Origin of the sequence: Exiguobacterium sp. s26 (assembly GCF_018618235.1) — a bacterium.
Classification (GTDB): Bacteria; Bacillota; Bacilli; order Exiguobacteriales; family Exiguobacteriaceae; genus Exiguobacterium; species Exiguobacterium chiriqhucha.
This window is the reverse complement of sequence record NZ_JACSLS010000004.1, coordinates 56672-171213: the sequence shown is the minus strand read 5'-3', so window position 1 is coordinate 171213 and position 114542 is coordinate 56672. Positions and strand designations below refer to the sequence as shown.

The 114542-nt window shown below is 53.3% G+C and carries 120 protein-coding genes (2 of these 120 running past the window's edge); 92 read left to right on the top strand and 28 right to left on the bottom strand.

Annotation, left to right across the window (positions count from 1 at the left end):
- From KNP82_RS07935 to KNP82_RS07915, 5 genes are all read left to right on the top strand, one after another.
- A protein-coding gene (locus KNP82_RS07935; protein WP_029594632.1) for a PTS transporter subunit EIIC crosses the window boundary here: on the top strand, positions 1-1271 show its 3' portion. It extends 103 nt beyond the left edge of the window; only the last 1271 of its 1374 coding nucleotides appear in the window; its start codon lies beyond the left edge, outside the window; it ends in the stop codon at positions 1269-1271.
- A gap of 54 nt (positions 1272-1325) precedes the next feature.
- A complete protein-coding gene (locus KNP82_RS07930) occupies positions 1326-2378 on the top strand; it encodes a DUF871 domain-containing protein (RefSeq protein ID WP_214827568.1) in 1053 nt (350 codons plus the stop codon).
- Between the two features lie 57 nt (positions 2379-2435).
- Entirely contained in the window at positions 2436-2939 is a 504-nt protein-coding gene (locus tag KNP82_RS07925; protein WP_021066061.1) for a YwhD family protein, read from the top strand.
- A 158-nt stretch (positions 2940-3097) separates the two neighbouring features.
- Positions 3098-4360 carry a dicarboxylate/amino acid:cation symporter gene (locus KNP82_RS07920; RefSeq protein ID WP_029594634.1) on the top strand — a complete coding sequence of 421 codons (1263 nt, stop codon included), beginning with the start codon at positions 3098-3100 and terminating at the stop codon, positions 4358-4360.
- 61 nt (positions 4361-4421) lie between these two features.
- Positions 4422-4955: a TVP38/TMEM64 family protein gene (locus tag KNP82_RS07915; protein ID WP_021066063.1), complete on the top strand. Its 534-nt coding sequence runs from the start codon at positions 4422-4424 to the stop codon at positions 4953-4955.
- Here KNP82_RS07915 and cls read toward each other — a convergent pair.
- The gene (gene cls / locus KNP82_RS07910) at positions 4931-6454 is read right to left on the bottom strand and encodes a cardiolipin synthase (protein ID WP_241764564.1); all 1524 of its coding nucleotides are present in this window, start codon (positions 6452-6454) and stop codon (positions 4931-4933) included. The genes KNP82_RS07915 and cls overlap by 25 nt on opposite strands.
- Before the next feature lie 138 nt (positions 6455-6592).
- Between cls and KNP82_RS07905 the strand changes: the two genes are divergently transcribed.
- Complete coding sequence (locus tag KNP82_RS07905; protein ID WP_021066065.1) at positions 6593-6733, top strand: hypothetical protein; 141 nt, start codon at positions 6593-6595, stop codon at positions 6731-6733.
- 39 nt (positions 6734-6772) lie between these two features.
- Here KNP82_RS07905 and KNP82_RS07900 read toward each other — a convergent pair whose 3' ends face one another.
- A complete protein-coding gene (locus tag KNP82_RS07900) occupies positions 6773-7693 on the bottom strand; it encodes an EAL domain-containing protein (RefSeq protein WP_029594636.1) in 921 nt (306 codons plus the stop codon).
- Positions 7694-7899: 206 nt separating this feature from the next.
- Between KNP82_RS07900 and speE the strand changes: the two genes are divergently transcribed.
- From speE to KNP82_RS07880, 4 genes are all read left to right on the top strand, one after another.
- Positions 7900-8739 (top strand): polyamine aminopropyltransferase, encoded by an 840-nt coding sequence (gene speE / locus KNP82_RS07895; protein ID WP_029594637.1) that lies wholly within the window; start codon positions 7900-7902, stop codon positions 8737-8739.
- Positions 8736-9617 (top strand): agmatinase, encoded by an 882-nt coding sequence (gene speB, locus KNP82_RS07890; protein WP_021066068.1) that lies wholly within the window; start codon positions 8736-8738, stop codon positions 9615-9617. Before speE ends, speB begins: the two co-directional genes overlap by 4 nt.
- Before the next feature lie 2 nt (positions 9618-9619).
- Positions 9620-9988: a Na-translocating system protein MpsC family protein gene (locus KNP82_RS07885; protein ID WP_021066069.1), complete on the top strand. Its 369-nt coding sequence runs from the start codon at positions 9620-9622 to the stop codon at positions 9986-9988.
- Positions 9989-10181: 193 nt separating this feature from the next.
- Positions 10182-11132, top strand: a complete 951-nt coding sequence (locus tag KNP82_RS07880; RefSeq protein WP_029594638.1) for a sodium-dependent bicarbonate transport family permease — start codon at positions 10182-10184, stop codon at positions 11130-11132.
- Between the two features lie 37 nt (positions 11133-11169).
- Here the strand turns inward: KNP82_RS07880 and KNP82_RS07875 are convergent, their stop codons facing one another.
- On the bottom strand, positions 11170-11922 hold the full coding sequence (locus tag KNP82_RS07875) for a homing endonuclease associated repeat-containing protein (RefSeq protein ID WP_021066071.1): 753 nt from the start codon (positions 11920-11922) through the stop codon (positions 11170-11172).
- Between the two features lie 420 nt (positions 11923-12342).
- Here KNP82_RS07875 and KNP82_RS07870 point away from each other — a divergent pair, with 420 nt between their 5' ends.
- The 6 genes from KNP82_RS07870 to KNP82_RS07845 are packed head-to-tail and all read left to right on the top strand — an operon-like array spanning position 12343 to position 18580.
- Entirely contained in the window at positions 12343-14262 is a 1920-nt protein-coding gene (locus tag KNP82_RS07870; protein WP_029594639.1) for a polysaccharide biosynthesis protein, read from the top strand.
- 29 nt (positions 14263-14291) lie between these two features.
- On the top strand, positions 14292-15134 hold the full coding sequence (locus KNP82_RS07865) for an NAD-dependent epimerase/dehydratase family protein (RefSeq protein WP_214827567.1): 843 nt from the start codon (positions 14292-14294) through the stop codon (positions 15132-15134).
- Positions 15131-16273 (top strand): DegT/DnrJ/EryC1/StrS family aminotransferase, encoded by a 1143-nt coding sequence (locus tag KNP82_RS07860; protein ID WP_029594641.1) that lies wholly within the window; start codon positions 15131-15133, stop codon positions 16271-16273. The genes KNP82_RS07865 and KNP82_RS07860 overlap by 4 nt, the downstream gene beginning before the upstream one ends.
- Positions 16274-16285: 12 nt before the next feature.
- Positions 16286-16870: a hypothetical protein gene (locus KNP82_RS07855; protein ID WP_021066075.1), complete on the top strand. Its 585-nt coding sequence runs from the start codon at positions 16286-16288 to the stop codon at positions 16868-16870.
- Positions 16871-16889: 19 nt separating this feature from the next.
- Positions 16890-17891 carry a polysaccharide deacetylase family protein gene (locus tag KNP82_RS07850; RefSeq protein ID WP_035385634.1) on the top strand — a complete coding sequence of 334 codons (1002 nt, stop codon included), beginning with the start codon at positions 16890-16892 and terminating at the stop codon, positions 17889-17891.
- A gap of 35 nt (positions 17892-17926) precedes the next feature.
- Positions 17927-18580, top strand: a complete 654-nt coding sequence (locus KNP82_RS07845; protein WP_029594643.1) for a hypothetical protein — start codon at positions 17927-17929, stop codon at positions 18578-18580.
- Positions 18581-18606: 26 nt separating this feature from the next.
- Here KNP82_RS07845 and KNP82_RS07840 read toward each other — a convergent pair whose 3' ends face one another.
- The gene (locus KNP82_RS07840) at positions 18607-19371 is read right to left on the bottom strand and encodes a MerR family transcriptional regulator (RefSeq protein ID WP_029594644.1); all 765 of its coding nucleotides are present in this window, start codon (positions 19369-19371) and stop codon (positions 18607-18609) included.
- Between the two features lie 47 nt (positions 19372-19418).
- Complete coding sequence (locus KNP82_RS07835; protein ID WP_029594645.1) at positions 19419-19883, bottom strand: GNAT family N-acetyltransferase; 465 nt, start codon at positions 19881-19883, stop codon at positions 19419-19421.
- Positions 19884-20096: 213 nt separating this feature from the next.
- On the opposite strand from KNP82_RS07835, the gene KNP82_RS07830 reads away from it, so the two are divergent.
- The 7 genes from KNP82_RS07830 to KNP82_RS07800 all read left to right on the top strand — a co-directional run bounded on the left by KNP82_RS07830 (position 20097) and on the right by KNP82_RS07800 (position 27184).
- Entirely contained in the window at positions 20097-21806 is a 1710-nt protein-coding gene (locus KNP82_RS07830; protein WP_021066079.1) for a glycoside hydrolase family 13 protein, read from the top strand.
- 94 nt (positions 21807-21900) lie between these two features.
- Positions 21901-22560: a Type 1 glutamine amidotransferase-like domain-containing protein gene (locus KNP82_RS07825; protein WP_029594647.1), complete on the top strand. Its 660-nt coding sequence runs from the start codon at positions 21901-21903 to the stop codon at positions 22558-22560.
- 187 nt (positions 22561-22747) lie between these two features.
- Positions 22748-23167 carry a YwiB family protein gene (locus tag KNP82_RS07820; protein ID WP_021066081.1) on the top strand — a complete coding sequence of 140 codons (420 nt, stop codon included), beginning with the start codon at positions 22748-22750 and terminating at the stop codon, positions 23165-23167.
- A complete protein-coding gene (locus KNP82_RS07815) occupies positions 23164-23592 on the top strand; it encodes a hypothetical protein (protein ID WP_021066082.1) in 429 nt (142 codons plus the stop codon). The genes KNP82_RS07820 and KNP82_RS07815 overlap by 4 nt, the downstream gene beginning before the upstream one ends.
- A gap of 133 nt (positions 23593-23725) precedes the next feature.
- The gene (locus tag KNP82_RS07810; protein WP_029594648.1) at positions 23726-24241 is read left to right on the top strand and encodes a GNAT family N-acetyltransferase; all 516 of its coding nucleotides are present in this window, start codon (positions 23726-23728) and stop codon (positions 24239-24241) included.
- 6 nt (positions 24242-24247) lie between these two features.
- Entirely contained in the window at positions 24248-24964 is a 717-nt protein-coding gene (locus tag KNP82_RS07805; RefSeq protein ID WP_029594649.1) for a hypothetical protein, read from the top strand.
- A 90-nt stretch (positions 24965-25054) separates the two neighbouring features.
- On the top strand, positions 25055-27184 hold the full coding sequence (locus KNP82_RS07800; protein ID WP_021066085.1) for a (Fe-S)-binding protein: 2130 nt from the start codon (positions 25055-25057) through the stop codon (positions 27182-27184).
- A 38-nt stretch (positions 27185-27222) separates the two neighbouring features.
- Here KNP82_RS07800 and KNP82_RS07795 read toward each other — a convergent pair whose 3' ends face one another.
- Positions 27223-28521, bottom strand: a complete 1299-nt coding sequence (locus KNP82_RS07795; RefSeq protein WP_029594650.1) for a methyl-accepting chemotaxis protein — start codon at positions 28519-28521, stop codon at positions 27223-27225.
- 171 nt (positions 28522-28692) lie between these two features.
- Between KNP82_RS07795 and KNP82_RS07790 the strand changes: the two genes are divergently transcribed.
- The 5 genes from KNP82_RS07790 (at position 28693) to KNP82_RS07770 (ending at position 33959) form a co-directional block, all read left to right on the top strand.
- On the top strand, positions 28693-30012 hold the full coding sequence (locus KNP82_RS07790; protein ID WP_214827565.1) for a hypothetical protein: 1320 nt from the start codon (positions 28693-28695) through the stop codon (positions 30010-30012).
- An 80-nt stretch (positions 30013-30092) separates the two neighbouring features.
- The gene (gene rpoE, locus KNP82_RS07785) at positions 30093-30572 is read left to right on the top strand and encodes a DNA-directed RNA polymerase subunit delta (protein WP_029594652.1); all 480 of its coding nucleotides are present in this window, start codon (positions 30093-30095) and stop codon (positions 30570-30572) included.
- Between the two features lie 235 nt (positions 30573-30807).
- Positions 30808-32403 (top strand): CTP synthase, encoded by a 1596-nt coding sequence (locus KNP82_RS07780; protein WP_021066089.1) that lies wholly within the window; start codon positions 30808-30810, stop codon positions 32401-32403.
- Between the two features lie 133 nt (positions 32404-32536).
- Positions 32537-33367: a TVP38/TMEM64 family protein gene (locus KNP82_RS07775; protein ID WP_029594653.1), complete on the top strand. Its 831-nt coding sequence runs from the start codon at positions 32537-32539 to the stop codon at positions 33365-33367.
- A 43-nt stretch (positions 33368-33410) separates the two neighbouring features.
- The gene (locus tag KNP82_RS07770; protein ID WP_029594654.1) at positions 33411-33959 is read left to right on the top strand and encodes a GNAT family N-acetyltransferase; all 549 of its coding nucleotides are present in this window, start codon (positions 33411-33413) and stop codon (positions 33957-33959) included.
- 14 nt (positions 33960-33973) lie between these two features.
- Here KNP82_RS07770 and KNP82_RS15680 read toward each other — a convergent pair whose 3' ends face one another.
- The 3 genes from KNP82_RS15680 to KNP82_RS07755 form a co-directional block, all read right to left on the bottom strand.
- Entirely contained in the window at positions 33974-34642 is a 669-nt protein-coding gene (locus KNP82_RS15680) for a helix-turn-helix transcriptional regulator (protein WP_125317989.1), read from the bottom strand.
- Positions 34643-34756: 114 nt separating this feature from the next.
- Positions 34757-34969 carry a hypothetical protein gene (locus KNP82_RS07760; protein WP_029594656.1) on the bottom strand — a complete coding sequence of 71 codons (213 nt, stop codon included), beginning with the start codon at positions 34967-34969 and terminating at the stop codon, positions 34757-34759.
- 266 nt (positions 34970-35235) lie between these two features.
- Positions 35236-36351 carry an NADH-dependent flavin oxidoreductase gene (locus KNP82_RS07755; protein ID WP_029594657.1) on the bottom strand — a complete coding sequence of 372 codons (1116 nt, stop codon included), beginning with the start codon at positions 36349-36351 and terminating at the stop codon, positions 35236-35238.
- A gap of 262 nt (positions 36352-36613) precedes the next feature.
- Between KNP82_RS07755 and KNP82_RS07750 the strand changes: the two genes are divergently transcribed.
- Complete coding sequence (locus KNP82_RS07750; RefSeq protein ID WP_029594658.1) at positions 36614-38269, top strand: glycerol-3-phosphate dehydrogenase/oxidase; 1656 nt, start codon at positions 36614-36616, stop codon at positions 38267-38269.
- A gap of 37 nt (positions 38270-38306) precedes the next feature.
- Here KNP82_RS07750 and KNP82_RS07745 read toward each other — a convergent pair whose 3' ends face one another.
- Positions 38307-38729, bottom strand: coding sequence for a hypothetical protein (locus KNP82_RS07745; protein WP_029594659.1), 423 nt, complete (start codon positions 38727-38729; stop codon positions 38307-38309).
- Between the two features lie 112 nt (positions 38730-38841).
- Between KNP82_RS07745 and KNP82_RS07740 the strand changes: the two genes are divergently transcribed.
- The 9 genes from KNP82_RS07740 (at position 38842) to KNP82_RS07700 (ending at position 46359) form a co-directional block, all read left to right on the top strand.
- Complete coding sequence (locus KNP82_RS07740; RefSeq protein ID WP_029594660.1) at positions 38842-39192, top strand: YxeA family protein; 351 nt, start codon at positions 38842-38844, stop codon at positions 39190-39192.
- Between the two features lie 80 nt (positions 39193-39272).
- Complete coding sequence (locus tag KNP82_RS07735; RefSeq protein ID WP_029594661.1) at positions 39273-39635, top strand: response regulator; 363 nt, start codon at positions 39273-39275, stop codon at positions 39633-39635.
- A gap of 157 nt (positions 39636-39792) precedes the next feature.
- A complete protein-coding gene (gene fba, locus KNP82_RS07730) occupies positions 39793-40647 on the top strand; it encodes a class II fructose-1,6-bisphosphate aldolase (RefSeq protein WP_021066099.1) in 855 nt (284 codons plus the stop codon).
- A gap of 98 nt (positions 40648-40745) precedes the next feature.
- Entirely contained in the window at positions 40746-41576 is an 831-nt protein-coding gene (locus KNP82_RS07725; protein ID WP_029594662.1) for a hypothetical protein, read from the top strand.
- A gap of 79 nt (positions 41577-41655) precedes the next feature.
- On the top strand, positions 41656-42306 hold the full coding sequence (fsa, locus tag KNP82_RS07720) for a fructose-6-phosphate aldolase (protein ID WP_021066101.1): 651 nt from the start codon (positions 41656-41658) through the stop codon (positions 42304-42306).
- A 26-nt stretch (positions 42307-42332) separates the two neighbouring features.
- On the top strand, positions 42333-43586 hold the full coding sequence (gene murA, locus KNP82_RS07715; protein ID WP_029594664.1) for a UDP-N-acetylglucosamine 1-carboxyvinyltransferase: 1254 nt from the start codon (positions 42333-42335) through the stop codon (positions 43584-43586).
- 16 nt (positions 43587-43602) lie between these two features.
- Positions 43603-44571: a class II fructose-bisphosphatase gene (gene glpX / locus KNP82_RS07710; RefSeq protein WP_029594665.1), complete on the top strand. Its 969-nt coding sequence runs from the start codon at positions 43603-43605 to the stop codon at positions 44569-44571.
- A gap of 101 nt (positions 44572-44672) precedes the next feature.
- Positions 44673-45599 carry a daunorubicin resistance protein DrrA family ABC transporter ATP-binding protein gene (locus KNP82_RS07705; protein WP_029594666.1) on the top strand — a complete coding sequence of 309 codons (927 nt, stop codon included), beginning with the start codon at positions 44673-44675 and terminating at the stop codon, positions 45597-45599.
- A complete protein-coding gene (locus KNP82_RS07700; RefSeq protein ID WP_214827563.1) occupies positions 45589-46359 on the top strand; it encodes an ABC transporter permease in 771 nt (256 codons plus the stop codon). Before KNP82_RS07705 ends, KNP82_RS07700 begins: the two co-directional genes overlap by 11 nt.
- A 9-nt stretch (positions 46360-46368) precedes the next feature.
- Here the strand turns inward: KNP82_RS07700 and KNP82_RS07695 are convergent, their stop codons facing one another.
- Complete coding sequence (locus tag KNP82_RS07695) at positions 46369-46767, bottom strand: hypothetical protein (RefSeq protein WP_029594667.1); 399 nt, start codon at positions 46765-46767, stop codon at positions 46369-46371.
- A gap of 118 nt (positions 46768-46885) precedes the next feature.
- Between KNP82_RS07695 and KNP82_RS07690 the strand changes: the two genes are divergently transcribed.
- On the top strand, positions 46886-47392 hold the full coding sequence (locus KNP82_RS07690) for a DUF421 domain-containing protein (RefSeq protein WP_035385635.1): 507 nt from the start codon (positions 46886-46888) through the stop codon (positions 47390-47392).
- A gap of 23 nt (positions 47393-47415) precedes the next feature.
- On the opposite strand, the gene KNP82_RS07685 is transcribed toward KNP82_RS07690, so the two are convergent.
- Positions 47416-48117 carry a C40 family peptidase gene (locus KNP82_RS07685; RefSeq protein ID WP_021066107.1) on the bottom strand — a complete coding sequence of 234 codons (702 nt, stop codon included), beginning with the start codon at positions 48115-48117 and terminating at the stop codon, positions 47416-47418.
- 378 nt (positions 48118-48495) lie between these two features.
- On the opposite strand from KNP82_RS07685, the gene rho reads away from it, so the two are divergent.
- The 9 genes from rho to KNP82_RS07640 all read left to right on the top strand — a co-directional run bounded on the left by rho (position 48496) and on the right by KNP82_RS07640 (position 55415).
- Positions 48496-49836, top strand: a complete 1341-nt coding sequence (gene rho / locus KNP82_RS07680; RefSeq protein WP_021066108.1) for a transcription termination factor Rho — start codon at positions 48496-48498, stop codon at positions 49834-49836.
- An 82-nt stretch (positions 49837-49918) separates the two neighbouring features.
- Positions 49919-50161, top strand: a complete 243-nt coding sequence (locus KNP82_RS07675) for a type B 50S ribosomal protein L31 (protein WP_021066109.1) — start codon at positions 49919-49921, stop codon at positions 50159-50161.
- Positions 50162-50298: 137 nt separating this feature from the next.
- Positions 50299-50910 (top strand): thymidine kinase, encoded by a 612-nt coding sequence (locus tag KNP82_RS07670; RefSeq protein ID WP_021066110.1) that lies wholly within the window; start codon positions 50299-50301, stop codon positions 50908-50910.
- Positions 50911-50989: 79 nt separating this feature from the next.
- Positions 50990-52060, top strand: coding sequence for a peptide chain release factor 1 (prfA, locus tag KNP82_RS07665; RefSeq protein ID WP_029594669.1), 1071 nt, complete (start codon positions 50990-50992; stop codon positions 52058-52060).
- On the top strand, positions 52060-52932 hold the full coding sequence (gene prmC / locus KNP82_RS07660) for a peptide chain release factor N(5)-glutamine methyltransferase (protein ID WP_029594670.1): 873 nt from the start codon (positions 52060-52062) through the stop codon (positions 52930-52932). Before prfA ends, prmC begins: the two co-directional genes overlap by 1 nt.
- The gene (locus tag KNP82_RS07655; RefSeq protein WP_021066113.1) at positions 52898-53896 is read left to right on the top strand and encodes an L-threonylcarbamoyladenylate synthase; all 999 of its coding nucleotides are present in this window, start codon (positions 52898-52900) and stop codon (positions 53894-53896) included. Before prmC ends, KNP82_RS07655 begins: the two co-directional genes overlap by 35 nt.
- A 40-nt stretch (positions 53897-53936) precedes the next feature.
- Positions 53937-54431 (top strand): low molecular weight protein arginine phosphatase, encoded by a 495-nt coding sequence (locus KNP82_RS07650; protein ID WP_241764566.1) that lies wholly within the window; start codon positions 53937-53939, stop codon positions 54429-54431.
- Between the two features lie 4 nt (positions 54432-54435).
- Positions 54436-54876: a ribose 5-phosphate isomerase B gene (rpiB, locus tag KNP82_RS07645; RefSeq protein ID WP_021066115.1), complete on the top strand. Its 441-nt coding sequence runs from the start codon at positions 54436-54438 to the stop codon at positions 54874-54876.
- Positions 54873-55415: a TIGR01440 family protein gene (locus tag KNP82_RS07640; protein WP_125318036.1), complete on the top strand. Its 543-nt coding sequence runs from the start codon at positions 54873-54875 to the stop codon at positions 55413-55415. Before rpiB ends, KNP82_RS07640 begins: the two co-directional genes overlap by 4 nt.
- Positions 55416-55450: 35 nt before the next feature.
- On the opposite strand, the gene KNP82_RS07635 is transcribed toward KNP82_RS07640, so the two are convergent.
- Positions 55451-56236, bottom strand: coding sequence for an alpha/beta hydrolase (locus KNP82_RS07635; protein ID WP_029594673.1), 786 nt, complete (start codon positions 56234-56236; stop codon positions 55451-55453).
- A 129-nt stretch (positions 56237-56365) separates the two neighbouring features.
- On the opposite strand from KNP82_RS07635, the gene glyA reads away from it, so the two are divergent.
- The 10 genes from glyA to KNP82_RS07585 all read left to right on the top strand — a co-directional run bounded on the left by glyA (position 56366) and on the right by KNP82_RS07585 (position 66920).
- Complete coding sequence (gene glyA / locus KNP82_RS07630; RefSeq protein WP_021066118.1) at positions 56366-57619, top strand: serine hydroxymethyltransferase; 1254 nt, start codon at positions 56366-56368, stop codon at positions 57617-57619.
- 3 nt (positions 57620-57622) lie between these two features.
- A complete protein-coding gene (locus KNP82_RS07625; RefSeq protein WP_029594674.1) occupies positions 57623-58549 on the top strand; it encodes a hypothetical protein in 927 nt (308 codons plus the stop codon).
- Positions 58550-58657: 108 nt separating this feature from the next.
- Complete coding sequence (locus tag KNP82_RS07620) at positions 58658-58927, top strand: hypothetical protein (RefSeq protein WP_125317990.1); 270 nt, start codon at positions 58658-58660, stop codon at positions 58925-58927.
- Between the two features lie 71 nt (positions 58928-58998).
- A complete protein-coding gene (locus KNP82_RS07615) occupies positions 58999-59676 on the top strand; it encodes a response regulator transcription factor (RefSeq protein ID WP_029594676.1) in 678 nt (225 codons plus the stop codon).
- Position 59677: 1 nt separating this feature from the next.
- Positions 59678-60916, top strand: a complete 1239-nt coding sequence (locus KNP82_RS07610; protein ID WP_029594677.1) for a sensor histidine kinase — start codon at positions 59678-59680, stop codon at positions 60914-60916.
- A gap of 116 nt (positions 60917-61032) precedes the next feature.
- Positions 61033-61761, top strand: coding sequence for a hypothetical protein (locus KNP82_RS07605; RefSeq protein WP_241764567.1), 729 nt, complete (start codon positions 61033-61035; stop codon positions 61759-61761).
- A gap of 128 nt (positions 61762-61889) precedes the next feature.
- The gene (locus KNP82_RS07600) at positions 61890-63119 is read left to right on the top strand and encodes a hypothetical protein (RefSeq protein ID WP_029594679.1); all 1230 of its coding nucleotides are present in this window, start codon (positions 61890-61892) and stop codon (positions 63117-63119) included.
- Positions 63120-63480: 361 nt separating this feature from the next.
- Positions 63481-64830, top strand: a complete 1350-nt coding sequence (locus tag KNP82_RS07595) for a glycoside hydrolase family 191 protein (RefSeq protein ID WP_051627669.1) — start codon at positions 63481-63483, stop codon at positions 64828-64830.
- A gap of 143 nt (positions 64831-64973) precedes the next feature.
- Positions 64974-65603: a uracil phosphoribosyltransferase gene (gene upp / locus KNP82_RS07590; RefSeq protein WP_021066126.1), complete on the top strand. Its 630-nt coding sequence runs from the start codon at positions 64974-64976 to the stop codon at positions 65601-65603.
- 156 nt (positions 65604-65759) lie between these two features.
- Complete coding sequence (locus KNP82_RS07585) at positions 65760-66920, top strand: GGDEF domain-containing protein (RefSeq protein WP_029594681.1); 1161 nt, start codon at positions 65760-65762, stop codon at positions 66918-66920.
- Positions 66921-66982: 62 nt separating this feature from the next.
- Here the strand turns inward: KNP82_RS07585 and KNP82_RS07580 are convergent, their stop codons facing one another.
- The 4 genes from KNP82_RS07580 to KNP82_RS07565 all read right to left on the bottom strand — a co-directional run bounded on the left by KNP82_RS07580 (position 66983) and on the right by KNP82_RS07565 (position 72598).
- On the bottom strand, positions 66983-68569 hold the full coding sequence (locus KNP82_RS07580; RefSeq protein ID WP_029594682.1) for an ABC transporter permease/substrate-binding protein: 1587 nt from the start codon (positions 68567-68569) through the stop codon (positions 66983-66985).
- Positions 68566-69690, bottom strand: a complete 1125-nt coding sequence (locus KNP82_RS07575) for an ABC transporter ATP-binding protein (RefSeq protein WP_029594683.1) — start codon at positions 69688-69690, stop codon at positions 68566-68568. Before KNP82_RS07575 ends, KNP82_RS07580 begins: the two co-directional genes overlap by 4 nt.
- A 188-nt stretch (positions 69691-69878) precedes the next feature.
- Positions 69879-71201: a (Fe-S)-binding protein gene (locus KNP82_RS07570; protein ID WP_051627670.1), complete on the bottom strand. Its 1323-nt coding sequence runs from the start codon at positions 71199-71201 to the stop codon at positions 69879-69881.
- Positions 71198-72598 carry an FAD-binding oxidoreductase gene (locus KNP82_RS07565; protein WP_051627773.1) on the bottom strand — a complete coding sequence of 467 codons (1401 nt, stop codon included), beginning with the start codon at positions 72596-72598 and terminating at the stop codon, positions 71198-71200. Before KNP82_RS07565 ends, KNP82_RS07570 begins: the two co-directional genes overlap by 4 nt.
- 616 nt (positions 72599-73214) lie before the next feature.
- On the opposite strand from KNP82_RS07565, the gene KNP82_RS07560 reads away from it, so the two are divergent.
- The 16 genes from KNP82_RS07560 (at position 73215) to KNP82_RS07485 (ending at position 86051) form a co-directional block, all read left to right on the top strand.
- Entirely contained in the window at positions 73215-73472 is a 258-nt protein-coding gene (locus KNP82_RS07560) for a hypothetical protein (protein WP_251128686.1), read from the top strand.
- A complete protein-coding gene (locus KNP82_RS07555; protein ID WP_029594687.1) occupies positions 73469-73882 on the top strand; it encodes an ATP synthase subunit I in 414 nt (137 codons plus the stop codon). The genes KNP82_RS07560 and KNP82_RS07555 overlap by 4 nt, the downstream gene beginning before the upstream one ends.
- Positions 73882-74619, top strand: a complete 738-nt coding sequence (atpB, locus tag KNP82_RS07550) for a F0F1 ATP synthase subunit A (protein ID WP_021066134.1) — start codon at positions 73882-73884, stop codon at positions 74617-74619. Before KNP82_RS07555 ends, atpB begins: the two co-directional genes overlap by 1 nt.
- 78 nt (positions 74620-74697) lie before the next feature.
- Positions 74698-74910 (top strand): F0F1 ATP synthase subunit C, encoded by a 213-nt coding sequence (gene atpE, locus KNP82_RS07545; protein WP_024370837.1) that lies wholly within the window; start codon positions 74698-74700, stop codon positions 74908-74910.
- Positions 74911-74981: 71 nt separating this feature from the next.
- On the top strand, positions 74982-75509 hold the full coding sequence (atpF, locus tag KNP82_RS07540; RefSeq protein ID WP_029594688.1) for a F0F1 ATP synthase subunit B: 528 nt from the start codon (positions 74982-74984) through the stop codon (positions 75507-75509).
- Entirely contained in the window at positions 75509-76042 is a 534-nt protein-coding gene (locus KNP82_RS07535) for a F0F1 ATP synthase subunit delta (RefSeq protein ID WP_021066137.1), read from the top strand. The genes atpF and KNP82_RS07535 overlap by 1 nt, the downstream gene beginning before the upstream one ends.
- Positions 76043-76060: 18 nt before the next feature.
- Positions 76061-77569 (top strand): F0F1 ATP synthase subunit alpha, encoded by a 1509-nt coding sequence (gene atpA / locus KNP82_RS07530; RefSeq protein ID WP_029594689.1) that lies wholly within the window; start codon positions 76061-76063, stop codon positions 77567-77569.
- Positions 77570-77605: 36 nt separating this feature from the next.
- Complete coding sequence (gene atpG / locus KNP82_RS07525) at positions 77606-78463, top strand: ATP synthase F1 subunit gamma (protein ID WP_021066139.1); 858 nt, start codon at positions 77606-77608, stop codon at positions 78461-78463.
- A gap of 34 nt (positions 78464-78497) precedes the next feature.
- A complete protein-coding gene (gene atpD, locus KNP82_RS07520; protein WP_021066140.1) occupies positions 78498-79916 on the top strand; it encodes a F0F1 ATP synthase subunit beta in 1419 nt (472 codons plus the stop codon).
- A gap of 28 nt (positions 79917-79944) precedes the next feature.
- On the top strand, positions 79945-80355 hold the full coding sequence (locus tag KNP82_RS07515; RefSeq protein WP_021066141.1) for a F0F1 ATP synthase subunit epsilon: 411 nt from the start codon (positions 79945-79947) through the stop codon (positions 80353-80355).
- Between the two features lie 173 nt (positions 80356-80528).
- A complete protein-coding gene (locus KNP82_RS07510; protein ID WP_029594690.1) occupies positions 80529-81725 on the top strand; it encodes an EAL and HDOD domain-containing protein in 1197 nt (398 codons plus the stop codon).
- Positions 81726-81923: 198 nt separating this feature from the next.
- Positions 81924-82142 carry a DUF1146 family protein gene (locus tag KNP82_RS07505; protein ID WP_021066143.1) on the top strand — a complete coding sequence of 73 codons (219 nt, stop codon included), beginning with the start codon at positions 81924-81926 and terminating at the stop codon, positions 82140-82142.
- Between the two features lie 244 nt (positions 82143-82386).
- Positions 82387-83688, top strand: a complete 1302-nt coding sequence (gene murA / locus KNP82_RS07500; RefSeq protein WP_029594691.1) for a UDP-N-acetylglucosamine 1-carboxyvinyltransferase — start codon at positions 82387-82389, stop codon at positions 83686-83688.
- Positions 83689-83765: 77 nt separating this feature from the next.
- On the top strand, positions 83766-84752 hold the full coding sequence (mreB, locus tag KNP82_RS07495) for a rod shape-determining protein (RefSeq protein ID WP_021066145.1): 987 nt from the start codon (positions 83766-83768) through the stop codon (positions 84750-84752).
- Between the two features lie 102 nt (positions 84753-84854).
- A complete protein-coding gene (locus KNP82_RS07490; RefSeq protein ID WP_051627671.1) occupies positions 84855-85289 on the top strand; it encodes a DUF4275 family protein in 435 nt (144 codons plus the stop codon).
- Entirely contained in the window at positions 85290-86051 is a 762-nt protein-coding gene (locus KNP82_RS07485; protein ID WP_214827560.1) for an SDR family oxidoreductase, read from the top strand.
- Between the two features lie 35 nt (positions 86052-86086).
- Here the strand turns inward: KNP82_RS07485 and KNP82_RS07480 are convergent, their stop codons facing one another.
- Positions 86087-86866: a response regulator gene (locus KNP82_RS07480; RefSeq protein ID WP_029594694.1), complete on the bottom strand. Its 780-nt coding sequence runs from the start codon at positions 86864-86866 to the stop codon at positions 86087-86089.
- Positions 86847-88658: a sensor histidine kinase gene (locus tag KNP82_RS07475; RefSeq protein ID WP_029594695.1), complete on the bottom strand. Its 1812-nt coding sequence runs from the start codon at positions 88656-88658 to the stop codon at positions 86847-86849. The genes KNP82_RS07480 and KNP82_RS07475 overlap by 20 nt, the downstream gene beginning before the upstream one ends.
- 181 nt (positions 88659-88839) lie before the next feature.
- Here KNP82_RS07475 and KNP82_RS07470 point away from each other — a divergent pair, with 181 nt between their 5' ends.
- The 4 genes from KNP82_RS07470 (at position 88840) to KNP82_RS07455 (ending at position 93619) form a co-directional block, all read left to right on the top strand.
- Positions 88840-90771, top strand: a complete 1932-nt coding sequence (locus tag KNP82_RS07470) for a sensor histidine kinase (RefSeq protein ID WP_029594696.1) — start codon at positions 88840-88842, stop codon at positions 90769-90771.
- 121 nt (positions 90772-90892) lie between these two features.
- Complete coding sequence (locus tag KNP82_RS07465) at positions 90893-91666, top strand: flagellar hook-basal body protein (protein WP_029594697.1); 774 nt, start codon at positions 90893-90895, stop codon at positions 91664-91666.
- A gap of 11 nt (positions 91667-91677) precedes the next feature.
- Positions 91678-92457, top strand: coding sequence for a flagellar hook-basal body protein (locus tag KNP82_RS07460; RefSeq protein WP_214827558.1), 780 nt, complete (start codon positions 91678-91680; stop codon positions 92455-92457).
- Positions 92458-92521: 64 nt separating this feature from the next.
- On the top strand, positions 92522-93619 hold the full coding sequence (locus KNP82_RS07455; RefSeq protein ID WP_035385636.1) for a glycerate kinase family protein: 1098 nt from the start codon (positions 92522-92524) through the stop codon (positions 93617-93619).
- Positions 93620-93646: 27 nt separating this feature from the next.
- Here the strand turns inward: KNP82_RS07455 and mscL are convergent, their stop codons facing one another.
- Complete coding sequence (gene mscL, locus KNP82_RS07450) at positions 93647-94024, bottom strand: large-conductance mechanosensitive channel protein MscL (protein ID WP_029594700.1); 378 nt, start codon at positions 94022-94024, stop codon at positions 93647-93649.
- Positions 94025-94230: 206 nt separating this feature from the next.
- On the opposite strand from mscL, the gene KNP82_RS07445 reads away from it, so the two are divergent.
- The 7 genes from KNP82_RS07445 to KNP82_RS07415 all read left to right on the top strand — a co-directional run bounded on the left by KNP82_RS07445 (position 94231) and on the right by KNP82_RS07415 (position 102174).
- Positions 94231-94482 (top strand): DNA-directed RNA polymerase subunit beta, encoded by a 252-nt coding sequence (locus tag KNP82_RS07445; protein WP_029594701.1) that lies wholly within the window; start codon positions 94231-94233, stop codon positions 94480-94482.
- Between the two features lie 13 nt (positions 94483-94495).
- Positions 94496-94918 (top strand): 3-hydroxyacyl-ACP dehydratase FabZ, encoded by a 423-nt coding sequence (gene fabZ, locus KNP82_RS07440; RefSeq protein ID WP_029594702.1) that lies wholly within the window; start codon positions 94496-94498, stop codon positions 94916-94918.
- A 12-nt stretch (positions 94919-94930) separates the two neighbouring features.
- Positions 94931-95380 carry a hypothetical protein gene (locus KNP82_RS07435; protein WP_029594703.1) on the top strand — a complete coding sequence of 150 codons (450 nt, stop codon included), beginning with the start codon at positions 94931-94933 and terminating at the stop codon, positions 95378-95380.
- A gap of 100 nt (positions 95381-95480) precedes the next feature.
- A complete protein-coding gene (locus KNP82_RS07430) occupies positions 95481-97220 on the top strand; it encodes a methyl-accepting chemotaxis protein (RefSeq protein WP_029594704.1) in 1740 nt (579 codons plus the stop codon).
- Between the two features lie 63 nt (positions 97221-97283).
- Complete coding sequence (locus tag KNP82_RS07425) at positions 97284-98333, top strand: C45 family autoproteolytic acyltransferase/hydrolase (protein WP_034779192.1); 1050 nt, start codon at positions 97284-97286, stop codon at positions 98331-98333.
- 113 nt (positions 98334-98446) lie between these two features.
- Positions 98447-98725 (top strand): hypothetical protein, encoded by a 279-nt coding sequence (locus KNP82_RS07420; RefSeq protein ID WP_214714438.1) that lies wholly within the window; start codon positions 98447-98449, stop codon positions 98723-98725.
- A 122-nt stretch (positions 98726-98847) separates the two neighbouring features.
- Entirely contained in the window at positions 98848-102174 is a 3327-nt protein-coding gene (locus tag KNP82_RS07415) for an Ig-like domain-containing protein (RefSeq protein WP_214714436.1), read from the top strand.
- A gap of 86 nt (positions 102175-102260) precedes the next feature.
- Here the strand turns inward: KNP82_RS07415 and KNP82_RS07410 are convergent, their stop codons facing one another.
- Positions 102261-102896: a class I SAM-dependent methyltransferase gene (locus KNP82_RS07410; RefSeq protein WP_214714434.1), complete on the bottom strand. Its 636-nt coding sequence runs from the start codon at positions 102894-102896 to the stop codon at positions 102261-102263.
- A gap of 74 nt (positions 102897-102970) precedes the next feature.
- On the opposite strand from KNP82_RS07410, the gene KNP82_RS07405 reads away from it, so the two are divergent.
- The 7 genes from KNP82_RS07405 to KNP82_RS07375 all read left to right on the top strand — a co-directional run bounded on the left by KNP82_RS07405 (position 102971) and on the right by KNP82_RS07375 (position 110058).
- Positions 102971-104458 (top strand): cryptochrome/photolyase family protein, encoded by a 1488-nt coding sequence (locus KNP82_RS07405; RefSeq protein ID WP_214714432.1) that lies wholly within the window; start codon positions 102971-102973, stop codon positions 104456-104458.
- 190 nt (positions 104459-104648) lie between these two features.
- Positions 104649-105245: a glycerol-3-phosphate responsive antiterminator gene (locus KNP82_RS07400; RefSeq protein WP_029594711.1), complete on the top strand. Its 597-nt coding sequence runs from the start codon at positions 104649-104651 to the stop codon at positions 105243-105245.
- Complete coding sequence (locus tag KNP82_RS07395) at positions 105242-106333, top strand: ABC transporter ATP-binding protein (protein WP_214714430.1); 1092 nt, start codon at positions 105242-105244, stop codon at positions 106331-106333. Before KNP82_RS07400 ends, KNP82_RS07395 begins: the two co-directional genes overlap by 4 nt.
- Positions 106330-107235, top strand: coding sequence for a carbohydrate ABC transporter permease (locus KNP82_RS07390; protein ID WP_214714428.1), 906 nt, complete (start codon positions 106330-106332; stop codon positions 107233-107235). Before KNP82_RS07395 ends, KNP82_RS07390 begins: the two co-directional genes overlap by 4 nt.
- Positions 107232-108041, top strand: coding sequence for a carbohydrate ABC transporter permease (locus KNP82_RS07385; RefSeq protein ID WP_034779184.1), 810 nt, complete (start codon positions 107232-107234; stop codon positions 108039-108041). The genes KNP82_RS07390 and KNP82_RS07385 overlap by 4 nt, the downstream gene beginning before the upstream one ends.
- Positions 108042-108056: 15 nt before the next feature.
- On the top strand, positions 108057-109367 hold the full coding sequence (locus tag KNP82_RS07380; RefSeq protein WP_214714426.1) for an ABC transporter substrate-binding protein: 1311 nt from the start codon (positions 108057-108059) through the stop codon (positions 109365-109367).
- Between the two features lies 1 nt (position 109368).
- Positions 109369-110058, top strand: a complete 690-nt coding sequence (locus tag KNP82_RS07375) for a glycerophosphodiester phosphodiesterase (RefSeq protein ID WP_214714424.1) — start codon at positions 109369-109371, stop codon at positions 110056-110058.
- A 98-nt stretch (positions 110059-110156) separates the two neighbouring features.
- Here KNP82_RS07375 and KNP82_RS07370 read toward each other — a convergent pair whose 3' ends face one another.
- The 7 genes from KNP82_RS07370 to KNP82_RS07340 form a co-directional block, all read right to left on the bottom strand.
- A complete protein-coding gene (locus tag KNP82_RS07370; protein WP_214714422.1) occupies positions 110157-110504 on the bottom strand; it encodes a hypothetical protein in 348 nt (115 codons plus the stop codon).
- A gap of 92 nt (positions 110505-110596) precedes the next feature.
- A complete protein-coding gene (locus tag KNP82_RS07365) occupies positions 110597-110749 on the bottom strand; it encodes a hypothetical protein (protein ID WP_160327095.1) in 153 nt (50 codons plus the stop codon).
- Positions 110750-110798: 49 nt separating this feature from the next.
- Complete coding sequence (locus tag KNP82_RS07360; RefSeq protein ID WP_021066172.1) at positions 110799-110945, bottom strand: hypothetical protein; 147 nt, start codon at positions 110943-110945, stop codon at positions 110799-110801.
- 76 nt (positions 110946-111021) lie between these two features.
- Positions 111022-112188, bottom strand: coding sequence for a sensor histidine kinase (locus KNP82_RS07355; protein ID WP_251128685.1), 1167 nt, complete (start codon positions 112186-112188; stop codon positions 111022-111024).
- 205 nt (positions 112189-112393) lie between these two features.
- A complete protein-coding gene (locus tag KNP82_RS07350) occupies positions 112394-113110 on the bottom strand; it encodes a peptidoglycan DD-metalloendopeptidase family protein (RefSeq protein WP_058764770.1) in 717 nt (238 codons plus the stop codon).
- A 438-nt stretch (positions 113111-113548) separates the two neighbouring features.
- On the bottom strand, positions 113549-114130 hold the full coding sequence (locus KNP82_RS07345; protein WP_131471402.1) for a YdhK family protein: 582 nt from the start codon (positions 114128-114130) through the stop codon (positions 113549-113551).
- A gap of 26 nt (positions 114131-114156) precedes the next feature.
- Positions 114157-114542, bottom strand: the final stretch of a protein-coding gene (locus KNP82_RS07340; RefSeq protein WP_251128684.1) for a multicopper oxidase family protein. The gene runs 1114 nt beyond the window's last position; only the last 386 of its 1500 coding nucleotides appear in the window; its start codon lies off the right edge, out of view; it ends in the stop codon at positions 114157-114159.

Genomic DNA, 114542 nt, shown 5'->3' with positions numbered 1-114542 from the left:
TCAAAGATCCGACGAAAGCGGATCTCACTGCATTGAAACAAATCGATGGTGTCATGGGTGTCATCGATGACGAGACATTGCAAATCGTCGTTGGCCCGGGGACGGTCAACCGCGTGGCGGACCATCTCAGTCGTGAGACGGGGCTCGCCATCGGGGAAGAGTCGGTCGATGCGAATTTGACGCCGGACGAACGGGCGGCCATCGAACGTCAAAAAGTGAAAGACAAACAGAAGTCGCCGTTCAAGCGCTTCTTGCGTCGCTTAGGGAACATCTTTATTCCGCTCATTCCAGGGCTTGTCGCTTCAGGTATCATTAACGGGGGAGCCAACTTCGCGAAGAACGCCGGCGTTGACCCGACCGAAACGTGGATGCAAATCCTCTTATTGCTCGGTAGCACAGTGTTCGCGTATCTCGCCATCCTCGTCGGTTGGAACACGGCCAAAGAGTTCGGCGGGACGCCGGTACTCGGTGCCATCGCCGGGGGGATTCTCTTCAACCCGGTGCTCGCGGACATCACCATTTATGGGGAACCGCTCGTTGTCGGGCGGGGTGGACTGTTCGGGGTCATCTTTGCCGCTTGGCTCATGACGTACATCGAGAAACACGTTCGTCGCTTCATGCCGACGGCGGTCGATATCATCTTTACACCGCTTCTCACGGTCCTCGTCGTCGGTTTCACGGCGCTCTATGCGATCATGCCGGTCGCAGGCATCTTGTCAGACGGGATCATGCAAGGATTGAACGCCGTGCTTGAAGTCGGTGGACCGGTAGCAGGGGCTGTCCTTGCTGGATTCTTCCTTCCGCTCGTCATGGTCGGGTTGCACCACGGACTCACACCGATTCACTTGGAACTCTTGAACACGGTCGGTAACACGGCACTCTTGCCAATCCTGGCGATGGCAGGGGCTGGACAAGTCGGGGCGGCGCTCGCGATTTTCGTGAAGACGCGCAACCAACGCCTCCGTAACATCATCAAAGGGGCCATCCCGGTCGGATTCCTTGGAATCGGCGAGCCGCTCCTTTACGGGGTCACACTCCCGCTTGGCCGTCCGTTCCTGACGGCTTGTATGGGGGCCGCGGTCGGCGGTGCCTTCCAAGCGACGATGAAGACGGCAGCACTCGGGATTGGGGTCTCGGGTCTCTCGCTTACGCCGCTCATCGATAACGGCATGTACTTGACGTACATCGCAGGTCTTGTCATTTCGTATACGGCTGGCTTCATCTTCACATATTTCTTCGGCTTCAAAGAAGAAATGGCAGACGGGATTTAACAACTGAGGCGGCTCTTTGGAGTCGCCTTTTCATTTGATGAGGAGGAATTTCTGATGAAGGGATTATCGGTTTATTTGAGCGAACCGCTCACACCGCAGTTCAAGATATGGGTCGGACGCATGCGCGAGATTGGCTTCACCTCGATGTTCACGTCACTGCATATCCCCGAGGACGACACGTCGGTGTATACGGAACGGCTTCGTGACCTCGGGACGCTCGCACGAGAACTCGACATGGAACTGTTTGCGGATATCGCACCGACGTCGCTCGCCGCGCTCGGCAAGACGTGGGACGATGCCCATACACTTCTCGATTGGGGCGTGACGGGGCTGCGCGTCGATTACGGCGTGACGCCGAAACAAGTCGCCGACTTGTCGACCCGAATGACGGTCGCCTTGAACGCGAGTACGCTGTCTGAAGCGGAACTCATAGAGATGAAGCAACACGGCCTCGTGACGGACAACGTCGAGGCGTGGCACAACTTCTATCCGCGCCCGGAGACGGGGCTCGATCGTAACTGGTTCGATGCCAAGAACGATTGGCTGAAGCGGCAAGGGTTGAGCGTCCAGGCGTTCATCCCTGGTGACGGGACACTCCGAGGACCGCTGTTCGAACGGCTGCCGACGCTCGAGGACCATCGCCTGTTGTCGACGTTCGCCTGCTACATGGACCTCATGGATTCGGTCGATCGCATCTTAATCGGCGACTCGGGACTCACTGATGAGACGATTGAACAGTTCGCCTCACACGCCGACAAAATGCTCGTCCTTCGGGCAGAAGCGGAGACGACGATTGAGGCCGCCTTCTATCGTGTCCAGACGAACCGGATGGACCCGGCACGTGACGTCGTCCGCTCGGTCGACTCGAGGGGCTATGGACGTCCGGGGGACCGCTTGCTCGAGCCGATGGCAGCAAGACCGCGTCCGCTCGGAACGATCACGGTCGATAATGCGAAATACGGGCGCTATGCCGGTGAGCTGCAAATCACAAAACGCGATTTAGTGGCAGACGATCGGATCAACGTCCTTGGGCGCGTCATCGAGGCAGACCGGCCGCTCGTCCAATCGATCGGACCGGGCACGAAGTTTCGAATCGAGTGGTGTTGACGTTCCGGATTGCCACATTCCCTCGTCTTTGTGTACAGTAGAGAGGGAGGGAATGCCATGAAAGAGATTAATTTTAACATCGTCGCTGACGATTCGACCGATGGCCACGGCGGTTTTGGGGTCGGTTCGCTCAGTTTGAACAATATGTCTCCCGTCATCATCGATGTCGAGGCGGGGACCGCGGTCATCGATATGGGGGCCATGCATGCCAAATCGGCGATCGAGAAACGCATCAAATTTTTGACGGATCCAGAAGCGGTGCCGAACGGCAAACCGTATTGGATTGTCTGGGTCACGGTCGGACGAAAGCCAGAAGGGTTCTATTACGGCGGTGTCGCAGCTTGTGACATGTCGATCGACCTCGAGGCACGGCGCGGCTATAAACTGTTGCCGTATCACGTCAACCAGATGGACAAGTCGCTCAAAGGCCGCATCTTGATTGACATGATGGATGCACCGTCACGCGACGTGCTCGCTGCCTTTTTGAAAGAACATCGTCCTGAAATCTGGGAACAATCGACCGAACTTCAAACCGAGCTTGAGCGTTTGAGCGCCGAGTGAAAAGATTGGACCGTTTTGGTCTCCAATCTTTTTTGTTTTCATGTGCCCCGATTTGGGAACATGAATTTGTTATCATGTTGTGATTTCACCGTAATTGTATGAATATTCAGTATTATGCTATACTAAACGCACTTGTGTAAAAGAGAAAGGGTGACACGATGAGTGAAACTAAGAAAATTATGATTGGGCTACTGTTGGGGGTAGCCGTCGGTTTAGCATTAGCAGGATTACCGGGCAATATTTATGATATGGCCAATACGTATGTCCTCTCGCCAGTCGGAACCGTATTTTTGAACTTAATTAAAATGTTAGTCGTCCCGATCGTCTTCTTCTCGATCATTCTTGGTGTTATGGGTCTCGGTGACCCGAAAGAACTCGGTCGCGTTGGAACGAAATCATTGCTCTTCTTCTTGACGACGACGGCGATCGCCATCGTCTTGGCGATGGGTGTCGCTTATGTCATCCAACCAGGAGAACGTGGAGATTTCCCGACGACGGGATTAGAGTTTGATGCCTCTGGCTCGGAAGAATCGTCGAATATCGTACAGACGTTCGTCAACATGATTCCAACGAACCCGGTCCAAGCGCTCGCTGAAGGCAACATGCTTCAAATCATCGTGTTTGCGGCACTCATCGGATTCGCGATGATCGCACTCGGTGAAAAAGCGAGAACATGGCGTCGATTCGTCAAACAAGGTGACCGCATCATGATGTACTTGATTCATTTGGTCATGAAGCTCGCGCCGTACGGTGCGTTCGCTTTGATCGCCTCAGCCATCGGTGGCATTGGATTAGAGGCTGTCCAAGCGATGGCATGGTACATGTTTGCGGTCGTATTTACACTGGCACTACATTCAATTTTAATCTATGGGGGGGCAGTTGCCATCCTCGGGAAAATGAATCCCGTCTTCTTCTTTAAAAACTTCTATGAGGCGATGACGTTCGCATTCTCGACATCGTCGTCGAACGCGACGCTCCCCGTGTCGATGGAAGTGGCTCAAACGAAACTCGGTGTCCCGCGCTCGATTTCGTCGTTCGTCCAACCGCTCGGTGCGACGGTCAACATGGACGGAACAGCCATCATGCAAGGGGTCGCAACGATTTTCATCGCGCAAGTGTTTAATGCTGATTTGACAATCACGGAGCTCGCAACGGTCGTCATCACAGCGGTACTCGCCTCAATCGGGACGGCGGGCGTACCAGGTGTCGGACTTGTCATGCTCGCGCTCGTCTTACAATCAGTCAACTTACCGGTCGAAGGGATTGCCCTGATCATCGGTGTCGACCGGATCCTCGATATGCTCCGGACGTCGGTCAACATTACAGGTGACGCCGCGTGTGCGGTCGTCGTCTCGAAACTCGAAGAGAAACATCTTCCTGCAGTCGACGAAGACTCGTGGGATGAAGTGGACGCAAAATAACCTAAAGGCTGACCCGGTTCATACCGGGCCAGCCTTTTCAAATGAAGTGAGGTTTTCATACATGGAATGGGAAGTTCTGCCGATTCCGCTGTTTGTCGTGGTCAGCATCATCTTAAACAGCATCATCGCCATCGCGGGCGTGTTGCCGAGCGCCTTTTTGACGGCACTGAACGTTCAACTGCTAGGATTTGGACCAGGGGTCGCCGTCTCCATCGTCGGTGAGGCCGTCGGCGCCGTGCTCAGCTTTATCCTGTATCGGCAGGCACTCCATCGCTACACATCACCGGACGGAAAGCGGCTGCGGCGTCTCCGTGAAGCCGAAGGGGTCGAGGCTTGGTTCCTCGTCCTCGGGCTCCGGCTGTTACCGTTCGTGCCGTCTGGTCTCGTCACGCTGTCGGCCGCCTTCAGCAGGATGTCGCTCCCCTCGTTCGCTGTAGCGAGCACGATTGGAAAAGTCCCGGCGCTATTGATTGAGGCGCTTGCCGTCACGGCCGTCCTGACCGTGGCGAGCGGGTGGCAACTCGTTCTCGTCGCCGTTCTCGCCGTGCTGTACGCCGTGTGGCGTTTGTCTCAGAGAAGCGGCGAGAAGATATGACAGAACGCTTCGACGAAGCGTTTGCCGTTCGATTTCTTACGCATCATCGACCAGTCGACGAGAATCGATTCATCGAAGTCGTTCAAGAACGCTTCGTGCAACTCTTGAATGGATGACGTCTCGAACTGGGCGATCGTCATCTCATGGTTCAAATACATGCTCCGAAAATCAAAGTTAGCCGTCCCGACGAGCGCAATCTTGCCATCGATGAGGACGGTTTTTGCGTGGATAAAATGACGATTGTATTTATAAATCCGGATGTTCCGTTTGAGCAATTGCTCAAAATAATACTCGGTCGCATGGAAACTGAACCATTCGTCTCCTTTTCCGGGGACGACGATTCGGACGTCGATGCCTCGCTTGCCGGCGACTTCTAACAGCGCGAGCATTTCGGGAGGCGGAATCAAGTAAGGGGTCGTCATCCAAATCGATTCTTTCGCCTGCATCAACAGAGCCATGAGCCCGTCTCGAATCGTCACATCTTTCCCTGGTGATGTGACGAGCAGTTGCGTCGCCCCGTTTTCTTGTTGCGGCTCATCGATAAAGTATTCCGGTAAGTGTTTGCTGTCGGCAAACAAGTCCCACGTCTCTTTGTCTTCCTCATGACCGGCATACAGCCAATTCTCGACGAACAGGCGCTGCAATTCCCGGACGAGCGGCCCTTCGAGACGCAGATGGGTATCGCGCCAAAATCCGAGCTTTTTATGTTTGCCCAAATATTCATCTCCGACGTTCAGGCCACCCGTGTAAGCGATTCGTCCATCGATGACGATCAACTTCTGATGATTGCGGAAGTTGGCATTAAAGACGAGGAGCGGGTGGACGACCGGGTCGAACGCCTCGACGTGGACACGGGACTCGCGGAGTGGTTCGAGAAACACTTCGCTAATCTCTTGACTGCCGAGGCCGTCATACAAGAAGCGGACGGTGACGTTCTCGTTGGATCGCTTGATGAGAGCGTCACGAATCTTGAGCGAGATTTCATCGGTCCGGAACAGATAATACTGGACGTGGATATGATGGGTCGCTTGCTCGATATCTTTAATCACTGCATCGAATTTTTCCTCGCCATTGACGAGTAGTTTCGTCGACGTGTGGCCGTCCGCGCCGGTCGCCCCGAGTTTTTCGAGCGTGCGCGTGAGCGGATAACAATCGGATACGTCATTGGACGTCTCGACGCGTTCCTCTTCAATCGCTTGGCGGAACATACGAATCTCGGTCGAAGTCCGTTTAATCCGACGGTGGCGTCGCGGTGTCCGTCCGAATAGTACCCAGGCGAGGGCGCCGAGGAACGGGATGAACAGGACGGCGAGTAGCCAAGCGAGCTTGGCCTGCGGTTGAACCTGGTCGAATAAAATATGCCAGCCGACGAGGAGCGGCGCCACGATCGCGAGACCAATCAGGAATGGGATCAATCCGTCCACGGAGTAGAGGACGAGGAGAAGGAGGAGGCCGAGTACAATCATGGTGAGGAGTTGCCAGACGCGTCGTTTCAACACGTACACCTTCTTTCTGTTCAGTTGTCATCACTGAATTCATTCCACCGTTTACACATTGTTAATCTAAAATTACGTTTCACGATATGGGCGAAGGGAATTATCGTAACTGTACGACACAACTTAAAAGGGGTGTTAGCGATGAAGAAGAAAGGTGCATTGGCCGCGTCGCTCTTGGCGACAGGCATCATTCTCGGGGCTTGCGGGGGAGCAGACGAAGAACCGATGAACAATGAAGATACAGAAATGCAAGAAGATATGGATGAAGAAGAAGACGATTAAAAAAACGGCCTAGAGCGGATGCTCTAGGCCTTCGTTGCGTCAAAGCGAATACGGGGACGGTTTGCCAAAGTAATAGCCTTGGGCGAGGTCGAATCCGAGTTCACGACAGACGTCGACTTCTTCGGCGCGTTCGATGCCTTCGGCCAGAATCGTGATGTCCATCGATTTGGTCAATTGACGTACATTTTTCAAGAATGTCCGTTTTTCGGCGTCTTGATCGCAAAACGAGATGTACGACCGGTCGATTTTGACATAGTCTGGTTCGAGGCGTTTCAACATATTGAGCGTCGAGAAGCCGGCCCCGACATCGTCGAGGGCGACTTTCATGCCGCGCTTCTTATATGTAGAGAACACGTGCTGCAAGTGGGCCACGTCTTGCACTTTCTCCGTCTCGACGACTTCAAAGATGAAACGGTCGGGACTAAGCCCGTATTGATCGATAATCTCGAACGTGTGTTGAAGACAATAGTCCGGGTTATAAATCGTCGACGGCAAGAAGTTGATGAACGTCTTTTCGTGCGGGGCGACGGCATGATAGGTCGCTTTAATCGCCTCGGCGCGAGCGCGCTGGTCAAGCTTGGAATGCAGGCCGAAACGGTTGGCCGCGCGGAACAGTTCTCCGGGAGAGACGTTATTGCGACTGCGGAGTAACGCTTCGTAACCGAATCGTTCACCGGTATCGAGATGGACGATTGGTTGCAGATGGCTCTCGAATTCACCGTGTTGAATGAGTTCGATCGTATCACGGTTGGCGATTTGTTCGAGTAGGTTACTCGCCGAGATGATTGCGGTTTGACGTTTCGTCACTTGATCGACGCAATAGACGTCCTCCTCGACGGTAGAGAGGTGTGCGCTTAATTCATCTAACGATTCATACGGATGGAACGTGTCGTTGACGACGACAAGGCCGCGCTCAAAGAACGGGATGTTCGTGGAGCAGGCGGTACAGGGAGACCACATGTACATTCCTCCTTTCCAAGAGATAAAGTTGGTTCTATTTAGTTTATCGGATAAAACTCACATAAAACTCACATGGTAGGACAAATAAATAAAAAAATCGTGCAAATTGCGGGTAGTTTTTGTATACTTCCTATCGTATGAATAAGAAGCGCCTCAAAACGCCACTCGCATACGAACAACTTTTTAATCAGAAAGGGGTTCTATCGATGGACCAAAAATTAAAATTATGGTTTACGGAGCACCAGACAGAAGATTACGGAATCACGTTCCGTGTAAACCACGTTTATGAGAGCGAACAAACGGAGTTTCAACGACTAGAAATGGTCGAAACGGACGAGTTCGGAACAATGTTGTTACTTGACGGAATGGTCATGACGACGGATAAGGACGAATTCGTCTATCACGAGATGGTGGCTCACGTCCCACTCTTTACGCACCCGAATCCGAAGCATGTGCTCGTAGTCGGCGGCGGAGACGGCGGCGTCATCCGTGAGATTATGAAACACCCATCAGTCGAAAAAGCAGTTCTCGTCGACATCGACGGGAAAGTCATTGAATATTCGAAGAAATACTTACCAAACATCGCAGGCGAACTCGACAACCCACGCGTTGAAGTCATCGTCGGCGACGGCTTCATGCATATCGCTGAGTCTGAGAACGAGTACGACGTCATCATGGTCGACTCGACAGAACCAGTCGGCCCAGCGGCCAACTTGTTCACGAAAGGATTCTACGCCGGAATCTCGAGAGCGCTCAAAGCCGATGGAATCTTCGTCGCGCAGACGGACAACCCATGGTTCACGCCAGAGCTCATCCAGACAGTCCAACGTGACGTGAAAGAAATCTTCCCGATCACGAAGCTCTACACTGCGAACGTACCGACGTACCCGAGCGGCATGTGGACGTTCACAATCGGTTCGAAGCAGTATGATCCGGAAGCAGTGGCTCCGGAGCGTTTCCATGACATCGAGACGAAGTACTACACGCCGAAGCTTCACAATGCGGCCTTCGTCCTGCCTAAATTCGTGGAGGACTTGACGAAATGATTAAACGTTTCGATGAAGCCTATTCAGGCAAAGTGTTCATCGCGAGCCTGCCAGAAGTCGCAGACGCGAAGACGGTCCTTTACGGGATGCCGATGGACTGGACGGTCAGTTTCCGTCCGGGTTCACGTTTCGGCCCGAACCGGATCCGTGAAGTCTCAATCGGGCTTGAAGAGTACAGCCCGTACTTGGATGGGGACTTGAGTGAGGCCGCCGTCTATGACGCCGGTGACATCCCGCTTCCGTTCGGGAACGCACAAAAGTCGCTCGACATGATCGAGTCATTCGTCAAGGACGTCATCCAAGCAGGCAAGTTCCCGCTCGGTATGGGTGGGGAACACCTCGTCACTTGGCCGGTCATCAAGGCGATGCACGATGCATACGGCGACGATTTCGTCATTCTTCACTTCGATGCGCACACGGACCTCCGTGACGAATACGAAGGCGAGCCGTTGTCGCACTCGACACCGCTCAAAAAAGCGGCCAACTTAATTGGGCCATCGAACTGTTACTCGTTCGGAATTCGTTCTGGGATGAAAGAAGAGTTCGACTGGGTCAAAGAAGTCGGCTATAACATGTATAAATATGAAGTGATCGAACCGCTCAAACGCGTGTTGCCGACGCTCGCCGGGAAGAAAGTGTACGTCACGATCGACATCGACGTCCTCGACCCATCGGCTGCACCGGGAACGGGAACGCAAGAGATCGGTGGCATCACGACGAAAGAATTGCTTGAAGCGGTCCACGCCATCGCGAACGCTGACGTCGACGTCATCGGGGCCGACCTCGTCGAAGTGTCACCGGCGTACGATCAGTCGGACATGACGGCCATCGCCGCCGCGAAGATTCTTCGCGAGATGATGATCGGGTTCGTGAAGTAACGATGCCGAAAAAAGGTCAGCTCGAGATGGAGCTGAGTGCTCGCATCACCCAATGGGAGAAAGAGTATCTCGGACGCGGTTCCTTGACGTGTAAAGCAGATTTGCTCCGCGACCTGGCGATCGTGACGCTCCAAGGCGTCTTGACCCCGGCCGAGTACGAACTGGCCGCCAAATCGGCCGGACGCGAGCAATTGAAGAAGTACCGCAACAACCTCGTCGAATCCGGTCGGCCTCAGCTCGAGGCCATCGTGCACGACGTACTCGGGCGGCGACTCGTCTCGCTCCATACGGACATCAGCACGAAGACAGGGGAACGCCTTATCGTCTTTCGCCTCGATGCGCCGTGGGAGAATGGGATTGACAAGCCGTGACGACGTTTTTACACTAGAAGCAGAGACGGTTCAGGATTGGTGGTGTCCGCGAGACATCCCCGTCGTCCTGACCCGGAGCTGACTAACTACACATCCGACAGTTGTCGGCTAGACGGAGCGAACGTGTTCGAGCCGTCGGCATGCAGCGCACACCTTTCTTTGGTGTGCGCTTTTGTCGTCTAGGAGGAAATGTATGGAACTATTGACGTTTTTATTGACGAGCGCCCCGGTGCTCCTATTCGTGACCGGTGTGATTGCCGCTCTCGGAAAATCGAATTTACGAATCCCGGAGTCGCTCAGCATCACGCTCAACTTGTACTTACTGCTCGCCATCGGGTTGAAAGGGGGAATCGGTCTCGCCTCGGTGTCGATGGACGAGTTGGCACTCCCACTGGCAGTGACGCTCGTCGTCGGCATCATCTTGCCGCTCGTCGCCTTTGGAATCGGCTCGCTACTCAAATTCACGTTCCCGGAACGGATCGCCATGGCGGCCACGTTCGGCTCGGTCTCGCTCGTGACATATGTCGCCGCGACGGCCCAGCTCGAACGTCTTGGTATCGTCTATGAACCGTTCATGACGACGCTCGTCGTCGTGCTCGAGATTCCGGGTCTCGTCGTCGCGCTGTTGCTCTACAATCAGAGCCGTGTCCTCGGGATTACGGCGGCCCCGACTCAATCGCTCACGGTCATCCGCGACAGTCTGCTTTCGAAGAGCATTCTGCTGTTGTTGGCCGGTCTCGTCGTCGGAATCGTCACACCGGATACATCGGCGCTCGAACCGTTTTTCATCGACTTGTTCCCGGGCGTCTTGCTCTTGTTCCTGCTCAGCCTGGGCGTCAAGGTCGGTCATCAGTTGAAGGCGGTGCCGTCCTATGGCCTCAAGTTTTTAGTCATTGGCATGACGTTTCCTCTCGTCGGGGCCGTCATCGGTTACATCGCGGCCGGGATGGCCGGACTGTCGGACGGGGGGACGATTCTCTTCATGACGCTCGCCGCGAGTGGGTCGTATATCGCCGCCCCGGCCATGCTCCAGGCGTCGGTACCAGAAGCGGAGCCGTCGTTTTATTTGACGCTCGCCCTCGCCGTCACGTTCCCGTTCAATCTGCTCGTCGGCATCCCGCTATTCATTTCAATCGTCACCTGAAAACAGGCCCGTTCTCACGAGGAGACCGGGCCTGTTTTTATTGATTCACTTTTTGTTCTTCCATACATTTTAACGCCGCCGTCCAACTGCCGAATAAGGCGTTGATGGTCGATGTGCTCGGCACATTTCGTCCTTCGGCCCATTTCCGATAATGGAGGATGCTGAAGTGAGACAACTCTTGTCTGGCGACCCGAAGCGCCTCGATAACATCTTCTTCATCCCATTTCCGCTTCGGTGGGGCGATATCGAGGACGAACAAGGCGTAGCTCCACGATCCGTACTTCCGCGCAATCGTCGCGACCGTTGGATAGCCGCGCTCTTGGGCCCAGATGGCGTAATGCTGGGATGTGAGACGCTCGAGTTCCTCTGACGCTTCAATCAACGCTTGAATAATCCGTTCTTCATTATTTTTCGCCGCGGTCGTCTGAAGTTTCGCTTCCCGGAGCGCGTTCGACCAAGAGCCGAACCGGCTGCTGATTAACGTGAGCGACGGGGAACGGGTCACTTTCGACCACTCCCGATACGTTTGGCTCGTGAAGAGCGAAAGTTCTTCGGCGGCTTGATTCAATGCCCGAAGGATATCTTCATCGGAATAGTAATGGAACGACATTTGAATTTGGGCGGCGACGAGTGCCTCGCGCCAAGACCCGAACTGGTGGATGACGGTGGAAAGGGACGGCACGTTTTTGGTTTGCGACCAAACACTGTACCGTTTCGAATCGAGCTCGGCATGTTCTTGAGCAGCTAACTGCAATGCTTGTACGATTTGAGGGCGTGTCCATTTTTTCATCTTGGTGTCTCTCCTTTGGAGGGAGACGCAGCGAGCGTCTCGGAAGGTCTCTTGGTGTGAATGAACAGCTTGTATTGGTTGGAAGAGTCAACGAGCTAGTCAAAAAGAATGCTTGAAATCGATTTTTACCTCCTTATGCTCTGTTTTGATGAGATGCAAAATAATGTAAACGATACCCAATTCGGGTTATGTATATTCCCATTTCCCGTTTGTCCGACAATTATTCATTATGTGAAAGAAATCATGATAATAATTTCGTGAACTCCTTTGTTGCCATCCGTGTCGTTCATGAGAAAAAGCTTGTTTTATCTTTAAATTTGTCGAGAAGAGTCGGGTAGTTTACTAGCATCGACGCATCTTTTGCGCATTCCAACCCACACCACGAACGAACAACTCAGACTCTTGGAGGTGCGAACTACCATGGCAACACTTGTGAACGTGTATCGGAAGAATCAACGGAATTTGCTGTTCTTATGTCTCGACATCTTGATCGTCTCATTTGTGCTCTATGCGACGTTTGAATTGCTGTTCTCGACGATTACGTCGTACGCAGCGCTCGAATCGAGCGAAATGTTGATGATGGTCGGTATCAAAATCATCAGCTTCAGTCTCGTCGGGACGGTGTTAAAAATCCATCGTATCGACTGGCGTTACGCCTCGGTCCATGAGATGAAACAAGTCGCCATCGCCTTACTGAGCAGTGACTTGGTGTTGTACGCCTACAACCAATTTCACTTCGGGGCAGGGCTCGGCATGATCATCGCCGTCCAAGGGTTGCTCGCCTTCAACTTGATTTTGTTCACGCGATTCTTGGCCCGCAACCACGTATTCGATGTGTTCAAACCGCACTCCAATCACCCAGGACGAAAAGCACTCATCATCGGTGCCGGTGATTCGGGCCAGTTGATCGTCCGTGAGTTGAAAGAACATCGGACGACCGTCCTCTGCGTTGTCGGTCTACTCGATGACAACCCGCACCTACAGTCGCTTTACGTGCACGGTGTTCCAGTGCTCGGGGTGACGGACGATTTAGAGCGCATCATCCAAGAGCACGGGATTGAAGTCGTGATTTTGGCCATCCCAAGCCTGTCCTATGCGCGACGCCTTGCCTTGCTCAAACGGATTGAGAAGACGGGTGCTGAGTCCCATGCGTTACCGATGATCTCGGAGCTCGCGACCGGGAAGGTCTCCATCAGTGAAATCCGCGAAGTGAAAATCGAAGACTTGCTAGGCCGAGAACCGGTCCAGTTGGACATATCTGGAATTTCTAGTCATGTGGAAGGAGCGACGGTACTCGTCACGGGTGCCGGCGGATCAATCGGTTCGGAACTGTGCCGTCAGCTCATCAAATTTGCCCCGGCTGAAATGATTCTCCTCGGTCACGGCGAGAACAGTATTTACTTGATTGAACGAGAGCTGCGCGAACTCGGGACGGACACGGTGCTTTATCCCGTCATCGGTGATGTGCAGGATGAGGCCCGGCTTGAAGAAGTGTTCCGGATGTATAAACCGGACATCGTCTATCACGCCGCCGCCCACAAACACGTTCCGCTCATGGAAGACAATCCGCTCGAAGCCGTTAAAAACAACATTTACGGGACGAAACATATGGTCGACGTCGCGGCCCGTCACAAAGTGAATCGCTTCATCATGATCTCGACGGACAAGGCGGTCAATCCGACGAACGTGATGGGTTCGACGAAACGAATCGCCGAAATGGTCGTCCAAGAGAAAGCTCGTTCCAGTGATACGATTTTTGCGGTCGTCCGCTTCGGTAACGTCCTCGGCAGCCGTGGCTCGGTCGTCCCGCTGTTTAAAGAACAAATTCTACGCGGAGGTCCGATCACCGTCACCGATCCCGAGATGACCCGTTACTTCATGACCATCCCGGAAGCGAGTCGTCTCGTCATTCAAGCGAGCGTCTTATCGCGAGGTGGTGAAGTGTTCGTGCTCGATATGGGTGCTCCGGTCAAAATCATCGATTTGGCGAAGAAAATGATCGAGTTGAGCGGTTTCACGACCGACCAGATTGGAATCGAGGTCACCGGGATTCGTCCTGGTGAGAAGTTATACGAAGAACTGCTGGACGAAAGTGAGCTCGGTTCGGAAGCGAACGTCTTCCCAAAAATCTTTGTCGGTCGGACCCGGCCGTTCAAGACCGTCTCCTCCGTCTTGCATTTGATTGAAACGTTCCGTGATGACCGTGACGCGTTGATGTATCTGTTGCTGTTCATCGCCAACAGCGACGACCTCGATCGAGACGTCGAACGGCTGTTCACACACGGGGTGAAACGGATGCGTCCTCATATCGCCGCATCACGTCTCGCCGATGGGAACTGAACGCCACTACGAGCGAGGAGGGGAGAACGATGGTCGATCAAACAGTGCTCATCGTCGGCGTCGCCAGCTTTCAAGGATTCCATCTGGCACGTCGACTGTTACAGGAAGGGTTTGACGTCGTCGGAATCGACGATGAAGGGCGGCACAAGACGAGAATTGCCAAACAACGTCTCTACGTCCTGACGCACCCGCAGTTTCAGTTGATTCGTACGACACTCGCGAACAAGACGGTCATGCGCAACATCTTGAAGCGACATGAACCACGCCACATCATCTTATGTTCGACCCGTACCGTCGACGACCCGCTCGAACGATATGAGTTGATGAAGCGGTATATCGGGCTGCATACGACACGAGTCCCGCTCGAGTCGTTCATCACGTTCGACCTCCCGGTAAAGGAAGTGAGCGAAGAAGATCCTGCCATCCACTTATTCACGGAAGACGTCTTCGGACCTTGGGATGACGCCTCGACACTCGTGTCCAAAGCGATTGTCGCGGTCGACCGCGGCGTCCGTCTTTCCGGTTATTATGCGACGGACATCATCAACGTCTCCTATATCGATGACGTCGTCGAGTCGGTCGTTCGGCTATTGCGTTTGGTTCAAACGGGACTGTCGCCCGTCGGCTACTTTCAAATTCCAGCCTCGGACTACGTGACCGTTCAAACGTTACTGTCCGATATCGGGCACATCCTCAACAAATCAGCCAAGACGTCGTTGCCGATGCGCACATCCGTGCTCCGGCAGTCGAACATTCCGACGCTCGATACCTTAGTCGGTTTCAGCCCGAGTACATCGCTATTTGAAGGGCTCGAGCAAGTCGTCGACTGGTATATCTCGTATAAAAACATGATGAAGGAGGGCATCAAATGAACATCTTATTATCAAAGCCGCATATGTCCGGACGTGAGATGGCTTATATCGAAGAGGCGTTCGCAAGCAATTGGATTGCGCCGCTCGGCCCGAACGTCAATGCGTTTGAAGCGGAAGTGGCTGCATATGCGGACCATCCTCACGCCTTGGCGACAAGTTCGGGCACGGCCGCCCTCCATTTAGCGCTACTTACTCTCGGCGTCGGGACAAATGACACAGTCTTCTGTCAATCGCTCACGTTCGTGGCATCGGTCAACCCGATCCGTTATGTCGGGGCGATCCCGGTCTTTATCGATTCGGAAACGACGACGTGGAACATGTCGCCGGACGCGCTCCGGAAAGCGTTCGTCCAAGCGGCGACGAAAGGGAAACTTCCGAAAGCAGTCATCGTCGTGCATCTCTATGGCGTCGTCGCGAAAATAGGTGAGATTCGCCACATTTGCCGCGAGTATGGTGTCCCGTTGATTGAAGATGCGGCCGAATCACTAGGTTCGACATGGCACGGGCAGATGACGGGCACGATCGGCGACATCGGCTTCTATTCGTTCAACGGCAACAAAATCATCACGACCTCAGGCGGCGGCATGCTCATGGTGCCGAATGCGGAAACGAAACAGTTAGCGCTCAAGTTGGCCACGCAAGCCCGGGAAGACGCGCCGCATTATGAGCATGAACAAGTCGGTTACAACTATCGATTGAGCAATGTCTCGGCCGGCATTGGTCGGGGACAGCTCGAAGTGATTGAACAGCGCGTCCAAGCGAGACGTCGCGTCTTCGCCCGCTACGAGCGCATGTTCCGGCAACTTGGGACGACATATCAACAAGAGGTCCCATATTCACGGGCCAACCGTTGGCTCACGGCCATGCAATTGGACCAAACCGACTTGCATCGTGACACATTGATGCAGCGGCTCGCCACGGCCGGGATTGAATCGCGTCCCGTCTGGAAGCCGATGCACTTACAGCCCGTTTACCGCGATGCGGAATACGTGTCGGTCGACGGAGAAGACGTCAGTCGCCGACTCTTCGAAAACGGCATCTGTCTTCCGTCGGGATCTGATTTGACGCTCGGAGAACAACAGCAAGTCATCCAGACGGTACTCGATACACGTACAATCGTGACCGAACAAAGTGTCTGAGGAGGACGAACGATGAACCGGGAAGCAGAGATTATCCAGTCGCTTCGAGCCGCTGCATCTCTGACTCCGACCCTCACTGTCAAACAATATCAGCTCTGGAGCCGAGACCGAGACGTCCCGACGTTCCTCGACGTTCTCAATTTTTATGGGTCATGGACCGGCGCGTTAAAAGCGGCCGGGCTCGTCGAATCCCGCAAACAGTATACCCAACAAGAACTCATCGCTGCGCTTCGGCTCGCACTTGAACAGGAAGGGAGATTGACGAGCACCCACTATCAACAGTGGGCCAAAGGTCAAGTTGCCCCTTCCCTAGGTGATATTATTTCCCACTTCGGGTCTTGGAGTCTGGCCGTGAAAACGGTTGAGCGTTTAGAAGAACTCCATTTTACCGTCCAACCAGAACGTGAAAAAGCAGAAATCGTCCAATCGTTACTCGAAGCAAGCCGGGTCGTGGTCCCATTCAACGCCGTCACGTATCAGAAATGGGCCAAACAACATAAACGACCGAGTGTTGCCAAAATATCGCGGCGGTATGGCTCTTGGAAACGGGCACTCGCCGAGTTGGAGCTTCGTGAGTCGTGTGATGGAAAGAAGTGAACATGGAGGAGGAATCGCGATGAACGGAGCATTTGTCATCTCGTTAGATTTCGAATTGAACTGGGGCACGTTTGACGGCACGACGATCGAGGCGTATGGCGAGAATCTACTCGGGGTACGGCAAGTCGTTCCAAGCCTGCTCGACTTGTTCGCCGCGCATCAGATTCATGTGACGTGGGCGACCGTCGGCTTCCTGTTCTATGAGACGAAAGCGGAACTGTTGAAAGACTTGCCGACGATTCAGCCGGCGTACCGTCATCCCGAATATTCTTCGTACAACTGGATGCAGCACGTCGGGGCGGACGAGGCGACCGATCCGTATCACTTCGGTAAGTCACTCGTCGATCAAATCATCGCTACCCCTGGCCAAACGATTGGAACTCATACGTATTGTCATCTCTCTTGTCTCGAGGAAGGTGTGACCATCGAGGCGTTCAAGGCCGACCTTGAGGCGGCGAAGCGTGTGGCGGCGCGGCGGGATGTCCCGATTCAAAGTATCGTCTATCCACGTAATCAATCGAGTCCGGCGCATTTCAAGGCAGCTCAAGAAGTCGGAATCGATGTCTATCGGGGCAATGAGACCCATTACATTTATCGGGCCGATGCGAGAGGGGATGAGGGGTTAGGCCGACGGGCCCTTCGACTGTTGGACGCCTACGTGAACTTGACCGGGCATCACACCGTCTCATGGGAATCCATTCGACAGTCGTCTCCGTATAACGTGCCTTCGAGCCGCTTCCTCCGTCCGTACGTGTCGGCGCTCCGCTTCCTCGACCGTCTCAAATTGCGTCGTATCAAGCGCAGCATGACGCATGCGGCCAAGACCGGACAAGTGTTCCATCTCTGGTGGCACCCGCATAACTTCGGGAAGCACTTATCGGAAAATATGGCGATGTTGAGCGAAATCGTCGCTCATTATGAGAAGCTCCACCAGACATACCAATTCGAAAGTTTATCGATGGAAGAAGTGGCTGACCGGTGCCGCCCGGTCGTCGTCTCGACGCAGGAGCGTCACGGATGAGCGTTGTTTTAGGAAAATGGAAGGAGGGAAACGCCATGGGCCGACCAATCGTGTTACTTGTCGGGGAACATCGCACATCCGCCTACGTCTATCAGGCGATTCGCAATCTAGGGGTGACCCATGTGATTCGAGAAGATGGTCCGAGCGAGCATCGACCCGAATCGCTCAACCATTGGCTGACACACGCTTATGTCCGGTCGATGGCGCCTCTCATGCGCGTATCCAGCCGGGCCCGGATTCGAGAATTGAAAGGTCGCTATCCGTTGAACGACGAGCCGATTCCGTTCCATCACATCCTGCGAGTCACTTCGTTAAACGATGCGAAGACGACGATGTGGCTCGATCGTCTCGACCCACAACTGATCGTCACCCATGAGACGGGACCGATTGACCCGAGTGTCCTCGCTCGATTCGATTGTCCGGTGCTGACGGTCAAACCGACGATCGCCGAAGGGCAGATTGAGGCATACTGGGCGTTTCGGGCCAAACCGGACGTCTGTGAGGCACGAATCGAACAGTGGACCGAGCGGGGCTGGTCTGTGGTCGACCGGGCCGTGCTCTATATCGGTGGGACGGATAACTTTGCCACGTACCCGTATTTACAGCTCACGACAGCGCTCCCGCTCCTGAGACGGCAAATCGAGTTGCTGTTAAAGGAAGATGTCTATGACCGCCGAACGGCGAAATAACGGCCAAAGCGCGATGCTTTGGCCGTTTAGCTTTGGGTGATGCAATAGTGTTGGATGGCGTCATTATAGTAGACGGCAAGTCCTGGGGCGTACCTGTCATAAAACGCGGTGAAACGCTCGTCCATGACGTACATCTGTCCGAGTCCGCTGAACATGTCGAGCGAGCAGTCATAGAACTGGTCGTTGATGAACATGTGGTTCGCCTGGACGGCCGCTTGGACACGTGGGTCTTCGACCGGGACACCGGCCGTGAACAAGTCGACGAGCGGTTTGACGAGATCGACTTGCTGTTGACTGAGAGCTTCCCAGTCTTCTTTCGAGCGCTTGTCGGCGCGCGTACGTGACGTCTTGTACGCCTCGCTCTCGCCCCAACGCTCCACGACCTCGGGTTCGTGTTTCGCTTCATGGGCTTTCAGTTCGTCAAACGACAGGCCGTTGAACAACGATTTGTCTTCCATTGAAATTCCTCCTCTCAGTGAGGTGAGCGTCGATTCCGCCGTCTCGGCGAGTGTCGCGAAATAGGCGGCCTTCGCGCGCAGGGCGGTCACCTGCTCCTCGAGGGCACGGGTCCGATCGAACGGTTCGGCTTCGAGCAACGCCTGAATCGTCTCGAGTGGAAAGTCGAGCGAGCGATATAGCAGAATCGACTGTAAACGCTCGGCGTCATGTGACGAGTAACGGCGATACCCGTTGGCGTCACGCTCGGCAACAAGCAGACCGACCGCATCATAGTGCCGTAGCGTCCGTGTGGTCGTGCCAGCGAGCGTGGCGAGCTGTTGAATCGTATACATGTCCTCACCTCCTTGGATTCAGCGTACACGTTGACGTCGCGTCAAGGTCAAGCCTCTTTTTCAAACAAAGAAAAACCATCCCGTTCGCCGATGTACCGGAAGCCGAAGCGGGGATAATAGGCGTTCAAAAAAGAGTTCGTGGCGACGCAGTCGAGGCGAATCCGGTCCGACGTTGCTGCGAGTGCATGACGCATCAGCTGTTCGCCGATTTGTTGGCCTTTCATTCGGTCGTCGACGACGAGCCGATGTAAATAGACGGCCCCCCGGGAATCGTCCCATAAATTCTCATCCCAAGCCGTCGGCGGAATCAAACTGACCGACCCGGTGATGGTTCCATTTGTTTCATATACATACACGGTCCCGTTCGTGACGTCATGAGTCACAAAATCGGTCCGGCTCGGTTCCAAATATTTCACCCATTGCGTTTTTCCGGCTGCCTGAAAAGCTTGGGCTTTCTGTAAAATTAGTTGATCGATTGCCGAAAGATCGGCCTGTGTGGCCAAACGAATCATATAAGTCGCCTCACTTTCATTTCATTTCAAATTCGTGTAGGGTACACGGTGAGTAAGCTGTTGAAACACTCTTTGTATTGATTTCGAATTTTTGTTAAGATAAACGTAGTGCATCGTGCAAACGATTGCGCTAATGCGATATAGAGAGAACAGCACTGATATTAGTATATAGGATGCGCAGTGAGTTTAGGGATAAGGGAGTATCATTGAGACATGCAACTTTTACAACGTGACCAACACACACAAACGAAAACACTGAAACGAAACTGGTGGAAAGAAGCCGTCGCTTATCAAATCTACCCGCGCAGCTTCTACGATGCGAACGGCGATGGAATCGGCGACATCCAAGGCATCATCGATAAGCTCGACTATTTGAAAGACCTCGGCGTCGACGTCATCTGGATTTGTCCGATGTATAAGTCGCCGAATGATGACAACGGCTATGACATTAGCGACTATCAGGACATCATGGACGAGTTCGGATCGATGGAAGACTTCGATCGACTGTTGACGGAAGTCCATGCACGCGGCATGAAGTTGTTGCTCGACCTCGTCGTCAACCATACGTCGGACGAGCACCCATGGTTCATCGAATCGAAGAGCTCGAAAGACAATCCGAAGCGTGACTGGTACATTTGGCGTGACGGCAAACCCGACGGCTCGAAACCGAACAACTGGGAGTCAATCTTTGGCGGGTCGGCCTGGGAGTTCGATGAGACGACGGAGCAATACTTCTTGCACGTCTTCTCGAAGAAACAACCGGACCTGAACTGGGAGAACGCCGAGATGCGCCAGACAATCTATAACATGATCAACTGGTGGCTCGACAAAGGCATCGACGGCTTCCGTGTCGATGCAATCAGCCACATCCGCAAACATCCATCGTTCGGCGATTTGCCGAACCCAGAAGGCCTCGACTTCGTGCCATCGTTCGAGATGCACATGAACGTCGATGGGATTCACGGTTATTTGGAAGAGCTTCGCGACGAGACGTTCAACAAGCACGACATCATGACGGTCGGGGAAGCGAACGGCGTGTCGCCTGACGACGCCCACCTTTGGGTCGGCGAGAAGGAAGGCAAGATGAACATGGTGTTCCAATTCGAACACATGGGTCTCTGGCGTGAAGACGCCGAGTCGAAGCTCGACGTCGTCCACTTGAAGAACGTCCTGACGAAATGGCAAAAAGGTCTCGAAGAAGACGGCTGGAACGCCCTCTATGTCGAGAACCACGATCAGACACGGACCGTGTCGTCATGGGGTGATGACGAGCGCTATTGGAAAGAGAGTGCGAAATCGATTGCGATGATGTATTTTCTCATGCAAGGGACGCCGTTCATCTATCAAGGCCAAGAGATCGGCATGACGAACGTGAAGTTCGACTCGATCGACCAGTACGACGATATCGCGACACGCAACCGCTATTACATCGGTCTCGAACATGGCAAGAGCCATGAGGAGATGATGGACATCACGTGGAACTCGTCACGTGATAACACGCGCACACCGATGCAGTGGAGCGATGCCCCGAACGCGGGCTTCACGTTCGCCGAGACGCCTTGGTTCGGCATCAACCCGAACTACACGGACATCAACGTCGACGCCCAGCTCGAAGACGACGACTCGATTCTCAACTTCTATAAAGAGATGATTCGTCTTCGAAAGCAAGACGAGACGTTCGTTTACGGGACGTATGACATCGTCTTGCCGGAGCACCCGGAGATTTACGCGTACACGCGCACGCTCGGTGACTCGCAATACCTCGTCATGACGAACTTGACGGGCAAAGAAGCCATCTTTGCGACGGAGCTCACGCTTCGCTCGGAAGACGTCGTCTTGCAAAACATGCCGCTCGAGCCGCATGATGATACGACACTCGTCCACTTGAAGCCGTTCGAGGGGCGCGTCTATAAAATGAGTTAATCGAAGACAGGGACATTCCCTGTCTTTTTTTTGTGTACAGGGAAATGACGAGAGAGCACGAATTCATATATAGACAAGACGAGGAGGGGTTGGAATGAGACTGTTACTGACATCGGCCGGGATTAAAAATGACCGGATTAAACAAGCGTTACTCGAGTTGTTAGGGAAACCGATTGAGGAGTGTACCGCCCTATGCATCCCGACCGCGATTTACGCGTTGCCGGGTGGGACGAATCACGCGTGGAACTTTTTCAACGGTGATTTCTCGACGCCGATGTGTGAGTTAGGGTGGAAGTCGGTCGGGGTCCTCGAATTGAGTGCCCTCCCAAGCCTTGATGAAACGGTGTGGAGACCGGCATTCGACGAGGCGGATGTGTTGTTGGTCAACGGAGGCGATCCCCTGTTCTTGCATTATTGGATGCAGCAGTCCGGTGTCGCGCAGCTGTTACCGGATTGGAATGGCGTCTATGTCGGTTTGAGTGCCGGCAGCATGGTCATGACCCCGCGCATCGGGGAGGCGTTTGTCGGTTGGCAGGCACCGGGCGAGCAGGGCGATAAGACACTAGGGTATGTCGATTTCTCGATTTTCCCTCACCTCGATCATGAGATGTTGCCGGAGAACACGTCCGAGCATGCGACCGAATGGGCAGGCATGTTGGCTGGGCCGAGCTACGCCATCGATGACGAGACGGCGATTCGAGTCGTCGACGGGCATGGAGACGTGATTTCGGAAGGGAATTGGCTGAAGTTTTAACGGAACGAACGGCCGCGGATGATCACATCCGCGGTCTTTTTGCTTGAAGCGGACTTCTTGCACGCACATAATATAAAATTGATCGGGCCCGACGTGTGAAGCGCGTGCGAACCGGGAAAGAAAAAGTTACCGATTCCGGACCGTTCGCGAGATATGGTACGATGGGACAGCGGAAAGGGGAATCACCATGGCAATTGAACCGAAACGCGTACGTGTGCGCCAAAAGACGACGATCAGTGAGATCGCGGAACCGATCGAGCTGCAAGCCGAGGGGCTCTATTATGAATTGAAGACCGGCTTCATCTTGACGTTCGATCAAGAACGGGAAGACGGTGTCGTTCCGACGACAATCAAATATACGACAGGCCGGCTCGCGCTCATCTGTAAAGGACCGATCGAGATGAATCATTCCTTTATCGAAGGACGTTTGACGCAAAGCCTATATAAAAACCCATATATGTCGATGACGATGGCGACGACGACAGAGCGACTCGATGTCGCGGACGGCCGTTGCCGCTTCGTCTACGAGTTATCGATGAACGAAGACGTGGCGGGAAATTATGACGTCGACGTCACATGGACGTTTGAAGGAGGAGAGTTCGCATGAATTTTGCAGAACGCGTGAAAAAGATTGAAGAGATGTTGAACGAGGATTGGTTCGAGATGCTCGAGACGAACGAGGACGAGTATGAAGAGTGGCGTGGCCGCCTCGAGGACCATGCTGAGCAGGTCGTTGGGCACTATGACAACGAGACCGGTGTTGATATGGACTCGGTCGACAAGTTGCTCCAGTTGAACGATGAGTTCCCGCTTCTTTATGGAGAAGATACGGTCCGGCTTTACGTCGCGTTGATCGAGGCGCGGCCGGAAGACAAGTCGGTGTACGAACGCTATATCGATTATTTGGCGGCCATCGGTGACGCGACACATGAGGAATTTTTACGGTTCCACACGCTCGTCGAGGCTGGCCGTTTAGACGAGGCCCGTACGCTCGCCCCACAGATGCCAAAACGACTAGGATTAGAAGACTGACCCGCAATCGATTGCGGGTTTTTTGCTAGATGATTCTATGAAAAAGGCGACATCTCGTCACAGGAACGTCTGTTTTCAACGTGAATCGGCTTCGTTATGATGAAGAGAGACCAATCAATTAGGGGGACGTCAGATGCTACAGCTCGTCAAAACAACGATGGCGCAACAAGCGCAAGTACTCGAATTTTTAAAGGAGTGGCGGGAGCGGGAAGAGACGATCGTCCCGAACGCGGTCGACCGCGACGCGTCTGACTTTGCGTCGTACGTCAAACAGATTCGTGATAAAGAGATACGGGTGAACAACGTCAGTTGGGTGCCGAGCACGACGTATTGGCTGACGGACGGGGACGAGTTGCTTGGGGCAGCGAATATCCGCCACGAATTGAATGACAACCTCCTCAACTTTGGGGGCCACATCGGTTACGGCATCAAGCCGAGCGCACGTGGACGCGGTCTGGCAACGAAACAGCTCGAGCTCGCGCTCGAGAAAGCGAAAGAACTCGGGATTGAGCGGGCGTTGATTACGTGTGACCGGACGAACGTGGCGTCACGCCAAGTCATCTTGAATAACGGAGGAATACCGGACACACCGTTCACAGCGGAAGGCGGGAAAATCGTCGAGCGGTTTTGGATTGAACTGAAAGGATGACGTGAGATGGCGAATTGGATCGTGGTCTATTTAGCACTGATCAATTTTTGGGGAATCTATCTGTTTCCACGAGACCGGGTACCGTCTCAAAAATGGTTCTCGTTTTCGAGCGGGATCGCCATCACGTACTTTTTCATGTATCTCTTGCCGTCTTTGAATAAGCGGCAAGACACGCTCCGGGTCGAATGGCTCGACCTGGCCTTGCCGTCGGAGATTTACGTCATCAGCTTGCTCGGCTTCACCGTCTTTTATGGGACGATGCGTGTCGTTCGAACGCCACACTTCAAAGACGAGACGATTGATCAGAACGTGTCGTATTGGCTCCAAGTGACGCTGTTGACGGCATATATGTCGTTCTCGGCTTACGTCGTTACGGCATCATCCGTCACGTTCGTCGCCCGCAGCTTCTACGCAACGGCGCTCGGCGTCCACTTCCTCGCTGTCGGTCACGACTTGTATCGCCATTACGGGGAACGCTACCTTCGGCAAGGACGTTATTTGTTGAGCGGCGGCATCCTCATCGGCGGTTTCTTTTCCCGTTTCATCGATCTCGCCTCGCACGTCGAGGCCATCTTGTTCGCGTTTGTCGCCGGGGCGATGATTCTGAATATCGTCAAGTTCGAACTTCCAGCCGACCGCAACCTCCACTTCCGGACGTTCGTCCTCGCGGTAGTCGGGTATGGCGGCATCCTCTTATTCTTGAAGCATGTGCTCAATTTTTGACCCCTTCGATAAAAATGAATGACTGTTCATTCATTGTTTGATATACTGAATTCAAGATTGAATCCGTTTTCATAAGGGGGAGTTTTGGGGATGTCTACATTTTTAATCGTCAACTGGATTCTATTCTTGCTCGTCCTCGGCTATGGACTGTATTTGTTCGCCTCGCTGGTCTATCAGCGCTATACGTTCATCAAGCTCGGGAAGCAGGCAGAGTGGAGCCAAACGAATAAGGAACGGCTCGAACAGGTCATGATCAATGTGTTCGGCCAAAAGAAATTGTTAAAAGACAAGAAGAGCGGCATCATTCACGTCATGATGTTCTATGGGTTCATCCTCGTCCAGTTCGGGGCCATCGACTTCATCTGGAAAGGGCTTGCTGTCGGGACACGTTTCCCGCACATCCCGCTCGGTCCGCTCTATCCAATTTTCACGTTCATGCAAGAAATCGTCATGCTCATGATTCTTGTCGCGGTCGTTTGGGGATTCTACCGCCGTTACATCGAGAAGCTCGTGCGCTTGAAACGAAACTTCTTGGCCGGCCTCGCCCTCATCTTCATCGGTGGGCTGATGGTATCGGTCTTGTTCGGGAACGGGTTCTACCTCGTCTATAAGGAAGAACTTCCGATGTGGGGTGAACCGGTCGCGACGCTCATCGGTTCGGCGTTTGCTTGGGTACCGGGAGGGGTCGCCTTCGCCTTGTTCGTCGTCTTCTGGTGGCTTCATCTCTTGTTCTTGCTCAGCTTCATGATTTATATCCCGCAAGGCAAGCACGCCCACTTGATCGCCGGGACGCTCAACGTCTGGCTCGGACGGACGCACCAGGTCGGTCGTCTCGCTCCGGTCGATTTCTCGGCGATGGAAGAAGCCGAGGAGTCGGACGAAGAAGTCGTCTTCGGGGTCAATAAAATCGAAGACTTCAACCAAAAACAACTCGTCGATTTGTATGCCTGTGTCGAGTGCGGACGCTGTACGAACGTCTGCCCGGCGACCGGGACCGGTAAGATGCTGTCGCCGATGGACCTCATCGTCAAGCTGCGCGACCATATGAACATGAAAGGGGCCGCCGTCACCCGGAAGTCACCGTGGGCACCGGCGCTCTTGTTCCAAAACACGCAAGGGGCCGAGATTGCCGCCGCGGCCCAAGACGGACATATGCTCGTCGCCGATGAGTTGATCGGCAACGTCATCACTGAAGAAGAGATTTGGGCATGTACGACGTGCCGCAACTGTGAGGACCAATGTCCGGTCATGAACGAGCACGTCGACAAGATTATCGATTTGCGCCGTTACCTCGTCATGATGGAAGGCAAGATGGATCCAGAAGCGCAGCGTACGGTCGCCAATATCGAACGTCAAGGCAACCCGTGGGGGATGAACCGGAAAGAGCGTGAGAATTGGCGCAAAGACCGGGAAGAACTCGTCATCCCGACGGCGAAAGAGAAGAAAAAGGCCGGCGAAGAGTTTGAATTCCTCTTCTGGGTCGGAGCGATGGGCTCATACGACAGCCGTAGCCAAAAAGTCGCCCAAAGCTTTGCGAGCGTCTTGAACAAGGCCGGCGTCTCGTTCGCCATCCTCGGGAATGAAGAGAAGAACTCAGGGGATACGCCACGCCGTATCGGAAACGAGCTGTTGTTCCAAGAGCTCGCCGAAGCGAACATTAAACTGTTCGAGAAGTATGGGGTCACGAAAATCGTCACGGTCGACCCACACGCGTATAACACGTTCAAAAACGAGTATCCGGACTTTGGACTCACGGGTGTGAAAGTGTATCACCATACCGAGCTCCTCGCCGAGCTGCTCGATACGGGCCGGGTCAAACCGGACTTCTCCGTGAACGAGCGTGTCGTCTATCACGACTCATGTTATCTCGGACGCTATAACGGTATTTACGACGCCCCACGTTTCGTCTTGGAACGCATCCCAGGTGTCGAACTCGTCGAGGCGGAGCGGAACCGTGAGAACGGCATGTGCTGCGGCGCCGGTGGCGGTCTCATGTGGCAAGAAGAGAAAGTCGGGACGCGCGTTAACGTGGCCCGGACCGAGCAGTTGCTCGAGACGAAACCGACGGTCATCGGGTCGGCATGTCCGTACTGTTTGACGATGCTCTCGGACGGGACGAAAGCGAAAGAAGTCGATGAGACGGTCGGTACGTTCGACGTCGTCGAATTGCTTGATCGCTCCCTCGCTCCAATCGAAGTACCAGAACCGATTGTCCAATAAAAACAAGGCACGGTCCGCGGACCGTGCCTTGTTTGTCGTTAGTGCATCTCGGAAGTGGCCAATAAGGAAGACGTCAGGTGTGATAGTCCTTGCGTCGTCTCATTGATGGCCGAAATCGTCTCGACCATTTGGCCGAGGTCTTGCTTGTTTCGTTCGAACGACATGACGTAATTGCCCATCTCGTCTTTGACGGTCGAGAAGCCAGCTTTGACGGCACCGAGTTGACGCATTGCCTCGTCGTTCGTTCGATGCATCTGTCCCATTTGATCGAGCAGGGCGGCGATGTTCGCTTCATTCTCATGGATGAGGACGTTGATTTGACTGCTCAGCTGTTTCGCATTCTCGGCGAGCGTCCGCACTTCGGTCGCGACGACGGCGAAGCCTTTGCCGTGCTCACCGGCTCGGGCCGCTTCGATTGATGCGTTCAAGGCGAGCAAGTTCGTCTGGTTGGCAATCTGTTCGATGCTCCGAGTCATGCTGACGATTTCTTGCGAGCCGTCCTTGAGCGCGGTGATGCGATCGAGCGAGGCGTCGACGTACGTCGCCGACTGTTTGAACTCGGATTCCATCTGTTCGATTTGCTCGCCGTTCGTATGCGTCAAGCTCATCAAGTGACGGCTCATCTTCTCCGTCTGCTCGGTCTCGGACAACACTTGATGGGCTCGCTTGCTCGTCTCGGACATGGCGTGACCGGTCTGCTCCATCGTCGTCGCGACTTCCGTGCTAACGCGGCTGACATCGTTCAATAGCGTCGCTCGGGCGACGTTTGCCGATTCAATCTCATCGAGACGCGCATCGACGTACTGCTCAGTGACGATTTGGGCGTCCAAGTTCATCGCATGGGACAATGCGAGGAGCGATTCGGTCAATGTGGCCGGGTCGTGTTGGTACGTCTCGACGATTTTTGGGACGAGCAACGTGTTGAAGGCAGAATAGGTCGCGAGGAACCAGACGACCGGTACAGCATAGTGGTGATGCGTCTGGCCCATCCGTTTACGCATCGCAAGGAACTTTTCATCGATGTTTCCGGTCAACAAGCTCCGGAAATAGTCAGCGAACACTTTTTTAAGCCGCTCACGTGTCGACGAGGCGTTGGCGATTTGGACCATCTCAGGCTGCAACATCAAGTGGTCAAGGACGTTTTCGAGGACATCGTCTAACACGGACTCGACGAGCGGGGCCATGTCTTGGAGTCGCTTCACTTGCGACGCCGTATAACCCATATAATGGGTACGCCCGTTCAAATTTGGATCGGTCGGTCGTGCGGTCTTCGCCACATCAGGGAAGCCGATCGACGCGGTGTAAGCGGTAGGTTTTGATTTACGGAACAGTGCCATGTTTCATTCTCCTTTTTCTCGTACAGCTAAAATAGCGTTCTATTCTATATCGGCAAACATGTGAAAAAACTGAGGAGCTGATGTGTGATTCGAGAGGTTCTCGAATGGAAGGGGGCGGGAAAGAAGGAAAGGAGAGCGATTCAATCATTTTCTAGAAATGAGGTATCTTTAATGAAAAACACGGTCGTGTTATTGACGATTGTCAGTGCCCTCAGCAGTCAAATCTTGCCTCAAATTTTATTTTTGTCCATCATGGCGGTCGAAGACGGCGTCGGACGATTAATCCCGTTCATGATTTTTTACGTGGCGAGTATGTCGGGACTGCTTCTATGGGTGTACATCATTGGTCGCCTTGGCTCGAAACAGACATTCTTACTGGCGCTGACCGTCTTGGTGACCGGACTCATCTGCTTTTTGCTGCCGTTTGGCTGGGCGATCGAATTGAGCGCTTTTCTTGTCGGTGTCGGATCGATCGGTGTCGGGTCGATTATGACGACGATTTTGTCACAGCTGAAGGAACTGTCCACCACAGACGAGTCGGCGGATCAGAAAGGGAGTTCGCTCCCGCTCGTACTCGCACTCGTTGCCTGGATCGTCATTTTCTCTTATGTGCTGACTCGATCATATGACGAGGCTGTCATCCTCTTCCTCGTCAGTCTGATCCTGCCTTGGCTGTTCGTGAGAAAGTTGCCGCTCGAGAAAACGGCGACGTGTGCATGGGCGACAGGGAAGTTCGTGCTTGCCTTCATCACCGTCACCGTGTTCACGTTGGTGAGCCGTCTCCTCAGCCTGTTGGAAGGGGCGAGCGGGTATGTGGAAATCTTTTTATTGATGATTATTTTGCTCGGCTACGTCGGGTGGGTATTGTTCCAGGAGCGGACGAGAACGTACGTCAGTGCCACCCGGACGCGCCAAGTTCAACTGCTCGCGTTCGTCGTCGGGTTGTTCGGCGGCTGGACGTTGATTGGCGCCGTATTCATCAGTCTGGCCCTATATTCGTTTCAAGTGCTCTTATTCTACGTGTTCATGCCGTTCTTGGCGGGCGTCATCGGCTGGATATTATTGAACCGTGTGTTCGACGTGGCGCGTCATCCTTACTACGTCCTGCTCGTCACGTCGCTGCTATTCTTCCTCGGATTCTTGGAGCCGCTCGTGTTCATCCCGGTCCTGTTTGTGAGTGGGTACGTCCAGACGATGTATGCGAGTGCGGGTCATGTCTATCTATATGCATCGTATGGGGACAATAAAGAGTTCGCCTCGCTGCTCTTGCAACTATGGAAACGGTTCGGGATGGTCGTCGCGTATTCCGCGCTCATGGTTGGATTGCTCGGCTACGGCCTATATACTGGCCAGTCCGTCAATGCAGAGTTGTCCTTCAAAGTCCCGCGCGGTTGGATGCTCGGGGTGCTCGGTTTGACGTGGATCTTCAACGTCGGATTGATGACGCTCTATTGGTTAAGCATCCAAAAAACCGTTGAAACTTCAAAATAATTTCCTCTAGCTTTTTCATATCGGTTTTGTTTATAATGAGGAGTGATGTTTAACTAGTGACGGAAAAGGAGTGTCCTTTAATGAATAAATCGTTGATCGATTTCGTTTACGAAATTCTTCAAAAGACTGGCGAGCAACCAGTGTCATTTGATGAGATTCGTGAGCTGATCAGACAAAACTATACGTTCGCAAGTGAAGAGGAGGAGCTCGAGAAAATCGCGCAACTCTACACGGACATGAACATCGACGGACTATTCGTCAACTTGGGAGCTAACCGTTGGGCGCTTCGTGTTTGGTATCCGTTCGATAAGTCAGACGAAGATCTCGTCATCGAAGCACGCCAGCGCGGTGAGCTCGATGAGTTCGAAGAAGAGATCGATGAGACGGATGAAGGCATCGTCGACATTGAAGACGACCTTGACGTCTTTGCAAAAGGTGAAGATTTTGACGCATCTGAGTTCGATGCCGAGGATGAAGCCGAAAAAGTGGAAGGCCTTGACGAGTTCGAGGACGAAGACTTGGACGACGACCTCGACCTTAAAGACGAGGATGATTTATAAGAGACCGCAAAAAGCCGGGCATTTGTCCCGGCTAGGCGTGTCTCTTTTTCTTTTTTGACAGTTGAAAAAAAGAAAAAATAATGACTTGACGACTGCATCGTCTCTGACGTAAATTAGTCATGGGCTAGTTTAGCACGTAACGATGCAGCAAAAGTGTCCTCCATTTCAGTGGGGGCACTTTTGCTTTTTTTGTTTTTTCGTTTCCCGTTGTGGCATTTAAGAGAGGAGAATGATGATGACAAAGTATATTTTCGTAACAGGTGGGGTAGTATCTTCACTCGGTAAAGGGATCACAGCCGCTTCACTCGCACGTCTACTCAAAAACCGAGGTTTGAACGTGACGATTCAGAAGTTTGACCCGTATATCAATATCGACCCAGGAACGATGAGCCCGTACCAGCACGGAGAGGTGTTCGTCACAGATGACGGCGCTGAGACGGACCTTGACCTCGGTCACTACGAGCGCTTCATCGACATCAACTTGTCGCAAAACGCCAACGTGACGTCAGGTCGCATCTACTCGACGGTCTTGAAAAAAGAGCGTCGTGGCGATTATAACGGGGGAACGGTCCAAGTCATTCCACACATCACGAACGAGATTAAAGACCGCGTCTTCCGCGCCGGTCGCGAGACGAACGCGGATGTCGTCATCACAGAGATTGGTGGAACAGTCGGGGACATCGAGTCGCTTCCGTTCATCGAGGCCATTCGTCAAGTGAAAAACGATATCGGCAAAGAGAACGTCATGTACGTTCACTGTACGCTCGTCCCTTATCTCCGCGCTGCTGGTGAGATGAAGACGAAACCGACCCAACATAGCGTCAAAGAACTCCGCAGTTACGGGATTCAGCCGGATATCATCGTCCTCCGTACCGAGCACGATATCCCAGAAGAGATGCGTGAAAAAATTGCCTTGTTCTGTGATACACGTAAAGAAGCGGTCATCGAGGCACAAGATGCGTCGACGCTTTACGAAGTGCCGCTCAACCTTCAAAAGCAAGGAATGGACCAACTCGTCAACGATTACTTCGGCTTCAACACGCCGGCCGCTGACATGACGGCTTGGAAAGAGCTCGTACACACGGTCACGCACCTCGAGAAGAAAGTCAAAATCGCTCTCGTCGGAAAATACGTCGAACTTCGTGACGCGTACATCTCGGTCGCGGAATCACTCAAGCACGCCGGTTACGCCTTCAACGCCGACATCGATATCGATTGGGTCAACGCTGAAGAGGTGACGGCAGAGAACGTCGAGACGCTTCTCGGAGACGCAGACGGGATTCTCGTCCCAGGCGGATTTGGAGAACGCGGCATTGAAGGGAAAATCGAAGCGACGCGTTATGCGCGTGAGAACAACGTCCCATTCTTCGGGATTTGCCTCGGCATGCAGCTCGCGACGGTCGAGTTCGCCCGTAACGTCTTGAAGCTCGACGGTGCCCACTCGGCCGAAATCGATCCGACGACGAACTATCCGATTATTGATTTGCTTCCAGAACAAAAAGATATCGAGGACCTCGGCGGCACGCTCCGTCTCGGCCTCTATCCATGTAAGCTCGAGCCAGGCACGAAAGCGCACGCCGCCTACAACCAAGAGCTCGTCTATGAGCGCCATCGTCACCGTTACGAGTTCAACAACGAGTACCGTGAGGCGTTCGAAGCGGAAGGGTTCAAGTTCTCAGGAACGAGCCCGGACGGCCGTCTCGTCGAAATCATCGAGATTCCAGAGCACAAGTGGTTCGTCGCGTCACAGTTCCATCCAGAACTCATTTCGCGTCCGGAGCGTCCACAACGCTTGTTCCACGATTTCATCCAAGCTTCACTCGGCGAGTGAGTGTCAGGTCACAGTCTATGACTGTGGCCTTTTTTCTCGGGCAAAAGGCTGATGTGCGCAACAGCTTCAGGTGGATACATGTTGCCCGAAATCCGGGTACACTAATAGTAGAACAGGGAGAGGGCGATGCGACATGCGAGAACGAACTATGATTTATGCAGGATACGGGGGAGCGCTCGTCACGCTCAGCCTGTTGCCGTTCGTCGTCTTGCCGACGCTATTATTGCCGTATCAACTCGGGTGGACCGGGATTGTATTGCTCGCACTGTCGATTGGTCTATTGCGGTCGATTCGCGAGGGCTCGAATACGTACTTGAAACAAATGCTAAAAGTCACGTTCACGTTATTCTTGTTGTTCGTCTTCGTATACTACGTCTCGTTCGGACTCGTCTTGTACGACTCGTACGGGCTCGAGCGGTTGCTCGAACAGTATGGCGACCAGGCGATGTGGGTGTTCGCCGCCTTCAGCTTCCTGCAACCGATCGCGCTCCCGGTCCCAGAGGCGGTCAGTGTCCCGATTGGCAGTGTCGCCCTTGGGCCGCTCCGGGCGGCCTTAATCGGGAGCGTCGCGACGACGCTCGGCATCCTCGTCATGTACGGGCTCGCTCGGTTCGGACGGGAGCGGGTGATGCGGCTTATCGACGCCGACAAGCTCGCGACGTATGACCGATACGTGGACAAGTACGGGCTCGGTGTGTTGCTCGTCTTGTTCATCATCCCGATTTTGCCCGATGAGGTCATCTGTCTCGCGGCCGGGTTCAGCCGGGTGCCATTCCCGCGATTCGTTTTGATTGCCATCGGCGCGAAGCTCGTCACGTCGTTCGGCCTCGCCTATTCGGTCTCGCTCGGCGAACTGTTTATTACCGGCGCGAGTCCGTTCGCCGTCGTCTCGGTGACGGCAAGTCTGTTGCTCGTCATCTTGGCGCTCGTCTGGCGAAAGCGGAAAAAAGGGAATTCGAACTGATCCCTTGAAAGAGTATAGCAGCACAGATAGAGAGGACGAGGGTATGATTCGTGATGAAGCGTTAGTGATTCGACCGATTGAGGCACGGGACTTGGATCGGTTATGGGAATTGATGTATAAGAACGAGGCACCAGAATATAAGAAGTGGGACGCGCCGTATTTCGAACATCGGGCGCAGACGTACGAGGTGTACTGTCAGAATGCGGACGAACACGTCGGCCGTGACGACATGTGGGTCATCGAGGTCGATGGGACCGTCTACGGGACGGTTTCCTTCTATTATGAAGACGCCGGACAGAACTGGCTCGAGGTCGGCATCATCCTCCATCAAGCCGATCGCTGGAATCGGGGCATCGGTACGCGGGCGCTCAAGCTGTGGGTCGGCCATCTGTTTCAGACGTTGCCGACGGTCCGGGTCGGATTGACGACGTGGTCGGGCAATGAGCGGATGATGAAAGTGGCCGAGAAAATCGGCATGCGACTCGAAGGTCGGATTCGTCAGGTGCGCGTCGTCGACGACGTGCGTTACGACTCGATTCGCATGGGTTTGTTGCGAGAAGAATGGATGACAGAAAGCGCTAAGTCTCGGTAGAGGCTTAGCGCTTTTCACGTGTGGAACAATTGGCGGTATTGGAGTGGGGTCATTTGTTTGTACGTCTTGAACGTGTTGATATAGGCCGTGCACGAGGCGAAGCGATATTTCTCACCGATGGTACAAATCGGCAAATTCGTTCCGAGCAAATCGGCGATGGACGCATCGATGCGGCGGCGCCGGATTCGTTCGGGTACACTCTCGCCGACTTCCTGTTTGAACAGGGCCGACAAATAATTGTTTGATAACCCGATTTGTTGGGCGATCCACGGGAGCGATAATTCCGGCTCTTTCAAATGCTCTTCAATCAAATGGATGGTCGTCGTGACGTTCGGGTTCGTCGACACGGGAGGGGATAGAAACGCCATCATCTTCGTCAAATGGTCGACGATGACGGGAATGGCATAGATAAAGTCGAGTGTCGTCGTCAGTTCATCGATTAAGATGAGAAGAGCGCTCGTATAATTGAGCGCGGTCTGGACGTTTGGGTTATCGACTGGAATCAGACGGATGACGTGATAGACGAGGCCGCGGTAGTAAAAACGGACACTCATGTACTCATCGGAGACCGGAAGTTTCAATAGGTCGAGCGTCAGCGTCTCGAGCAGCTGTTCGGCCCGAATCGGATGGGCGCTGCGGAGCGCACTCACAATTTGTTGATCGAGCGTATAAAAGTTATCCACATGCTGAAAATCATCGAACAAATTTTTGTCACGATGCAGATGATTCAGAAATTGGCGTTTGATTTTGTTTTCCACCGGATGAGTCACTTCTTTCGTCGTACGATCGGGAACCGTTTATTTATTTCGTGGAACGTTCCGTTTAGTCACTTGCTTTAATTCGGCGATTTCGCGAGCGAGTGCTTCTTCACGGGAACGTGCGGATGATTCGAGGTGGTGTTCGAGTTCCTTACTTTTTTGTCGATACGTTTCAGCGACTTCTTTCGTACGCTGTTGATGCTGATTGAGTTGTTTGTTGTACGCATCGAGATCAATTGGCTTTTTCGTCATACATCATATGCCCCTTTCAAAAGACGGTCAAACAGACAGGCGCGGTGCAAGCGAGGCTTGGCCCGCAGTTTCATCGAGGAAACGGTTCCTGTCCTTAGCTTACGAAGGGGGTGAAAGGTTGGAAAGTTAGGTCAACACGAAAGAAGAGGTGAAAAAGATGAAAAATGTGACGAAATTGTGTCCGTAGCATATCCCATTTCTCACACTACTCGATGAATTGCACAAACCACAAAAAAACCGCAGACATGAAGTCTGCGGTTGAAGGCTTATTTGACGGCTTGGTCTTTGATTGGGAACCAGCCGGCACGTGTTGTGATGGCGTTCCAGAGCGGAGCCGGGACGGCGAGTTCGGCTTGTTTGTTCAAGTCGAGTTCGGTCTCGATTTCGTCTTCACGACCGTCTTTCACTTTCTCGAGCCAATCCGGGTCGATGATGAGTTCGCGGCCGAGCGCGGCGAGGTCGATGACGTTCAGTGCGTCTTCGACTTGACCTGGGCGCTGGAGCTGTCCGACTCCGATGAGCGGGACGGCACCGTTGATGCGTTTAGCGATGCGATCAATCGACCGCTCCGTCACGTTCTCGTTCCGAATTGAACCGATATTGAAGTTCCAGAGCGAGGCGTGGAGGTAGTCGAGATTTTCTTCGAGCAACATATCGATCAATACGTCCGTATCGTCGAGCGTGATGCCTGGCTCTTCGACTTCTTCAGGCGAGAAGCGGTAGCCGATTAAGAAATTGTCCGCGCCTTCAGCTGCACGTTTGACCGAGCGAATGACTTCACGCGGGAATGTGAGGCGTGCGTTTACGTCGCCACCGAAGCGATCGTCGCGTCGATTCGAGTGAGGTGAGAAGAACTGTTGAATCAAATACGTGTTCGCCCCGTGAATCTCGACGCCGTCAAAACCGGCCTCAATGGCACGACGTGTCGCTTCGCCGAACGCCTCGATGATGGCTTCGACTTCTTCAGTCTCAAGGGCGCGTGGTGTGGCGGCACCTTCACGGACCGGTGCGATGGCGCTGGCGCTTACTGGTTGTTCGTTCGGAACGAGTTCCGGAGGAGACATGCGTCCTGCATGGAAGATTTGAAGAATCGCTTTCGCGCCTTCCGCTCTCAAACTTTCAGCGAGCTGACGAAGCCCAGGGATGAACTTGTCGTCATTCACACCGAAGGCGTTCGGGAACCCTTTGCCGTCTTCGGTCACGTAAGCACACGCCGTGATGGCGAGGCCGACGTTCTTCGCTCGCTTGCGGTAATAGGCGAGTTCGTGTTCCGACACTTCACCCGTCGGTTCTGACGAATAATGGGTCATCGGCGCAAGTACGAGCCGATTGTGGAGCTCGACGCCGTTTTTGAATTGGAAAGGTTGTAACATGCGTTTCATAAAAAAACTCCTCCTTGTTGGTGATACCTTGAAGTCTAGTCTTCTCATTTTGAAATTGCGAGCGGGACGCTTTCTGAGGAGCAGGTTGCACACTCCGTGAGCGGGTCGATGGTTGAATGCTAGAAAATGGGGTATAATACAGGAGAAAAGTTGATAACCGGTTGGAGACTACAGAGAGACCACGACATGGGGGGCGAAGCCTTGTTTTGTTGTGGTCTCTTTTCGCATACATCGAACCGGATTCATTATAGGAGGGGACAAGATGGAAATCAGAAATTTCTCAGCAAAAGAACGTGCCAAACGATATGAACAGTTAACGGGTGAACGTCACGACGTGCTCGTCGTCGGCGGAGGAATCACCGGTGCCGGAATCGCGCTCGATGCCGCGTCTCGCGGAATGAAGACGGCCGTGCTCGAAATGCAAGACTTCGCAGCCGGAACATCGAGCCGTTCGACGAAACTCGTCCACGGAGGGTTGCGCTACTTGAAACAGTTCGAAGTCGCGCTCGTCGCCGAAGTCGGAAAAGAACGCGCCATCGTCTATGAGAACGGGCCACACGTCACGACGCCAGAACGCATGCTGTTGCCGATGCATAAAGGCGGCACGTTCGGACCGCTCTCCACAGCGGTCGGCTTGATGGTGTACGATTTCTTAGCGGGCGTCAAACGCGCCGAGCGACGTTTGATGTTGAAGCCGGATGAAGTCATTCAAAAAGCGCCGCTCGTCAAAAAAGACGGTCTTGTCGGTGGCGGTTATTACGTCGAATATCGGACAGATGATGCCCGTATGACGATTGAAGTCGCGAAAGAGGCGGCCAACCACGGCGCTCTCCTCTTGAACTATTCGAAAGTGACTGGTCTCATCTATGAGCAAGGCAAAGTCGTCGGCGTCCACGTTGAAGACCAAATCGACGGCAAGACGTACGAAGTTTATGCGAAGAAAGTCATCAACGCGACCGGACCTTGGGTCGACGTGCTCCGCGAACAAGACGGCTCGAACAAAGGGAAGATGCTCCGTTTGACGAAAGGGATTCACCTCGTCATTGACCAGTCGAAATTCCCGCTCAAACAAGCCATCTATTTCGATACACCAGACGGCCGGATGGTGTTCGCGATTCCGCGTGACGGCAAAGCGTACGTCGGGACGACAGACACGTTCTTCGATAAGGATAAAGCTCACCCACGCATGACGACCGAGGACCGCGACTATATTTTAGAGGCAATCCACTATATGTTCCCAGACGTGAACGTGACGGCAGATGACGTCGAGTCGAGCTGGGCCGGGATTCGTCCGCTCATCTATGAAGAAGGCAAAGACCCGTCTGAAATCTCACGGAAAGATGAGGTTTGGCAGTCGGAAAGCGGCTTAATCACGATCGCCGGTGGGAAGTTGACCGGTTATCGCAAGATGTCAGAGACGGTCGTCGATTTGGTGGCGAAACTGCTCAAGCAAGAAGAAGGCATCGTCTTCCTCGCTTCGCGCACGAAACATATGCCGATGTCGGGAGGCCATGTCGGCGGTTCGAAAGGGTTCGATGACTTCTTGACGAAGAAGAAGGCTGAACTGAAAAACCTTGGTCTCGATGACGTCAAAGCCGAGCAACTCGTCCGTCTCTACGGATCGAACATCGATCGTGTCATCGAACGGATGGACTCGAACGCGTACGACCTTCCAGAGTACGTCTATGCACAACTCATGTACGGCATCGAAGAAGAGTCGGTCGTTCGGGCCATCGACTTTCTCGTCCGCCGCACCGGAGCGATGTTCTTCGACATCGACTTCGTCCGCAACTATAAAGACGGCGTGCTCCGTTGCATGGCCGATGTCTTCAAATGGTCGGATGCTCGTCTCGCTGAAGAGCGGGCCGAGATCGAGAAAGAGATTGATCTCGCGGTCGTCCCTGTCACGGTCGACTAACGAAATAAAAGGAACCTCGCCGCGGCGAGGTTCCTTTTCATATGCCTAATTCTTCATAATACGCCATGATGCGTTCGTCGAGCGCCTCGACGATGTCCGGTTCGCCGAACAAATACAGATAAAGATACGTGCCGTCCTCACGATCCACTTCTGTTTCGAGTGTCAGTGTGGTCGGTCGTCCTTTAAAGATGACATCGATTGTGCCGAGGGCGTGCACGTTCGCTTCGTCGAGTTCCGGATCAGAAGCCAGCTTTTTGATGCGGGCGATGTCACTGTCTGCGATTGGCTCATCGAACGTCTCGGATAAGACGGCGAACGTCTCCGGCAATTCCTCGAGATCGGTCTCGACGGCAGCGGCGAGCGGTATCTCTTCTTGGTCTTCCCCGAAAACGTTCACGACGAGTGCGACCATACTTCCAAGTGCCAAGACGAACAATATGTATAACAAATATGGTTTCATGATTTCGCTCCTGTTCGTTTCATGTTTTCAGTATATCAGCGTACCGGGTGTTTAGAAATAGGGAGACAATGGTATTGAAAAAGATGGAAAAGAGAAAGGCGGGGGAGTTACGATGAAACGAGCATGGGCAATCGGTGGCGTCGTCCTCATCTTATTTCTCGGTTGGCAGTTCGTCGATACGAATCGGCTGTTTGCCGACGTCTACTATACGAAAGTGCCGAGCACAAACGTCACCGACCAAGGAAAGAGACATACGTATGAAACGATTGGCTATGATGAAGACGGCAAGAAACGACCAATCACGTTCGAGGCACCGATTCGGCTGGCCGAAGGCGATTTTTTGAAACTGTATGTGAAAGACGAGCAGACGGTGACGGCCTACGAGCCGGTACCTGAGTCGGAAGTACCGGCCCAGTTAAAGGACGAACAGACCGAAGAACCGGTATCGATACCGTTGCCTTGATTTCAAAATAGGTCCGTCGCCAAACGAAATCGGATTTGGTATGGTTAGACTAGTGCAAACTATGGAGAGAAGGTAGATGGATGTCACGGATGTTGATCGCAGACGACCAAGACGGGATTCGGTTGATGTTAGCGCAAGTGTTCCAAAGCCTCGGCATCGAGGTCGACACGGCGAACGACGGACAGAACGCTTGGGAAAAGCTCGAACAGAACGGATACGATTTAGTATTGCTCGATATGAACATGCCGCGCATGTTCGGTCATGAAGTACTACGCAACATGCGCCAACGGAACATCGAAACCCCGGTCATGATTATGACCGCGTTCGGGGAAAAATCGACGCTTGAAGAAGTGCAACGACTTGGCATTACCGCGCAATTTGAAAAGCCGTTCGATATTTATCGGATGATTGAAAAAGTGAAGGAAGTCCTCAAAATCACGTAATTCGTCACGAAGATGACATATGTAAACGCTTGCGCAGAGCCATTTCTATGCCCGAATAGCATAGGCACAAGTTTCGACGTGTGTTATAATGGGAACGAATTGCACGGGGGCATTTTTCCCAAAGTGCACAATAGCGAACAGACAGGAGGATGTCATTATGCCATTAGTATCAATGACAGAAATGCTTAACAAAGCATTCGAAGGCAAGTATGCAGTAGGCCAATTCAACATCAACAACCTCGAGTGGACGCAAGCGATTCTTCGCGCTGCGGAAGACGAGAAATCACCAGTTATCCTCGGTGTATCAGAAGGTGCAGCGAAGTACATGGGTGGCTTCACAACAGTTGTTAAAATGACTGAAGGTCTCATGCACGACTACAACATCACTGTTCCAGTTGCAATCCACCTCGACCACGGTTCATCTTTCGACAAGTGTAAAGCAGCAATTGACGCTGGTTTCACGTCTGTTATGATCGACGGTTCACACCACCCGATCGAAGAGAACATCGAAATGACGAAACAAGTCGTTGAATACGCACACGCTAAAGGCGCTTCAGTTGAAGCGGAAGTTGGCACAGTCGGCGGCGAAGAAGATGGCGTTGTTGGCGGCGTACAATACGCTGACCTCGACGAGTGCGTACGCGTCGTGAAAGAAGCGAAAGTTGACGCTCTTGCGGCAGCACTCGGTTCTGTACACGGAGAATACCAAGGCGAGCCTAAACTCGGCTTCAAAGAGATGGAAGAAATCGCAGAAGCGACTAAAACTCCACTCGTTCTTCACGGCGGTTCAGGTATTCCTGAGCACCAAATCAAAAAAGCAATCGAGCTCGGTCACAGCAAAATCAACGTTAACACAGAGTGCCAACAAGAATGGACTCGTGCCGTACGTGAGAAGCTCAACACGGACTCGAAAGTATATGACCCACGTAAAGTCATCGGCCCTGGTGTCGAAGCGATCTACAACGTCGTTACTGGCAAAATGCGTGAGTTCGGTTCAAGCAACCAAGCATAATCCTGTCACATCAGTCGGCTCTCTTTGCGAGAGCCGGCTTTTTTTATTGAAACGTAAGCGGTTAGGGTACCGTATATAGATGAAAAGGGGGAGTTTGCATGAAGTATCAAGAACGTTCGACAGAATCATTTTGGCGCATTTTTTATATCGTCGGTCCCATCATTATAATTGGTATGACGTTGGCCTTTGCCGCGCTGCCGGTCATTCTCATCCTCATGAATCCGAAACCGTGGTTGATTCCGCTGTTGTCACTCACCGTCCTCGGCGGTTACGGCGTGTATCGGTTCTTGCAACTGTTTCGCCAGCTGTTCTGGAAAGAGCGGCACCAGTCGCACTATGAAGTGACCGCGACATATATTGAGGGGACGACGTATCGGCACGAGCCGGGTGAGTCAGTCGAGCAATCGTTCCCGCTCGACGCAATCAAGCAAGTCGTCTTCTTCCCGGCCATCGTCCGAAAGACAGAAGCAGCCATGCCGCATCCCTATAGACGACGGACGATCGAGTTGTGCCCGATGCTCGCCATCATGACTGACGAGGATTCAATGGAAATCTTGTTCGACCAACGCGATCTCGCCGCGTTCGAACAGTGGATTCAGTATTTTATCGGAGATAGCGTGCCAGTTTTCTATACACCGAAACGGCTCTACTGGATCGGGGCGAACATCGCGACACGGCGGGAGCGGTTCGACATTCTCCGTCGACCCGAAGAAATCATCCCGTTCACGTATACAGGCAATCTCGTGACCGACGAAGAGACCGCGGTCGGACTTTGGATCGAGACGCATGGGTCGGAGCGCTTAAAGGAAGGGCCGTATCAAGCGTATGAGACAAAACAAAAAAACGTGAAACGATGGACGGCAGTGGGGACGCTTGTTGGCGTTGGTTTACTCATCGGATCGATGTTCGCCATCGCCGGCTTGACGTAAAGGGTGTAGCAATTCCATGACAATTTCCTCATAATAAGAAGTGTAAGCGATCACAACACCATTCGAGGAGGAATTGTACATGCGTTTTTTCATTGATACGGCAAACGTGGAAGACATCAAGAAAGCTCATCAGATGGGCGTCATCGGGGGAGTGACGACGAATCCATCGCTCGTCGCCAAAGAAGGCGTCGATTTCCATACACGGCTACGCGAAATCTGTGAGATCGTCGGGGATCTCTCAGTCAGCGCGGAAGTTATTGCGCTCGACGCAGCGGGTATGGTGGAAGAAGGAAAGGAACTTGCGGCCATCGCGCCGAATATTACTGTCAAGGTACCGATGACGCCAGCAGGGATGGAAGCGGTCAATACGTTTTCACAGCTCGGCATCAAGACGAACGTGACGCTCATCTTTAACGCCAACCAAGCGCTACTCGCGGCTCGGGCCGGCGCGTCATACGTCTCGCCATTCATCGGTCGTTTGGACGATATCGGTCAAGATGGTCTCGACCTCGTCGAGACGATTGCCAATATCTTTGCCATCCATGGTATCGATACAGAAATCATCGCAGCTTCCGTTCGCCATCCGGTCCACGCGACGAAGGCGGCTCTCCTTGGAGCCGACATCGCCACGGTACCATACAAAGTCATCGAACAGATGATGAAACATCCGCTCACTGACAAAGGGATCGAGCAATTCTTAGCGGATTGGAACAACGCTCAATCCAAATAAGTTTGTCGCAGAAAGGTTTGATCTTCGTGGAAATTCTCCATATCGTAGGACAGCAAAAACTTGAAGGAACAGTTGACATTAGCGGTGCCAAACAGAGCGCCTTGCCTTGTCTCGTCGCAGCACTTTTGACGGAAGAACCGGTGACGATTGAGAACGTCCCCGTCATTGAGGACGTCGAAGTGATGCTCAGTCTATTACAAGAACTCGGCGTCGCGATTGAACGGGACGGGGAGCGGATGACGCTTCATGCGAAAGATGCCGTCGCCATGCCGCTGCTCGGCTCAGAGACGCGTAAAGTCCGAGCCGCTGTCTATTTGCTCGGGGTGTTTGCGGCTCGTTTTGGGAAAGGGGCCGTCGGGCTTCCCGGTGGATATGCGATTGGTCCACGACCGATCGATTTACATTTGAAAGCACTCGAACGTCTCGGCATTAAAGTCGAGAACGAGTCGGGACTTTATCATGTGAACGCCGAAAAGCTGGAGGGAAATCGAATTTATCTCGATCTCCGTTCGTTCGGGGCGACAGTGAGCGCCATGCTCGCGGCCGTGCTCGCTAACGGGACGACCGTCATCGAGAACGCGGCCATCGATCCGGAAATCGTCGACGTCGCGACGATGCTCACTTCGATGGGGGCCCATGTCATCGGGGCGGGCACCGACGAGATTCGCATCAAAGGGGTCGACAAGCTCCACGGCTGTACACACACGCTCATTCCCGATCGGTTAGAGGCTGGGACGTTCATGATTTATGGCGCGGTCGCGGGTGAAGTGACGGTTCGAAACGTCATTCCGACTCACTTAGAAGGCGTCATTCAAAAACTACTGGATTACGGGGCCGACGTCGAAGTCGGGGAAGAGACGATCACGGTGCGGGCGAACGCCTTTAAACCGATTGATATCCGTGTCTTCCACTATTCGGGGTATCCGACCGACCTGCAGCCGATCATGTCGGCCGCACTGTTGAAAGCGGACGGAACGAGTATCGTCACCGACAAGCTGTACGCCCAACGCTTCCGCCATATCGCGGAAATGCGGCGCATGAACGCACAGATTACGCTCGAGGACGCTTCGGCCGTCATTCGCGGCGGGACAACGCTCGCCAATGCGGAAATGGAATGTGCAGACGCACGGAGCGGGGCAGCCCTCACCTTAGCTGGGCTTCAAGCGAGTGGCGAATCCACGGTGATCCATGCGGAAAAATTGAACGATTCATATGTCGATTTCGTCGGCAAACTAAAACAACTCGGCGCGCTCGTCTGGGTCGATGAGGTGTCTGAGTAAAAAGGGGAGAATTCGGGTGGAACGTAGTTTATCAATGGAATTGGTCCGAGTCACAGAAGCGGCAGCGCTATCTTCGGCTCGTTGGATGGGTAAAGGCTTGAAAGAAGAGGCGGACGATGCGGCGACGACCGCGATGCGTGAAGTGTTTGATACGATTCCGATGAAAGGGGTCGTTGTCATCGGGGAAGGCGAGATGGATGAGGCACCGATGCTCTATATCGGTGAAAAAGTCGGGAACGGCTATGGCTCGCGCCTCGACGTCGCTGTCGATCCACTCGAAGGGACGAGCATCGTCGCGACGGGAACATGGGGAGCGCTTGCCGTTCTCGCGGTCGCTGACGCCGGTGACCTTCTTCACGCGCCGGACATGTATATGGACAAGATTGCCGTCGGTCCGGAAGCGGCCGGATTGATCAGTCTCGACAATTCGATTGAAGAGAATATCGCCATCGTCGCCAAAGCGAAGAACAAGAACGTCGAAGACGTCGTCGTCACGATTTTGCATCGTGACCGTCATGAAGAGATGATTCAACGCGTCCGTGCGACGGGTGCCCGCATCAAGTTGATTCCTGATGGAGACGTGGCCGCGGCCATCAACACAGCGTTCCCCAAAACGGGTGTCGATTTGTTGCTCGGCTCTGGCGGTGCGCCGGAAGGCGTCATCGCGGCCGTCGCCATGAAGTGTCTCGGCGGTGACTTCCAAGGTCGCCTGCTTCCTGAAGACGAAGCCCAAGAGAAGCGTTGCCAAGACATGGGCATCGCCGATACGGGCCGCATCCTCTTGTTGGATGATCTCGTCAAAGGCGAGGACTGCATCTTCGCAGCGACGGGCGTGACGGACGGGGAGCTCCTCCGCGGTGTCCAGTTCACCGGACAGGGCGGTCAGACGCACTCGGTCGTCATGCGTGCCAAGTCAGGGACGGTCCGCTTCGTCGAAGGCATCCACTCATTGAAGAAAAAACCGAAAATGGTCATGAAACCTTAATTCTCTCGAGCTGTGGACATCGCGTCCACAGCTTTTTTGATGTGTTCCTACATATTTATTATATGGCTAGAACGGGAATGGAAAGTCAGGAGGTGTGTGTGATGATTGAAGTGGAATCGCTCGTCAAAACGTTCGGGGACGTTCCTGCCGTCGATGGGATTTCGTTTTCGGTGCAAGAAGGGGAGATTTTCGCCTTCCTTGGACCGAACGGGGCCGGCAAATCGACGACGGTGCAAATGTTGACGACGCTCGTCCGTCCGACTGAGGGCAAGGCGCGGGTGAACGGGTTCGATGTCGTCAAACAAGAGAAAGACGTCCGGCTGTCGATTGGCGTCGCCCTGCAAGAGACCGGCATCGATAAAGTGTTGACCGGGCGGGAACTGCTCGTCTTGCAAGGCCGGTTGTTCAAGATGACGAAACAAGAGGCGGAGACGCGCGCCGAGGAACTGCTCCGTGTCGTCTCGCTCACGGAAGCGGCCGACCGGAGAAGTGGCACATATTCGGGCGGGATGCGGCGTCGGCTCGATTTAGCGCTCACGCTCGTCCATCGACCGACCGTCTTGTTTTTAGATGAACCGACGACCGGGCTCGACCCGGCGAGCCGCATCGAGATTTGGAACGAGGTGAGACGGCTCAACGAGGAGTTCGGCACGACGATTTTTTTGACGACCCAGTACTTAGAAGAGGCGGACGAACTGGCCGACCGGATCGCCATCATTAATCATGGAAAAATCGTCAGCGAAGGGACAGCGGAAGCGTTGAAACGACTCGTCGGCGGCGAGACGATTGCGATGACGTTCCACAGCGATCAAGAAGCATCTGCAGCCGCTGCGTTGTTCGGTCATACGGCGACCGGGCAACACGTGGCGTTCGAGCTCGTCAATCATACGCTGATGGAAGTCGTGCGCCAGCTCGATGAACGGTCGCTTCAACCGGAACGTCTGACCGTGAAGCAACCGTCGCTCGATGACGTCTTTTTGAAAGTGACCGGTGAGTCATATGAAGGAGGTGTGCCCGATGTGGACTGAGACATGGCTCTTCACGAAACGGAGCCTCATTACGACGATTCGGAATCCGTTTTCGTTCATCCCGAACTTGATTATTTCCGTCTTCTTCCTACTCGTTTACACGAGCGGATTATCGAGCGTCGCATCGCTTCCTCAGTTTGATGGGAGCGCCTATTTAAACTTCATCTTGCCGGTCTCCATCGTGTCCGGGGCGGTCGGTGGGGCCGGGGGGACGGGACAAGCGCTCGTCCGTGATATCGAGAGCGGCTACTTCGCCCGCTTGCTTCTGACTCCCGCGACGCGGACGGCGATCGTGCTCGGCCCGATGATTGCCGGGATGTTGCAACTGCTCGTCCAGACGCTCCTCATCTTCGGGGTAGCGTTCTTGCTCGGTTTGTCGATTCCGGTCGGTCTGCCTGGATTCTTGTTCACGGTGCTGCTTGCCATCGGATTCGGCCTTGGTTTTGCTGGTTACTCGGTCGGTGTCGCGTTAAAGACACGGAACGCTCAGGCTGCACAAGCCGGGACGCTCTTGTTCTTCCCGCTCATCTTCTTGTCGACGACGTTCGTCCCGAAAGAGTTGATTGAGGCGGAGTGGCTCAAAGTGGCGGCGACGTTCAATCCGACGACGTATATTTTTGAAGGGATGCGTGCCGTCTTGACGCAACCAACGATCGACTGGGGTGCGTTATCGGCCGGACTTGCCGTCGCCGGGGCGATGAGCGTCATCATGGTCGTGTTCGCGGCGACGAACGCGCGTGGTGCCTTGAAACAAAAATGACGAGCGGAATCATACCCGCTCGTCCTGGTCGATCATAAATGTGACAATCAAAAAGAGAACAAAACTGATTAACGAGACCGTGCCCCCGATGATGAAATAGACGAGAGTGACGGTCTCATTCCATTGGAACGGGTTCATCGTGTAGAACCACATCCCGCTCGTCAATCCGATTGATCCGATGACGGCTGTCCATCCTTGCATCGTGACGAATAATTGGTTCCGGACCGCATATAAACGATAGAAGACGCCCCAGGCGAAGATCGATAACCAACCGGCAAGCAGAATATGGGCGTGAATTGGGCGAAAGGCATAACTGCCGGCACCCGACATATGCGACCCGAGCACCGTCCCGATGACACCGAACAGCGCGGCGAGGCGAATCAAACGAAGACTCCAAATCTTTTCCATGGCATAGAACAACTCCTTCAACGTGATGGCTTTATCGTAACGAAGCCAGATGAACGGAAGATGAACAGCGATTGAATGTTGGTGCTTCGTGGAACAGCAGTAGAGAAGGAGGGAGACGATGGACCAACTGCGAACGATGTTGCATATTATATTGACCGGTGTGGGGGGCTATTTGGCGATTATCTTCATCTTGCGGGTCTCCGGCAAACGGACACTTGCCAAAATGAACGCTTTTGATTTTATCGTCACCGTCGCGCTCGGATCGATTCTGGCCACGACACTCACGAGTCAACAGACACCGCTATTGAACGGACTGACCGCGTTTGCGACGCTCGTGTTCATGCAATACGTGATGGCCAAGTTGGCGACCCGCTCGAAACGCGTGAATCAACTGATCAAGTCGACGCCGGCGCTACTTTACTATGATGGGACATATTTAGAAGAAACGATGCGGCGGGAGCGGGTGCTCGAGATTGAGGTGTTGCAGGCGATTCGATCGAGCGGTACGGATTTCAATCAAGTCGAGGCTGTCGTTTTGGAGACGGATGGGACGTTCTCGGTGTCGACGAGCACGGACACGGTATTACGAAACGTTGAGACGAAAAAAACGACCCAGTTCCTATGAACCGGGTCGTTTGGTCGTTTAAATTAGAGGTATGATCCTGCACCGACATAACGTGGTGCCCAGTAACCTGATGTGAAGCTCGCGTATTTCACGCCGCCTGTTTCAGAGTTGATCATTTGTGTTTTGCTGAGTGCCATTCCAACGTGTTGGATCGTGCTTCCGTTGTGTGAGAAGAACACGAGGTCGCCGGCTTGAATCGCTGACTTCGAAACTTTTTTCGAGTTAGCGTATTGCGAGCGTGAATCACGTGGGATCGATTTGTTGATGGCTTTCTTATAAACGTGACCTGTGTAACCTGAGCAGTCAAAGCCAGAAGTTGTCGTTCCGCCGTAACGGTAAGGTGTACCGAGGTACTTCTTCGACTCAGCGACAAGTTTTGTACGAGCGCTTGATGCAGAAGCAGTTGTTACTTTCTTCGCAGTAGCTGTCTTCGTGTTTGCTTTCAAGTACGTGTAAGTAGATGAAGCTGAGATATAACGGTGAGTCCCTTTGTAGTTGATTTTGTAGAACGAACCAACTTTACCGAGGTATGTATAGCGTTGGCCTTTGTTCATCGTTGTCGTGACTTTCGAGCTGAGCGACGGTGCTGTGCGGATGTTCAAGCCGTTAACTTTCGAGTAAGCGAATTTACCAGTAGCGGCTTCTGCTTGTTCACCTGTTGTGAAAGCAAGACCCGAGAAAGCGAGAGTGGCAGCGACAATGATAGATGCGAAACGCTTTAACATAGTGTATTTCCCTCCGTTTTTTAAAATAAAACCCTAAGTGGCTGTATATGATCGATGTGTGTTAACAAGATTAGAGCACAAGTTGCGGATATTACCCGGTTTCCTGTGCAAATAAACTATATCATGCGCAAGACCGATGGCATTTTTCAATCACAAGACAAAAACAGTTTTCTTGTAACATATTTGAAACAATATGCGAGAATAGAGACTTATTTGTTACATACATAGTAAAAAGGTTGTTATGTTTTCAACAACAGGGGAATAGACTGACATAAAGCCGTTTTTCAAACAGTGACGGTTTGACTGAAGTGTGATTAGATGAATGAGGAATGAACGTTTACTTTTGAAATATAGAATCATGAAAGACAGGTGACTTGAATGAGTCAAACGACTGAACCGGCTAAAAACTACACGCTTCGGGAACTCGAGACGAAGACGTTGAAAGAGTTATATGAGATTGCGAAAGAAGTGAACGTGCCTCAGTATCGCGAGGCACGTAAACGTGAGCTCATGTTCCGGATATTGAAATCACAGGCAGAATCAAAAGATCTTTATTTCCTCGAAGGAATCCTAGAGATTATTCCGCCTAACCCACAGTCGCAAAACGATGGCGGTTTTGGTTTCCTACGCCCCATCAATTACTCGCAATCGTCTGAAGACATTTATATCGCGGCTTCGCAAATCCGCCGCTTTAACCTCCGTAACGGCGACCTCGTGACGGGGAAAGTCCGGAAACCGAAAGAGAATGAACGGTTCCAAGGGCTTCTCAGCGTCGAGGCGGTCAATGGCGAGACGACGGACTCGACGCGCAACCGAGACTACTTCCCGGCGCTCACTCCGATTTACCCGGAACAACAGATGGTGCTCGAGACGGAGCCGAACCATTTGTCGGTCCGCGTCATGGACATGATCGCTCCCGTCGGTTTCGGGCAGCGTGGCTTGATTGTCGCGCCGCCGAAGGCAGGGAAGACGTCCCTCTTAAAAGAGATTGCCAATTCGATTACGACGAACCATCCGAACGTCGAGTTGATTATCCTGTTGATTGATGAGCGGCCGGAGGAAGTGACGGACATTCAACGTTCGGTGCCGGGCGCGGATGTCGCCTACTCGACGTTTGACGAGACACCGGAGAACCATGCTCGCATCTCGGAGCTCGTTCTCGAACGGGCGATGCGCCTCGTCGAACATAAGAAGGACGTGGTCATCTTGCTCGACTCGATCACGCGTCTGACGCGGGCGTACAACTTGTCCGTCCCGCCGAGCGGACGGACGCTCTCCGGCGGGATTGACCCGGCCGCGTTCCATAAACCGAAGAAGTTCTTCGGGGCGGCCCGTAATATCGAGGACGGCGGCAGTTTGACGATTCTCGGCACGGCACTCGTCGATACGGGTTCGCGCATGGATGACGTCATCTATGAAGAGTTCAAAGGAACGGGCAACATGGAGCTGCACCTCGACCGCAAACTGGCGGAACGTCGGATTTTCCCGGCCATCGACATTCGTCGCTCGGGAACGCGCAAGGAAGAATTGCTGCTCGGCAAAGGCGAACTCGACTCGCTTTGGACGATTCGTCGCACGATGAACGAGTCGCCAGACTTCGTCGATCAGTTCTTGCGCCGGGTCCGCGAAACGAAAACGAACCTCGACTTTTTTGCGGCGCTTGAGGCCGATAAGAAAAAGAGTCGACGCCCGGTGAAAAAAACGAAAACGGACTTGTAAATCCGTGAACCGGGTGCTATTATATTCTAGTGAACTTTCTCTAGGTTGAAAGAATACTTAGGGCAGAAGGAGTTGAAAAGCAATGAAACAAGGAATCCACCCAGAATACCGTAAAGTCGTATTCATGGACTCGACGACTGAGTTCAAATTCATCTCTGGTTCGACTCGTTACTCTAACGAGACAATCACGATGGAAGATGGTAACGAATACCCACTCATCCGTGTCGATGTATCTTCTGATTCGCACCCGTTCTACACAGGTCGCCAGAAATTCGCATCTGCGGACGGTCGTATCGAGCGCTTCAACAAGAAGTACCAACGTTAATCGTCAACTTGTATGCACACCGCCTAGGGATTGCCCTTGGCGGTTTTTATTTTTTTTAGATAGAAGTCAACCCTTTTTCTTCAAGAAAAAGATGGGTATAATCGGGAAGCGATTAACGAAGGAGAGGGCGAAGTAGAATGATGCATGTGACGAACCGTTACGGTTGGATAGAAGTGATTTGTGGGAGTATGTTTTCTGGGAAATCGGAGGAACTGATCCGCCGTGTCCGTCGGGCGCACTACGGGAAAATCCCTGTCCAAGTGTTCAAACCGGCAATCGACGATCGGTACCACGAAGAGAACGTCGTCTCCCACAGCGGCAACTCGGTCGTGGCCGTGCCGATTCAATCAAGTCAAGACTTATACGATGCGGTACGTGAAGAGACGCAAGTGATCGCCATCGACGAGGTTCAGTTTTTCGACGAAGGGATCGTCGACGTGATCGAGCAATTGGCGTCAGAAGACAAACGTGTCATCTGCGCAGGCCTCGACATGGATTTCCGAGGTGAGCCGTTCACGATGATGCCAGAGCTGTTGTCGCGTGCCGAATTTGTCACGAAGCTGCAGGCCATCTGTCTATCGTGCGGGGCGCCAGCTTCTCGGACACAACGATTGATTGACGGTGAACCGGCGCGTTTCGAAGACCCGGTCATCTTGGTCGGCGCTTCCGAGTCGTATGAACCGCGTTGCCGTCATTGCCACGACGTCCCGAATAAACCACGCCCAGTCCGCCATACAGTGGCCGACTGACGTCAACGGACCGCCCTTGGCGGTTCGTTTTTTGCTATAATGAAGACAGTTCGATTTGACGGAGAAAGGACGGATCATCATGTTTGACCGTTTGAGCGTATTAGAAGAACGCTATATGCAATTAAATGAGATGCTCGCTGACCCTGAAGTGCTCAGCGACGCGAATAAATTACGACAATATTCAAAAGAACAGTCGCAACTCGAAGAAACGGTGCAGGCGTACCGTCACTATAAAGAGACGAGCACGGCGTATAAAGAAGCAAAAGCGATGCTTGAGGACCGCACGCTCGATGCCGATATGCGCGAGCTCGCCAAAGAAGAGATGTCACTCCTTGAGCCGGAAGTGAAGGCGCTCGAGGCGAAATTACGCGTCTTGCTGTTACCGAAAGACCCGAACGACGACAAGAACGTCATCGTCGAGATTCGCGGGGCAGCCGGCGGAGACGAGGCGGCACTGTTCGCAGTCGACCTGTACAAGATGTACACGCGTTTCGCCGAGCGGCAGAACTGGAAGGCCGAATTGATTGACGCCAACTATACAGAACTCGGCGGTTTCAAAGAAGTGACGTTCCTCATCAACGGGACGGGTGCCTATTCGAAACTGAAGTTTGAGAACGGGGCGCATCGGGTCCAACGTGTCCCATCGACCGAGTCGGGCGGACGCATCCATACGTCGACGGCGACCGTCGCCGTGTTGCCAGAAGCAGAGGACGTCGAAGTGCACATCGACATGAAAGACGTCCGTGTCGACACGTTCACATCATCGGGACCGGGCGGCCAGTCGGTCAACACGACCCAATCGGCCGTGCGCTTGACGCACATCCCATCGGGGCTCGTCGTCTCGTGTCAGGACGAGAAGTCGCAACATAAAAACAAAGACAAGGCGCTCAAAGTACTCCGAGCCCGCCTGTATGACAAGATGCAAAGCGAACACCTACAAGAACTGTCGGCGCAACGCAAATCGGCCGTCGGGACGGGAGACCGCTCAGAGCGGATTCGGACGTATAACTTCCCGCAGAGCCGTGTGACCGACCACCGCATCGGGCTGACACTCCAAAAGCTCGACCGCGTCCTCGCCGGGGAACTTGAAGATATCATCGACGCCCTCGTCATGGACGAACAGGCCCGTCTGATGGAGGATGTCGATTGATGCGGATCGCGGCGAGGCTGAAACAAGCAGAACGGGAGCTCGCGCTCTCGGGTCGCGACGTCTCGATGGCGGAGTGGTGGCTCATGCACGTCCTTGACGTCGATCGGACGGGACTACTCATCCGTTTGTCCGATGAATTGACGACGGAAGAGGCGAAGTCGTTTGACGCCGGGTTCGAGCGTCTCTTGGCAGGTGAACCGGTCCAACACTTGATTGGTCACGCCCCGTTTTATGGACGGATGTTCGAGGTCAATCGTGACGTCTTGATTCCGCGTCCGGAAACGGAAGAATTGATCGAATGGGTCGTCGAGCATGTGCATAATGTCTCCGACGATGAGATTGTCGACATCGGGACGGGCAGCGGCGCAATCGCCGTCACACTCAGTCTCGAGCTAGGTGTCCGTGTCCAAACGGTCGATATTTCCCGGGAAGCAATCGCTGTCGCCGAGCGTAATGCAGCGTCCCTCGGGGCGGATGTGTCCTTCCATGAAGGAGATTGCCTCGCGCCGATTGCCGACAACTCGATTCGCGTCCTCGTCTCAAATCCGCCTTATATCGAGGCGGACGAACTGCTCGATGAGACGGTAGCGGGCTTCGAGCCTCACCTCGCCTTGTTCGGCGGAGCGGACGGGCTCGACTTTTATCGAACGATCATCGCCGACTCGATGCGCGTCCTGTGTGCCGATTGGCAATTGATTGCATTTGAAATCGGGTATAATCAAGGACAAGTTGTGAAATCGTACCTGTCCGAACGTTATCCTGAAGCAGAAACGGGTATTTTAAAAGATATAAACGGCAAAGACCGAATCGTCTACGCCGTGAGGGAAGGGATTGCGCATGGAAACGAAATGGATCAAGCCGACAGAAGTTGAGGAAGGGGTACGTCTCTTGAAGGCTGGCGAGGTGATTGCCATCCCGACGGAGACTGTCTACGGACTCGCCGGAGATGCGACGAACGATGTCGCCATCAAAAAGATTTTCGAGGCGAAAGGAAGACCGTCGGATAACCCGCTCATCGTCCACGTCGCCACGGTCGAACAGGCCGAACATTTCGCGCAAACCATCCCGCCGGTCGCGAGACGCTTGATGGAAGCGTTTTGGCCCGGTGCCTTGACCATCATCTTACCGTCGAACGGTCGGGCGTCATCACTCGTGACGGCTGGTCTGGATTCGATTGGATTGCGGATGCCGGACCATCCGGCCGCACTTGACTTGATCCGCACGTCCGGTCTTGGACTGGCAGCACCAAGTGCGAACCGCTCGGGACGTCCATCACCGACGTCGGCCCGGCACGTGGCAGATGATTTGACCGGTCGGATCGCGGGTATTATGGATGGGGGACCGACAGGCATCGGTGTCGAGTCGACCGTAATCGATTGCACGGCAGAACCGGCGACGATTTTACGTCCGGGCGGCGTGACGAAAGAAGCGATTGAAGCGGTTATTGGCCCGGTCATTCTCGATGCCAACTTGAGCGATGAAACAGCTGCGCCACGATCACCAGGAATGAAGTACACCCATTACGCCCCGAGCGCACCCCTGTATTTAGTCGAAGGGGGACGTGAAGACCTCGTCCGTGTCGTCATGGCGCGGCAGGAAGCGGGCAAGCGAGTTGGCGCACTCGTGTTCGATGAAGCGACGACCCCGGCTGACGTCACCCTCTCTCTCGGCACTTCGATGGAGACGGCGGCCCAGCGTCTATACGAGGCGTTGCGTAAATTTGATGAGACGGATGTAGAAGAGATTTACGTGAATCGGATTGAACCGACGGGAGTCGCTCTTGCCGTTTATAACCGCCTCTACAAGGCGGCTGGCGGTAAAGTCATCCGTCCATAGGAAGAGGCTTAAGGACATAGAGGAGGATCACGCGATGTCGATGAAACGCGTATTATTCATATGTAGTGGGAACACATGCCGAAGCCCGATGGCGATGGCCCTGCTCCGTTCGAAAGTGACGGGGGACGAGTTCGATATTCGTTCAGCCGGGCTTCGGACGATGCAAGGGTTTGACGCATCAGAAAATGCACTCCAAGTGTTGCGTGAACGAGGAATTGAGCTCGAGCACGTGACGCAAACGTTTGACGACGTCCTCGGACGCTGGTCGGACGTCATCTTGACGATGACACGGGCGCATCGTGAACAGATTCGGGACACGTATCCGGATTTGGCCGATCGCACATTCACATTATATGAGTTCGTCACGGGACTCGAGCGCGATATTAACGACCCGTTCGGAGGGTCGATGAACGTCTACCGCCAAGTCCGAAACGAACTCGAACCACTCGTGAATCGACTTGTGCTAAAATTGACGAATGACGGGTCAAAGGTGACGAAACCACCGAGACGCCTACCAAAGAAGACGGGGGAATGACGGAATGAAAATCGCAATCGGCGCCGATCATGGCGGATTCAATTTGAAGAAAGATATCATCGGATTATTGGAAGAGCTTGGACACGAGTATAAGGACTTCGGGACACACTCGGCCGAGTCAATCGATTATCCGGACGTAGCCATTCCAGTCGCCGAAGCAGTCGCGGCCGGTGAGTTCGACCGTGGCATCTTGATTTGCGGGACTGGAATCGGCATTGGCATTGCTGCCAACAAAGTGAAAGGCATCCGGGCGGCACTTGTACACGATTCGTTCAGCGCAAAAGCGACGCGTCAACATAACGACTCGAACATCATGACGATGGGCGAGCGCGTCATTGGACCGGGTCTTGCACTCGACTTAGTGGCGACATGGCTCGATACGGACTTCGAAGGCGGACGCCACTCGAACCGTGTCGACAAGATGAGCGCTTACGAAACGAAGTGACGACGATGAAGGCGGAGCTTTTGAACTTATTGACGGAGTTGCATGAACGGTTTCCGTTAGATGAGGAAAAGATGCTCGTCATCGGTTGTTCGACGAGCGAGGTCGTCGGCAAGACGATCGGGAAAGCGGGTTCGATTGATGTGGCGTCGGATTTGATCGAGGCGTTCCTTGCGTTTCGGGACAAGACCGGCGTCCATCTCGCCTTTCAAGGCTGCGAACATATCAATCGCGCCCTTACGATCGAGCGACGGACCTTGAAACAGTTCGGGTTGACGGAAGTGACGGTCGTCCCGGTCCGCGCGGCGGGCGGGGCGATGGCCGAGAAGGCGTACGAGCGTTTCGACGCCCCGTGCGTCGTCGAATCGATTCAAGCGGACGCCGGCATCGATATCGGATCGACGCTGATCGGCATGCATTTGAAGCCGGTCGCGATTCCGGTCCGGTTGTCGGCGAAGCAGCTCGGTGAGGCGTACGTCACGTTCGCCGTCACGCGACCGAAACTGATTGGCGGCCCACGGGCCCATTATCCAGCAAAATAAAGAAAGCCGGTCTGCGCGACCGGCTTTCTTTTGCGTTATAACTCTTCACTAAACAAATACGAGATGACCATCGGGAACCGATCGCGCCAAGCGAGCTCGTTATGGACACCTTCCTCGATGACCTCGAAGCGGATATGTTCGACTTTGTCGCGCAGCAGGGCGTAGACCCGCTCGCTCGACTCGAGATACATCTCGTTCGTCGGACCGTCCGCTGACGGCTGTTCGACTTCTTTGCGGCCGACGTCCATATACAGACGTTCGACGCCGTTCAAATCACTCGCGTCAATCAATTGCTCGAGCTCTGTCTGGTTGAACCAGAACGCCGAGGACAATGAAGCCACGCGCTTGAAGACATCGGGATAGACGCAAGCAGCGTAAATCGAAATCAAGCCGCCCATCGAGCTGCCCATCATCGCCGTCTCGTCCGGCTTCGTCCGATAGTTCGCGTCAATCATCGGCTTCAACTCTTGGGCGATGTATTCAATGTAGGCTGATCCTTGTCCACCGAGCGTCACGTCTTGACCGAGCAAGCTCTCGCCGATGTACGGGTTCTCCCACGGACCATACTCGTCGAGCCGCATCTCGCCGGGGGCGCTGTCGATGCCGACGATGATGATGTCGCGCTTCGAGGCGTCCATATACTCGCCGGCGCGCCAGCTCATCTTATAGCTCGCGTCCTCGTCGGCGAACACGTTCTGTCCGTCATGCATATAGAGCACGGGATAACGTTTGTCCGTCGTGTCGTAATCGGCCGGCGTATAAATCCGAATCGTCCGCTCGCGCTCGAACGGGGTGATGGTAATTTGTTTTGTCTCAATCATAAGTAGCCTCCTCTGATCGTCTTCTTTCATATGATACCCGACTTGCCCGTGGATTAGACGATACCCAAAAAAAGAAGCATATGTTACGATGGGGGTGTTGATTTTTAGACATTCAGAGGGGGTTTCAACATGGTAAACACGACGAAGTTGAAAGTACAGGATGCGGAATTGTTTGAAGCGATGCAACACGAGCTCGGTCGCCAACGCGAGAACATCGAACTCATTGCCTCGGAGAATTTTGTCTCAGAAGCAGTCATGGAAGCGCAAGGCGGCGTGCTCACGAACAAGTACGCGGAAGGTTATCCAGGCCGTCGCTACTACGGCGGTTGTGAGTTCGTCGACGTGGCCGAGAACTTGGCCCGCGACCGCGCCAAGGAGCTGTTCGGTGCAGAACACGCTAACGTTCAGCCGCACTCGGGTGCCCAAGCGAACATGGCCGTTTACTTCACAGTCCTTGAAGCCGGTGACACGGTGCTCGGCATGAACTTGTCGCACGGTGGCCATTTGACGCACGGAAGTCCGGTCAACTTCTCAGGCGTTCAGTACAATTTCGTCGAATACGGTGTGGACAAAGAGACAGAACACATCGATTATGACGTTGTCGCAGCCCTCGCGAAAGAACATAAACCAAAACTCATCGTCGCTGGTGCCTCGGCGTACCCGCGGACGATCGACTTCGCTAAGTTCCGTGAAATCGCCGATAGCGTCGGTGCCTACCTCATGGTCGACATGGCCCACATCGCGGGTCTCGTCGCAGCCGGTCTTCATCCGAACCCGGTCGAGCACGCGCATTTCGTGACGACGACGACGCACAAGACACTTCGCGGTCCACGCGGCGGCATGATTCTCTGTAAAGAAGAGTTCGCCAAGGCGATCGACAAGTCGATTTTCCCAGGGATTCAAGGTGGTCCGCTCATGCACGTCATCGCGGCGAAGGCCGTGGCGTTCGGGGAAGCGCTCCAACCTGAGTTCAAAGAGTATCAGGCACAAGTCATCAAGAACGCACAGGTGCTCGCGCAAGGGCTAGAAGAGGAAGGACTCCGCATCGTATCGGGCGGTACGGATAACCACCTTCTCCTCGTCGACCTCCGCGGCATCGACATCACCGGGAAAGCGGCCGAGCATGCGCTCGACGCAGCCGGCATCACGGTCAACAAGAACACGATTCCATTCGATCCGGCATCACCGTTCGTCACGAGCGGGATTCGTCTCGGGACGGCCGCGATGACGACGCGCGGATTGAAAGAAGACGATATGCGTGAAGTCGCTCGCTTGATCGGACGCGTCTTGACGAACCATGAAGATGAAGCAGTGCTCGCGGAAGCGCACGAAGCAGTTCGCGCGTTGACGTCGAAGTTCTCGCTCTATCCTGAACGAGGCTGACGAATGGACGTACGGACACTCGCAGATCGGGAACTTGCGGAACTGCCGCTCATCGATATGACGGAATGGCTCGTCCGAAAAGGCGAGCATGACCCGACGTTTCGCCTCGTCGCGAACGAGTTCGGGGTCGTGACGACGCTACTCGACCACGGGTATTATATCGAGGCAAGTGAACGGATTGTACCGCTTCTCGGAATGAAAGTGCCGGCGGCGTTTCATCGGCTCGGGCTTGCGCTCGAAGTGAAGGCGAACGGAAAGAAGGCGGCCAAGCGCCGCTTTCGTTCGTTCTCGCCGGCTGTCACCGGTCATGCGGACTTGTCGGCTTGGCGTAACGCCTTCAAATGGAACAAATCGTGGCTCGGTCTGCCGCTCGTCGTTGGTCTCGGTCTGGTCGCACTCATCTTTTGGCCGGATTCGGAGCCGCCGCCCGTGACGCCGACCGCATCAAACGAACGGGTCGAAACGGTGACGGAGGACGAGGCGCTCGCGAAACGGTTAGAAGAGCTCGAGCAAGAAGTTGCTCGACTCGAGGAAGCGAACGAGGCGCTCCAAACCGAGGACGAGACGACCGAAGCCCCTGAGGCACCGGCCGTCATCCCGCTCGGCGAAGTCGAAACGCTCGTCTCGGACAAACGGTACGAGGAAGCCGATGCGCTCCTCATCGGCAAGGCGAAAGCCGGTCAGGAACAGGCCGTCGGGTTTTATCGGTTGCTCGTCGACAACAAGCTCGGCGAAGCAGAGATCGCCGATTATGCCGCCTATGTCGACACGTATCCAGAGTCGGGATATAAGGCGGACGTCTTATGGATGAAAGGCATCGCTGAGAAGAAGGCCGGGGACGACACATACCGGACGACGCTCGCCGAAGTCGCCGCCATGGACGGGACGTATTGGGCCCCGATTGCCAAATCGGTGCTCGAGGAAGAATGAGGTCGCAGCCGTGCTGTGACCTTTTTCTCATCAAATTTTAATCTGTTTCACCGCTCTTTCTCAGCTCGCTCCCGTACAGTAAAGAAAAAGGATAAGGGAGAGGGACATATGCGCTCAACTAGCAGAGGAAAGATTGGAAGATTGATTCGAGGAGTGGCCGTCGGTGTGCTCGCATTGACACTCATGGCGGCAGGTGTCGCCGGGTTCTTATTATTCACCTTGACCGGCAACGCGTGGCTCGACCAAATCGCTCAAGTCGGGACTGATTTGGCGTTTCAGGCGGAAGGGATTGAAACGACGTTTGACCGGATGGGCGATTCACTCGAATTGCGCATCGAACAAGCGATTCCAGAAGCAGTTCGTCCGTTTTTTGACTGAGGAATCCGGGAACACTTAAAATGATGCGTCGGGCGGACTGCTCGGCGTTTTTTTGAGAAAGGATGAATGGAATGCCTACGATTCTCGTCGTTGAAGACGATGCTAAAATTGCCAGATTACTCGAACTTGAACTCATGCATGCCGGTTACGCAGTCGAGGTCGCCCATGACGGGCGGGCCGGGCTCGACCGGGCACTCACTGGTGGGATTGATCTCATGTTGCTCGATGTCATGCTGCCGCAGATGAGCGGTCTTGAAGTCGTGCGTCGCGTCAAAGAAGAGCAACCGCTTCTCCCGGTATTGATGGTAACAGCACGCGGGGACCGCTACGACAAAGTGAGCGGGCTCGACCTCGGGGCCGATGATTACATCACAAAACCGTTCGAAATGGAGGAGTTGCTCGCGCGGATTCGGGCGTTCTTACGGATGCGTCAACACGTCCAAGTCGATACGAGTGAACGGGTCCTTTCCTATGAGGGGCTGACCGTCGACGTCAATCGCCATGAAGTGGTGTGTGAGGGGCAAAAAGTCGACCTGACCCGGAGGGAGTTCGATTTGCTCGTCTATCTGCTCGAACATCCCGAACGCGTGCTCACACGCGACCAACTCGTCGAACACGTCTGGGGCTTCGATTATTACGGGGACACGAACGTCGTCGATGTGTACGTCCGCTATGTCCGGAAGAAACTCGGTGGCTCCTGGATTCAGACGGTCCGAGGCGTCGGCTATATGTTGAAGCGTGGTGAATAATATGAAGCTACGGACGAAGATCGCCTTGGCGATGGCGGGGTTCATGTTGTTTTTACTCATCACCTCGTTCGGTGTCGCCTGGCTCGTCTCGCGGCAACAGATCGTCGACGCCCGCTATGATGTCTTGCGCCAAGCACTCAGCTTGCTCGAGGAAGACGAGCGGAACCAACAAGCCGTCTTGTCGTTGCACGAGGACAGTGTCGTGCTCGAACGGCAAGCGAACGGCGATTGGGGCATCATTGGCGGCCAGGCCGAAGAGAGTTTACGTTTTCCCGTCAACTTCGGAGAACCGGCGCTCGTCGATGATTGGTTCGTCATCGCGACGTCGAACGGGCTCGGCTACGCGTTTCAAGACGCGGCCGTGAGCGAGACGCTCCAGACGCTGGCCACGATTTTTCTCATCATCTTCTTGATTGCAGTGGCGATGACGTTCCTCGGTAGCCTATGGATCGTCAGGCAAGGTCTCGATCCACTCCGCCGTCTCGAGTCGACGATGGAACGGATCACCGAGTCGGGTACGCTCGAGACGATCGATGTCGGGACGAACCGAGACGAAGTCTCGACGCTCGCGACCGGCTTCAACCAGATGATTGACCGGGTCGAAGGGTCGATGGAGCAACAGCGCCGCTTCGTCGCCGATGTTTCACATGAACTGAAGACGCCGCTCACCGTCATCGAAGGGTACGCCAAACTGCTCCGGCGCTGGGGACAGAGCGACCCGGCCGTTCGTGACGAGGCCATCGACCACATCTTGACCGAATCGCGGCAAATGCGCGAGGACTTGATTGAACCGATGCTCGAATTGAGCCGTTTCTCTTCGCTCAAAGAAGTGGAGATCGAGGTGATCAGATTGACTGAGCTGGCCGAACAATTGACCGAACGGTTCGAACGATCGCACGGTATCCACGTACCAATCGAGGCGATGGGGGAGTGGCACGGTCATCGTGATTCGTTGCAGCGGCTCGTCGTCATCTTCATCGATAACAGCTTGAAGTATGCGACTGACACACGCGTGACGATGACGCCGGACCGCATCGAAGTACGCGACCATGGGACGGCGCTCAATGAGGAGGACCGGGCACGGTTATTTGACCGGTTCTATCGACTCGATGAGGCACGGGACCGGAGCGGCAGCGGACTTGGTCTTGCTATCGCCAAAGAAGTGGCGGATTTGAACGGGTGGACGGTCGGCAGTTATGCGAATGCGCCGGACGGCAGCGTCTTCTACGTCACAAAATGACAAAACTTTCGCAGATTCTCATCATTTTCTAATGGAATCCTCGTGGTGCTCTAAGGTCACCGTTCTATGATGAAGATGTAGAACAAGTTCACCACATGAAACGAGGAGGAAACATCATGAAACTAATCGGATGGATTTTAGGAGTCGGGTTGGCGGTACTAGCCGTCGCCGGAATCGGGTTGTATGTCGCGAACGACAAGACGGACACGGTCATCGTCCCACGCGCGGTCGATAGCGTGAACAGCGGAACCGATGATGCCGCAGACGATGCGCAAGATGATGCGAGTCAAGAAGCAGCCACTTCGTCAGAAGGATCAGCATCGAGCGATACGCCGGTTCGTTCGGTCGATGACGATGATTATGAATTGTATGGTACCCTCGTCAGCCTATCAGACCGTGACGTGACGATCAGCTTCAGCGGTAAAGAATCGACGTATCCGTTCGCGGCCCGTCATGAGATTGACGACGACACACCGAAAGCCGGTGACCGCGTCAAACTCGAATTCAATCAAAACGAAGAAGTGAAGGAAGTCGACCGTGAAAGTGACGACTTCGACATTTACGGCACGTTCGTCAGCCTGTCGGATCGTGACGTGACCATCGAACGTGATGGCAAGTCAGAGACGTTCAAACTCGCGAGCCGCTACGAGCTTGACGACGAGGCGCCAAAAGCCGGTGACCGGGTCAAACTCGAGTTGAACCTTCAACAGCAAGTGAAAGAGATTGAACGCGACGATGACCGGGATGACCAAGACGATCAAGATGATCAAAACGACGATCAAAATGATGACGACCAAGATGACGACCGTGACGATGATCAAGATGATGATCGCGACGACGACTAAAAAAATGCCACGCAAGTGGCATTTTTTGTTTATTCTTCTAACAAGAGTTGTAATTATTATTGTATGATAAGGTGAAAATGAAAATTTTAGGCGATTCAAACCAAATAAATGTGAAAGGAGGGGACGGGATGAAAAACGTCATCGGACTGATGAGTATAGCCGTCATACTGTTAAGTGGATGCGGGACGAATGAAATCAATGCGCTCAATTTACGACCGCTGTCGACGTATGCGATTCAACAAGACCAAGACATTCCGTTGACGTCTGCGTTGAAGACGCGACTGTTGAATTACTGTGAGCGGCAACCGACAGACGTGTTGCCGACGCGTCGGGCCGAATTGGCGGCCATCACATTCCGCCACCCCTTCTATGACGAATTAGGTAGCAAGACCGTCAAATATTGGCGGAGCGGGGACGAGCATTACGTCTCTTGTTTGAACAGCAACGAACAAAATGAGCGCGTCTTCCGTACCGATGGAATCGAGGCGTTCGAGTCCGCGGCCGGTTCAGGGCCGAGGGAGGTCGATGTCGGGAGCACGTTATCGTTCATTCCTGAACCAGACGTCACGACCGTGGCGCGCGCCTTCGCGGTTAACGAGACGCATGAGACGATTGTTCCCGGTTCGGTCTTCCGGTATCACACACCGGACCGTGGCGCGCTTCACGTCACCTATCACGTCTATCAAGGCGGTGCCGAGGCGGGACAGCTGATTGAACCGGGACTGTTCGTTTTCGAGAGTGGCAAGAATGAAGGCGTGGCGTTCTTGACCCAGTTGGCCGATCAACGGATTACCCTCCAGATGGGTACAGCACAGGCGTGGGATCGCACCGTATTACCCAGTTCGCTGTCGAGTGAGTACGTGCAAATTGACTCGATGGAAGCCGTCTTCAATTTAGATGCCGAAGGACGTAGGCTCTTGAAACGAATCGTGCTCGCGGATGAGCCGATCGAAGACGTCTCGGAGCAGGATTCGGCCGTCTTATCGACTCGTTATGATACCGTAATCGAGGTATGGGGGGCCGTTCAACGACCAGGAGCCGGTGAATTGACGATCACATCGGAGCAAAAAGAGGCGATGCGGTTGGCGACGTACGAGACGGAGACGAAGACGGCCCACCTCGGAGGCCCGAACACGCGCGAACTGTTCGAACTTTTGTCCCGCGTGAAGACGACGAGTGCCGCACCGACGGGCGAACGACGTGGGACGCTCGTGTTATATGAGCAGTTGACCGAGCAACGGTTCGACGTTTGGACCGAGGAAGGGAAAGATACCCTTCAACTGATGGACGTCGAGTCGAAGCGGGTCTATTTGATTGATCAACTGGAATTAGAGGGATTGCTAGACACTTACATATGAGCTAAAACAAATTCTTTTCCCGTTTCATGACACTTTCATGTCGTGAGACGGGTTTTTGTTGTCAAATTGACACTATGTTTTCGTGAAAAACTATCCTATAATTTTTTTTTTGCGAAGGTTCAACATTACATACACGAATCCGATACATCCATAAAACACACAGCACTAACCTTCTCGTCATTTGAATATAAGAAAAGGGGGAGCAACGAGACACAACTCCATTCAACCATCATCGTCCGTCACCACGTTTTGTCAGTCATCAGGAGAGGAATAGGTAGTGAAATTGAAAAAGTTAATTATGTCTCTAACGGTAGTGTTGTTGATTGTTAGTCTGAACATGTCTAAAACGGGGGCACAAACCATGAACCCACTCGACGGTGTGAAGAACTATCAAGTGTATTATGGCCATCCAACGGCAGCGATTTTGAAAGATATGCAAAACTATGACCTCGTCATCATTGAGCCACTCCATTACACGAAAGCGCAAGTGGAGCAAATCAAAGCACGCGGGACAAAAGTACTCGGATATATTAGCGTCATGGAAGTCGCGACATGGAACACGGGTCTCATGTCAAAACTTCAGTCAGGTGACTTCTTTACGCGTAACGGACAACGTGTCCATTACTCGGAATGGGATTCGTACTTGACGAACATCGCCTCACCGCACTTCCAAGGGTTGCTCCTCACGGAAATCCAGAACCAAGTCGTCGCCAAAGGCATCGATGGCGTGTTCATGGATACGGTCGGTGATATCGATAACGAACATTTGAACAATCCGACCGTGCTCAAGCAGCAACGTGACGGACTCGTCAACTTCTTGAAGCAAGCACGGGCCCGCTATGGTGAGATCGCCATGGTCCAAAACTGGGGCTTTGACACGTTGGAAACGTCAACGGCACCTTACGTTGACGGCATCATGTGGGAGAGTTTCAACGCCGACACGATCAAGAGCGACGCTTGGTCACAAAACATGATCAAGAAATTACAAGCGGTCGACGCGAAGCATTCGGTTAAGACGCTCACGATTTCGACACGTCTTAGCGCGGACAGCCACAAGCTCGCTAAAGATTCTGGATTCATCCACTTCCACGAAGCGGATGCTTACGTGAACTGGAACGCAGGTCTCGTGACGCGCACACAGGATACGGCGCCGGCACCGGTCGCAGTAGCACCGACGACGAAGCCAGCTGAAACGACAACGACGAAGCCAGCTGAAACGACAACGACGAAACCGGCTACAACGACAACAACGAAGCCAGCTACGACGACAACGACGAAACCGGCTACGACGACAACGACGAAACCGGCTACGACGACAACGACGAAGCCAGCTGCGACGACAACGACGAAGCCAGCTGAAACGACAGCCACGAAACCGGCTGCGACGACAACGACGAAACCTGTGACAGAAACGGCGACAAAGCCAGTCACAAAGCCAGTCACAAAGCCAGTCACAAAGCCAGTCTCAGCTCCGAAAGCAGATGCCTCGACGGACAAACCGACCGAGTCGAAACAAAAAGCAAAAACTGACTGGAAGCAAGAGAAGAAAGACAAAAAAGAGAAGAAGAAGGCGAAAAAGCATGCCAAAAAACATGCTAAAAAGCATGCCGCCAACCACAGCTCGTCTAACGACCATCACGCCGCCAAAGGAAACATGTGCGGAAAAGTGAAACACAAGACGGCCGGTTTCCTAAATTTCTTCAAATTCTAAACCATGTGTCACCTGAACCCCGAGGGATCGATTTCGTTCCTTCGGGTTTCGTCTGACCTCTTAAAAAACAGAAGTTGACCCTACCTTTCTCAGAAAAGTTAGGGTACAATGCTCAAGAGAGATTGAGAGAGGAGTGAAGCATGATGGGCAAAGTACACGTTTATGACCACCCATTGATTCAGCACAAGATGACGATTATGCGTAAAGTAGAGACGGGGACGAAGCAGTTCCGTGAACTCGTAGACGAGGTTTCGTCACTCATGGCATATGAAATTACACGCGACCTTCCGCTTACCGATGTGGAAATTGAGACACCGGTCTCTGTATCGACACAGAAGATGATTGCCGGCAAGAAATTGGGAATCGTCCCAATTTTACGGGCAGGCCTCGGCATGGTGGATGGCTTCCTCAAAATGATGCCGAACGTCAAAGTCGGTCACATCGGTTTATACCGTGACCCAGAGACGCTCGAGCCGCACGAATACTATCTCAAGTTGCCGACGGACGTCACAGAACGTGACTTCATCGTCGTCGACCCGATGCTCGCGACAGGCGGTTCAGCAGCCGACGCGATTGCCGCGCTTAAAAAGCACGGTGCCAAGTCGATCAAGCTCGCTTGCCTCTGTGCAGCCCCTGAAGGTGTGGAACGTGTTCAAGCCGAACACCCGGACGTCGAAATCTATCTCGCTGCACTTGACGAGAAGTTGAACGACCACGGCTACATCGTACCAGGACTTGGTGACGCAGGTGACCGTCTGTTCGGAACAAAATAAGCATGAACCCGATGAGAGGATCCTGGTGATCCTCTCTTTTTTGTGGGAATGTGCACCAATCGATTCAAATTAGTTGAGACGATCGAAGAGACGGCCGATAGTAGAAGAGGAAGAGACCGTAAGTCGGTCCGATGTCGGGATAAGGGAAGAGACACGATGAAGACTAAATTCTCGCTACTGCAAAGATACTTACTCATCTCCTTGATGGCATTGTTTTTGACGAGCGTCTGGAGCTATAGCGCGTTTCAGGACATCGAGCAGGAAAATCGACGGATTGTCGAGGAAGCCATCCCGATTTCGAACGCTGCCTCGGAGCTGTTTCGGTTACTGCTCGACCAAGAGCTGTCGGTCCGGGGCTATACATATAACCAAGACGCGCAGTCGCTCGAACAGTATGAGGCGACGAAACAATCATTGGAGGAGACGATTCGTATTATTCGTGAACTCGACGAGCGTCATCCGATCATGCAGGAATTGATTCAAGACGAGGCGTTGCCGCTCATTCAAAAAATGGAGGCGTTCCATGCGTCGCAAATCGAACTCATCGAGGCGGGTGACGTCATCGCCGCGAACGCGCGTCGCTATAGTGGCATCGATTATATCAACCAGTTCCGAGACGTCGATGCGGCCCTTCGTGAAGACATCGACAACATTATCCAACAAGCCACGCTTCGGAGTGAAACTGCCTCGAATTCAGCGAAATGGGTCATCTTCATCGTCGTCGGCATCGCATTGTTGCTGTTGATGACGTTCATGCATACGTTCCGGCTCGAGCGCAGCAAACAAGCGCTCATCCATCGCTCGCTCCATGACGCCTTGACCGGGATTTGGAATCGTCGAGCTTTTGACGAGAAGTTAGAACGGATGTGGGACGAAGCAACCGATACCGGAGACGTGCTTGCGCTCCTCTTGCTTGATATCGATGCGTTCAAGACGTATAACGACACATACGGCCATTTGGCCGGAGACGCTTGCCTCGAACGGGTGGCGAACGCGATCGACAAGGCGGTCGGGGAAGACGGCATGACGGCCCGCTATGGAGGCGAAGAGTTCGCGGTGCTCCTGCGGCCACGCCACGCGCGCCAACCGAAAGAAATCGCGGAACGAATTCGGCAAGCGGTGCTCAAACTGAACATCGCGCACGAAATGTACACACCGTTGCGAAAAGTGAGTGTCAGCATCGGCGTCGCCGAACATGCGCCAACGCCAAGTGGCGATAAGACCGACTTGATTGAGGCGGCTGACCAAGCCCTCTATCAGGCGAAGCAGAGTGGGCGCAACCGCGTCTCGGTCGGCCAGGCCACGAACGTAGGTTAAAATCGGCTACAAAAAAAGACGACCTTCCCGATTCGAACGGGAGGGTCGTCTTTCGTATAGGTTTATTGTTCAATTAATCCTTCTTGGATAAGGAAGTCGCGGGCGACTTTCTCCGGACGTTGTTTCTCGACGTCAGCAAGATAATTGAGCTCTTGCATCGTCTCGTCCGTGATTTTCCCGCTCAGCAAGTTCAATACGTCCGCGAGCTCAGGATGCTCGGCGAGCGTCTCTTCGCTGACGATTGGGACCGCGTAATACGGCGGGAAGAACTGTTTGTCGTCCTCGAGGACGGTCAAATCAAAGCGTTTAAGCAAGCCGTCGGTCGAGAAGCTGTCGATGGCGTTACTCTCATTGTTCATGAGTGCCGTATAGCGGAGTCCGCCGTCGACCGGTTTCACGTCTTGGAAGTTGAACGGGTACGCCTCTTTCAATCCGAGGTAGCCGTCTTCCCGGTTCGAGAACTCGATTGTCGGACCGAAGACGAGCTCGTCACTCACCGCAGCGAGATCTGAGACGGTCTTTAAACCGTATTTGTCGACGTCTTCTTGTTTGACGGCGATGGCGTAGGTGTTATTGAAGCCGATCGGGTCGAGCGTGCGGATATCGAAACGTTCGTTCACTTGTTTCACGACTTTGTCGTAGACGACGTCCGGGTCGTTCTCGACTTCTTGCTTCAATACATCGACGAACAATGTGCCCGTATATTCGACGTACGTATCAATCTCACCGGTCCGTAGGGCACTGAAAGCGACCTGGGTGCCACCGAGGTTCAGTTGACGTTTCACATCGAGGTCGGTCTTGTCCTCAATCAAGTCGGCGACCATGTTCCCGAGAATCAATTGCTCGGTGAAGTTTTTCGAACCGACGACAATCGTATCGTCTTCACGGGTGAAGGCGTAAATCGAACCGGCGAGGAGAAGCGTGAACGCCGTCGCGATGACAATGAGTGGCTTTGTCACTTTCTTCGCAGAACGACGTGTTTTCTTCTTCATCCGTCCATCCGCGAGGACGATGCCGTTCGGGGCTACTTTATACTCGATGCGACTGACGATGAAGTCAATCAACAAGGCGAGCAGTCCGGCCGGGATGGCACCGGCGAGGATTTGATTGTTGTCGACGGTCTGGATTCCGGCGAAGACGAGGTAACCGAGACCACCTGCTCCGACGAACGCCGAGATCGTCATGAGCCCGACAGCCGTGACCGCCGAGATGCGAATCCCGGCCATGATGATCGGGAGTGCGAGCGGCAGCTGGATTTTACTCAAAATCTGGCGGTCGGTGAGCCCGATCCCTTTGGCCGACTCAAGCGTATCGCCCGGGATGCTCGATAGTCCCGTATACGTGTTTTTCACGATCGGGAGGAGCGAGTACAAGACGACCATGATGATGGCCGGGGTCGATCCGATTCCGATGAACGGGATCAAAAATCCGAGGAGCGCTAAACTCGGTACGGCTTGGACGACGCTCGTCAGACCGAGAATCGGCTTGGCGAGACGCGGGATCCGTAAGATGAGAATCCCGAGTGGTACCCCGAGTAAGACGGCGAGCGAGACGGCAAAGACCGTCAGCTGTAAGTGTTCGAGCAAGAGCGTCCCGATTTGGTCGGTGTTGCTCGTGAAGTAATTGAAAAACGATTGAATGGCATTCATATAGTTTCCTCCTCTTGCATGAATTGCTCACTGAGGACGGAAAGCAAACTGCTGCGTGTGATCAAACCGTGAAGCATCGAACCGTCGACGACCGGGAGATACCCTTGGTCGCTCGTGTTCATGACGTCTAAAATGTCGAGGAGCGAGTCCTCGATTGAGACGAAAGCATAGTTCGTGTTCATGACTTCCTCGAGCCGCTTCGTCTTGTCTTGGATGCCGTGGACATCTTTCAATTTGATGAGTCCTTGAAGGACACGATCACGGTCTGTGATCAACAAACTGTCGACCTTGCGGGAGCGCATGATTTCAATCGCTTGAAGCACCGTCCGCTTCCCGCTGATCGATACCGGGTCGGTGATCATGATGTCTTTCGCTTTAATGAATTCAGGGCTGTTCCAAATCCGATTCTTCCCGATGAACGACTCGACGTATTCGTCTTTCGGGTTCCGGAGAATTTGTTCCGGAGTATCGAATTGGACGATTTCCCCGTCGCGCATGATACAAATGCGATCGGCCAGCTTGATCGCCTCATCCATATCATGGGTGACGAACACAATCGTCTTTTTCACTTCTTCTTGAAGATTGAACAGTTCTTCTTGGAGATCGTTTCGAGTGACAGGGTCAAGGGCGCTGAACGGTTCATCCATCAAAATGACTTCCGGGTCGTTCATGAGGGCACGGGCAAATCCGATACGCTGCTGCTGACCGCCGCTCAATTCGCTCGGATAGCGATCGATGAATTGGTCCGGGTCGAGGCCGACCATGCGGAGGAGGTGTTCGGTGCGCGCATCCATGTCTTGTTCGGCGTGTCCTTCGAGACCGGCGATCAATTGAATGTTTTCGCGAATCGTCATATGCGGAAAGAGGCCGGTCTGTTGAATGACGTAGCCCATCTGGCGACGCAGTTCAATCGGGTCCATCTTCCGGGTATCCTGTCCGTTGACGATGATCGTCCCTTCCGTCGGCTCGATCAAACGGTTGATCATTTTGAGCGATGTCGTCTTCCCGCAGCCGGAGGGGCCGATAAAGACGACGAGTTCACCTTTGTTGATGGTGAGGTTCATCTCTTTCAAGACGGTCGTGTTCTTGAATGTTTTTTGCACTTGTTTAAATTCAATCATGCATTCACCCTTTTCAATAATTATTTTCACATAACCTTATATGCCCGTTGTCGAAGGATTGTAAACATTATTTTTGAAAAAAGCGTTTAAAGGTCGGATAAAGCGGGGATTATTACTTCTATTTTTTTTTATAAAAGGAGAAAAAAGAGGAACAGCACCCGGATCAGCGGGCCGTTCCTCTTGATTGGTCAGGATGGCATCGCTTCGACGAGCAGGTCCGCCAAGTGGACGGCGCGCATCGATTCAGTCCCATGCTCTTGAATCCCGAGTTGCATCTGCATGTGGCAACCCGGATTTGACGTCACGATCGTTTGTGCTGCCGTGGCGTTCACGTGCCCCATCTTCATCTCGAGGATGTCGTTGGCGATATGGGGCTGCAGAATGTTGTACACACCGGCCGAGCCGCAGCAGTGGTCGGCGTGCTTCTGCTCGATATAGACGGCCCCTTCGATCGCCTGGAGCAATACCCGCGGGGCGAGCGCGCCTTTTTGGACGTTGCGCAAGTGACACGAATCTTGATACGTGATGAGTTGCTCCGGCAGGGCGAGCGGGACGCGGTCGAGGAAGCCGACCTCAAGCAAGATTGACGCGAAGTCTTTAATCTTGGCCGTGAATCGTTCCGCACGTTCGGCCCATTCTGGGTCGTGCTTCAACAGATGGTCATAGCCGACGAGGAACGCGCCGCAACCGCCGGCATTCGTGATGATGTAGTCGACGTCCTCGGCCTCGAACGCCGCGATGTTCTGTTTGGCGAGCGTGACGGCGCCCGCCTGTTCGCCGGCATGACCATGTAAGGCCCCGCAACACTGTTGCGTTTTCGGGATAACGATGTCGCAGCCCGCCGCTTGGAGCAGTTTAATCGTGTTGGCATTCGTCTCATAGAACATCGTGTCCATCAAACAGCCGCTGAAGAAGGCGACTCGGGCCGTTGTCGCTCCCGTCGCCGGGATTTGCTCCGGACGTCGACGTCGCTCCGTCTTCGGTGGGACCGTCGGTAAAATCGTCTCCATCTTCTGGAGCTGGTCCGGGAACCAGTCGAGGATGCGGAGCTTGTGAGTGAGCGTCTGGACGCCAGACTGTTGATAGAAGCGGAGAAAGCCCGTCGCCGTCTCCATCTTCGCCTTATTCAAGAACAGCCCGTCAAAGACGACTTTTCGGACGAGCCGCTCGCGGACCGGCATTTGTCCCGTCGCACGTTTATGTTCGGTAATGGCGGCGCGTGCGTCCTCGAGCAAGACGCTATAGCGTACCCCGGCCGGACATGCCGGCTCACAGGCGAGACAACCGAGACATTCGTTGAGCGTCTTTTCGACGCCCTCATCCGGTTCAATCAATCCGTCGACGACACCTTTCATGATGGCGATGCGACCGCGCGGGGAGGCGGACTCGTCTTTCGAGCGGATATACGTCGGGCACGTCGGCAGGCAAAAGCCGCAACGCATGCAGCCGAGCATCTCTTCATAGTCGAGCTTCTCGGTCATGCGGGTGGCGAGTTCGGGCGTCTGCTTCATGATTTACCTCCTTGGACGATGCGTTTTTTCGCCGCTTTGGCGAACATCTTCTGCGGGTTCATGATGCCGTGCGGGTCGAAGGCGAGCTTGATGCCTTTCATGACGTCTATCCCGGCCGGACCGAGCTTCCATTCGAGATACGGTGCTTTCATCGCCCCGACCCCATGCTCGCCGGTGATCGTCCCGCCGAGGTCGAGTGCGGCGGCGAAAATATCGGCGAACGCCGCCTCGACACGTTCCATCTCCTCATGATTCCGGGCATCGGTCGCGACTGTCGGATGCAGGTTGCCGTCCCCGGCATGACCGAACGTGGCGATTTGAATGTCATACGCCCGTCCGATCGCTTCGATGCGCCGGACCATCTCGGCAATCTCGCTCCGTGGCACGGTCGCATCCTCTAAAATCGTCGTCGGGCTGAGCCTGGCGAGGGCGGACAAGGCGATGCGCCGGGCGTAGCGAAGCGTCTCGGCATGTGCCTCGTCTCGGGCCACTTCGACCGACAAGGCACCTTCTTCTAAACAGACAGCATGCATCGCTTCGATATCTTGTCGGACGACGTCACGCGGGCCGTCCTGTTCTAATAGAAGGAGAGCGCCGACGTCCGTCGGCAATCCGATGTTCGCGTACGCCTCGACGACCTCGATTGTCTTCTTGTCCATGAACTCGAGTGTCGCCGGGATGACGCGGTTCTCGATGATGCGGCTCACCGTTCGGGCCGCGCTGTCCAAGTCCTCGAAATAAGCGAGCATCGTCTGTTTTGTCTCGGGGAGCGGGATGAGCTTGAGCGTCGCTTGCGTAATGACGGCGAGTGTCCCTTCCGAGCCGACGAGGAGACGCGTCAAATCGTACCCGGCCACGTCCTTGGCGAGCTTGCCGCCCGTATGGAGGACATCCCCGTTCGGGAGCACCGCCTCGAGCGCGAGCACGTAATCGGCCGTCACACCGTATTTCAATCCGCGTAACCCACCTGAGTTCTCGCTGATGTTGCCGCCAATCGTCGAGATTTTCATCGAGCTCGGATCCGGCGGGTAGAACAGTCCTCTCGCCTCGACGGCTTGTGCCAAATGGGCGGTAATGCAGCCCGGTTCGACCGTCACTGTCAAATTCTTCTCATCAATCTCGACAATCTTGTCCATATGACGGAAGTCCATGACGACACCACCGGAAAGCGGCGTCGTGCCGCCGGCAAGATTTGTCGCCGATCCGCGTGGGACGACCGGGATCCGGTGTTCGTGGCACAGCCGCAACACGGCCTGCACGTCCTCGGTCGAGCGGGGGGCGACGATCGCGTCTGGCATCGCTTGATAGTTCGGCGTCGCGTCAAATGAATAGGCGAGTCGGGTCGTCGAGTCCGTGAAGACGACATCGGCGCCGATCTCCTCGCGTAGTTGGGTCATCCAATCCATTCTAGTTCCTCCTCACACGCATCAACATGCATTCGATGCGGGCGTCGGTTTCGAAAGTCACAAAATCGACACATTTTTAGATAGCGCTTACATCGTAATCGTAGCCATTCGAACTGGTATTGTCCACCCATTTCGGGTTGATAGGAAGGGCTTTCCAGGCGATTGACCGCTCGGAAAAGGCGGTGTGATATTCATCACTACAAATTCGTCAGAACCCCTCGACATGACAAAAAGATAATCGGTATACTGATACAGGACGATGTAAACGATTTCAAAATCGGGTCAACGTTTGTTTCAAAACCTTTTGTGAACGTAAGCCGTTTTGCATTGTAATTTCCAAAACGTGAAGGTATAACTGAACTATTCTTCATCTGATTCGTAATGTGAAATGTTATAAAGTCAACATTTTTATTTCACCGTTTCTTCATACTTTCTTAAAATTTGATGATTTTAATTTAGTTTGTGAACTGCGTAAAAGCCTTGATACGACTTGATTTAAAGCGCTTTTATAATTGTGAAATCAATTGACTTCTTATGCCATTTCCAGTACTCTGAACTTGTGTGACTTTTGATGGTCACGCGAGTGTGAATCCGATGGAGAAGATGCATGGCTTGGCAGCTCGAAAGGGGGATGGGGATGACGAAAAAAGACAATCGTTACCTATCTTATGCCTCGCTCGCCTCTCAAATCTCGACCGCGCTCGCTGGACCGATCGTCATCGGTTATCTCGTTGGCCAATACGGTGCGAGACGTGAAATTTGGGGCACGTTTGGTTGGAATGTGTCAGTGCTTCTCGGAATGGCTTTCGGGATCACGGCGCTAGTTCTCACCCTTCGAAGTTTACTGACAGGAGAGGACGAATGAACTTACAACAAGTGCAAGCAGACAGAAAAGCACAACAGCAGTTGATGAAACGCTATACGAAGTGGTTTATCGGATGGTTCGCCATTCTCCTCATCGGAGCGCTCATCGTCCCTATGTACAAACCGGTATTTCTCGGCTTGTTCTTAGGCGGGGTCGCCAGTCTCATCATTCTACATATGCAGAATCGAAGCGTCATTCGGATGTTTGACGTGATCGAACATGGACGACGCCCGAAGTCGCACGGGACTGTTTCAAGGATGGCAGTCGGTGCACTAGCCGTGATAGTCGGTCTCTTTTATGAGGATCGAGTATCGCTGATAGCGGTGGTAACTGGTCTAATCGCCGGCCACATCATACAATTTGGCGAGTTCACACTTGCCCAGCTCAGCAGGAAAAGAGGTGAATACTAATGGGTCATGAGTTTCCCACATATTCTCTACAACTCGGAGATTATACGTTATATGGGAGCTGGACGAACGTCATTACGGTGCTGATCGCATCACTACTCGTATTTACGTTTGCCGTTTGGGGAACGCGACGCTTGGCTATGAAGCCGACTGGTAAGCAGAACTTAATGGAATTCTTCGCAGAATTCACACGCGGGATTATCTCGAGTGCGATGGACTGGAAGACAGGTGGCCGTTTTATCGGGTTTGGAATGACGTTGATTTTGTTCATTCTCTTCTCAAACTTAATGGGTCTACCGTTTAACGTCATCTCTGGTCACTATCTATGGTTCAACTCACCGACGGCCGATCCTTACGTCACGTTGGCATTGTCGACACTCGTCGTTGCAATGTCGCACTATTACGGCGTGAAGCTACACGGTTTGAAGCACTACTCGGCGGAATTCGTGAAGCCGGTCTGGTTCTTATTGCCGATCAAGCTCATCGAGGAGTTCGCGAACACCTTGACGCTCGGTCTGCGTCTTTACGGTAACATCTTTGCCGGTGAAATCATGATTACCATCATCTTGGGACTCGCAATTACCGCAGAAGGGGCACTTAACCCGCTCGGTGCTGTGTTCGCAATTCTCCCAATGATTTTATGGCAAGGTTTCTCAATCTTTATCGGGGTTATCCAATCCTACATTTTCCTGACGCTTGCAATGGTGTATATCGGGCATAAAGCTTCTGCCGAGCATTAATTCGGGCAGGTCTCGCCAAAGCGTTGAACAAAAAAACTATTTACTTAACTTTTAGGAGGAATATACACAATGGAACAAATGAATCTTCTCGCAACAGCACTCGTTATCGGTCTTGGAGCACTCGCGGCTGGTATCGGTAACGGTCTCATCGTATACGGAACAGTACAAGGACAAGCACGTCAGCCAGAACTCAAAAACGAACTTCGTCAAACAATGTTCATCGGTATCGGTTTGGTTGAAGCCCTCCCGATCATCGGTGTGGCTGTCGGTTTCCTTCTCCTCAACTCTTGATTACGAGTTAACGAGAACAACGTAAGAGGGAGCGTGTCTCCCTCACTTATTTAGTCAAGAGGAGGGTATGCATGGATACGATGATGATTGCAGCTGGTGCTGGCGGCGAAGGCCTCCGCATCCTGGATATGATCTTTACACTTTTCACATTCCTCGTACTCTTGGCCCTGTTGAAGAAATTTGCTTGGGGACCACTCCTTGGAATGATGAGACAGCGTGAAGAGTATGTAGCGAACGAAATTGAGCTCGCCGAAAAGAGCCGCAAAGATGCGGAAACATATGTAGTCGAACAACGTGACGCGCTCAGCGCCGCACGTACAGAATCGAAAGAAATGCTTGATTCAAGCCGTCGTCAAGCAGAAGCGGAACAAGCACGCTTGGTGGAGCAGGCGCGTTTGGAAGCCGAACAAATCAAGATCGAGGCGGGTAAAGCGATCGAACGTGAGCGTGAGCTCGCGAAGCAATCGCTCCAGACCGAAGTCGTCACACAGGCGCTCTCGGCCGCACGCCACGTCCTTCAGTCAGACCTCAAAGGCGACGAAGCGAAACAACGTGCCCTCGTTACAGACTTCCTGTCTAAAGCGAAAGGTGCTAACTGATGAACACATCGTTAGCAAAACGCTATGCCAAAGCGCTCTTCGACTTAGCGCGGGAACAAGGCACGCTCGACCAAGTCGAAGCGGAAGTGCGTCTGCTCGATGAAGTGCTCCACGCGACTCCTGAACTCACGGATCTCTTAACGAATCCGGCGATCAGTGACAGCGAGCTTGCACAGCTTTTAACACATAGCTTTGGTGACATGACAGATATCGTGCTCAACACACTTCTCGTCATGGTCGAAAACGACCGTGCGAGCGAGGTTCGCGGCTTGTCGCGCTACGTCCTTGATTACATCAACGACTACCGTGGCATCGCCGAAGGGTTCGTCACGAGTGCTTACCCGTTGTCGGCAACAGAGTTGAAAGAAGTCGAACTCGTCTTCGGTCAGAAGATGAACAAGACGCTTCAATTGAAGAACGTCGTCGATGAAGACGTCATCGGTGGACTTCGTGTCCAGATCGGCTACACGACGTATGATGACACAATCGAAAACAAACTAACACGCCTCGAGCGTGAATTGTTGAATGCGTAAGAAATAGGGGTGAATTCAATGACGATTAAAGCTGAAGAAATCAGCGCCCTGCTAAAAGAGCGGATCGCTTCGTACGGTTCTGAAATCGAAGTCAGTGAGACAGGTACAGTCATTCAAGTAGGTGACGGTATCGCTCGTGCATACGGACTCGATAACGTTATGGCGGGGGAACTCGTAGAGTTCTCTAACGGCGTAATGGGCTTGGCGCAAAACTTAGAAGAAGGTAACGTCGGGATTATCATCCTTGGCGACTACAAAGGCATCAAAGAAGGCGACTCGGTAAAACGTACGGGCCGCATCATGGAAGTTCCAGTCGGTGAAGCGCTCCTCGGACGCGTCGTCAACCCGCTCGGACAACCAATCGACGGTCTCGGACCGATCGTGACGGACACATACAACCCGATCGAGCGTAAAGCTTACGGCGTTATGGCCCGTAAGTCAGTTCACGAACCGCTCCAAACTGGGATTAAGGCGATTGACGCCCTCGTACCAATCGGTCGCGGTCAGCGTGAGCTCATCATCGGTGACCGTCAAACTGGTAAGACTTCGATCGCAATCGACGCGATCATCAACCAAAAAGAAGAAAACATGGTCTGTATCTACGTCGCAATCGGTCAGAAAGAATCGACTGTCCGTGGCGTAGTTGAGACGCTCCGTCAAAACGGCGCCCTCGATTACACGATCGTTGTTTCGGCATCGGCTTCACAGCCAGCCCCACTTCTTTACCTCGCACCATTCGCTGGGGTATCGATGGGTGAGTACTTCATGGACCGCGGACAACACGTCCTCGTCGTGTATGATGACCTCTCGAAACAAGCGGCAGCTTATCGTGAGCTCTCGCTTCTTCTCCGTCGTCCTCCAGGCCGCGAAGCCTACCCAGGGGATGTCTTCTACCTCCACTCACGCCTTCTTGAGCGTGCGGCGAAGTTGAACGACGAACTCGGCGGCGGTTCATTGACAGCACTTCCGTTCATCGAGACACAAGCGTCGGATATCTCGGCTTACATCCCGACGAACGTAATCTCGATCACAGACGGTCAAATCTTCCTTCAGTCGGACCTCTTCTTCTCAGGGGTACGTCCTGCGATCAACGCCGGTCTCTCGGTATCGCGTGTTGGTGGTTCGGCTCAAGTGAAAGCGATGAAGAAAGTTGCGGGTACGCTCCGTCTTGACCTCGCGTCATACCGTGAGCTCGAAGCGTTCGCCCAGTTCGGGTCGGACCTCGACAAAGCGACACAAGCGAAGCTCAACCGTGGACAACGGACTGTTGAAGTCTTGAAACAAGACTTGAACGCACCGCTTTCGGTCGACAAGCAAGTAATCATCATCTACGCTCTCACGAAAGGTCATCTCGATGACGTCCCAGTCGAAGACATCCGTCGTTTCGAAAAAGAAATGAACGCATGGCTCGACCAAAACCGTGCGGACCTCTGCCGTGAAATCCGTCAAACAGGAAACCTTCCTGCTGACGAGGCGATGGTCGATGCACTTACGGAATTCAAAAAGACGTTCTCGCCATCGGTTTAATCCGGTGACGAGCGTCTATTAAGGTGGTGAATCGAAATGGCATCATTACGTGAGATCCAGATGCGGATCACCTCGACCCAAAGCACGAAGCAAATCACGAAAGCGATGAACATGGTGTCGGCCTCGAAATTGAACCGCGCTCAAGGGAGCAACGCCAACTTCAAGCCGTACATGACCAAGTTGCAGGAAGTCATCTCGTCGATTGCCGGCGGTACTTCAGGCGCAACACACCCGATGCTTCAAGTCCGTCCCGTTAAACGGACCGGCTATATCGTCATCACGTCAGACCGCGGACTTGCTGGTGGATACAACGCCAGCGTCCTTCGTGACGTGTATCGCGAGTTGAAAGCCAAACACGGTTCAACAGACGAATACCGTCTGTACGTGATCGGGAAGGTCGGCGTTCAGTTCTTCAAGGCCCGTAACATTCCGGTGTACAGTGCCATGACAGGACTCAACGACCAGCCATCATTCGTTGAAGTCGCAGAGATCGTCAAACAGACGGTCGGCGCGTTCAGTGAAGGCGAGATCGATGAATTGAAGCTTTGCTACAACTCATTCATCTCTGTCATCAGCCAAGAAGTGAAGATCGATCGATTGCTTCCGCTTGGGAATATCGAACAGACCGCATCTAATGTGATGTATGAATACGAACCAGAAGAAGAAACGATCTTAGCAGCGCTTCTTCCGCGTTACGCGGAAGGACTCATCTACGGCGCGCTCCTCGATGCGAAAGTATCGGAGCACGCGGCTCGGATGACGGCGATGTCGAACGCGACGGACAACGCGGATGAACTTATCCGTGGACTCAAGCTCAAGTTCAACCGCGCGCGTCAAGCGGCGATCACACAAGAAATCACAGAGATTGTCGGAGGTGCGGCTGCGCTTGAATAAGCGCACGCCCTCTAGATTGTAGGAGGCTAACACGATGAACGAATACGGCATGAAAGGCCGCGTAGTCGCAGTCATGGGCCCAGTTATCGACGTTAAGTTCGACAACCACTTACCGAACATCTACAACGCCCTCAAAGTCACGCATGTGGCTGAATCGGCGCAAGATGTCAGTGTCGACTTGACGCTCGAGGTGGCGATTCACCTTGGGGATGACACGGTCCGTACGATTGCGATGGACTCAACGGACGGCGTTCGCCGCGGCATGGAAGTACTTGACTTAGGTTCACCGATTTCAGTACCGGTCGGAGAAGAGACGCTCGGTCGTGTCTTCAACGTACTTGGTAACCCGATTGACGATAAAGAAGTATCACCGACTGTCCGTCGGTCACCGATCCACCGTCTCGCACCGACGTTCGATGAGTTGTCGACAAAAGTTGAGATCTTGGAAACAGGGATCAAAGTCGTCGACCTTCTCGCACCTTACATCAAAGGTGGTAAAATCGGCCTCTTCGGTGGTGCCGGTGTAGGTAAAACCGTTCTCATCCAGGAACTTATCAACAACATCGCGCAAGAGCACAGCGGGATTTCTGTATTCGCAGGAGTCGGCGAGCGTACGCGTGAAGGAAATGACTTGTTCCACGAGATGACGGACTCAGGCGTTATCAAGCAAACGGCGATGGTCTTCGGTCAGATGAACGAGCCGCCGGGCGCGCGTCTTCGCGTAGCCTTGACGGGTCTTACAATGGCAGAATACTTCCGCGATGAGCAAGGACAAGACGTTCTTCTCTTCGTCGATAACATTTTCCGTTTCACACAGGCAGGTTCGGAAGTATCGGCCCTTCTCGGTCGGATGCCATCTGCCGTAGGTTACCAACCGACACTCGCGACGGAAATGGGTATGCTTCAAGAGCGGATCACGTCAACAGCTAAAGGATCGGTTACATCGATTCAAGCCGTATACGTACCAGCCGATGACTATACTGACCCGGCTCCAGCGACAACGTTCGCTCACCTTGATGCAACGACTAACTTGGAGCGTCGTCTTTCGGAGATGGGGATCTACCCAGCCGTTGACCCGCTCGCATCGACTTCACGTGCCCTCTCGCCTGACATCGTCGGACCAGAGCACTACGAAGTAGCCCGTAACGTCCAGCAGACGCTTCAGCGTTACAAAGAGCTTCAAGATATCATTGCAATCCTCGGTATGGACGAGTTGTCTGAAGACGATAAGCTCACGGTTCACCGTGCCCGTCGTATTCAGTTCTTCTTGTCACAAAACTTCCACGTGGCTGAGCAGTTCACAGGCCAAAAAGGTTCGTACGTACCAGTTAAAGAGACAGTTCGCGGCTTCAAAGAGATCCTCGATGGTAAACACGACGATCTTCCAGAAGATGCATTCCGTCTCGTTGGTCCAATCGAAGACGTCATCGAAAAAGCGAAGACGTTGGTCTAAGACCTACACGGAAGGGGGAAACTAGACGATGAATACTCTTCACGTCAACGTCGTCACCCCGGATGGTGCAGCCTATGAGGGCGAGGCACGGATGGTCGTCGCCAAATCGGTGACCGGTGAACTCGGTATCTTACCGAAACACATCCCGATGGTGACACCGCTCGATATCTCAGTTCTCAAACTGCGCCACGAAGATGGTGGACGCACGCTGATCGCACTCAGCGGCGGTTTCATGGAAGTTCGTCCCGACACGGTGACGATCTTAGCTGAAACAGCCGAAATGGCGGATAAAATCGACTACGACCGCGCTTCTGCGGCGAAAGTTCGTGCCGAGCGTCGTCTTCAAGACACGAAGCTCTCGGACCTCGAATTCCGTCGTGCGGAGCTCGCGCTCAAAAAAGCGATTAACCGTTTGAGCATTCGCGATATCAAAGAATAACCGACATCTCTCCTGCAGCCGCAGGGGAGATTTTTTTGTGGATGGACCGAATGAATCACGTTCCTTCTATATATATAGGTCCAAAGCATCAAAAGTTTTACGCCCAAATAGTGGAAGACAGACATCTCTTATCCGATAATATAGGTGGGAACTACGGTAAAGGAGACAATGGGATGAAAGTTTATGTTGCGCGCCAACCGATCTTTGATCAAAAATTACGCGTCTGTGGCTATGAACTGTTATATCGCCGCAGCGAGAAAAATATATTTGAACATGTCGATGACGCACTTGCGACCGCCGACGTGATTCATAACGCCTATCTCGTCTTCAACTTTCGGGAGTTGACGGAAGGGACGAGAGCGTTCATTAACTTTCCGCAAAACTTGATTGAGAGCGAGGTACCGGCTTTATTGCCGCGGCAGACGCTCGTCGTCGAGGTGCTCGAGCATGTCGAACCGACGGAGAAAGTCTTGGCGGCGTTACGTTCGTTACGTCGGAAAGGCTATACGATCGCCCTCGACGACTTCGTGTTCGAAGAGAAGTATCGGCCACTCATCGGACTCGCCGATATCATCAAAATCGACTACCAGGCGACACCGATCGACCAACAGAAGCGGCTCATCGACGCCCTCGGCCATCGCGTCGAATTTCTAGCGGAGAAAATCGAGACACCGTTCGAATATGAGATTGCCAAGAAGCTCGGCTATCACATGTTCCAAGGCTACTTCTTCAGTCGGCCGACGGTCGTCCACGGTGCCGAGGTCCATCCGCTCCGGCATACGCTCGTCGAAGTGCTGAAGGAACTCGATAAGCCGGAACCGGACTTCCGACGCATCGCCAGCCAAATCGAACGAAGCGTCGACTTGTCGTATAAAATGTTACGCTCGGTCAACACGGTTTATCAAAAGGGACGTCACACGATTCAATCGATTGAACAGGCCGTCGCGCGCATCGGGCTCGATGAGATGCGGCGTTGGTCCTACTTGATGTTGTTGCGTGAGTTGCAGACATCCGAATCGAAAGAATTGATTAAACAGAGTGTCATCCGCGGCAAGATGATGGAACTGATCGCGGCCGAGACGCTGCCGCACGTGACGGCGTTCGACGCGTTCATCACGGGTATCTTCTCGTCGCTTGACGTCATCTTGGACGAGACGATGCATACGCTCGTCTCGGAGCTTCCGGTCGAACCCGTCGTCAAAGCGGCGCTTCTCGGGGAAGACAACGAGTTGCGCGGTTTGCTCAATACGGTGCTCGCCTATGAGCGGTTGACGGTCGACGTCGATGAGACGATGCCGGACTTGTCTCGATACTACGTCGAAGCCATCCGTTGGAGCCAAACTTATGATGCTGAAGTGAATAATGTTTGAAATGTTGAAGGGACGTCAATTACTGTACTAAGGCCATGCGCCGATTGACGTTCCTTTTTGTATGCGGTTTATGGAGAGAAAGCGAGTTGATCGGATGAACCCATTCCACCACTCACTTAAACGCTAAGTCTTTTTTTCTCTGACGTGACATGCTATGATTAAAAATGGTACGAATTTTTGAAAAGAGGGGAATCGTCGATGTTGAACACCGTGTTATCGCTCGTCATTTACGTCGTAGCGATCTACGTCGCTTGGTGGGCACTCATGCCGGTCAAATGGGACCGCCTGCTCAATCAAGTGAGGAGTCCGCAAGCAGCAGTCTTGCGTGTCCTCGTGGCCGTCGTCTTCGGTTCACTGATCGCCCAGTTCTTTTTGGAGTATATCCGATTGGCCCAGGCGCTCGCACCATTACAGTAGGCAGGGAAACGATTACTAAACTGTAATCCTGCTGTAACGTTTCTTATATGTTTATCGTGTAGGATAAATTCGTCTGACATGACGAATTTTTCATCAGAATTTTATGAGTGCTTTTATTATTATTTTTCTCTCTGATGAAGCGTCACGTGTTACAAACCATCGTAGTAATCGACATAACCACATCCGGTAGAGGATATCGACGTATAAAACAAAAAAACAACGAAGTTGGAGGACAAAGAGAGATATGAAGGATTTGATTGTAGTCCGTGGAGGACGTAAATTGTCAGGTACTGTGCGTGTTGAAGGAGCTAAAAACGCCGTACTCAAAACATTGGTTGCCACTCTTTTAGCAAGCGAAGGAAAGTCGGTACTTCAAAACGTGCCACGCCTCGCTGATGTGTACACGATTAACAAAGTACTTCGCCACCTTGGTGCAGAGGTTGCGTTTGACGAAGCAAATAACGAAGTCACTGTCGATGCGTCGGGCACAATCAAAGACGAGGCGCCGCTTGAGTACGTCCGCAAGATGCGTGCCTCGATCCTTGTCATGGGTCCTCTCCTTGCTCGTCTTGGGCATGCGCGTGTCGCAATGCCAGGCGGTTGCTCGATCGGGTCACGTCCGATTGACCTCCACTTAAAAGGCTTCGAGGCAATGGGCGCGAAGACGGTCATCGGCAACGGTTTCGTCGAAGCTTCGGTCGACGGTCGCTTGAAAGGTGCGAAGATCTACTTGGACTTCCCATCTGTCGGCGCGACAGAGAACATCATGATGGCGGCAGTCCTTGCTGAAGGAACAACGGTCATCGAAAACGTCGCCAAAGAACCTGAAATCGTCGACCTTGCCAACTTCTTGAACGGTATGGGCGCACACGTCCGCGGTGCCGGTACAGAAACGATTCGAATCGAAGGCGTGGAGAAACTCCATGGTGCCGAGCATTCAATCATCCCTGACCGCATCGAAGCCGGTACGTTCCTCGTTGCTGGAGCGATCACAGGTGGCGACATCGAAGTCATCGGCGCTGAGCGCGAGCACCTTCGCCCACTCATCTCGAAGATGGAAGAAATGGGCGTCAAGTTCGAGGATACGTCAGAAGGCATGCGTGTCATCGCACCGGATGTGTTGAAGCCGGTCGACGTGAAGACGATGCCACACCCTGGTTTCCCGACTGACATCCAAGCACAAATGATGGCGCTCGTCTTGAAAGCTGGCGGCACATCGGTCATCACCGAAACAGTGTTCGAGAACCGCTTCATGCACGTCGAAGAATTCCGCCGCATGAACGCAGACATTAAAATCGAAGGACGCTCGGCAATCATCAAAGGCGGCGTTCGCCTCCAAGGTGCTGAAGTCGTCTCGACTGACCTTCGTGCCGGAGCAGCCCTCGTCCTCGCGGGACTCATCGCGGACGAAGAGACACGCGTTGGCGATCTCTACCACATCGACCGTGGCTACGTCGACTTCCACAAGAAATTGCAAGCGCTTGGTGCTGACATCGAGCGAATCCAAGGGAACGTCGAAGTTGCCGAAGAAATGGTCAAGAACTAATTAATAGACTCATAGGAGCGAGGAGAGACTCTTCTCGCTCTTTTCAATGAAGTAACGAACGGAGGAACCTACACACCATGTTTTCAAAAGATATCGGGATTGATTTAGGAACAGCAAACGTCGTCATCCACGTCAAAGGTCGAGGCATCGTCCTCGACGAGCCATCCGTCGTTGCCATCAAGCGTTCGACAGGGAAAGTACTCGCTGTCGGAACGGAAGCGTATCAGATGGTCGGACGTACGCCAGGTGACATCGTCGCCATCCGTCCACTCCGTGATGGGGTCATCGCTGACTTCGCGACAACCGAAGAGATGCTTCGCCATTTCGTCGAGAAGATCCAAGTCCGCGGTTTCTTTGGCGGCATCCGCATGCTCATCTGTACACCGGCAAACGTGACACCGGTTGAAGCGAAAGCGATCCGTGAGGCGGCCGAGAAGGCCGGCGCGAAAGAAGTCTTCCTCGCCGTAGAACCGAAGGCAGCAGCCGTCGGTTCAGGCATGGACATCTGGAAGCCGGTCGGTCATATGATTGTCGACATCGGTGGCGGGACGACAGACGTTGCCATCCTCTCGATGGGCGATATCGTCTGCGGCGAAACGATTAAAATCGCCGGGGATCGGTTCGATACGGACATCCTCCGCGCCATCAAAGACAAGCATAAGCTCGTCATCGGTGAGCGGACGGCCGAGCAAATCAAGAAAGAGATTGCGACGGTCTTCCCAGGCGGACGTAACGAGACGATGGATATCCGAGGTCGTGACATGGTGCGTGGGCTTCCGCGTACGGTAACCATCACGTCGGAAGAACTCCGTGAAGCGATGGCTGAATCGGCAAATGAGATCGTCGAAGCAACGAAGCGCGTCCTCGAACAGACGCCTCCGGAACTTGCGGCCGATATCATCGACCGCGGCATCATCATGACAGGTGGCGGCTCGCTCCTCCACGGGATCGACCAGCTCGTCGCCGAGCGTGTCGGATTGCCGGTCATGATTGCCGAAGAGCCGACGCTCAGCGTCGCGCATGGCACGGGCATCATGCTCGAGCACTTGGATCGTTTGAAGTAAGATCATCTAAAGGCACGACGTCAGTAGGCGTCGTGCTTTTTTTGCGTTCAACACTGTCTGAATTTCCTGGAAATGGATAGAATAAGAGAGGGAGGGCTGCAGATGAATCCATTGATTGAGCGATTGACGGCGAAAGGAGTCGAGGTCACGGAGGTTGAAGACCGAGGTGAGGAAGCGCGTCAGACATGGGTGGCGCACTTCATACGACCGGAACAGCGGACACGGCTTTCCCCTTATCTATGGGAGGATATCGGGGCAGGGGCTGACGGCTGTCTCGTCGGAACGGCTGCTGAGCATGCGTTCGAACGGGCAGGGAAGTGGAAAGCGATGCTCTTTTTTCAACACTCGAACGATGTGCTCGAACTCGACTTGACGAAAGCACAACCACTTGCCAGGAAAGAGTTGATTGTCGAAACCATGGACTATGCGGACATCTATATCGTCGACCCGGCTTACACGTGGACGTATGTCATTCCGCACGAAGCGGACTGGGGACCGTATTTTCTCACCAAATTAGGGACTAAAGGGGATCATTAAATGACACGACCACTCACACTCATTACCGGCGTCAGTCGGACGCAAGGCATCGGAGCGGCCGTCGCGCGAAAACTTGCTACGTCAGGTCATGACTTGTATCTCACGCACTGGAGCCCGTTTGACGGCACGGAAGGCGTCGGAGCGGAACCGAATTTCATCGACGGCTTCGTCGACGAATTACAGACATTAGGGGCTCGCGTGGCCCATGAGTCGTACGACTTATCGTCTGGAGACGTAGAAGGGTTGCTCAACCGCGTCGAAGCGGCGCTTGGTACTCCGAGCCGTCTCATCAACAACGCGACGTATGAGCGGCACGTGAGCGTCGATACGTTCACGACCGAGACACTCAGCCGTCATTATCTCGTCAATAACGAAGGGACGCTCGGTCTGACGTTCGCCTTCATCGAGCGATACAAACAGGCTGGGCATACGGACGGACGCATCCTGTTCATGGTGTCCGGGGGAGCAGATGCATCCAACTTGGCTTATATCGCCACGAAAGGCATGTTAATCGCCATCACGCCGGCGCTCGCTAACGGGGCAGGGCAGTACGGAATCTCTGTGAATGCGCTCGACCCGGGCCCGACCGATTCGGGTTGGATTGATGACGGGCTCCGTCAACAACTCGTACCGCTGTTCCCGCATGGACGTGTCGGGACACCCGAAGACACGGCCCGCTATATCGCGTTCCTCATGGGGTCGGACGGGGCCTGGGTCAATGGGCAACATCTTCACGTCGACGGTGGCTTCGTCGGACGCTAAAAAGAGCTTCTCCCAATTCAAGGGAGAAGCTCTTTTTAATGCCATGTATAGTCTTTGTCGACGAAGAGTCGAGTGGACAAATCCGTTTGCGGGAACGGCTTTTCTTTCGCATCTAACCAGTCATGGTAATCGCAAAGACAGACGTCGTCCAAATGGAGCGAGTAGCCGTTGTTGATCGTCTGGACCGAGATACTCAAATCATACTCGGCGAGCGTCTTCTTCAAGCGGTAGACGAGGTTATAGACGTTGTGGAGCGCCCGCTGCGGCTCATCAATCTCTGGATAGAGCGTCTCGGCAATCAGCCATTTATTGACCACTTTATCACGATGGAAAATCAAGTAGGCGAACAGCTCCTCGGTCTTCTGTGTCGGCCATTTGACGAGGTCACCGTCTTGCGTCTTGACCGAGAAGTGGTCGAGACATTGAATCGTACACGTCCGGTGATGCTCGGTCGACATTGTCTCCTTGTATCGTTTCTCGACGCGAGGAATGAGGTCGTGAATCATCTGTTCGGTAATCGGTTTGAGCAGATAGTGCGTCGCTTGCAGGTTGAACGCATCGACCGCGTATTGGCTGTGCGCCGTCGTGAAGACGACTTGAGTCGTCTCGGGCAATCGTTTGGCGAAATCGAGACCGTTCATCTGGGGCATCTCGATATCGAGAAAGACGAGGTCGACTTCCTGGTTTGCTAAAAATTCAAGTGCTTGGAACGGATCGTGGAACGACCCCATCCATTTCAAGTTTGGTTCAGCTTGGATGAGGCGTTCCATCATCCTTAAAATATGGTGCTCATCTTCAATCAAAATCGTGCGCATGTTGCTCGTTCATCCTCTCTCGTTTTGGGAGTCGGATATGCACATGCGTTCCGACCCCTGGTTCAGAATTTAATTTAAATGTGGCATCTGATATGAAGTCGATCCGATTCTTGACATTCGGGATACCAATTCCATTCGATTTTCTCAAGTGCGGTGTCGGATTGAACCCGATGCCGTTGTCGGCAATCCGGATATCGATTGCATCATCTGAGGACTGGATCGACAACATGAGCCGTTTGATACCTGGTTGCTTCATCAACCCATGCTGTACCGCGTTCTCGACGAGCGGTTGCAATAACAGCGGTGGAATCAAGGCGTTGAGGACGGATTCGTCGATATCTTTCGTGATGGTGAACGCATCATTGAAGCGAGTCTGCTCAATCATCAAATACGAGTCGATGACGTCGAGTTCTTGCTTGAGCGAGATATCGTTCTCGGTCCGCCCATTCTCGAAGATGAAGCGGACATATGTGCTCAAATGGCTGAGCAAACGTGCCGCCTCGGTCGGTGCCGTGTAACAGAGCGCAATCACGTTCCCGAACGTGTTGTATAGGAAGTGCGGCTTGATTTGGGCGTTGAAGAACGAAATCTCACTTTGGTTGGCGAACGTCTGCACTTCACGCTTTTTCCGTTTATCCGTCGACAAGTGAATCGGGAGCAACGTGAACATGAGCAGGAAGTAAATGAGCGACATGACGCTCGTATACAGTTCTTGGTTCGGGTGGTCAATCAGAACGTTGATCAACTGGCCGACATAGCCGATGATGAGTGAGATCGTGAACACGAGAAATTCGAACGGATAGCCGTCGTTTTTTCGTTCGAACAGCCAATTGATGTTCAGCCCGGTCCAGAAGAACGTGATGAACAAGACATACACCCAAGGGAATTGGTCGAACGTCGCGTGCGCACCTTCTGGCAGCACCAAGGCGATCAGACTGAACGCATAGAACGGGTAGGACGCGTACTTCAAAAAGTGTCGAAACGGGACGCGTTCGAGACGTAACGCAAAGTTGATTAACATCGCGACACTCAGTAATGCCGTAATCAAATTTAATTTATGGGCCAAAACGTAAGACATCATAGGGACGATTTCGAATACGATCATTTGATCATTCGTCATAAGCGAGACGCTGACGAGGAAAAAGAAAGCAGCCCCATATAAATAGAGCGATTCCTTACGATGGAACAGCCGAACGATTGCGTAGAATGAAAAAATGAGGAGCGAGATGAGGATAATCACGAACTCATAACTGAAGTATTGATTATGATAGGTCATCATATTGCTCGTTGGACCGATGAGCAGGCTATCGGAAATTCCAGTCGAGAGCTCATTCGTCTCAGCCGTTTGAATCGTCAGACGGAACGTCGGGGTATGCGTATCCAGAAGAACGAGGTAGGCATGCCGAAGGTCTTCATCTGTCGATGCGTAGACGGGTGAAACAGCTTCTCCATCAATGAGAAGGTTGACATGTGGGTGGTTACGCGGCACACGCAAAGCGTATTGTCCGGGAGGCAGTGAAATGTCAGCTTCATAAGTAGCCATCTTGTGTGGTGTCACATGCGGGAGTTGTCGATAAGACTCGCGGTCGACTCGCTCGAGCAGGCTCGATTGAAAGCGCCACGTCCCATCGAGACGCATGAGTTGTTCGGTCACACGAGAATCGGTCAAATCGGCCGTTCCTTGTGTGACGGTGACTGAATCGTCAATCGTCTGTCCGCGCGTTAAGGCGAAGCCGCCAACGAGCGCGAAGAAGACCATCAACATGACCAGCCCAATCGATTTAGGGGTCATCTGCATATTCCCTTCGTGGTTTGTGAGTTTTTTGTGAGAAACGAACGATATACTGACACTAATCGTTCACATATTAACGTGACGAATGTTTTCTTATCGTACACGAAACTGACTTTTTTGAATAGCCGAACATACGAAACTATCTAATCCGATTAATCATCGATATGAAAGAAGGCTATATATGAAACGCTGGATTGAACAACGAATTAGCCGCCAAGTCCTCACCGTGTTTTATGTATTGATTGCCTTAATCACGTTGACGTCACTCGGCACATACTTTTATACCCAGCAGGCGATCCGCGAAACCACGGTCGAGCTTGAGCGGATCAGTGAACATCGTTCGCGGGCGACTGATTTGTTCGAGACATGGCAGTCGATGCAATACGAGATGCGCGGCCACGTTTTACTTGGGGAGGATGCATTGCTAGCAGAAGTCAAGCAAGCCCAAGACCGAATCGACGACCAGACGAGCTGGTTTGAACAGAACGCCGAGACGAACGAAGAGACGACGTTCGCGGAAGAGGCGCGTTTGCTCTTTACCATCTATACGACGCGCGTCATGCCTGGTCTCGAACGTTACGTTGTCGCCAAAGCGAACGGCGAAGTCGATGAGCCGTTCTTACAGATGGCGACCGTCGGCCAACTCATGCCGAAGAATGCATCGTCGAATCAGACACGATTCAAATTCAATTCGAATAGTGCGGCCGATATGAGTGCGAGCATCGTCGACATGGAATCGGTATTCACGGACTATCGCTCCGAGCTCGACTTTCAAGAGTCGGGTCTCCGGGAAGAACTGTCGGAGCAGCTCGCCAAAGCCCAATGGATGTGGCTACTCATTTTGCTCGGCGCGTTGTTCATCCTCTTTGTTAGCCTACAACCATATATTGTGCGGTTGACGAAACAGCTTGAGGCGCTCATCACGAACAGTGAACGGCTGGCCGTCGATCCGCATGCCACGCTTATTCCAATCAATCCAATGAAAAACGAGGTTGGTCAACTATCGAAATCGTTCACGGAGATGTCGAGCTCGTTGATTCATCAACATACTGAACTTGAGAAAGAGCGCGAGAAGACGGCCCGCATTTTGCATACGATGCGCGACGCGATTGTCTTTGTCGAGGTAGACACAAACCAACGCTTCGCCAACGAGGCGCTGTTCGAACTGTATGAGCAGCCGTTCCCGTTCGGCGACCGTCAGAGCTTGTATCCGATTGACGCGTTTTATGAGCCGTTCATGGACCAAATCGATGATCAGGACGGTCTCAATCGCTTCACACACCGGGCTAAAAACTGTGGAATCTTCGATGAAACGTTTACGTATTCGATGCAAGGGGGAAGACGTATCATACGGATGTACGCCGAACCGATTGAACTGCAGGACGAACGTTTCGGCGTGATGTTTGTGTCGCGGGACATTACGAAAGAGATTGAGATTGACCGCTTGAAGACGGAACTCGTCGCGACGGTCTCACACGAACTTCGTACCCCGCTCACATCCATTCTTGGTTTTACCGAACTGCTTGAACACCGACAGGTCGACGAAGAGAAGCGGAAACGCTACTTGAGTATGATTCATAGCGAGACGACCCGGCTCGAGCGGCTCGTCAGCAATCTGCTCGACGTGCAGAAGATAGAGTCCGGTAACGCGCAGCAAGACTTCAAAGTCGAGAGTTTGTTCGAACTATTGTCCGATATTCTTGAGATTCATGCCGGTTCGACCGAGTTGCATGCGTTCCATTTCGATTGTGATGAAACGATTCGCGTCTCCGGGGACCCGGCGCAACTGCGTCAAGTGTTCTCGAATATCTTGAATAACGCCATTAAATATTCACCCGACGGCGGCAATATAGCCGTCAACGTCTCGTGCGATGACGATGTCATCCGGATCGCCATCGAAGACGAAGGCATGGGTGTGGCACCCGCAGATGCCGAACGACTGTTTGAGAAGTTCTACCGTGTCCAAAACGAACAGAGTCGCAATATTGGAGGCACCGGCCTTGGGCTTGCGATCTGTAAGGAGATTATTGAATCGCACGGCGGGACGATCAGCGTTCGTTCTGAACTTGGGAATGGGACGATTATGACGGTCGAACTCCCGATTGTCGCTTGACGAAAACCACTTCACATTGCGAAGTGGTTTTTTTTAGTTTTTTTCAAAAAACGGTGAACGAAACATTCCTTTGGTACGATATACAGAGTGAAGACTTTGAACGATGAAAGGAAGACGAACCATGCTACGCGGATTATATACGGCGGCGGGCGCGATGAACGCGCTCCAACGTCAACAAGAGATTTTGAGCAATAACCTTGGAAACGTCCGGACACCTGGATTCAAGGCATCGAACGGCGTCGTCCGCTCGTTCCCAGAAATGTTGCTCGCCCAAGTGAGCCACCCAGGAAATTCGGGTTCACGCGTGCAAGGCGAGGTTGGCACGTTGTCGACGGGCGTGTATTTGCAAGAGACGATGCCACGTTTCTCGACGGGAAGCATCTCCGAGACGGGGAGCCCGACCGACGTATATATGAAGGTACCGGCTGACGCGACGGGTGCCGCTATGTTCGCCGTCGAACAGAACGGTGAGACGCTCTATACGACGAACGGACGCTTCGCGGTCGATGAGGAACGCTTCTTGCGTTCGGCAGATGGTGGGTATATCCTCTCAGACGCCGGCGAACGGATTCAATTGCCGTCAAGTGAGTTCACGTTGTCAGGTGACGGACAAATCACGTCACTCGGACAGAACGTGGCGACGCTCGGTGCCGTCCAAATCGATGACTTGACGACACTCGAGCAAGTCGGGAACGACTATCGGGTCAATGGAGACGCACCGCCTGCTGCGAACGTTCAGTTCCAACAAGGATTTATCGAAGAGGCGAACGTCGATCTCGATCGGACGATGGCCGATTTGATGACGACGTACCGTCAATTCGAGGCGAACCAAAAAGTTGTCCAAGCGTATGACAAGAGTGCCGAGCGGGCGATTGAAATCGCTCGGATTCGTTAAGGAGGAAGCCCATGCAATCGATTTATAACTCGGTGTCGTCGCTCACGCAGCTTCAGCGCCAACTTGACGTGACGGGCCATAACATTGCCAACGTTGACACGGCCGGCTATAAGCGGGAACAGACCCATTTCGCCTCGCTCTTGTCGCAGGCGTATGATAATCAACCACGCGCCGAGCTTGAGGTCGGGCGCGACACGCCGAACGGGATTCGCATCGGCGTTGGCGGCCACGTCGCCGACATTAGCCAACAGTTCAATATCGGCCAGATTCGCAAGACTGACCGTGGCCTTGATGTGTTCTTGAAAGCGAGCCGCCAGTTCTTCGCCGTCGAGACGGAGAATGGTGTCGGATTGACTCGGAGCGGGAACATGCAGCTGTCGGTCGGTGAGACGACGACGCTCGTCGACGTGAACGGAAACGCCCTTCTTGGTGCGGACGGTAACCCGATCACCATGCCGAACGAGGCGACGGCGCATCGCGTCCGTCAAGATGGGATGGTCGTCGCCAGCGTGAACGGTGTCGAGCAAGAGTTCGGCCGTCTCGATATCGTCGAGGTGCGTAACACGTCAGCGCTCCAACCGCTCGGCAACAACGTCTATGCGGCTGACTTGGCGGCGGACGTTGACCGTCCGCTCGGCAATCTGTTGATTGAAGGGACGCTCGAATCGTCGAACGTCGATTTGACGAAAGAGATGACCGACATGACGATCACGCAACGTGCTTACCAGATGAATTCACGGGCGTTGTCGATGAGTGACCAGATGATGGGACTCGTCACGTCACTCCGTTAATCACAGACCGTTCTTCTTCGGAAGGGCGGTTTTTGCGTTACACTGAATAGGAGGAGGGATGGACATGCGAATTGTCGTGGCGATGGATTCGTTCAAAGGGTCGTTGACGAGCGTGGAAGCGAATCGGGCGGTTTGTCGGGCACTCGCTGGACACGATGTCATCGAGGTGCCGATTTCAGACGGAGGCGAAGGATTTTTAGATGCGTGGCTCCTGACACATCCACATGCCGAGACCATCACGCAAGACGTCATGTCGCTTGACGGGACGATGCGACAAGCGCGGTACGGTTGGTTAGAACTGACGCGAGAAGCAGTCATCGAAGTCGCCGAGGCGTCTGGGCTCACACTTGTCGATACACTCGACCCATGGCGCTACAGCTCCTATGGGACGGGGCTGCAAATTCGGCATGCGCTCGAGCGCGGGGCGACACGCATCACCGTCGGCCTCGGCGGGAGTGCGACCGTCGACGGAGGCAAAGGCCTGCTCGAGGCGCTCGGCGTCCAATTCTTCGACGAGTTTGGACAGATCATTGGGCCGTTCCCACATCAACTCGAGCACGTCGCTCAAGTCGATTGGACAGGACTCCTCCCGGAAGCACGTCAAGTCGAGTGGCGCATCGCCTCGGACGTGACAAACCCGTTGCTCGGACCAATGGGGGCGGTGGCCGTGTTCGGACCACAGAAGGGACTGGCCAAACAAGACGTCGTTAGCTACGAGGAACGACTTTCCTCATACGCCCGTTGTTTCGAGCGTGATGTGACGGGACGACCGGGAGCGGGTGCGGCCGGCGGTATCGGCTTCGCGCTCTATCAGCTCGGGGCGACTTACGTGAGCGGAATTGAGGAGGCCGTGCGGTGGTCGAATCTAGAGGAGACGTTACGGACGGCCGACTGGTTAATCACGGGGGAAGGTCGCTTCGATGAGCAGTCGCTTCACGGGAAAGCGCCTTACGGGTTGGCACGTCTTGCCCATACGTACGACGTACCGACGCTCGTCTTCGCCGGACAATCGGAACTGATTGCCGTCCCGGACGTGGGGATTCAGGCCGTCTTCCCGATTGTTTCCCGGGTGATGACGCTCGAGGAAGCGATGCAGCAAGCGGCAGCGCTCTTGACGGACGCCGTCAGCCGAGCGTTCCGGTTAATCGACAAAGACGCCTGAACCAACTTCGGTTCAGGCGTCTTTGGGTCACGAGCGTTCTTTTAATAGGTCACGAATCTCCGAGAGGAGCTGTTCTTCACGCGACAGTTCCGGCTCCGGTGTCTCTTCGACCGCTTTTTCTCGCTTCAGACGGTTCAGCACTTTGACCATCATGAACAAGGCGAAGGCGACGAGGAAGAACTTGACGATTTCTTGCAGGAAGTTGCCATACGTTACCTTCACGCCGAGCACCGACACCGCGAGCGTCGAGAAGTCGATGCCGCCGATGAGGATGCCGAGGAACGGCATGAAGATGTCATTGACGAGCGACGTGACGATGGCCGTGAAGGCGGCCCCGAGGATGAAGGCGACGGCCAGGTCGATCACATTGCCTTTGATTGCAAACTCTTTGAATTCTTTCCACATAAAAATAAACCCTCCTAAATGATGAATACTCTTATGGTAGCACAGCATAGGCGGAAGCGGGCAGTATTTTTCACAGAAGCGTCGCCCTTGCCCTAGGCCGGGCGCTTGTTCGACGTATGGTAGATACGTTACACTTATATAGAACTCATGCAATAGTTTTAATACCAGGTACTAATATGTTATGATTAATTCAGCTGAAAGGATGTATGGACGTGGCGAACGAAGAACAGAACGGCTCGGAACAGACCGAGTCCAAAGAGCGGACGGAGCGGAAGCGATTATCGAACCATCGACGTTTCCCGATCTTGTTACGCGTCATCGTTGTCCTGCTGTTGGCTTTCGTGATGCTTGCGATTGGGGCCATCATTGGGTACAGCGTGATTGGCGGAGGCGAGTGGAAGGACGTGTTCAACATCGACACGTGGCGCCATATCACCGATTTTTGGCTAACATCATAAGGGTGGTGGAACCATGTACACGATTGAACAGATTAAAGAAGTGATCCCGCATCGGTACCCGTTTTTGCTCATCGACCGAATTCTTGAAGTCGAAGAAGGCACACGGGCCGTTGGATTAAAGAATGTGACGGCGAATGAAGAGTTCTTCAATGGACATTTCCCGGACTATAACGTCATGCCTGGCGTCTTGATCGTCGAAGCGCTCGCGCAAGTAGGCGCGTTCGCGATGCTCAAGCAAGAGTCGAACCGCGGCAAGCTCGCGTTCTTCGCAGGCATCGATGGATGTCGCTTCAAACGTCAAGTCGTCCCGGGCGATCAATTGCGCCTCGAGGTCGAAATCTTGAAAGTGCGCGGACCGATCGGTAAAGGACGCGCCGTGGCGACAGTCGATGGAGAAGTTGCTTGTGAAGCGGAACTCACTTTCGCCTTGAAGTGAGGAGAGAACGAGATGCGCGTATTGGTGATTGCCTTGATTCTCGGATTGGCGACCATCGTCGGTTGCCAACAAGTGCAAGATGACCCGGCCGAGGAGAACGTCGTGTTTGAACAGGACGTCGATGATGCGATGATCGACAAACGGGCCGGCCAATCGGAATCGATTGCGGTCTCGCTCGAGCGGACGAACAGCTCGACGATGCTGTTCACGATTCGGATGCTCGAAGACCGTCGCCTCGATCCGACGACAATTATCAGTTACGAAGTCGAGGGCACGCGTGTCCCGATTCCGTTCGGTGAACTTGTCGCGGAACGCGAAGGGGATGTGCGGACGTACGTCTATCAAGCGGATTTGAACCCCGATCTTTTCGTCACCGAGACGTTGCCGCTCTTCCATATCGGAGAAGAGGGCGAGGCCGAGGTGTCGATGCCGCTCGAGGTCGTGAATTCGACAAATGAATGAACGGACGGATGATTTTTTTGTCGAAAATCATCCGTTTTTTTATACAGTTTTTCTGGCAATCGTCCGATACATATAGTAAGGACGATTGGAGGGAATCATTATGAAACGAAATAAACCACAGTCGCTGCAGAAACGGATCTTGGCGATGATGTTGGCGTTCATCACGCTACTCATCGTCACATTCGGCGTGTTGCAGTACGTCAGCACGAAACATACGGTGCAGAGCTCGATGCAGGCCGTCCTGTTGGCGGATGGGGCGCGCATCAGCGAGGCGATTGACACGGAGGCGTACGCGGCCTTTATGCAAAACCCGACAAAAGATGAACGGTTCGAGCAGTTTCGAGAACAGCTCGATACGTATCGCACGCAAATCGGGGCGATGTACGTCTATACACTCGCGGCCGACGGGGAAGAGCTTCAAATCATCGTCGACGGTATGAGCGCGAGCGATGCGGTCGAAATCGGCACGCCGACGACGGCGACGTCTTTCGAAGATGCTAAAGCGGCGTTTGAGGGTGGGACCGTCACGACGCCGATCGTCGAGGACCCGGAATATGGGGACTATATGACCGTGCTCGTCCCGATCAAACAAGGTGGGGACGTCATCGGTGTCCTCGGAATCGACAAAGGGGCGAGTGATGTCGCGGCGGTGACGGAAGACGTGCTCCAAGAGAGCTTGCCCCCGATTCTCATCGGGCTCGTTATCTTGCTCGGGGTGGCTTCAGTCATCATTTGGCGCTATCTCGGTTGGAAACTCCGACCGCTCCGTGAGCTTGAAAGGGTCGCGACTCATATTGCGAGCGGCGACCTAGCGACAGCGGCCAAAGAGATGGACAACATCCAACTGAAAGCGAACGATGAGATTAAGCGGCTCACTGCCTCGATGGACCAGATGACGAAGATGCTCCGCGATTTGATTTCCGGATTGCAGACATCTGCCCAGACGGTGCGGGACGAGAGCGGCAACGTGGCGAGCATCTCGGAAGAAGTGAACGACGCCTCGAGACAAATCGCGTTCACGATGGAAGAAATTGCGGGTGGCGTCGAGAATCAGAGCGTGCTCACGATGAAGCTGTATGGGCATATGAACGAGTTTTCGGGACTCGTCGACCAGACGGCGCACGACGGAAACGGCGTGAGTGAACAGGCGGAAGTGGTCAGCCGTGTGACGGCCGAAGGGCTCCTCCTCATGGAGGACGCCGTCGGGAAAATGACGAACATCCATCTGCAAGTACGCGAATCACAAGGTCAGGTGAAAGACTTCGAGCAACAGGCGGACGAAGTGACGGCACTCGTCACGATGATCCGTCAAATCTCGGAACAGACGAATTTGCTCGCCCTGAACGCGGCCATCGAGGCGGCCCGCGCTGGGGAGCATGGGAAAGGGTTCGCCGTCGTCGCCTCCGAGATTCGGAAGTTGTCGGACAGTGTCGCCCAATCGGTCAGTGAGATCTCGGAGATCGTCGGCAGCGTCAAACGGAACTCGATCGCGCTCGGTGAGACGTTCACGGACAGTATGCACGCCGCCGAGGACGGCAAACGGACGCTCGAGGAAACGAAGCGCGCCTTCAATGAGATCGAGCAGAGCGTGCGGGAGATGCAGCGCCTGACGAACTCGATGCAAGGGCAACTCGGACGCGTCAAGACGAACCAAGACGACATCAAACGCGGTCTATCGGATATCGCATCGATTTCGGAAGAGAGCACGGCCGGGAATGAGGAAGTGGCCGCCTCAACCGAACAGATGTCGGCGACGAGCGAGACGATGAACCGGCTCGTCAAAGACTTGTCGCATACGGCCGAGGACATGCAGCGCATGAGCCGGCAGTTCAAGTTGTAAACAGTCTCAAGTCAGACAGACCTCCGTTGCGTCCGGTATACTAGGCGCAAGGGAGGTTTTTTCATGCAACGTGTCTCAAGTGAACTCACACAATTCCGCGGCAGTCACTATGACTTTGGCCGCTTTCAAGGACAATACATCAAGCGCAGCAAACTGCTCGAGAACCGGACCGACCAGTGGAAGCTCCGCGTCCCGCGCTTTGAGATTGACGAGCGCGAGGCGAAGCAGGCGTTCGACCGGTTCGCTCCGAAGATTTGGGAAGAACTGCTCGGCCTGCAGGATGAGCTCGAATTGACGCTCGCCGACACGCTCCTTCACTTCGGTCATTTCCGGGTCAATAACCCGGTCAGCGGCTGTTCGATTTTGACGGGGGACAACTTCCTCGTCCGCAACTATGACTATCACCCGATGACGTACGATGGACGCTATAACGTGTTCCAGCCAGATGAGGGTTACGCCGTCATCGGTCCCGTCTCACGTGTCACCGGCCGGATGGATGGGATGAACGAGAAAGGGCTCGCCATGGGTTATAACTTCATCAACCGCCGGCGGCCTGGAGATGGGTTCGTCTGCCAGATGATTGGCCGAATGATTCTCGAGACGTGCGCCACGGTCGAGGAGGCGGTCGATCTGCTTCAAGAGATTCCGCACCGCGGCTCGTTCACGTATGTCGTCCACGACAAGTCGTCGAAGACACGCGTCATCGAAGCGACACCGCGCGACATTCGCGTCCGCGAGTCGAATATCTGCACAAACCATTTCGAACTGCTCCAACACGAGAACCGTTACCATCTTGATGATTCAACACGCCGGATGATGGAAATCAAGATGTATCAACATATCGTCCAGGACGCCGAGAGTGCGTTCCGGCTCATGAACGACTCGGACAAAGGCGTCTTCTCGGAGCTGTACAAGAGCTGGGCCGGCACGATTCACACGGCGGCTTATTTCCCGGAGACGCTCGAGACGTGGTTCGCCCTTGGTGGCGACCGCGACCCGGTCATCTTTGATTTTCAGGAGTGGCTCGACGGCAAAGATTTCGATTTACATGCCCTCGATGGGGAAATCGCGACCGACATCGAGTTCGCGAACACGGTCCAACTTTGGCGGTAACGAAAACAAGCAGCGACTCATGATGAGTCGCTGCTTGTTTTCGTTCGTCTGGCGCACGTTAGGCCGTACTGAATTCTTTAAAACCGGGAATACTACAAGCAGGAGGGATTCAGATGAAACGAATCGGATTATTAGCTATCATGCTCAGTTTGATTGTCGTCCTCGGCGGCTGTGTGCCGGGCGACGGGACGTACACGACCGACCCGGCTGGATTCTTTTGGGGCGTCTGGCACGGTTGGATTGCACCGGTGTCACTCATTTTAGGATTGTTCAATGATACGTATCGCATCTACGAAGTGAACAACACCGGTTGGTTCTATGATTTGGGCTTCTATATCGCCATCATCAGCGGGTTCGGCGGGATTGCCGTAACGCGCAAGAGTCGGGGCTAAACTAGACGAGACATCGTCTAGTTTTTTTATTGACCCACTTTAGCAAAAACTGAATTTGCATATAAAAAATCATGCTATATTTTTTTAAGGTTAATCAGATATTTCCAAAAGGAGACAGAAAGATGTTTATAAAAGTAAAAAAAAGTTGTGCGATTTTAATCGCGATGATATTACTGGCGGCAGTCATTTCACCTCTGCCTATACAAGCCGTAAACGTATCAGAAACGACAGCAGATTTGCGTGTTATAGAAGGGACTACAGATCAACCGAATCAGCATGTCACGATTGTAGCTGATGAAAAACTTGTCGAGACGAAGAGTGACGCCAATAAAAAGTTTACATATACGTTTCTGAAGTCACCAGTAGGCACAATTGCCGTTTATCAGCGGAATAGCGATGGTTTTGATCAGGTCATTCAAATGATTGAGCGAAGTGAACCTAAACCTCAAATGAAACCTGCAGCTCCGCAAGAAGTGACATACCTTGGGATGATTGATAACGAGTTCGTGTTCATTACACACCCAACTCATACAATCCATGCGACATACGAGGGACGGGCAAAAGAAGGAGTGGGTACGTTAAGAATACCAAAAAATCAAGCGGACTCTGTTAGTGTCTATGTGAGTAGTCCGGAAAAGGCATCGACCCCGATCAAAACATATAAAGAAACAGCTGCGAAGACGGATATCATTCGTTTAGACGCTGCCCCACATGAGACGCTACGCGTATCTGGGACGACGTTGCCTTATGTGAAAGTAGTCGTGAAAATCGGCTATGATGAAGAAATTGTACAAGCCGATGGGACGGGTAAATTCGATTTCCCATTCAAAGGTTGGGAAATACGGGCCTATCAAGAACAGGGATACTCGATTCAACCGGCACATTTGATGAATAAAATGCTTGGTGGAATTCACGGATTCACAATGCCCGCTTTCAAAGCAACGCCAGATCGTCCCTTATTTATCATCGAAGAGTCATTCACGCAATTTCGGGGAGTGACGTTCCCAGGTGCAGTGATTTTAATTGATGGCGATGGGTGTGGCATCAGTTATGAACAAGGGCAGTTTGATTGTTATTACCCACAAAACGATCGAGTCGATCGGACGCTTACGATTGAAAAAGATGGCCAGACCATTTTCACGAAGCAAGTAAAAGTTAAACGTAAAGTCGAAACAATCAAATTTGAAACACAATCGTTTGATCTCGCAGAAGCACGATTGATCGGTAAAGCGACACCAAACCAAAAGTTTGTCGTGGCCTACTCGGATCCAAAAGCTGGAAATGCTCAAGTTCGTGTACAGGCAAAAAGTGATGAAGCGGGTAACATTGTCTTTTCTTTACCTAGACTATACGGACTGAACTATATGGTCTCTTATTTGGACGAATATAATTATTCTCATCCAAAAGTAGAGCTTCGTGCGGAGGATAATCGCCCCGCTCCGATTCCAAATTTCAAACTTGAAAGTGATCGTATGGTAATTGGAATTCCACCATTTCATTACCCGAACAAAACGATAGCATTTGAGACGAAGATCGAAAAGTCGGACGGACGTTCGATTGTTGAGAAAGTAGATTTGAAAAATCCGACGGTTCCACTTGAGCTAAATGACAAGTTCATGATTCGGACGCTCCTTCAAGATGGACGCGTCTCGGAGTGGGTCGAAGGAACGTTTGATGCGATTCAAAAGCCATTGATTCAAAAACTGACGAATCATACGAAAGTGTTGAAAGGGACGACGGAACCGAACGCTAAGCTTCAGTTTTCGAAAGGGGTCACAAAAGAAGTGACGGCAGATGCCTCTGGGAAATTTGAGTTCGCCGTCAACTTAGAGAAAGTCTCGACGTTTAACGTCCTCGTTCAAGTGGCGGGTAAAGCAGATCAACGCTTCACGTATGCAGTAGAGGACACGATTCGACCAACGCTTAAAATTTACGACCTGATTCCGCAAGAAACAGAAGTACTCATATTCGACGCAATCGAATACGTCGGCAACTTTGAGATTGAATACTACAAAAACAAAACGTTGGTCCGAAAAGAAAAAGTTACTCCGATTCGACCGTATAAACCTCATCAATCTGGCTTTTTAATTTCAGGAGAACTGCCGGTTTCGAGGTTGAAAACAGATGGAATCACGCATCTCATCATCCGAGCTGAAGACTTGGCAGGAAATACTTCGCTCGGAAATAAAGTTACAATCAAAGACATGGTTGCACCTCGAGTAACGCTTCAAAAGTATGTTTTGCCAGGTGAACGACTCATCTATGGAAAAACAGAACCAGGGGCCAAAGTTACGTTCACTTATCGTAGTGATAAAGAGAAAGCCGTCTCAGTCTCGAAAACAGGGGATTTTGTCATTAAAACGACAGACCCTATTTATTCATTCATTAACGGCGTTCGTTACAGTAAAGTGAAAATCACGTCAAAGGATGCAGCGGGTAATTTGTCATATGCGAATGTAGGGCCAGTCGGTGACAAAATTCAAGACATTCGTATGAATGGGGATCAGCAAATTTGGTTTTACTCCCCATCAGACAATATGATTCAAAAACAGTATGAGTTCACCGTGAACGGACAAACGGTCAGCCATCAACAGATGGGCAACGTGGTCACATGGTCGAATGATATTGCATTACCTGCCGACGTGACAGTCAAGCTCATCAATCCGGATAAAACGATTAAGTACGAAATCAAGAAAACGGTCACGAAACCGTATAGCGGCAAAAATGTATCCGCCGTCAAATTCCAGAACGAATCTCGTCGCATTACAGGAATCGGGGATCCTCAAGCCACGCTTGAAGTATGGAGTGGCACGGCTAGAATTGGTAAAACGAACATCGATGCAGCAGGGAAGTTCAGTTTCAATCTAGTCCGGACTTACAAAGAAGGCGAAAGCTTAAAGTTCGTGAATATTCCTAGACTTGGACAAAAAACGTCAGTTACACTCAAGGCGAAAGATAACACGGCACCAACTAAGCCGACAGTCCATGCAATGTCGGCGGCGTCAACGAAAGTCCAGGGGAAGACAGAAAAAGGGGCAACCGTCCTCATTACGTATAACGGGCGGACCTATACGACGAAAGCGAACAGCTCTGGTTCATACGCCTATTCGATTAATAAATGGCTACCAGGAAAAACAGTTTCGGTCCGTGCAAAAGATACGACTGGAAATGTGTCGACGGCAACTGTACAAACCATCAAGTATGCGTTCAAACAATTCAGTGTGAATACGGTACGAACGAGTCACACCTATGTGACCGGAAAAGGACATCCAGGTGCGACGGTACAAGTGTATGGTAGAGATTCGAAAATCGGAAAGGCTGTCAAAGTTGATTCGAAAGGGAACTTCAAAGTTTATGTGAATAAACAACGTCAAAACAGTATGTTGACCGTTGAAATGACACGCTCGAGTTATATGACGAAGCGTATCAATACTATCGTTGCTAAATAACAAAGAAACCTCTCGAGCGTTCACATTCGAGAGGTTTCTTTTCCTCTTAAAAAGGAAATGGAATAAAAATTCTAATAAAGTGATGATTAGAATTCATCGTGCGGCTTCCGTCCTATCACCGCGACCGTATGATAATCGCGCGAGTCAGGTCCTCGGCGTTCATGGACATCAATGAACCCGAGCGCGGAAGCGGCGGGGATGAACTGTTCCCGCATGATGGACGCGATGCCATCCCACGTCACGTCACCTTTCCCGTCACAGTAGGTGATGACGAATGCCCCGTCCGGAACGAGAACGCGATCAATTTCGGCAAGCACCGCAGGCACGTCTTCCCAAAAGTAGAGTGTGTGGATGCTGAAGACGCGGTCGAACTGTGCGTCCGGAAACGGGAGCGTCCCGAGGTCGCCTTCGACGACGTCGGCTCGCCCGGTCTGCACGTCCGTTCGATTTCGTCGGAGCGCCGAGCGGACGATGGTCGGGGAACGGTCGAGCCCGGTCACATGCACGTGCTCAAAGCCACGCAGCATCTGCGCCAGCGCGTCGCCGGCCCCGCAACCGAGGTCGAGGACGCGATGGTCGGGCTGAATGTGAAGTTGTTCAATCGTCCAATCGACTTCGACCCGGTGTTGCCGGACCATCTTCTCACCGATATACGTGCCGACGATGCCGCGTGGATTCTCGTATTGACTGTCAATCCATGTTTGGAGACGCATGAAGCGCATCGAACCATTCCTTTCCGTATCCAGTAGATGTAGATTGAGTGTAGCATAACCATTTTGGGAGGGGAGTTGAATCGATGCGTTCCTTTTGGATTTTCGGCAATCAACTGTCGCACGAACTCGAGCTGTTCAATCACATCGAGGAGGATGACGTCATCGTCATAATCGAGGCGACATCACGGGCGACGTGGCGGCCGTACCATAAACAGAAACTCGTCCTCATCTTCTCGGCGATGCGTCACTTCGCTGAGGAACTGCGAGAAAAGGGCTACACGGTCGACTATCATGAGGCCGACTCGTTCCAAGACGCATGGGACGACCACTTCACACGATATGAACCGGAAGAAATCCATTATACAGCCGTCACCGACGCCGCGATGGAGAAGAAGTTGCAACAGTTCGGTCAGAAGCACAAGCTCGTCGAACATACGGACGTGCCGCTCTTCTATTTAACGAAGAAGGAAGCGGTCGACACGATTGGCAACGCGCCGTGGCGGATGGATCGTTTCTATCGCCAGATGCGGAAACGGTTCGACGTGTTGCTCGAAGACGGGAAGCCACGGGGCGGCAAGTGGTCGTTCGATGCGGACAATCGCCAGCCGCCAAAAGACGGGCTGACGTTCCCGGCACCAATCCATTTCCGACCGGACGCCATCACGAAAGACGTCATTCGAAAAGTCGAGACCGACTTCGCCAATCACCCTGGAGACATCACTTCGTTCGTCTGGCCAGTGACGCGTAGTGAGGCACAACGGGCGCTCGCTCGTTTCGTCGAAGCACGTCTCGAGACGTTCGGTCCGTATCAGGACGCAATGCTGTCGGACAATCAAGACATGTCGCATAGCCTGCTGTCCGCGGCCATCAACATCGGACTGCTGACACCGGATGAGGTCGTTCAAGCGGCCGTGGCGTCGGACGCGCCGCTCGCCTCGGTCGAAGGATTCGTCCGTCAACTCCTCGGCTGGCGAGAGTATATGCGCGCCGTCTATGTGGCATCGATGCCGGGTTATGAATCGGTCAACACGTTCAAACATGAGCGTGATTTGCCGCACTACTTCTGGGACGCTGAGACGGACATGCACTGCGTCCATCAAAGTGTAAAACCCGTCATCGAGCGGGCCCATAACCATCACATCCAACGGCTCATGGTGCTCGGCAACTTCGCGACGCTGTTCGAAGTGTCGCCTCAACAGACGAGCGACTGGTTCAACGAGATGTATATCGATGCCTACGACTGGGTCGTGCTACCGAACGTGCTCGGGATGGCACTCCATGCCGATGGCGGGAAGTTGGCGACGAAGACGTACGTCGCCTCGGGGAAGTACATCGACAAGATGAGCGATTACTGCAAAGACTGTAAATACAATCCGAAACATACGACCGAGGACGACGCCTGTCCGTTCAATGCACTCTATTGGCACTTCATCGACAAGCACGAGGAGCGGTTCGCGAAGAATCAGCGCATGAAGATGATGGTCCGTAACTGGCAAGGACGGGACGATGCCGTCAAAGCCGACATTTTGGCGAAGGCGAGACAGACGCTCGACGAAACCGACTCCTTATGAGTCGGTTTTTTTACGTCATCTTCACAAACTTTTGCATCTGCTTCACGGCCGCTTTACATTCATCCGTTACGATATGACTTGTGAGACCCCTCATGCCAAGTGAATAGCAACCGGTAGAACATTCGAGAGACCAACAGAAGCCCGTACGTCGATGACGTCCTGTTTCTGTTGGTCCTTTTTTTAGGGAAGGATGATTCAAGTGAATGAAACGCTCCGCACGATCGGACAAGAGAAGATGATTGCCTCCATCAAATCACCGAAACAACTCGAGAAGTTCCTGCAGTCGGACGTGACGACGACGTTCCTCATGATGGGGACGCTCAGCACGCTCGATCGCTACGTCGCCCATTTGAAGCGCGAGAATCGGACCGTGTTCCTGCACGCCGAACGCATCAACGGCATCAGTCTCGACCGTGACGGCATCGACTATTTGGCGAAACGCGTCGGCGCAGACGGGATTGTGACGACGAAGGCGTCTGTCATCCAACATGCCAAACGGGCCGGCCTGATGACGGTGCAGCGCCTATTCCTCGTCGACTCGGACGCCATCTCGTCAGGCATCAAGATGGCGAAAGACCAACAGCCGGACGCGCTCGAACTGATGCCGGGTCTCATTCCGAGTGTCATCGAGCACGTCGCGGAACACGTCTCGTTGCCGATTGTGACGGGTGGGATGATTCGAAAACCGATTCACGTGCATGAAGCCTTGTCCCACGGGGCGTTCGCCGTCTCGACCGGGGATGAGCGATTATGGGCGTCGCAAGGAATGAAGGAGGATATCATATGAAATCGATTCAACTGCAGAATATCAAAAAGTCATACGACGAGACGGAAGTCATCCGTGGCATCGACGTGACAATCGAGGCCGGTGAATTCTTCGCCCTCGTCGGACCGTCGGGTTGCGGGAAGAGCACGATGCTCCGGATGATCGCCGGGCTCGAGTCAATCACGAGCGGGACGCTCCGCATCGACGGCGTCGCCGCGAACGACTTGAAACCGAGCGAACGCCAACTGTCGATGGTGTTCCAAAACTATGCGCTCTATCCGCATATGACCGTCGAGAAGAACATCACGTTCGGGTTACATACGAAAGGGCTGACGAAGCTCGAGCAGCGCGAACGCTGCCTAGCAGCGGCCGAGACGCTCGGACTGACCGACTATTTGAAGCGGAAGCCACGCGAGCTCTCAGGTGGACAACGGCAACGGGTCGCCTTAGCCCGGGCGATCGTCATCGAGTCACCGATCTGCCTCATGGACGAGCCGCTCTCGAACTTGGACGCGAAACTTCGGGCCAAAATGCGCTCGGAGATCCGACAGCTGCAACGCAAGCTCAAGCTGACGATGATTTACGTTACGCACGACCAAGTCGAGGCGATGACGATGGCCGACCGGATGATGCTGTTGAACGATGGCGAGGTCCAACAAGTCGGTCAACCGCTCGATTTGTACAACAAGCCGGCGAACACGTTCGTCGCCTCGTTCATCGGTTCACCGCCGATGAATTTGACGCCGGTGCAGCGGAGTGACAAGGGCTGGGTCGCCTCGGACGGACGCCTGTTCCATCCGAACACGCTGACGCGAGAAGATACGGCGACGCTCGGCATCCGTCCGGAACAAATCACGCCGGCGAAAGAGGATGTCACGTTCTATGCCGAACTGAAGAACATCGAGGTGCTCGGCACGGAGACGATTCTCGCCTTTGACATGGGCGGCGTCGAGTGGCTCGCCAAATGGCCGGGACAATGGCCGCTGTCGATCGGGGAGAAAATCGCCTGTTACGTCGACCCGAAACAGATATCTTTGTTTGATACGAACGGCAATCGTATCGAACCGCGGCAACCGAAACTGTTCGAGGCGTTGGAGGTGTTCCAATGACGGTCGCCCTTCCGAGACAACGCGTCCGGAGCCGATTATCGGACGCGACGAGCGGACTCCTCTACTTGTCCCCGTCGATCGCGTTATTTGGAATCTTCCTCGTCTATCCGTTGTTCCGGACGATTTACTTGAGTTTCTTTCAAACGGACACACAAGGGACGCCACTTAGCTACGTCGGCGGCGAGCATTACGCCAAGCTGTTCACGAGCGCCTCGTTTTGGCAGAGCATTCAGGCGACGGTCGGCTTCGTTCTGTTGACCGTCCCGCTCACAATCATCATCGCGCTCGGTCTGGCGCTCCTCGCCAACGAGAAGCTGCGCGGCATTGGCATCTTCCGGACGGCATTCTCGGCGACGATGGGGATGAGCGTCGCGGCCTCATCGGTCATTTGGATGTTTATGTACAACCCGTCCATCGGCATCTTCAACCGTTTCTTGGAAGCGGTCGGAGCGAGTGGGGTGCAGTGGCTCCTCGACCCGCAGTACGCGCTCCTATCCGTGTCGCTCGCGACCGTCTGGATGAACATCGGCTTCACGTTCTTGATTCTTCTCGGCGGGCTGCAAAACATCGACCGGACGCTGTACGAGAGTGCGGACATCGCCGGGACGAACTACTGGACGCAACTCCGGGCCATCACCATCCCGATGCTGTCCCCGACGCTGTTCTTCGTCGGCATCATCTCGCTCATCAATGCGTTCCAGACGTTCGGGCAAATCGATTTGCTCACGAAAGGCGGGCCGACGAATTCGACGAACGTCATCGTCTACGCCATCTATAAGGACGCGTTCATCAACTATAACGTCGGCGGGGCGAGTGCGCAGGCCGTGCTCTTGTTTCTCGCGGTGCTGGCATTGACGTGGCTCCAGTTCAAACTCGTCGAAAGGAAGGTGCATTACCAATGACCCTCCGGAAAGTAGTCACGTATACGCTCCTCGTCTTGAGCGCCGTCGTCATGCTGTTCCCGATTGCCTACGCGTTCTCGATCAGCCTGATGGATGGGAGTGAGGTATTAAAAGGCAACCTCATCCCGCGCGACGTCACATTCGACAACTATGTCGCCGCGTTCGAGCGGATTCCGCTCATAACGTACTTATGGAACAGTCTCGTCGTCGCACTCCTCGTCATGGTCGGTCAAGTCGTCTTGTCGAGTCTTGCCGCCTTCGCGTTCGTCTTCATCGACTTCAAAGGGAAAGGGCTCATCTTCATGCTCTTCCTCGCGACGATGATGGTGCCCTGGGAAGCGACGATGGTACCGAACTTCTTGACGATTCAGTCGCTCGGCTGGCTCAACTCGGTGTGGGGGCTGTCGGTGCCGTTCTTCGCGCTCGCGTTCGGAACGTTTTTGCTAAGACAACAGTTCAAGACGATTCCGTACGAGATGTACGAGGCGTCACAAATCGCCGGCATCAGCCGCTTCCGTTTCTTTTGGAACGTCGTCTTGCCGGTCTCGAAGACACCGCTCGTCACGTTGTCGGTATACAGCTTTTTGACGACATGGAACATGTACTTATGGCCGCTCCTCGTGACAAACACGGAGCAGGCGCGCACGGTTCAAATCGGGATTAAGCAGATGCAGTCGAACGAGGTCGCCTCGGATTGGGGCGTCGTCATGGCGGCGGTCATCATGATTATCATCCCGACGCTGATGCTGTTATTCGCAGGACAAAAGCAGTTACAGGAAGGCTTGACGCAAGGTGCGATCAAATAATAGGGGGAAACGTTCATGAAAAAGAAAGCATTATTCGCAGGGTTGGCCAGTTCGGTGTTATTGCTCGGGGCATGTGGCAGTCAAGAGGCGGAAGAGGCCGCGGCGACCACGACGACGGATGGGAAGACAGAAGTCGTATTTTGGCACGCGATGAGCGGGGACTTAGAGACCGCACTCAACAACCAAGTCGACGCTTTCAACGAGTCACAGGACGACTATGAAGTGAAACCGGTGTTCCAAGGCACGTATGAAGAGGCGCTCACGAAGTTCAACGCCGTCGCAGGGTCAGCGGACGCACCAGCCATCATGCAGACGTTCGAGGTCGGCACGAAGTATATGATCGACTCGAACAAAATCACGCCGGTCCAGGAGTTCATCGACAAAGAGGACTTCGATACGGGCGTCTGGGAAGAGAACATCTTGAGCTATTATCAAGTCGACGGCAAGCAGTACTCGATGCCGTTCAACTCGTCGACACCGGTACTCATCTACAACAAAGACGCGTTCGAAAAAGCAGGCCTCGACCCAGAGAAAGCGCCGCGCACGTATGACGAGCTGAAGCAAGCGGCGAAGGCACTGACGACCGACGGGCAGACCGGTTTCACGATGCTCAACTACGGTTGGTTCTTCGAGCAACTTGTCGCCGCGCAAGGCGGGCTCTATGTCGACAACGACAACGGCCGTAGCGGGGCACCTACGAAAGCTGTCTTTGATGGGGAAGAAGGGCAGAACGCCTTCAACTTGATTAAAGAGATGTATGACGAGAAGACGTTCATGAACGTCGGTCAAAACTGGGACGACATGCGTGCCGCTTTCCAATCCGGAAAAGTTGCCATGTATCTCGACTCGTCGGCTGGGATTCGTACCGTGGCGGACAACGCTGACTTCGAGGTCGGGGCGTCGTATTTGCCGGTGCCGAACGATGCCGATCGTGAAGGTGTCATCATCGGTGGGGCCTCGCTCTGGATGGGTGACGGGATCGCCGACGAGACGAAGCAGGGCGCATGGGAGTTCATGAAGTATGCGGCGTCGAAAGAAGCACAGGCCAAATGGCACGTCGAGACGGGCTACTTCGCCATCAACCCGGAGGCGTATGACGAGCCGATCGTCAAAGAGATGTGGGCCGAGTACCCGCAACTGAAAGTGACGGTCGATCAATTGAGTGAGACGAAAGCCTCGCCAGCGACACAAGGCGCCCTCATCTCGACGTTCCCGCAGTCACGTCAAAGCGTCGTCAACGCCATGGAGAGCCTATACCAAGGCGTATCGGTCGAAGAGGCATTGAAGCGCGCGGCCGATGAGACAACTTCCACCTTGGGACAATGATATGTTGATTTACGCACATCGCGGCTATAGCGCCAAGTATCCGGAGAACACAATCAGCGCGTTCAAGGCGGCGTTTCCTCACGTCGACGGCATTGAGCTCGATGTCCAATTGACGCGCGACGGACGCCTCGTCGTGATCCATGACGAGACGGTCGACCGGACGACGAACGGAAGCGGCTTCGTCAAAGATATGACGCTTCGGCAGCTCCGCTTGCTCCGGACGGAGAGCGGGGAACGGATCCCGACGCTCGAGGAAGTACTCGTCTTGATTGAACCTTCCGACGTCACGCTCAATATCGAGTTGAAGACGGATCAATTTGATTATGAAGGAATCGAGTATTTGACGTGGCTCGCCGTCACCGAGTTCAAGTTAGAAGAGCGTGTCGTCTTCTCCTCGTTCAACCCGGACACGCTCGTCCGGTTGCGGGACGTCGCCCGCGAGGCGCGAATCGCCGTCTTGACCGGGGACGGGCATCCGAATCTGGTTGAATTTGTGGAACGAGTCGGAGCCGAGGCGGTTCATGCTCAACCGGCATTTATCGGGACGAGAGATGCGGCGATGATTCGCGAACAAAATCGGTTGCTTCGCCTGTATACCATCAATGACCCGAGCGAGTTGCCGGACATGACTGGTGTCGACGCCATCATGACGGACGAGGTCGAGCGGTTCCAATCGAGGTTGCGTCATTGAAGTGAGGCTGGATATAACTCAATCGATATGTAAGAAAGAGGCCAGCTGGCGCGACGTGTTCGCATCAGCTGGCCTCTTCTCATGGCAATTCTCTAAATTTAGTATTCTTTGTTCAACGTGGTAAATTCATCTTCTTTCAAAGGTGAATCGTCTTTTGAATTATGTCCATAATAGGTGACGACGTACTCTTTCTCTTGATTGGTTTTGACGAAAAATTCATACTCGACTCTGTTTTCGTCCTCGAAATTCAAGCGATATAAGTACCCAAATTGATTCATGCTGAACTCGACATCATAGGCGCTCTGATCGATTGAAAAATGCTCAGTTAACGTTTCGTTCAAAAAAGTTTCTCGCTGATCTACCTCATGAAGAAGGAAAAAGACACCTCCTAACAGGAGTAATGCAAAAGCGAGTTGAAACTTAGGTGTAGGTTTGTTAGATGCCATCTACATCAGCCTTCCTTAAATGAAATCAATCAACTGCTACCGCACGAAGCACGAGTATATATGACAAAGACCGCTCAATGAAGCGGTCTTTGTCATGTCTTCTTCGGCGAATCACTAAAAGCAAAATACAACCCGATGCCAATTGCGAGTCCAATCAAGTAGTGATCGAGCGCGATGGCAGTCGAGACACCGACGCCGAGGGCGAGCGGAAAGGCGTAGCTGCCGGTCGTTTGTTTATTGGACATGGAGCATGTCTCCTTTGTCCAATTACTACGGGCGCCGCCTCAAAAAGTTTCAAGCCTTCTTCTTCGTCCCTTGGAACGCGAAGAACATCGCGATGCCAATCCCGAGTCCGAGCCACCAGTTGTCGAACAACAGCCCGAAAATGAGAATAAAGGCGACGGCGACCGGGAGTGCCAAAAAGCCACGTTGACGTTTCATGCGAATCATCCTTTCTACGTCTCTCTTCTCGTCTGTTCCCGCTTTAAAGGTGATTCATTCAAAAAAGACGGTCCTGTCAGTCGGACGTCTCCCGTTCGGCGAGTGACGTCGCATGCGTCGAACTATTGGGATATAAGTAGATGGAGAACGTCGTGCCTTCCCCGTACACGGAGTCGGCATGGATGCCCCAGCCGTGCGCTTCGGCGATCCGTTTACAGATGCGTAGGCCGAGACCGGTCCCTTTGATCGGACGGTGTGCATCCGAGTCGACCCGGTAATACTCATCGAACACATACGGGATGGCGTCACTCGGGATGCCGATTCCGGTGTCACGGACCGACAGGACATACGTGTCGTCTTCGGTCGTCAGCTCGACGTAGACCGTGCCGCCGTTCGGCGAATACTTGATCGCGTTGCCGATCAAGTTATGGAGTAGTTGCAACAGCTTCTCCTGATCGGCCTCGAGAGTCATGTCATCCGCGGACAAGATGACGTCATGCTGGGGGGCTGTCGCCTTATAGTGTGCGACGATATCCTCGAGCAATGGTCGCAAGTCGAACGTCGACAACGACAATAACTCCACGGAATAGTTCACACGCTGGTAGTCGAGGAAATTATCGACGAGCCGCTCGAGTCGCTCGGCCTCCCGTTTGACGAGCGTCAACATCCCATGTGTTTTCTCGTCGTCGCCATGTTGGTACATGAGCAGTTCCGCGTAACCATTGATGGCCGTGAGCGGGGAACGGAACTCGTGGGACAGTTCGGCCAGGAAGGCGTCTTTCTGCTCCTCGAAGCGGATCGAGTCGGTGATGTCTCGCCACATGAGGAATGCGCCGCGCGGCGTATGTGTGAAGTTCACGATGACTTGCATCGTGCGCTCGCCGATGCGGAGCGACTTCGCATCCATGCTCGGGCAACAGCCGAACCGGTTCGTCATGAGTTCTTCCCAAAACAGCGTTACATCGTTCATATCTGCGCCGTTCCGCTCGAACGCTTCGTGGAAGAACCGGGTCATGTCTTCTGGGCGCGAGAAACGCTGGTTGACCATCGAGGGACAGATGGCGCGAAGCTGTTCGTTCGAATACAGATGGTTCCGTGTGAAGTCGATATAACAGACCGCATCTTGAACTTCTTCGACAAGTGAATGAATCGGTAACGACTGGGGTGCGTGAATCTGGTTCATTCGTTTAGCCGTCGAGTGCCCATGGTACCGGCGAGCCGGATAGAATGACTTTCGAGTCATCGCGCGAACCTCCCTTCGATATAAAGCTATATATATATACGTAAAGTAATATCGACATACTCCTTTATTATACGATATTCGCCGATGATTCCCTATACCCCCCATAGACCTAGCTAGAAATGGGTCACAACCGGGATAGTCGGACGGAATGCGCACGATTCTAGGAAAAAACACCTTCCTCGTATGTTAGAGGAAGGTGGTAGGATTAGAACAACGTATACGGGTTGACGCTATTGGCAGCCGTCGAGCTGCTGTAGACGTATTTATTTTTATGGATTTCGAAATGAAGGTGGCTTCCGAACGAGTTGCCGGTGTTGCCGACCGTTCCAATTTTCGCGCCTTTGGCGACTTTTTGTCCTTTGACGACGTTCAAACGATCCATATGGGCGTAGACGCTCGTGTACGCTTGACCGTTGATCGTGTGCGAAATCATGACGTGGTTACCGTACGCTCCATAGTTGCGGGCGACGATGACTTCACCGTATGCTCCAGCTTGGACTGTCGTGCCTTTCGCGGCCGCCAAGTCGATGCCGTTATGGAACGTGTAGCCGTATTTGCCGCTCGCCGGGCCATACCCTTGCGTCAACGTGCCTTTCGCAGGAATCAAGAACTTGCCCGCTGTCGCTGTTTGGAGTGACGTGCTGCTATATTTTTTAACATATGTACTCGAGACGTATTTTGTACTGCCGTTATAATTGATTTTTGTCCATGAACCGGTCGCGCCGAGATAGGTGAACGTTTGGCCGAGTTTAGCACTGCCGACTTTTTGATAAGACGTCGATGGGCCGCTCCGCACGTTCAAAACATTCGTCGTGACTTTGACTTTATACGATGTAGCTGCCTCTACCGGTGTCGAAGCGGGAAGTGTCAAGCCGGAAACAAGAAGGGCGCCTAATGTGATCGTCATCAGTTGTTTTTTCATAGTATGGTAAATCCTTTCAATTATGGAACAATGCGACAGAACAATGATAATTACCTTATAAAAAAATTTTACCATCAAAAAATAGATTCTAATATGTCATTTATATTTCAAAAAAGTATAATCGTTATGAAAACAATCGTGTATTGGAGAAAGTCCAGTCATATCAACGAAAATGAGACATGCAACGTTTTGTTGGTAAAAGAATATATGCCTAAAATTCAAAAAAACTCCGATTTCTCGTAGTTTAGCTTTTGAAAAACAGGGTAATTTTAATTAGTTTAGCCTAAATAAAATAGGATTGATGAGAATCAATCTCTTTTGTCAGTTGTTTCCTTGAAATGCTTCGTCCCATACATAAGAAAAACCGAGGCATGTGCCCCGGTTTCACTTGCCTGCTCTTACTGAGAAGGCGTGACCACGTTCCGACAAACGTCTCGATTAAGGTGCCGACAGTTCTTCCTCGGTGACCCATTTATGGTTGGTCACTTCTTCGCCGGATTCTAACGTGAAGTCGACCATATAGACCGTCGTCTCTTCGACAGAATCGATGGTAGCAGTCGTTCCGCCCATACCGCTCATATGCTCGGCATTGACTTCAACCTCGTCGCCGACCTCGTACGGGTCGTCCTGTGCACCTTCAATCTCTTCATGAATGATCCATTTATGGTCTTTGACGCGCTCGCCTCCGTGCATCGGGTCGTACGAGATACTGTAGGCGACCGTATCGTAGGCGCCGACGATGGTCGCTTCCGCGCCTTCCATGCCAGGCATATGGGCCTCTGTGATGACGGCCGTGTCGCCGACCGCGAACGTCGGGTTCTCTGCTGACTTCAAGCCTTCGGGGACGTCACCAGACCCGGACATGTCCATTCCTGAATGGTCGTTCCCGTCCATCGTCTCTTCCATTTGATCATTCATGTTCGTATCATTATTCGTCGTGTCGTTTTCACCACAAGCAACGAGTAAACCGCTCAGTGAGAGTGCCATCGTCATCATTCCGAGTTTCTTATTCCATTTCATTCATATTCCCTCCAAGTAAAGTGTGATTAGTCTACTTTCAATTGTCCCATCATCCCGTTTTCTTCATGCTCCAGGATGTGGCAGTGATACATAAACGTCCCTGTCTCTCGAAACGTCATTTCAATGCTCACTTTCTCGCCCGGTGCGACGGCGACCGTATCTTTCCAGCCACGTTCGTTGTCAGGCGGAGGCTTGCCGTCCCGTTCAAGTATCCGGAATTGGACGCCATGGACGTGGAACGGGTGGGTCATCCCGCCCATCATGTCCTCTCGGTTATAAATTTCCCACACCTCGGTCGAGCCTTGCCGGACGTTAATGTCAATCCGGTCAGGGTCGAACTGTTTGCCGTCAATCGTCACCATATTGCCCATCCCGAACAACGTGAGGCGTCGGTCGGCCTCGCTCGACTCGT

Bases quoted from the DNA above. Each gene is read 5' to 3' on its own strand.
- KNP82_RS07465 (WP_029594697.1), top strand. From the start codon at position 90,893: ATGCTACGCGGATTATATACGGCGGCGGGCGCGATGAACGCGCTCCAA.
- atpG (WP_021066139.1), top strand. From the start codon at position 77,606: ATGGCATCATTACGTGAGATCCAGATGCGGATCACCTCGACCCAAAGC.
- KNP82_RS07615 (WP_029594676.1), top strand. From the start codon at position 58,999: ATGCCTACGATTCTCGTCGTTGAAGACGATGCTAAAATTGCCAGATTA.
- mreB (WP_021066145.1), top strand. From the start codon at position 83,766: ATGTTTTCAAAAGATATCGGGATTGATTTAGGAACAGCAAACGTCGTC.
- KNP82_RS07675 (WP_021066109.1), top strand. From the start codon at position 49,919: ATGAAACAAGGAATCCACCCAGAATACCGTAAAGTCGTATTCATGGAC.
- rpoE (WP_029594652.1), top strand. From the start codon at position 30,093: ATGAATAAATCGTTGATCGATTTCGTTTACGAAATTCTTCAAAAGACT.
- KNP82_RS07635 (WP_029594673.1), bottom strand. From the start codon at position 56,236: ATGATTGAGACAAAACAAATTACCATCACCCCGTTCGAGCGCGAGCGG.
- KNP82_RS07425 (WP_034779192.1), top strand. From the start codon at position 97,284: ATGCAACGTGTCTCAAGTGAACTCACACAATTCCGCGGCAGTCACTAT.
- KNP82_RS07600 (WP_029594679.1), top strand. From the start codon at position 61,890: ATGAAAAACGTCATCGGACTGATGAGTATAGCCGTCATACTGTTAAGT.
- atpE (WP_024370837.1), top strand. From the start codon at position 74,698: ATGAATCTTCTCGCAACAGCACTCGTTATCGGTCTTGGAGCACTCGCG.
- KNP82_RS07490 (WP_051627671.1), top strand. From the start codon at position 84,855: ATGAATCCATTGATTGAGCGATTGACGGCGAAAGGAGTCGAGGTCACG.
- KNP82_RS07880 (WP_029594638.1), top strand. From the start codon at position 10,182: ATGGAACTATTGACGTTTTTATTGACGAGCGCCCCGGTGCTCCTATTC.
- KNP82_RS07745 (WP_029594659.1), bottom strand. From the start codon at position 38,729: ATGAAACCATATTTGTTATACATATTGTTCGTCTTGGCACTTGGAAGT.
- KNP82_RS07420 (WP_214714438.1), top strand. From the start codon at position 98,447: ATGAAACGAATCGGATTATTAGCTATCATGCTCAGTTTGATTGTCGTC.
- KNP82_RS07905 (WP_021066065.1), top strand. From the start codon at position 6,593: ATGAAGAAGAAAGGTGCATTGGCCGCGTCGCTCTTGGCGACAGGCATC.
- KNP82_RS07755 (WP_029594657.1), bottom strand. From the start codon at position 36,351: ATGAAACGCATGTTACAACCTTTCCAATTCAAAAACGGCGTCGAGCTC.
- KNP82_RS07585 (WP_029594681.1), top strand. From the start codon at position 65,760: ATGAAGACTAAATTCTCGCTACTGCAAAGATACTTACTCATCTCCTTG.
- atpD (WP_021066140.1), top strand. From the start codon at position 78,498: ATGAACGAATACGGCATGAAAGGCCGCGTAGTCGCAGTCATGGGCCCA.
- KNP82_RS07780 (WP_021066089.1), top strand. From the start codon at position 30,808: ATGACAAAGTATATTTTCGTAACAGGTGGGGTAGTATCTTCACTCGGT.
- atpA (WP_029594689.1), top strand. From the start codon at position 76,061: ATGACGATTAAAGCTGAAGAAATCAGCGCCCTGCTAAAAGAGCGGATC.
- KNP82_RS07395 (WP_214714430.1), top strand. From the start codon at position 105,242: ATGAAATCGATTCAACTGCAGAATATCAAAAAGTCATACGACGAGACG.
- KNP82_RS07695 (WP_029594667.1), bottom strand. From the start codon at position 46,767: ATGGAAAAGATTTGGAGTCTTCGTTTGATTCGCCTCGCCGCGCTGTTC.
- KNP82_RS07580 (WP_029594682.1), bottom strand. From the start codon at position 68,569: ATGAATGCCATTCAATCGTTTTTCAATTACTTCACGAGCAACACCGAC.
- KNP82_RS07920 (WP_029594634.1), top strand. From the start codon at position 3,098: ATGAGTGAAACTAAGAAAATTATGATTGGGCTACTGTTGGGGGTAGCC.
- KNP82_RS07405 (WP_214714432.1), top strand. From the start codon at position 102,971: ATGCGTTCCTTTTGGATTTTCGGCAATCAACTGTCGCACGAACTCGAG.
- KNP82_RS07570 (WP_051627670.1), bottom strand. From the start codon at position 71,201: ATGAAGCAGACGCCCGAACTCGCCACCCGCATGACCGAGAAGCTCGAC.
- KNP82_RS07485 (WP_214827560.1), top strand. From the start codon at position 85,290: ATGACACGACCACTCACACTCATTACCGGCGTCAGTCGGACGCAAGGC.
- KNP82_RS07795 (WP_029594650.1), bottom strand. From the start codon at position 28,521: ATGGCACTGTTCCGTAAATCAAAACCTACCGCTTACACCGCGTCGATC.
- upp (WP_021066126.1), top strand. From the start codon at position 64,974: ATGGGCAAAGTACACGTTTATGACCACCCATTGATTCAGCACAAGATG.
- KNP82_RS07850 (WP_035385634.1), top strand. From the start codon at position 16,890: ATGAACGGAGCATTTGTCATCTCGTTAGATTTCGAATTGAACTGGGGC.
- KNP82_RS07685 (WP_021066107.1), bottom strand. From the start codon at position 48,117: ATGTTAAAGCGTTTCGCATCTATCATTGTCGCTGCCACTCTCGCTTTC.
- fba (WP_021066099.1), top strand. From the start codon at position 39,793: ATGCCATTAGTATCAATGACAGAAATGCTTAACAAAGCATTCGAAGGC.
- KNP82_RS07670 (WP_021066110.1), top strand. From the start codon at position 50,299: ATGATGCATGTGACGAACCGTTACGGTTGGATAGAAGTGATTTGTGGG.
- rho (WP_021066108.1), top strand. From the start codon at position 48,496: ATGAGTCAAACGACTGAACCGGCTAAAAACTACACGCTTCGGGAACTC.
- speB (WP_021066068.1), top strand. From the start codon at position 8,736: ATGATTAAACGTTTCGATGAAGCCTATTCAGGCAAAGTGTTCATCGCG.
- KNP82_RS07790 (WP_214827565.1), top strand. From the start codon at position 28,693: ATGAAAAACACGGTCGTGTTATTGACGATTGTCAGTGCCCTCAGCAGT.
- KNP82_RS07410 (WP_214714434.1), bottom strand. From the start codon at position 102,896: ATGCGCTTCATGCGTCTCCAAACATGGATTGACAGTCAATACGAGAAT.
- speE (WP_029594637.1), top strand. From the start codon at position 7,900: ATGGACCAAAAATTAAAATTATGGTTTACGGAGCACCAGACAGAAGAT.
- KNP82_RS07750 (WP_029594658.1), top strand. From the start codon at position 36,614: ATGGAAATCAGAAATTTCTCAGCAAAAGAACGTGCCAAACGATATGAA.
- KNP82_RS07735 (WP_029594661.1), top strand. From the start codon at position 39,273: ATGTCACGGATGTTGATCGCAGACGACCAAGACGGGATTCGGTTGATG.
- KNP82_RS07360 (WP_021066172.1), bottom strand. From the start codon at position 110,945: ATGAAACGTCAACGTGGCTTTTTGGCACTCCCGGTCGCCGTCGCCTTT.
- murA (WP_029594691.1), top strand. From the start codon at position 82,387: ATGAAGGATTTGATTGTAGTCCGTGGAGGACGTAAATTGTCAGGTACT.
- KNP82_RS07800 (WP_021066085.1), top strand. From the start codon at position 25,055: ATGTCTACATTTTTAATCGTCAACTGGATTCTATTCTTGCTCGTCCTC.
- KNP82_RS07885 (WP_021066069.1), top strand. From the start codon at position 9,620: ATGCCGAAAAAAGGTCAGCTCGAGATGGAGCTGAGTGCTCGCATCACC.
- atpF (WP_029594688.1), top strand. From the start codon at position 74,982: ATGGATACGATGATGATTGCAGCTGGTGCTGGCGGCGAAGGCCTCCGC.
- KNP82_RS07820 (WP_021066081.1), top strand. From the start codon at position 22,748: ATGGCAATTGAACCGAAACGCGTACGTGTGCGCCAAAAGACGACGATC.
- KNP82_RS07725 (WP_029594662.1), top strand. From the start codon at position 40,746: ATGAAGTATCAAGAACGTTCGACAGAATCATTTTGGCGCATTTTTTAT.
- KNP82_RS07775 (WP_029594653.1), top strand. From the start codon at position 32,537: ATGCGAGAACGAACTATGATTTATGCAGGATACGGGGGAGCGCTCGTC.
- KNP82_RS07370 (WP_214714422.1), bottom strand. From the start codon at position 110,504: ATGGCATCTAACAAACCTACACCTAAGTTTCAACTCGCTTTTGCATTA.
- KNP82_RS07770 (WP_029594654.1), top strand. From the start codon at position 33,411: ATGATTCGTGATGAAGCGTTAGTGATTCGACCGATTGAGGCACGGGAC.
- KNP82_RS07875 (WP_021066071.1), bottom strand. From the start codon at position 11,922: ATGAAAAAATGGACACGCCCTCAAATCGTACAAGCATTGCAGTTAGCT.
- KNP82_RS07740 (WP_029594660.1), top strand. From the start codon at position 38,842: ATGAAACGAGCATGGGCAATCGGTGGCGTCGTCCTCATCTTATTTCTC.
- glyA (WP_021066118.1), top strand. From the start codon at position 56,366: ATGGTAAACACGACGAAGTTGAAAGTACAGGATGCGGAATTGTTTGAA.
- KNP82_RS07655 (WP_021066113.1), top strand. From the start codon at position 52,898: ATGGAAACGAAATGGATCAAGCCGACAGAAGTTGAGGAAGGGGTACGT.
- KNP82_RS07555 (WP_029594687.1), top strand. From the start codon at position 73,469: ATGAACTTACAACAAGTGCAAGCAGACAGAAAAGCACAACAGCAGTTG.
- KNP82_RS07565 (WP_051627773.1), bottom strand. From the start codon at position 72,598: ATGACCCAACTACGCGAGGAGATCGGCGCCGATGTCGTCTTCACGGAC.
- KNP82_RS07705 (WP_029594666.1), top strand. From the start codon at position 44,673: ATGATTGAAGTGGAATCGCTCGTCAAAACGTTCGGGGACGTTCCTGCC.
- KNP82_RS07390 (WP_214714428.1), top strand. From the start codon at position 106,330: ATGACGGTCGCCCTTCCGAGACAACGCGTCCGGAGCCGATTATCGGAC.
- KNP82_RS07470 (WP_029594696.1), top strand. From the start codon at position 88,840: ATGAAACGCTGGATTGAACAACGAATTAGCCGCCAAGTCCTCACCGTG.
- KNP82_RS07845 (WP_029594643.1), top strand. From the start codon at position 17,927: ATGGGCCGACCAATCGTGTTACTTGTCGGGGAACATCGCACATCCGCC.
- KNP82_RS07620 (WP_125317990.1), top strand. From the start codon at position 58,658: ATGCGCTCAACTAGCAGAGGAAAGATTGGAAGATTGATTCGAGGAGTG.
- KNP82_RS07400 (WP_029594711.1), top strand. From the start codon at position 104,649: ATGATTCAAGTGAATGAAACGCTCCGCACGATCGGACAAGAGAAGATG.
- KNP82_RS07385 (WP_034779184.1), top strand. From the start codon at position 107,232: ATGACCCTCCGGAAAGTAGTCACGTATACGCTCCTCGTCTTGAGCGCC.
- prfA (WP_029594669.1), top strand. From the start codon at position 50,990: ATGTTTGACCGTTTGAGCGTATTAGAAGAACGCTATATGCAATTAAAT.
- KNP82_RS07455 (WP_035385636.1), top strand. From the start codon at position 92,522: ATGCGAATTGTCGTGGCGATGGATTCGTTCAAAGGGTCGTTGACGAGC.
- KNP82_RS07430 (WP_029594704.1), top strand. From the start codon at position 95,481: ATGAAACGAAATAAACCACAGTCGCTGCAGAAACGGATCTTGGCGATG.
- KNP82_RS07415 (WP_214714436.1), top strand. From the start codon at position 98,848: ATGTTTATAAAAGTAAAAAAAAGTTGTGCGATTTTAATCGCGATGATA.
- KNP82_RS07510 (WP_029594690.1), top strand. From the start codon at position 80,529: ATGAAAGTTTATGTTGCGCGCCAACCGATCTTTGATCAAAAATTACGC.
- mscL (WP_029594700.1), bottom strand. From the start codon at position 94,024: ATGTGGAAAGAATTCAAAGAGTTTGCAATCAAAGGCAATGTGATCGAC.
- KNP82_RS07690 (WP_035385635.1), top strand. From the start codon at position 46,886: ATGGACCAACTGCGAACGATGTTGCATATTATATTGACCGGTGTGGGG.
- atpB (WP_021066134.1), top strand. From the start codon at position 73,882: ATGGGTCATGAGTTTCCCACATATTCTCTACAACTCGGAGATTATACG.
- KNP82_RS07870 (WP_029594639.1), top strand. From the start codon at position 12,343: ATGGCAACACTTGTGAACGTGTATCGGAAGAATCAACGGAATTTGCTG.
- KNP82_RS07650 (WP_241764566.1), top strand. From the start codon at position 53,937: ATGAAACGCGTATTATTCATATGTAGTGGGAACACATGCCGAAGCCCG.
- KNP82_RS07855 (WP_021066075.1), top strand. From the start codon at position 16,286: ATGAACCGGGAAGCAGAGATTATCCAGTCGCTTCGAGCCGCTGCATCT.
- KNP82_RS07900 (WP_029594636.1), bottom strand. From the start codon at position 7,693: ATGTGGTCTCCCTGTACCGCCTGCTCCACGAACATCCCGTTCTTTGAG.
- KNP82_RS07700 (WP_214827563.1), top strand. From the start codon at position 45,589: ATGTGGACTGAGACATGGCTCTTCACGAAACGGAGCCTCATTACGACG.
- KNP82_RS07355 (WP_251128685.1), bottom strand. From the start codon at position 112,188: ATGACTCGAAAGTCATTCTATCCGGCTCGCCGGTACCATGGGCACTCG.
- KNP82_RS07515 (WP_021066141.1), top strand. From the start codon at position 79,945: ATGAATACTCTTCACGTCAACGTCGTCACCCCGGATGGTGCAGCCTAT.
- KNP82_RS07840 (WP_029594644.1), bottom strand. From the start codon at position 19,371: ATGTATACGATTCAACAGCTCGCCACGCTCGCTGGCACGACCACACGG.
- KNP82_RS07435 (WP_029594703.1), top strand. From the start codon at position 94,931: ATGCGCGTATTGGTGATTGCCTTGATTCTCGGATTGGCGACCATCGTC.
- KNP82_RS07560 (WP_251128686.1), top strand. From the start codon at position 73,215: ATGGCTTGGCAGCTCGAAAGGGGGATGGGGATGACGAAAAAAGACAAT.
- KNP82_RS07930 (WP_214827568.1), top strand. From the start codon at position 1,326: ATGAAGGGATTATCGGTTTATTTGAGCGAACCGCTCACACCGCAGTTC.
- KNP82_RS07915 (WP_021066063.1), top strand. From the start codon at position 4,422: ATGGAATGGGAAGTTCTGCCGATTCCGCTGTTTGTCGTGGTCAGCATC.
- KNP82_RS07475 (WP_029594695.1), bottom strand. From the start codon at position 88,658: ATGACCCCTAAATCGATTGGGCTGGTCATGTTGATGGTCTTCTTCGCG.
- KNP82_RS07380 (WP_214714426.1), top strand. From the start codon at position 108,057: ATGAAAAAGAAAGCATTATTCGCAGGGTTGGCCAGTTCGGTGTTATTG.
- KNP82_RS07375 (WP_214714424.1), top strand. From the start codon at position 109,369: ATGTTGATTTACGCACATCGCGGCTATAGCGCCAAGTATCCGGAGAAC.
- KNP82_RS07830 (WP_021066079.1), top strand. From the start codon at position 20,097: ATGCAACTTTTACAACGTGACCAACACACACAAACGAAAACACTGAAA.
- KNP82_RS07445 (WP_029594701.1), top strand. From the start codon at position 94,231: ATGGACGTGGCGAACGAAGAACAGAACGGCTCGGAACAGACCGAGTCC.
- KNP82_RS07760 (WP_029594656.1), bottom strand. From the start codon at position 34,969: ATGACGAAAAAGCCAATTGATCTCGATGCGTACAACAAACAACTCAAT.
- KNP82_RS07815 (WP_021066082.1), top strand. From the start codon at position 23,164: ATGAATTTTGCAGAACGCGTGAAAAAGATTGAAGAGATGTTGAACGAG.
- KNP82_RS07610 (WP_029594677.1), top strand. From the start codon at position 59,678: ATGAAGCTACGGACGAAGATCGCCTTGGCGATGGCGGGGTTCATGTTG.
- KNP82_RS07575 (WP_029594683.1), bottom strand. From the start codon at position 69,690: ATGATTGAATTTAAACAAGTGCAAAAAACATTCAAGAACACGACCGTC.
- KNP82_RS07345 (WP_131471402.1), bottom strand. From the start codon at position 114,130: ATGAAATGGAATAAGAAACTCGGAATGATGACGATGGCACTCTCACTG.
- KNP82_RS07860 (WP_029594641.1), top strand. From the start codon at position 15,131: ATGAACATCTTATTATCAAAGCCGCATATGTCCGGACGTGAGATGGCT.
- KNP82_RS07805 (WP_029594649.1), top strand. From the start codon at position 24,248: ATGGCGAATTGGATCGTGGTCTATTTAGCACTGATCAATTTTTGGGGA.
- KNP82_RS07810 (WP_029594648.1), top strand. From the start codon at position 23,726: ATGCTACAGCTCGTCAAAACAACGATGGCGCAACAAGCGCAAGTACTC.
- KNP82_RS07480 (WP_029594694.1), bottom strand. From the start codon at position 86,866: ATGCGCACGATTTTGATTGAAGATGAGCACCATATTTTAAGGATGATG.
- fsa (WP_021066101.1), top strand. From the start codon at position 41,656: ATGCGTTTTTTCATTGATACGGCAAACGTGGAAGACATCAAGAAAGCT.
- KNP82_RS07835 (WP_029594645.1), bottom strand. From the start codon at position 19,883: ATGATTCGTTTGGCCACACAGGCCGATCTTTCGGCAATCGATCAACTA.
- KNP82_RS07605 (WP_241764567.1), top strand. From the start codon at position 61,033: ATGAAACTAATCGGATGGATTTTAGGAGTCGGGTTGGCGGTACTAGCC.
- KNP82_RS07625 (WP_029594674.1), top strand. From the start codon at position 57,623: ATGGACGTACGGACACTCGCAGATCGGGAACTTGCGGAACTGCCGCTC.
- rpiB (WP_021066115.1), top strand. From the start codon at position 54,436: ATGAAAATCGCAATCGGCGCCGATCATGGCGGATTCAATTTGAAGAAA.
- KNP82_RS07365 (WP_160327095.1), bottom strand. From the start codon at position 110,749: ATGTCCAATAAACAAACGACCGGCAGCTACGCCTTTCCGCTCGCCCTC.
- KNP82_RS07865 (WP_214827567.1), top strand. From the start codon at position 14,292: ATGGTCGATCAAACAGTGCTCATCGTCGGCGTCGCCAGCTTTCAAGGA.
- KNP82_RS07460 (WP_214827558.1), top strand. From the start codon at position 91,678: ATGCAATCGATTTATAACTCGGTGTCGTCGCTCACGCAGCTTCAGCGC.
- KNP82_RS07925 (WP_021066061.1), top strand. From the start codon at position 2,436: ATGAAAGAGATTAATTTTAACATCGTCGCTGACGATTCGACCGATGGC.
- KNP82_RS07505 (WP_021066143.1), top strand. From the start codon at position 81,924: ATGTTGAACACCGTGTTATCGCTCGTCATTTACGTCGTAGCGATCTAC.
- fabZ (WP_029594702.1), top strand. From the start codon at position 94,496: ATGTACACGATTGAACAGATTAAAGAAGTGATCCCGCATCGGTACCCG.
- KNP82_RS07535 (WP_021066137.1), top strand. From the start codon at position 75,509: ATGAACACATCGTTAGCAAAACGCTATGCCAAAGCGCTCTTCGACTTA.
- KNP82_RS07350 (WP_058764770.1), bottom strand. From the start codon at position 113,110: ATGAAAAAACAACTGATGACGATCACATTAGGCGCCCTTCTTGTTTCC.
- KNP82_RS07825 (WP_029594647.1), top strand. From the start codon at position 21,901: ATGAGACTGTTACTGACATCGGCCGGGATTAAAAATGACCGGATTAAA.
- KNP82_RS07595 (WP_051627669.1), top strand. From the start codon at position 63,481: ATGAACCCACTCGACGGTGTGAAGAACTATCAAGTGTATTATGGCCAT.
- prmC (WP_029594670.1), top strand. From the start codon at position 52,060: ATGCGGATCGCGGCGAGGCTGAAACAAGCAGAACGGGAGCTCGCGCTC.